The organism is Acholeplasma laidlawii PG-8A (assembly GCF_000018785.1).
Classification (GTDB): domain Bacteria; phylum Bacillota_I; class Bacilli_A; order Acholeplasmatales; family Acholeplasmataceae; genus Acholeplasma; species Acholeplasma laidlawii.
On record NC_010163.1, the window covers coordinates 403,701 to 519,043 of the forward strand.

Here is a 115,343-nt window from a genome sequence, read left to right on the forward strand (position 1 = left end):
AATATTTTCTAAAGCAGATCTTAGAAGAGAACACCCAACTGTTTCTTTAATTACAATCGATAGAACATTAAAGAGATTAAAAGATGAAGGGGTTATTCAGTTACTAGGTAAAGGTAGAAGTTCTAAATGGCACCGTATCGATGAAGATAAAAGACGTGGTGGTCGTCAATTAGATATCTTTCAATTTACAGATTAATTCGAGGGAAAATACATGAAAAAAATAGGTATCATGGCAGATTCATCAAGTGGATTAGCGTATGCACCATTTGATCATCATATTAAAATCACTAAGACAACTATCCATTTTGGAGAAGAAACCTTAATTGATGGTGTAGATATTACTGCAGATGATTTTTATCTACGTCTTGAAAAAGATCCATGTGTCCCAAAGACTTCAGCACCTGAAACAAGAGAAATATTAAATCAAATAGACATATTAAAAAATGAAGGATGTACACATATCCTTCATTTTCCAATTTCTACAAACCTTTCTGAATACGGTAAAAATCTAAAAAATAACATAGACAGTTTACTTGAAGATGTAACACTAGATGTTATAGATACCAAAGCGGCCACACTGCTTCAAGGTTATATGGCCTATTTTGCAGAAATACTCATTCATAAAGGTTATGATATTGAAAGAGTTAAAGAAGAAGTACAAAAATTACGACAACAATCCAATGCTTACTTTGTTGTAGATGATTTAAAGTATTTAATCAAAAACGGAAGACTTTCACAAATGAGTGGTACAGTAGGCATATTAGCTAAAATTAAGCCAATCCTTTCTTTAGATAAAGACGGAAGAATCACAACCAAAGAGAAGGTAAGAGTTCATAATAAGGCGATTAAACGCATGTATGAAATCATTAAAGAAGAAACAAAAGATGCTAAAAAAGTGGTTTATATGGTCTTACATACAAACCGTTTAAACGATGCGCTAGACATAGAAAAGATGATTAAAACAGAGTTAGATAATGTTAGTAAAACCTATGTATCAACTATTACACCTACAGTGGGTGCACATATTGGTTCAAAGATACTGGGTATGGGTTATGTGATTGTGGATGATTATGACTTCTTATGATAAATATTTACTGGTATTTGATAAGTTTTATAAAGATTTAATACACTTAGATGATGAAACAACCATTAGAAAACTTATCACAGATTTCATGTTTTACTTAGAAAAGCATCGTTTAATTGATAAAAACTATCTAGAACATAATCATTTGTTTTTAGCATGTGAAGTCGATCAAGAAAAAATCAAAGACCAAAGTTCTGAGATCTTATTAAGTTTTTTAACTATGATATATTATGATATATCGTATAGATTATATTGACCCAAATAGTGATGCATTTATGATATATTATAAGAATAAGATGTTAGAACATATTATGTATCATCTTATTTTAAAAATGAAAAAACTCAAAGGAGTGTAAAATCTATGTTTCAATATACCTGGCAAAAAAGAGTAGTAGCAGCAACGCCACTTATCTCTTTACTCATATTCTTGTTTTTAGGATTTTTCTATAATTTATGGAATCCTGGATGGTTGGTATTTTTATTAATTCCAATTGTGCCATTTTTAGTGGGACTAAAACAAATTAGAATTACTTTCCCTTTTTTAGTGTTTGTTGCATATATTGGTATTGGTGTAGCAGGCTATTGGCATCCTGGATGGATTATATTCTTACTTATACCGATTCAAAATATTTTATTCCCACCAAAAAGCATCTCTAAATTTCTAAAAAAAGATGTGCCTAAAAAAGATTTTAATAGACCTAAAGATTATATGGATGCTGAGATTGATAAAGATTCTAAATAGTAAAGGGTGGTAATTTGATGAATCCTAGAATGTTTTCGGAAGTTATCAATAAAATACATGAAGCGTTTTATGGTGAAAAACTCACATTTAAAAGTATAGAAGATACTGAAGTTATACTTCTTAATAAAGATGAAATTTTCACAATTGAAAATCACATCCATACACGTTATCGTGTTATTTTTCCTGACTATGTGGGCAAAATATCGGCATTTAGAAACCTTTTTGGTCGCATTATGAATAATGGAGATAATATTTGTGATACTTCTGACTTTATTGATTTACCAAAAAGTCATGTAGTTTCTATATATAATTACATATACCATAAAGATATTAATGATATCAAAAAACTAAAAGACTATTAAGTTTTTAGTTTTTTTTTACATTATTTTTTGTAGATGTTGAAAATTGACGAAAAGTAAAGTATACTTATATTAACGGGTTATGAAAGCCCTACCAAGAAACATAAAAATAAAGGAGAATCAAGGATGAAAAAACTGTTACTCTTAATGATGGTACTTGTTGCTGGCTTTGCACTAGCAGCATGTGGACCAAGTTCTTATGAAATCGCAATGATCACTGATACTGGTGATATTGACGATGAATCGTTTAACCAAGGTACATGGGAAGGTATTAAAGCTTTTGCCAAAGATAATGACAAAACTCATAAATACTACCAACCAGCTGGTGAATCAACTGCAGACTATCTAGCTGCAATCGACTTAGCAGTTGCTGGTGGCGCTAAAATCGTCATTACACCAGGTTTCTATTTTGAAGTGCCTATCTTTGAAGCACAAACTACTTACCCAGATGTTAAATTCGTAATTTTAGATGGTTCACCACATAATGGTGATTATAATAGTGTAGTCAAAGACAATACATTATCAGTATTCTTTAAAGAAGAACAAGCTGGTTTCCTAGCTGCTTATGCAACTTATAAAGAAGGTTTTGATCAATTAGGATTTATGGGTGGTATTGCTGTTCCAGCAGTTCAAAGATTTGGTATTGGTTGGGTAGCTGGTGCTTATCAAGCCGCTAAAGATGCAAATGATACAGAATATGCATATAATCCAACTTATTACACATATTTAGGTTCATTTGGTCCAAGTGATACAACTAAAACTACTGCATCAGCTTGGTTCTCACAAGGTGTTGAAGTAATTCATGCTGCTGCAGGTGGTGCTGGTTCATCAGTAATGGCTGCTGCACAAGAAGGTACAACTACAGCAAATCCTAAATGGGTTGTAGGTGTTGACTCTGACCAATCAGGTAACTCACCAAGAGTATTAACATCTGCTATGAAGGGTGTTGGACAAGCTGCGATTCAAGCACTAGAAGCATTCTATGATGAAGATTTCCCAGGTGGAGAAACTTGGAACCTAGATGTTAATGCAGATGCAGTTGGTCTACCAATGGCTAACTCAAGATTTGCTACATTTACTCAAGCAAACTATACAACTATATTTAACACATTAAAAGCTGGTACAATTACTGTCCCAACTACTGCTGCAGAATTAGAAGCATTCATCATTGCTCTAGGCTATGATGTGCCTGCTGGTTTATCAGCTAAAATTGCTCCGGAAGCTTAATAATAGATTAGAAAAAGATTAACGTTAAATAAAGGGGGACATTAATTTGTTCCCCTTATTTAAAATACAAATGTTGGAGGCGTTACAATGGTATTAATGAAAGGTATCACCAAAAGGTTTGGTAAATTAGTTGCCAATGATTCTGTGGACTTTGAAGTTAAAAAAGGTGAAGTTCATGCACTTTTAGGGGAAAATGGTGCAGGGAAAAGTACTTTAATGTCTATTCTTTTTGGTCTATACACACAAGATGAAGGACAAATTTTTATTAATGGTGAATTGGCGCATATTAAGCATCCAAATGATGCAGCTAAATACCGTATTGGTATGGTACATCAACATTTTAAATTGGTAGAAATATTTTCTGTACTGGATAATATTATTTTGGGTTCTGAAGAAACCAAAAATTCTTTTATTGTGTATAAGAATGCGCGTAATAAAATCATGGAGATCATTGAAAAATATAATCTACAGATTGATTTAGATAAAAAGATTAGTGAATTAACCGTTGGACAGCAACAAAAAGTAGAGATTATTAAAATGCTGTACAGAGACAGCGATATTTTAATTTTTGATGAGCCTACTGCTGTTTTAACACCTCAAGAAATCAAAGAATTGATTGAGATTATTAAAAACTTTGCAAAAGAAGGTAAGGCTGTTATTTTAATTTCTCATAAATTAAACGAAATTAAAATGTCCTCTGATCGTTGTACGATTTTAAGACGTGGTAAAAAAATAGCTACACTGGATGTTAAGGATGTTACTACTGAAGAGATGGCAGAACTCATGGTAGGTAGACCTTTAATTCAAGAATATGAAAAAGGTGCATTTAACCCGAAAGAAAATATTTTAGAAGTAGAAAATCTTACGCTTCATGGTAAAGGTAAAGATATTCTAAAATCTATTAACTTTCATGTGAGAAGTGGTGAAATTGTAGGTATAGCAGGTATTGATGGTAATGGGCAAACAGAACTAGCAAATGCGCTGACTGGACTATCACCAATTTCATCTGGTTTAATTAGACTCAAAGATAAGGATATTTCAAGACTTAATATTCGTAAACGTTATGAGGCGGGCTTATCCCATATTCCAGAAGATAGACATAAATTCGGTTTGGTTTTGGACTTTAAATAATCTGAAAACTTAGTCTTACAAGAATACTATAAAAAGCCATACTCAAATTACGGTATTCTAAATCATGACATCATTGAAGAACATGCTAAAAAGTTAGTCGAAAACTATGATGTACGTTCATCCAATAGTATTGATACAATTGCTAGAAGCATGAGTGGTGGTAATCAACAAAAAGCCATTCTTGCTAGAGAAATCGAACGCGAACATGACTTATTATTAGCATTCCAACCAACTCGAGGTCTTGATGTTGGTGCAATTGAAAATATTCACAAGAACCTAATTAAAGAACGTGATCGTGATCGTGGTGTTTTATTAATTAGCTATGAATTAGAAGAAATATTTAACCTATCTGACCGAATCTTAGTCATGTATGAAGGTGAAATCACAGGTTCATTTAAAACAAGTGATATCACAGCCAATGAACTGGGACTATATATGTCAGGATCTAAAAGGAGCGTATAGTTATGGACAAGCAAGAAAATAAAGCAATTGTAACTTTCAAAGATAAACTACTACGCATTTTATTAAACTTATTTAATGTATTGAAACCGAGTTTAATTTCAATTGGCGTAGGTTTAGCATTTGGGTTCATTATTATGTTAATCTTTAATCCCGGTGGTGCTTTTCCAGGTTTAATTACTTTATTAACCGGTGGACTTGGCAGTGGTATTAAAGTTGCAGGTGACATTTTATTACATGCAGCACCGATTATCTTAACAGGGGTTGCTTTAGTAGTAGCATTTAAAACAGGCCTATTTAATATTGGGGCATCTGGTCAAATGATCGTAGCTGGTTATGTTGCTATTCATGTGGGTGTGTTATGGAATATTCCAGCACCATTTCATTGGATGGTTGCACTATTACTAGGTACAGTTGCAGGTGCGATCTGGGGTGCAATTCCTGGTATTTTAAAGGCATTTACTAATACTAATGAAGTTGTATCAAGTATTATGCTTAACTATATTGGTACATTCCTTGCAGTGTTTTTGATTAAAGCTAATGTTTATAACGGTGCTACAGCAAAATCTTTAAACATTCAAGCTAGTGCTGAACTTCCTAGATTAGGCGCATTATTCGGTAACTCTAAGGCAAATATTGGTATATTTATAGCAATTGCAGTAGCAGTTCTAATGTATTATGTCTTTAAGAAAACTACACTAGGTTATGAACTTAAGGCTTCAGGATTTAACCGTGAAGCAAGTCGTTATGCAGGTATGAATGCAAAGAGAAATATCGTGTTATCTATGTTGATATCTGGTGCTATTGTAGGTTTAGGTGGTGCAATCCAGTTCCTAGTTATAGGTACAAACTTAGGTACAACATATGACTTATTACCACAAGGTTTTGATGGTATATCTGTTGCTCTATTAGGGTTAACAGAACCAATAGGTGCAGTCTTTGCAGGTACCTTCTTAAGTTATATCAGGCAAGGTGGATTCTATATGCAGGTTAATGGATTCCCACAACAAATTATCGATATTATTATTGCAGTAATTGTATATACAACATCCATTTCTGTTGCAATTCAATTATTCTTTGCAAACTTAAAAACTAAGAGATTAATGAAGAAAGCATCAACCTCAGAAATTGAAGGAGGTATTGAACAATGACATTAATCGTACAGCTTACTTTAGTGAGTTTAGTGCCACTTTTAATTGTTGCACTAGGTGGACTCATGTCAGAAAAAAGTGGTGTTACAAACATCGCGCTAGAAGGTTTAATGTTACTTGGAGCATTTGTCGGAGTCTGGGTTATACGTGATCTTCAAAATGCTACAAATCCACTACCTATGCAACTCATTTATCTAATTGGTATTATTGTGGGTGGTCTCGTAGGTGGTTTATTTGCGATGACGCATGCGATTGCATCAATTAAATTTAATGCAGACCAAACAATTTCAGCAACAGCAATTAACTTATTTGCACCCGCTTTTGCAATCTATACAGCACGTAGTCTTCAAGGTGCTCAACAAATTCGTTTCTCTGCAGCATTTAGAATTGATAAGGTACCATTTTTAGGGGATATTCCTATTATTGGTGAATGGTTCTTCCAAAAAACTTATATTAGTTTATTTATTGCAGCTGGTATCTTGGCATTTGTATGGATCTTACTGTACAAAACAAAATCAGGTTTAAGAATTAGAGCTGTTGGTGAAAACCCACAAGCAGCAGATGCTCAAGGTATTAACATCTATAAAATTAGATATCTATCTGTATTTGCATCAGGTATCTTAGCTGGTATCGGTGGCGTTATCTTCGTTGTTACAACCTCTGCATCTTTTGATGCAACTGTTGCAGGTATGGGGTTCTTGGCAATTGCCGTTCTTATTTTTGGTAACTGGCATCCAGGTAGAATCTTACTTTCAGCAATCGTATTTGGATTCTTTAGAACGATTGCAAGTGCATACTCAGCGATTGGTTTCTTAAGAGATTTAGACTTAGATACAGAAATTTATCAAATGATACCTTTTGTCATTACATTGATTGTTCTAGCGATAACTTCTAGAAACTCTAGAGCACCTAAAGCAATCGGTCAAATTTATGAAATGGGTAAACGATAGTTTATAAAACTCGCGTATAACTTGTCTTATTTAGATGAGTTATACGCATTATTTATATAGGCCCAAAGGTACATGGATTTGATAGCATTTACATTGGTTTTCATAGTTGACTTATCCTTCAAACTACTTAAAATAGTAAGTGAAGGAAGTGATGTATATGTTAATAGTTATTGGTGGCATGATTGGTTTAGGAAAAACCTCAGTTGGGGAAGCACTGGCCGAAGAATTTAATGGAAAAATGTATTATGAAAGCGTAGATGATAATCCCATTCTACCTCTTTATTACACTGCAACAGAAGAAGAAACTCAAAAGAAACGTTATCCTTTTTTATTACAACTTTGGTTTTTGAATTCTAGATTTAAAGCACTTAAAGATGCAGCAAATCACGCTACAGAAGGTTTTTCAATTGTAGATAGATCCATTTATGAAGATTGGTATTTTGCAAAGATAAACCATGATCTAGAAAGAATGAATGACTTAGAGTTTTCTATCTACAAGGAATTACTAGATAATATGATGGAAGAAATCCAAGGGTTACCTAAAAAAGCTCCAGATTTGATGATCTATTTAAAAGGGTCTTTTCAATCAGTCATTGATAGAATCCAAAATAGAGGTCGTGCATTTGAATTAGATGAAGGTCTAAAAAGTTATTATGAACTTCTTTGGAAAGGTTATGATGCTTGGTTAGAACATCACTATAGACATAGTAAAGTATATATTCTAGATACAGATAAATATAATGTAGTACATAATTTAGAACATCGTCAGATTGTATTTAATGAGATTAGAAGTATCTTAGACATCAAATAAAACATATAACAGAGGTAACTAGTTCATGTTCAACCATGAAGTAGGTATCGCTGTTTTTTTATACAAAAATACATGATAAAATAAATTATACCAATAAAACATGGACTTAGATTGTATATTAAGTGCGAGGAGAGTTATGGATCAAATACATGAGATCATAGAAGAGTTAAGGCAAAAAGACTATAAATCATTTGATACATTCTACAACTTGACAAAGAATCAGGTTTTTTACGCAATCATAAATATTGTTAAAGATAAAGATCTGGCTCACGATATAATGCAAGATACATATATTAAATTTCTTGAAAAGATTGACCAATATAAGTCAGGTGCCAATCCATACGCATACATCTCAATGATAGGTAGAAATCTAGCGATTAATACTTATAATAGGCAAAAAAGATTAATTAAGTCAGATGAGCTATTAGAGTCTATTCCTGCAGATAAAGAAGTAGAAAATGATGAAGATATATTTAAGATCCTGAATTTACTAAATGATGATGAGAAAGAAGTTGTAACACTTCACGTCATTAATGATTTAAAATTTAAAGAAATAGCAAAAATTATGGAAAAACCACTAGGTACTGTCTTATGGATTTACAATAAGGCAATAAAGAAACTAAAGGATAAGGTAGGTGATGTCTTATGAAGAAAAATGAAGTAATCAATTTAATCAAAACTAAAGCCCAAGAAGTAGAGATTAAGGATTTAACTTCCAATATCTTAGAACGCGTTAAAAATATTTCTTATGAAGAAGAAGTTAAACCGCTACCTAAGTTTAGATTTAGACCTAGACTCGCATTTAGTGCATCTTTATTATCCTTGTTTCTAGTATTTATCTTTTCACTATTTATCTACCCTGAAATGACTAATCAAAATGTAGCACCACAATTTGAAAATATGGAAAATGTTTTGATGTTTTCATCAATATCAACTTCTACATTATTAGATACATCAAATACATCTGACCTCTCCACTTATCTGTATGACTTAAATGGTAGAAATAATAATGAAAATCAAAATAAAATAGATGATGAACTAACAGAACTTACTAAATATTTTGGAGTTATGGAAAAACTTTTTGCAAGTAAACATAACTTTGAGTTAAAAGTAGATGCAGCTAAAGCTGGATATGGTGAGTCTATGAGATTTAAGACTAAAGATTTCTTAAATGAAGAGACACAGTATGAAATGAACTTAAACCAAAATTATGATGAGACATCTCATCAATACAACATTGATGGTGAACTTATTATAGGATCTTTGAACTATCAAGTACGTGGTAAGAGTTTAGATAAAAGATTAGAAACAAGAACCTCAATTGATGATCAAAACTATATGGATATGAATTATGAATTAATTGATGAAAAACATCACTTTGACTTACTTCAAACTAAAGAGGGTATCCTTATAGAGGATGTTACACTAATCATTGAAGAAATAGATAATAAAAGAATTGTTGAATTATATATTAATAAAGATCAAGGTATATTAAGTTATACATTTGAAATGTCCATAGAATCCAATAATCGTGTATTAAAGGTAAATTATTTACTCGGTGATGAATCACTTGAAAGCGGAGAACTATTAATTAGAATCAGACAAAATCAAGGCGAAAATATTTATTCAGTACTAGTTAAGCCAGATAATGGTATCCCTTATCAAATTAATAAGGGTAGAAAATCACCACAAAAATAAAAAAATAAAAAAAATTACAAAATCACCAATAAAATCAATGCCTCGTTTGTATATTAAGTGCAAAGGAGGCATTTAGTATGAAAAAAGGACTAGCTATACTATTTGTAGTAACATCAATTATCGCGGTATTTGCATTTTTACCAAGAGCAAATGCAACTGATACATATGTGACACTGGATATTAATCCAAGTGTAGAATTAATCGTAACACCAGGTGATCGAGTTATTTATGCCAATGCATTAAATGAAGACGGTGTTGTATTACTAGCTGATTTAGAGTTAGTTGGTAAGAAAATTGACGTGGCAGTTACCTTAATCATCGATAAGTCCATTGAATTAGGATTTATTGTTGAGGGTGATGATGAAACTATCGTATCAGTTTCAACCATATCTGAAAATAATAAAATGGGTGAACTCATGAAAGAAAAAATTAAGACACGTATTAATGGTGCCTTAAATGATAAAAAAGTTCATGGTCATGCAGAAGATAAACCAGACAACGGTTATCAACCATCATTTATTTTAGAAGCTAGATTACATAATGTATCACCGGGTTACCTATTCTTGGCTAAAAAAGCTGTGTATGTTGATGGTGAATTAACACTTGAAGCTGCACTTGAAATGAATGTAAGTGATTTACAAACAATCATTCGAGAGGCTTTTGTAGCACAAAAAGAAGTAATTAGTGATGCACGTGAAGTATTCTTAACTGCTAAAGCAGAACTTATCAACACCTACAAACCACAATTTGAAGCGTTTGAAACTCAAATTGCTGACTTAACAGCTCAAATTGAAGCTACTGAAGATGAAACTGAAAAAGCAAATTTAGAAGCATCATTAGCTATAGTTGTTGATGATTATGAAACTTTAAGATTAGAATTTAAAACTGAACTTGAAGTGATTAAAGATGCATTTGTTGAAGAAATCATAAATCTAAAAGACGCACTTAAACTATTTAGATTTGGTTTTAGATTCAAGCATGGATCAAGCGTAGAATTTAACCGTCCATAACTCTCCCTATTTATGGCATGAAACATCTTGCTATCTTCCAACAGGTAGCCAAATAAAAAAGGAAACCAAGTTTTCAATCCCCTAACTTGGTTTCCTTTTTTTATATGTGAGATAAATCTTTAAATTTTACAAGTGGATTTCTTGCAGCTTTTGCTTCATCAAGGCGTCTAACCACAGTATGGTGTGGCGCATTTTTAATGAATTCAGGTTTTGTAATCGCATCATTTGCAATCGTTTTCATCGTATCAATGAAGTGATCTAGCGTTTCTAAACTTTCCACTTCAGTAGGTTCAATCATGAGTGATTGACTAAATGTAAGTGGGAAATATATGGTTGGAGCATGTATACCATAATCAAGAAGGCGCTTTGCAACATCTAGTGTTTTAATGTCAGTTGACTGATCAATTAAGCCGTCAAAGACAAATTCATGCATTGCGTGTGCCTTAATAGGTAATTTAAATAAGTGTTTTAAGCTTTCTTTAATATAGTTTGCATTTAACGTAGCAAGTGGACCAATTTTACCTAGATATTCTTCACCAAGCGTTCTAATATATACATATGCTCTTAAATAAACAGAAGCATTTCCGTAAAAGGCTGATAAAGCACCGATTGTTTCTTTAGGTGTTTCAAAATGATATGTACTACCTTCTTTATAGACGACAGGACCTGGTAAATAATCTTTTAAGAAGTCTTTAACACCAACTGGACCTGAACCTGGTCCACCACCACCGTGTGGTGTAGAAAAGGTTTTATGTAAGTTTAAGTGTGTAATATCAAAGCCCATATCACCAGGACGAGCAATACCTAATAAAGCATTAAGGTTTGCACCATCATAGTAGAGTAATCCACCACAATCATGGATAAGGTCTGCAACTTCTAAAATATCTTTTTCAAACATACCTACTGTGTTAGGATTTGTTAACATTAAACCAGCAACGGTATCATCTAAAGCTTCCTTTAAGGATTCAACATTAATTGTACCATCTAAATTAGATTTGACTTCAACAACATCAAATCCAGCAACCGTAGCAGAAGCAGGGTTTGTACCATGTGCAGAATCAGGAACAATGATTTTATTACGTTTTAAGTCACCTCTATCATGGTGATACTTCTTGATAATCATTAAGCCTGCAAGTTCACCTTGTGCACCCGCATAAGTATTTAATGAATAAGCATCCATACCAGTGATTTTGGATAAGTAACTACCAAGTTCAAAGTAAACTTGTAAGAAACCTTGGGACACATGATTTGGTTGGAGTGGGTGTATTTGTGAAAACCCAGGTAAAGTAGCAATTTCATCGTTTATTTTAGGATTATACTTCATCGTACATGAACCTAAAGGATAAAACCCAGTTTCAACACCAAAGTTTTTAAGAGAGACATTGGTATAGTGTCTTACGACATCAAGCTCTGTAACTTCTGGTAACTCGGCTGCGTCACTTCTTAATAACTCTTTTGGTAATTTAACTTGAGGAAAACTATCTTTTGGTAAGTTATGGCCAATACGTCCAGGTTTGGAGATTTCAAATATTAATTTGTCATAGTATTTTGCTTTCATTTGAAGTCACCAATCAATCTAACAAAACTATCAATTTCTTGTTTAGTACGTTTTTCTGTTACAGCAAAGGTTAATAAACCATCACCTAGATCAACAGGACCAAGAAACCCGTTTTCAACTAAATAATCATCTAAGGATTTCGTATTACCTTCATATTTTAAGGTAAACTCATTTAAATGTGGTTGTTTAAATGGGTCTTTAAATGAAGGTAGTTTAAGTAGTTCATGTTTTAAATAGTGAGCACCATTTAAAGATAAGTGAGCAATATCAATAAAGCCTTGTTTACCTAGGCTTGATAAGTAAATTGCTACACTTAAAGCCATTAAAGACTGATTTGAACAAATATTAGAGTTTGCTTTTGCACGTCTAATATGTTGTTCACGTGCTTGAAGTGTTAATACAAATGCACGTTTACCATCAACATCTGTAGTTACCCCGCAAATTCTACCAGGCATTTTTCTAATGAGTTTCTTAGTGGTTGCTAAATATCCAGCATAAGCGCCACCAAAAGATAAAGGCATACCTAAACTTTGAAGATCACCGGTTGCAATATCAACACCATATGCTTGTGGTGTTTTAAGCAACGCTAAACTTTGTGGGTTTTGATTTAAGATGAATAATGCATTATTTTCATGTAATAAATCAGCAACACCATCTAGATTTTCGATATGACCGTATTTGTTCGGATTTTGAACAATAAATGCCGCAGCATCTGTGACAAGATTTTTTAGTTCACTTAAATGCGTAACACCATGTGATTCAGGTACCATCACAAACTCAACATCTCTATAAGTACCATAAGTTTTAATGATTTCTATAGTTCTAGGATGTAGTGTTTCTGAAAGAAGTACTTTTTTTCTTTTAGTTTCTGCAAGTGCCATAAACATAGCTTCAGCAGTTGCAGTAGGACCATCATACATACTTGCATTTGTAATATCCATACCAGTAATTTCACAAATCATGGATTGAAATTCAAATATATATTGAAGTGTACCTTGACTAACCTCTGGCTGATATGGTGTATATGATGTCAAAAACTCTTGTCTTGATGTTAAGGACTTGACAATTGAAGGGGTATAAACATCATATGCACCAAAACCTCTAAATATCGTTAGAGATTTATTTTTACTTGAAAGTTCGATAAGTTCTTTAGTGAGTTCCAAATCAGATAACTGATTTGGAATACCGTAAGGTTTATTGTATTTTAATGATTTAGGTATATGAGATGTTAAATCATCGATACGTTTAATACCGATTGTCTCTAACATATGCTCTATATCATGTTTAGTATGTGGTAGGTATTTATGCATAGATACTACCTAGAGTGTAGCTTCGTAATCTGTTACATTTAATAATGAATTTGATTCTTCAGGATTTGAAAGTTCAATTTCTACAATAAAGTTTCCGAATGGATCTTCATTAATAAGTTGAGGTTCTTGGTCTAGGGCAGTATTTACTGCAAGTACTTTACCAGATAAAGGCATATATAAATCAGATGCACTTTTTACAGATTCTACAGCTGCAAAAACATCACCTTTTTTAAATGATTGACCTACTGATGGTAAATCAAAGAAAACAATATCACCTAAGTGCATTGCAGCATAAGAAGAAATACCTACTTTAGCCTTATTACCCTCGATAAATACCCATTCGTGTGTGTCTAAATATAATACGTCGTTTTTGTTCATGTTGATGTTCTCCTTTTTCTATATTTTATTATTTTTATTTATAAATTTTTTATTTCTAACAACCGCTTTAACAAATTTGTTTCTAATTTTTATATCTATGATTGTACCTAATTTAGCATGTTTTGCATCAATTAATGCAAACCCTAATGCTATATTCGTAGAAGGCGATAAGTAACCTGTAGTTACATGTCCAATAAGTTGATTGCCTACATAGATTTCATAACCAGATCTAGCAATATTCTTTTCTAATAACTCAAATCCGACATTTTTTCTTAGTGGATTTTCTTTATACGCTAATAATGCAGATTTACCAATGAAATCATCCTTTTTAAAATCAACAGCAAACCCTAATCCGGCTTCTATAGGATTTATCGTTTCATTCATTTCGTTACCATATAAGGGCATACCAGCTTCAAAGCGTAGCGTGTCTCTAGCACCTAAACCAATGGGTTTTACACCTAACTTATATAAGTCATCCCAAATTAAAGAAGCATAGCCATCATAAGTATATATTTCAAAGCCATCTTCACCTGTATAACCAGATCTGGAAATGAGTAAGGGACCATGTTCATTATGTGTAAACATAAAGTCTGATGAATGTTTTGGTAAATCTTGAAATAATTTACTCAAGAATTTAAAACTGTTTGGACCTTGAACTGCAATACAGTTAAACTTATCACTGATATTTCTTAAGTGTATATCAAATGTATGTTTTATTGAAGAAAGATGATTGAAATCTTTTTCAATATTAGAAGCATTGACTACAAGTAGGATTTGATCAGAACTAAATGGATAAACCATTAAGTCATCAATGATACCTCCATCGTTTTGAAGGAGTAATCCATATTGGTTTTGAGGTCTTAACTCGGTAGTTGAAGATAACACATAATTTGTATAAGCTAGCGCATCTTTACCTTCAATTAAGATTTGACCCATATGAGATACATCGAACATACCAACATCATTTCTAACCTGATGGTGTTCTAAGGCGATTGAAGTGTAATATAGTGGCATATGAAATCCACCAAAATCTATTAAGTTTGCACCTAAATCGACGTGTTTTTGATATAAACTCGTTGTTTTTAATTTATCCATAAATAATTACCTTAATCCTTATGTTATGATATATCTATTATAAACGATAAGTAAGTTTTTATCGTCGAATCTAAACTTTAAAATGTTAGAATGAATTTATGAGGTGATGTCTTTGAAAAAGTATTTTGTCTTTTCTGATATTCATGGTAACTTAAGACCCTTAGTAGAAGCTTTACATAAAGCTGGTTTTGACATGGAAAATGAAAATCATATACTGTTATCTTTAGGTGATCATTTTGATCGTGGTGTAGAAAATTTAGAAGTATTAGGTTATTTAATGTATTTTAATAAACTAAATAGAATCATCATGATTAGAGGTAATCATGATGATTTCTTACTAGATTTTTTAAAAGGAACTTCAGATGGTATATTTAATATCCAAAAAAATGGTTTTGGTAATACCTTAGCACAATTAGCCAGTAAAGATGCAACCACGATACCTAAGATGAGAGATTCTATTAACGAAAGATTTCCAGATTTAATAGCACTTTTAGAATCCATGATACATGAGTTTCAGTTAGGTAAATATATATTTACCCATGCCGGTTATGCCTATTGTAATAAACAAGGATGGTATCTATATAACTTTGCTTCTACACCTTACTTTTTAAAGCACTTTGACACAAAAGATAATTATTATGTATTTGGTCATGCCCATGCAAGAGCCATGAATTATTATGAGTTAGGTGTTGAAAGTAATGATATCTTTGAAATGGATAATTTTATAGGTATTGATGCCAATACAGTATTAACTAAAGAAGTCCATATCTTAATTTTTGATGAAGAAGGAAATAGACTTTTATAACATATAAATATTTGTATTTAATAAAAATCCGCTTAGGTTGTCCTAGGCGGATTTCTTTATTTATATGTAGAAATACTAATTATATTTTTTCGATTAATGATGTACCAGTCATTGCTTTAGGTTTTTCAATACCTAGTAAATCTAATAATGTAGGTGCAACGTCACATAGTGCACCACTATTTAATTTAATACCTTTTTTAGTTACTACAACAGGTACTAAGTTTGTTGTATGTGCTGTATGTGGTTTACCTTCTTGATCACGCATTTGTTCTGCATTACCATGGTCAGCTAAGATGATTGCTACACCACCAAGTTCATTGATGATGAAGTCTGTAACTTTACCAACACACTCAACAGTTACTTCAACTGCCTTTTTAGTAGCTTCAATATTTCCTGTATGTCCTACCATATCAGGGTTTGCGAAGTTAAGAATCATTGTTTGATATTCACCTGTTTTTAATGCTGCAATGACTTTATCAGTTAGTTCATATGCTGACATTTCAGGCTTTAGATCATAGGTTGGAACCTTTGGTGATTCGGCTAGAATTCTAGTTGAGTTTGCTAAAGGTACTTCTTTACCACCGTCAAAGAAGAAGGTAACGTGGGGGTATTTTTCAGTCTCAGCTGCACGGATTTGTTTGAAACCATTTTTTTCAATAACTTCACCGTATAGATCATCAAAAGTTTGAAGTTCGAATGCTAAAGGACCTTTAACAGTTTCTTTATAATGCATCATAGATACTAAGAAGATATTCTTTGGTGCTTTAGAAACATTTAACATTGGTTTACCTTCTGTGTAAATTGTTTTAGCAGCACTTGGATTAGATAATGCAGTGGCAATACGAATTGCTCTGTCAGGTCTAAAGTTTGCAAAGATGACAGCATCATCGTTTTCGATTAAACCTTTGTCGTTTACGATAAATGGTTTAATGAATTCATCTTGAATACCACTCTTATAACTTGATTCAATACCGTCTAGTGCACTATTAAAGTGTGGGCCATCGCCTAATGTCATTGCATCAAATGCTAATTGAACACGGTCCCAGTTGTTGTCTCTATCCATTGCATAGAATCTACCTGAAACTGTTGCTACATTAAAACCATAATCTACTAAAGTTTTAACGAAACCATAACCAGATTCTTGTGGCGTATCACGGCCATCAGTGAATACATGTAGGTAAGTTCTGTCTAAGATGTTTTGTTGTTTAGCAAAATCGTATAATGCTAAATAGTGTCCCATTTGGGCATGTACACCACCATCAGAAACTAGACCCATAATGTGTAGTTTAGAATTATGTTTCTTAGCATGTGCTACTGCATCTAAAAATGCTTGATTCTTAAAAAAGGAACCATCTTTAATAGCAACATTAATTCTAGAAAGTGATTGCCAAACAATACGTCCAGCACCTAGGTTTAAGTGACCTACTTCACTATTACCCATTTGACCTTCTGGTAATCCAACTGCCTCACCAGATGTTACTAGTGTGCTATTTGGATATTCTTTAAGTAAGTTGTCTAAATATGTTGTATCTGCAAGTGTTACAGAGTTTGAATCAGATGCTGGAGCTATACCAAGACCATCCATGATAATTAAAGCTGCAAATTTTTCTTTCATATATATACCTCGTTTCTATTTCATTAGTATTATACTATACTTTGTAAAACGTTTAATTATTTTATATATATGAAAGGGCATACATTTTAAAAATAAAAAAAATATGTTAAAAATGAGCATATCTTAGGTGTTAAAACATAATATGATTAGATTGAACAAATCCCATAATTAATATACTTAAACCCATATTTACATTTAGAAATGTTTTAAATTATCGTTTCTTTGGTATATATTTGTGTAAGATGATATAATTTTTACGAATCCAATTAAATCATCTTCGGGGCGAGGCGCAATTCCTCACCGGCAGTTAAAGTCTGCGAGCAAATTTTACATTTGCAGGATCCTGTGTAATTCAGGTACCGACAGTATAGTCTGGATGAGAGAAGAAAATTATTCCTTTTTTAGGTATTTTTGGTTACCCGAACTTTATTTTGTTGGGTAACTTTTTATTTATTAAGGAGGTTGCCACATGCAACAAATTATAGAGTTTCTACAAAACAATATGCAAATTATAGAGATAAGTTTAATTACTATCTTTGCGATTGCATTAATCATCTTATTTATCTTCGCTTTTAGAGTAGAAGGTAAAATCGAAAGTCATACTAAGAGAGTGAAAAAAATGGTTACCATATCCATTTTATCTGCTATCAGTGTGATACTTTATTATTTCATAAAGTTCCCGCTGGGCTGGATCATACCATTTATTCCACAATTTTTGGATATTCAATTCTCGGCAGTACCAATTTATATTGGTGGATTTATGTTTGGTCCAATTAGTGGTAGTATAATTGCTATTATTAGGTTCATTGTAAAATTACCTGGATCCTCCACACTTGGTACAGGAGAATTAGCTGACTTACTTATTGGACTTGCTACTGTATTAGTATCTTCAATCATGTATCATAGAAATAAGACAAAAAAGACTGCAAAAAGAGCTTCAATTTCAATTGTATTTGTTTGGGTTATTGCAGCAGTTTTATCTAACTGGTTATTCATATTACCTTTCTATATGAATCTTTACGGTTTTGATGCTGTCTTAGGGATGTTAACAGTAATACCGGGTGTAAATGAACAAAATTATATGTTGTTATATATTTTATATGCAGTTATACCATTTAACATTGTTTTATCAGGTATGGTAAGTTTCTTGACATTTGTTTTATACAAACGTTTATCCATTGTTTACAAAAAGATTTAGTTAATTATTCTATAATTAGTGTAAGTATGCGTTTTCATTGCAAGATTACTTTCACTAAAGTTTTAATTATTGTATAATATAGGTGGAAAAATTCTATAAAAAATTTTATAAAGGAGAATTAAAATATGCCATTTATTACAAGCGTATATGCTAGAGAAGTACTTGATAGCCGCGGTAACCCAACTGTTGAAGTTGAAATCGTTACAGACTCAGGTGCATTTGGTAGAACATTAGTACCATCAGGTGCTTCAACAGGTGAACACGAAGCTGTTGAATTACGTGACGGTGATAAATCACGTTACTTAGGTAAAGGTGTTTTAAAAGCTGTTGAAAATGTTAATGACATTATCGGACCAGCAATCTTAGGAGATTCAGTTTTAGATCAAGTAGCTCTTGATAGAAAATTAATCGCTTTAGATGGTACAAAAAACAAAGGTAAATTAGGTGCAAACGCTATTTTAGGTGTTTCAATCGCTGCTGCTAAAGCTGCTGCTGATTTATTAAACCTTGAATTATACCAATACTTAGGCGGATTTAACGCTAAACAATTACCAGTACCAATGATGAATATCATCAATGGTGGTGCACACTCAGATGCTCCAATCGACTTCCAAGAATTCATGATTTTCCCAGTAGGTGCGCCTTCATTTAAAGAAGCTATCCGTTGGGGAGCTGAAATCTTCCATGCTTTAAAAGCTATTTTAAAGAAAAAAGGTCTTTCAACTGCAGTAGGTGATGAAGGTGGATTTGCTCCAAACTTAGCATCTAATGAAGATACAATTGATAACATCTTAGAAGCTATTAAAAATGCTGGTTATAAAGCTGGTGAAGAAGTATTTATCGGTTTTGACGTAGCTGCTTCAGAATTCTTTGATAAAGCTAAAGGTAAATATGTATTCAAAAAATCTACTAAAGAAGAATTTACTTCTGCTGAATTAGTAGAATACTATGCTGGATTAGTTCAAAAATACCCAATCATCTCAATCGAAGATGGTATGGATGAAAATGACTGGGATGGCTGGAAGTTATTAACTGACAAATTAGGTTCAAAAATCCAATTAGTTGGGGATGACCTATTTGTTACAAACACTGAATATCTTGCAAGAGGTATCAAAACAAACACAGCAAACTCAATTTTAGTTAAAGTAAACCAAATCGGTACATTAACTGAAACATTTGACGCAATCGAAATGGCTAAACGTGCTGGTTATACAGCAGTTATCTCACACCGTTCAGGTGAAACAGAAGATACAACAATTGCTGATATCGCTGTTGCTGCAAATACAGGACAAATTAAAACTGGTTCAGCTTCACGTACAGACCGTGTTGCTAAATACAACCAATTAATGCGTATTGAAGATCAACTAGGTGAAGATGCTGTTTACTTAGGTAAAGATTCTTTCTACAACCTAAAAAAATAAGTTTAAAACCTTAAAAGAAAGTGCTGCAATTTATTTGCAGCACTTTTTATTATGTTTTATAAGATAAATGATATATATTTCATATATAAAATCCATATTCTTTCAGTGAGTGGCTGTTATCATGTTATAATATTTAGTGATAGACATTGAATTAAACATATACATTATGGGGGGGGAATCTTATGAGAATAGCACTTATCGCACACGATAAAAAGAAAGATTTAATGATTCAATTTACTAAAGATCATGAAGACTATTTATCAAACCATACATTATACGCAACCGGGACAACTGGTACACGTATTATGGAACACACAAAACTTAAAGTTAATTTAAAGAAATCAGGTCCACTCGGTGGTGACCAAGAAATTGGTTCAATGATCGCTAATGGTAAACTCGATTTAGTATTTTTCTTTAGAGACCCATTAACTGCTCAACCACATGAACCTGATGTATCTGCACTATTAAGACTTTGTGATGTTTATGATGTTCCACTAGCAACAAACAATGCTGCTGCGGACTTGTTTATCAAACACTTAAAAGGGAAGTAATCTATATGAAACAAGAGTTCACACCTAAAGAACTCCAAAAGATGGAGCAACAAAGACGTAAAAAAAGAAATGTGAAAGACTTTATTAATAAGGATTATATTGATGAAAAAGGTGATGCCATTGTTGATGTAGTCATCAATGACCGCAGTCAACTATTTTCACCATATTCTAATAAGATGTTATTAAAAAATGAAATATTTACGTACTTAGATACAATCGCCGATCCGATACCTAATATTTATCCATTAGTGATTAATTTTATTGTTACAGACTTATCGACCATTAACCAAGAATATGTTAAAGAAGCTTTAAAAAGATATTACTGGTTTAGTTATAAGGCAATGGAATCTAAACTAAAAAGAGATTTTATATTTATATTTGTTTATTTTATACTAGGTTTATTATTGATCATTGGTTTTAACTTGATTAATTTTAATGAACTAGGTATAAATTCAACTTGGCAAAGTGTTATAGAAAGTGTAATTACTATCTTTGTATGGGTCATTGTATGGGAAGCTATTTCTCAACTCATTATTGGACGTAAAGAAAAAAAGGATGAAATGCTTAACGAAAAGCAAATGGCTCTAGCAGAAATTAAGTTTTATGAAAGTTTAAGTGATGCAGATACTAAAGTCAATTAAGAAAAACAAGAAAAGAGGTGTCTGACACCATGAATAAAGAATTCATTAAATGGTTTTATGACCAAAAAAGTATACAAGTAACTTATGAACTTGTAAAAGAAGTATATAAAGAAAAAACAGATGAATTATTAGAAGCACATAAAGAATATTTTGATATTATTGATAACACACATATTCAATTAAAAAAGCGCTATGCATTAGGTAAAATTACGATTAAAAGAACTATCGCTTTTTTAATGATGCCAGAAGGCGCAAAAGATATTGCTATTGATTTATTTGATTTAAATGGAGCAATGGAAAGTGATATTGTACTTGCAGATATTGTAGGATACAATCCATACATTAAAGAGATTATTCACTCAAATCTAACTAAATTAATCGCAGACGTTAAAATACGTAGTGATAAGAAGATGAGATTTGATGCCAATGAAGCTCAGAATAAATTGATTATTGTAAAAGATGTACCAGATTACCTTGTAGATGGACATGTGGTGCTACTAGATGTAACTGAGGTTACAAGAACTCAAATATTTACCAAATTTAGAGAAGTTATTGGTCATAAAAACGATCCTGACATGGAAATTGTTAAGATTGTTTATGAGTATGAATGGCCACTTAAATTTAGTAAAGAAGTATTAAATGAACTACATCATATTAAAATTGATCATGAATATGAACGTAAAACAAGAAGAGATATCACAGATAAATTAGTTGTAACAATTGATGGTGCAGATGCTAAAGACTTAGATGATGCGATTAGTTTAGAATATTTAGAAAATGGTAACTTCAAATTAGGTGTTCATATTGCAGACGTCTCATACTTTGTAAAAGAAGGTAGTTATTTAAATGAGGCAGCTTATAACCGTGCAACATCTGTTTATTTAGCAGATAGAGTTATCCCTATGATACCTCATGGTTTAAGTAATGATTTATGTAGTTTAAATCCAAACGAAGATAAATACACAATTACTTGTGAAATGGAATTAAACCCTGATATTGAAGTAGTTAACTATGATATTTATGCATCTATTATTCAAAGTAAACATCGTCTAACTTATCATGATGTCAATCAGTTGTTTAAAGAACATCAATCTACTGGTTTTAAGGAAGTAGATAAGATGTTATTTACAATGAATGAAATTGCTCAAAAGTTAAAACAAATCCGCACAAAACGTGGTGCGATAGATTTTAATTCTACAGAACTTAAATTTGTATTAGATGTTAATGGTGATGTTCTAGGTGTTGAAGAGCGTACCACAGATGAGGCGGAAGCACTCATTGAATCTTTCATGATTCTTGCAAATGAAACGGTCTCAAGACATTTCTTCTTTAATGATTTACCGGGTATCTACAGAGTGCATGAAAAGCCTACTTCTGAAAAATTAGATATTGCTTTTGAATCCAGTGCTAAACTTGGGTTTCGAGTTGATCAAAGTGCTAAATCAAGTGCTCAAAAACTTCAAAGATTAACCAAGAAAGTTGCCCAGACACCTTACGAATATATCATTAACATGATTTTATTAAGAAGTATGCAAAAAGCAATCTACTCAGAAAAACCAATTGGTCACTTCGGTCTAGCTAGTGCATACTACTCACACTTTACATCACCGATTAGAAGATATCCTGACCTTTTACTCCACCGTATGATTAGAGACTTAATGCTTAACAATCCGGATGCTGAAACTCTAAAAAAACTAAAGAAACACTATAGAGATTTAATGCCTTCCTATTCAGAACATACATCTAATCAAGAACGTCAAGCTGTAAATATGGAAAGAGAAGTCAATAAATTAAAGAGCCGTCAATATATGGCACAATTTATCAATCAATCATTTGATGGACAAATTGTATCGATGATGCCAAGTGGTTTCTTTGTAAAATTAGAAAATGGTATTGAAGGTTTAGTAAATGTTAGAAACGTTAATCAATATTTAATCTATGATGATGAAGCACTCTTATTTTATACAGAACGTGGTAAAAGATACCGCTTAGGTGATAAAATTAGAGTGAAACTGATTAAAGTAGATGAAGTGGAAAATAATATCGACTTTACAATTGATCCACAAAATCACGCAGAAGACTATAAAGCACATAAAACAAGTACATCTAAGGTCAAGCGTAAACCAAATCCTGCGGATATGGGTAAATCTAGAAAGACTAAATCGAAAGCGCCAAAAAGTGGTAAAAAAGGATTTGGACCTAAGAAAAACAGATAGTACATAAAGGAATCTTACATGAAAATTATTACTCAAAATAAAAAAGCACATTTTGAATATTTTATTGAACAAAAATTCGTGGCTGGTATTAAACTTCAAGGTAGTGAAGTTAAAAGTATTAGAGCGGGCAAATGTTCAATTAATGAAGCCTATATCACATTTAGAAATGGAGAAGTTTTTATCTTAAACATGCACATTGCAAAATTTGATGCATCCTCTATTTTTAATCATGAAGAAACGAGAACTAGAAAACTATTATTAAACAGAAGCGAAATTGATAAACTTATGGGCGCACAGACTAGAGATGGTATGACCATTATTCCTTTAACTGTAGAACTTCATGAAGGTTTAATTAAAGTAGTTATTGCACTTGCTAAGGGTAAAAAGTTGTTTGATAAACGTGAAACGATTAAAGAACGTGATATCAAACGTGAACAGCAACAATCACTTAAAGGGAAAATGAGATGAACCAAAAAATAAAAGTGGGATTAATGCTTGGTGGCGGTGGTGCAAAGGGTAGTTACCAACTAGGTGTCATCAAGGCATTAGAAGAATTAAATCTCTTAAAACACATTGATGCGATATCAGGTGTTTCAATAGGTGCAATCAACACACTTTTATTAATGAGCAAAAAAAGCCATAAAGAAATGGTGAAAATTTGGGATATCATGGACTCTGAAAATGTCTTTGGTACCAAACAATCTATCTTAAAAGAAAAAAGACTTTATGATTTTAGACCGGTCGCACAAAAGCTAATTGAAAGTGTCGATCTTAAACGCATTAAAAGATCTAAATATCAAGGTTTCGCAACTGCAGCACGTATTTATGATAAGGAATCATTTATTCATCAAATTAAAACAGATACTATGGAAAAGAAAGTATTTCATTTAAATGAAGAAGATGATCCGTTTATCTCGGTGATGGCCTCTTCTTCAATTCCGCTTGTATTTGGTCCGACAACCATTGGTGAACATAAATATGTAGATGGTGGTGTTATTGATAACTATCCAGTTCAACCATTAATTGAAGCAGGGTGTAACTTTATTTTTGCAATTGCATTAGATTACGGGTTTAACCCACATATTTATGATAATTATGATATTACGATTGTTAACTTTACATCAACTTCTGCATTTGAATCGAATCGTTTAGCGGATATGCTAGATGTTGTGAAGTTTAATCTGGAGTTTAAAACTGAAAAAGAAGAACTTGGATACTATGTAGCTAAAACAATGATTTCAAAAATGATAGATGAACGCATGATTAAGCGTTCCTTTGGCTTTACATCCTTTATAAAAAAGACTGGGTTTAAAGTCTTAGAATTATCAAAATTTGAAGAGATGTTTGTAAAACATAAAAAAAATCAAGAACGAACTAAACTAAGAAAAATGATTAAAGAAAATAAAAAGTTAAGAAAAAAATCAAAAGGGGTAGAACAAATCAATGAATGAGTTAGATATTATACGCTTTATACAAGGTATTAGAAATCCTTTTTTAGATACACTCATGGAACTCTTAACAGAGTTAGGTGATCAACTCGTATTTATTGCGATTGCATTAGTAATCTATTGGTTTTTTAATAAAAGGGTAGCATTTAAGCTCGTATTTGTATTTATTAGTAGTGCTATTATAAATGAACTATTAAAAGGAATTATCGCAAGAAATAGACCGTATGTTGAAGATCCATCCCTTGGTGTAGGTACCCTTACTCACGGCTATAGTTTCCCTTCAGGACATGCTCAAAATACAGGTGTGATTACAACGGTTTTATACCAAAATTATTCAAAGAAATCGAACTGGTTAAAATGGGTATTACTGGCTGCATTAATTATTGTGCCATTTACCCGCATGTACTTGGGTCAACACTACTTAACAGATGTACTTGCAGGTTTAGCCTTAGGTATTGTTATAGCACTTGGTGTTTCTAAAATAGTGGATATGATGGACGATAAAGAACACTTATTTGGATTACTCATCACAATCCCATTAGTTGTTATCGTATTTATTGTTTCAACATTTAGACAATCATATGATGAACTTAAAAACCTATTTGTTGCAGTAGGTGGCTTAACTGGATTCTTTGTCGGTTATGCAGTAGATAAACTATATATAAAATATAATGACTTACCAAAAGGCATTAAGATTTTATATAGAGCACTAATTGGTGCTTTAATTGTTGGTGTATTCTATCTAGGATTAAGTTTCTTATTTGATATGATTGCAGTCGATAATTTATACTTAGATTTTGTTAGATACCTATTTGTAGGCTTTGGTGGTAGCGCAATTTCTATGTTTGCATTTAAAAAGTTAAAGGTGTAATATGGTATTTCATAAATCGTTTAAAGAGTTAACCAAAGAAGAACTTGTTGAAATATTTAAGCTAAGACAAACTGTTTTTATGGTTGAACAAGAAATTATTGAAGTTGATATTGATGACCATGATCTTGTATGTGAACACTTGTTTATCAAAAAAGATGGAAAAATTGTTTCATATGCGAGACTTATAGAAGAAAAAGAAGAACTTTATATTGGTAGAGTAGCAACTCTAAAAGAATATAGAAAAAGAGGTTTTACTACTGAAATCATTAAATACTTACAAGAAAGACATGATGTACTTGCTGTAAGTAGTCAAGATATTAGAATAGATTTCTATAAGAAGTTAGATTTTAAAGTCGTTGGAAGAAAATATAAAGATGCAGGTATTTGGCATCAAAAAATGGTCTATATTAAGTAGACCATTTTTCACTTGTATCCGTAGCTTAACTGGATAAAGCATTCCCCTCCGAAGGGAAAGAGTGTCAGTTCAAACCTGATCGGATACACCATTATTTATTTAATTTTTGACTATTAATTAATATTTTAGAGGAATAAAAATGGCTAAAAGAGTTTATTTTGTACTGATGTTAACTTTACTAACACTTTTAATCTACTTAGTTTTTAAAATTAAGTTTATGTCATATACATCAATCGTTATCCTTACAGTAACTACATTACTACTCGATATAGTATACACTTATAAAAATCCTAAATACAGTAAAGTATTGGTTATCTCTGATTTATTATCAATAGTGATATTTAGTGTATATATAGTATTTGCTATAAATGAAAATCCACCAGTAAATGCAGGTGATTTTTCATTATTACCAATCTTGTTATTTGTTGTATCACTTCCATTAATTATAACAACACATCTGGCAATGAATATAAAAGTGATTTTAGACTCACAAAACAAGGTATCAAGTTGAATTGACTTTGAAAAGTCGTTTTTTTGGCTCTAATGTGCTAAAATAGAACTATAAAATTTAGGGGTGACTATATGAATATATTAAATAAACTGATAAAGGAAACTAGTAAAATTGATTTCTTGTTTCCTAATACCTTTGAACAGTTGATGAATGATGAATACTACGACTATGACAAATTTGAGTGGTTTTTATATTATGTATTTAAAATGAATGGTTCAAATGTTAGAAAACTAGGTAAAAAGGGACAGGGTGATGGTGGTGCAGATCTTATCGTCTCAGATAAACTTGCAGATGGTGGTGTAAGAAGAATTGGTATACAAGCCAAATACTGGAAGAATAAGGTTGGGGCAGGTCCTATCAATCAACTTGCAAGTGCTAAAAGCCGTCTAGATCTTACTGATTTATGGATTATCACAACATCTGATTTAACAACTGATGCAAAGGAAATCGCTGAATCCATGGATATAAAAATATTACGTGGTGAAGATGTAACAAATCTAATAGAGCATGTTAAAAGTATTTATGAGAATGATATTAAAGAAAAAGGCGATTCACCTATTGAATTTATCAAAGAGGAACCGGTTAAAGTTGATACTAAAGTAGAAGCTAAAAATGAAGATGATAATGAAGATTCTGATTTGGTCAAGAAATTTAAGACACTTAGATTACAATTGGCTAAGGAACATAAGATGTATCCTTTGTATAATGTATACAACAATGCCATGATTGATGATGTCATAGCAGCAAATCCAAAAACAAAAGAGGAACTGGCTAATGTTAAGGGATTTGGTCCACACAAGGTTAACCTATTTGGTGATGCTATTATCAAACTATTAAAAGATAATGCAGTTACTTCTAATGAAGAAACTATCGATAAAGATAGTGAGTTATTTCAAAAACTAATTGCTGAACGTCCAAGAATCTCTAAATTTAATAAAATTCCGGTAGAAGCAGTTTACACAGATCAAGTAGCTAAGAATTTAGCTAAGATGAAACCTAAAAAGATAGAATATTTAGAAAAGATATTTGGTTTTGATAAAAAGAATATAGAAATATTTGGAGAATACCTTGTAAACTTTATTTCCAAAAACTCTTAAAGTTCATTACTTAATTGCCGATATTTTTAACATTTGATGTAAAAGAGGTAATATATGAAAAACTACGCTGTTATACTCAAATTTGATAAACGAAGTGAAAATCAAATCCAAAAACTAATACATAAGTTAAACAAGGAACTTGGGGTTGATTATCTGATACCACCACATATTACACTGGGTGTTTTTCAAACTGATGATTTAGATAAATATGTAGATAAATTTAATATTTACTCAAGAAAACTAAGAACAGGTGAAGTCATATTTGCATCTTTAGGACAGTTTGTACCTAAAGTAATTTATCTTGCACCACTTATGAATGAAGTGTTGTTATACAACCATAGTGTTATAAGTGAAATGCTTGAAGACCTTGTAGGCCAGGATGAGTTAATATCAAACTATGCACACTATCAAAAAGATCAATGGCAACCACACTGTACGCTAGGTGCTAAGTTAGACACTAAAAAGATGCTAACGGGTTTGGTTTCTATGGTTAAAGACTTTAAACCTATTATTGGTAAAATTAAAAGTGTGTCTATTGTTGAAGGTGAACCTTATTTAGAACTACAAGCACTCTCAAAAACTATTAGGACAAAATCAGATACACATCAATTATCAACTTATTCAGTTAAGGTGATTAGCAAAATCATTGTAGAAGGCTCACCTGAGTTTACTGATAAAAACTATTCTGATGATATAAACTACTATGAAGAACAAGTTTTACTCTTTGAAGCCAACTCATCAGATGATGCTTATGAAAAAGCTGAAAGATATATGGCTAAAGTAATGCTTATTGGACCTCACAAAAATATTTATGGACAAACTGTTAGATATGAGGTTTTAGAATATGTAGATTGCTATGAGTTATTTGAAAAGCCATCTAACCAAGAACCTGAAGTATACTCAAGTATGTACTTTGTTCCTAAAGAAGTTTCTGATGAAGTGTTTTTATCAAATCGATTTAATTACTATATTGATGATGAAGAACAGGATAAGCATGATAAGTGGGAAGATAGTAAAAGAAAAGTTATTTTAAACGCCGAATTTGAAAAACTATTTAAAATACGATAAATACGATCCAATCGGATTGTATTTTTATTAGAAGCATTAAACATTTACCGGTTTAGTGATAAAATAGAAGTATATGGGGAGGTTATACTTATGAAAGTTATAACAATAGGTGAACTATTAATAGATTTCATACCTAAGGAAAAAGGTGTAAATCTAAAAGGAGTCCAAAACTTTATAAAACATGCAGGTGGAGCACCAGCAAATGTAGCAGCAGTGGTTGCTAAACTTGGTGGTGAGTCTATATTTTTAGGACAAGTTGGTCATGACAGTTTCGGTAGTTATTTGATTGATAAACTAAAATCATTTAATGTAGAAACTAAATATATTCACCAAACATCTAAAAGACCAACATCACTGGCGTTTGTGAGTTTAACAGATGTAGGTGATAGAGATTTTGTATTCTATAGAAATCCCGGTGCGGATGAATTATATGAAGCATCTATGGTGCCTAAAAAAGAATTTGACAGAAACATCCTACATTTTTGCTCTGTATCACTAACAGATAACCCAATTAAAGAAGCACACATCAAAGCGATTGAACTTACTAGAAAGCATAACGGATTAGTAAGCTTTGATCCAAATATTAGACTGGCGTTATGGCAAGACCATAAAAAAATGCTGGATGTCATTTATGAATTCTTACACTTAACAGATATCGTTAAAGTATCTAGTGATGAACTAAACTTTATGACAGGCTTTGATGATGAACAAGTAGCGATTAAATCCCTATTTGTTGGTCAAGTGAAAGTAGTCATCGTGACTAAAGGTAAAGAAGGTTCTAGACTATACTTTAAAGATATTGATGCAGTCATTAAACATCCTGGATTTACAATAAATAGTATTGATACCACAGGTGCAGGCGATGCATTTATGGGTGCCTTCCTATATCAACTCAGTAAAAACAATCTTATCTTAAATCAATATAACAGTTATGACATTTTAAAATTTGCAAATGCCTATGCAGCACTATCTACTACAAAACTAGGAGCAATGGAAAATATTCCTAGTCTTGAAGAAGTTGATGCAATGATTAATAACTACAAAGAATGATGTTTAATAGCCTTATAAGGCACTTATACGCCGATTATCAACCGTATTCACTATTCAAATAAGACCGCTTTCGCGGCCTAACTAAGGTTTCAAATGTATATAAATCATAGTATTTACATTATGTAAAATATGCTAATTACTACAAAATATCATCACCAAGCAGTTAACTGCTATGGTGATTTTTTGTATCTAAAATGATGTGTATTTTCAACTTGCTTTCATCAAATTGCTTGTATATAATGAAGAAACTAGGGAGGCGAAATAAAATGGAAGACCTTAAAATATACCAACTAAATAAAACAATTTTATGTATCGATCTTAAAAGTTTTTATGCATCAGTTGAATGTGTTTTAAGAGGACTCGATCCATTTAAAACACCACTAGTTGTTGCTGATAAATCTAGGGGCGGTGGCTCTATTGTACTTGCGGTGTCACCTTACTTAAAATCTTTAGGTGTACCTTCACGCTGCAGAATATTTGAACTACCTGAGGATTTAAACATCATTTATGCAAAACCTCAGATGCAAACATATCTAGAATATTCAGCATCAGTCATTGGCGTCTATCTAGATTTTATAAGTGAAGCTGATCTTTATGTATATTCTATTGATGAAGCATTTCTAGATTTAACAAGTTACCTAGCATATTATAAAAAGACAGATATAGAACTTGCAGAAGAAATACTAAATACCATTACATCTAAATTAGGTTTAACTGCAACGTGTGGTATTGGACCTAATATGATAATGTCTAAATTAAGTATGGATATTGAAGCTAAAAAGAACCCTAATAATATTGCTAAATGGAACTATGATGATATTAAAGATCACTTATGGCCAGTGACACCACTTTCTAAAATGTGGGGGATTGGTCATCGAATGGAATCCCATTTAAATAAGCTTGGATTATTTACGATAGGAGATATCGCAAACTATCCTAAAGAGAAGTTAAAACGTAGATTTGGTGTCTTAGGAGAAGAGTTATGGTATCACACCCATGGCATCGATCTAAGTGAAATTAAAGATAAATATAAACTTAGAACAAAACCTAAATCATTTGGTTCTGGTCAAGTGCTATTCAGAGATTATAGTGAAACGGAAATCATGACCATTATATTAGAGATGGTAGATGATGTAACGCGTAGACTTAGAATTGCTAAAAAGCGTGCCCAAACGATTAGTCTATCTATAGGCTATACTAAAAGTGTAGCCGGTGGTTTTTCTAGACAAGTAACGCTTGAACAACCCACATCATCTGAAGCTACCATATATCAAACATGTCAAGACTTATTTGATATGTATTATGAAGGGTATCCAATTCGTACAGTAGGTGTACACCTTTCTAAATTAACAGATAGTAAAGTATATCAATATTCATTATTTGAAGATGCACATCAGTTAGAAAAAGAATACCAACTCCATATGACAATGGATAAAATCAAACATAAATTTGGTAAAAATTCAGTTATTAGATTATCTTCTGAACAAGAACATGCAACTGCCAAACAAAGAAACAAACAAATAGGTGGCCATCATGTATAAGGATAGAGGCATTATTAAGTGGGCACCATTTGATGCATTAAATGGATTTCATGAAACAATTGAAGCCTATAAATATGAAAAAGGTAAAAAGGATAGACCAATACTTTTAGAAGATAAGTTAAATAAACTAGATGAACTACTTAAGGAAGCTATAGAAAACAGGTTAGATATTCAAATTTACTATTATTATGACGGCTATATTAAAAATATCTATGGTCATGTTAAAAAGCTAGATCGCAATTATAGATATATGATATTGGATAATGGCATTAGATTAGCCTTAGATGATATTGTAGATATCATACATCTACCTAAGGATTAATGATTTGATAAAAGTATAAAATGTGTAAACAGTTCACACATTTCGATTATGAAAAACGTCTTAACTGGGCAGTTTATGTTAAAAAATACACTGTGAAACGCTTACATAAAATGATTTGATAAACCGAGTTTACAAATCATTTTTTATGGCCTATAATAGTTAGGTACCTAACTAATAAGGAGTGATATCAGTGGAAAAACAACTCATAAAAGAATTGTTTATATTAACAAGTAAATTAAAAAGAATAATGGATAAAAAATATCTGGAAAATGATTTACATACTGGCCAAGCTAGAGTTTTAATGTATTTACATAGAAATCAGAGCGAGGTTGTATATCAAAAAGATATAGAAGCCTTTTTTCAAATCCGTGGTGGTACAGTCACGGGTATGATAGATACTTTACAAAATTATGAATATATTCAAAGAATAGATTCAGAGATTGATAAAAGAAAAAAACGTATTGTATTAACACCTAAAGGTGAAGAGGTCGCATTAAGTGCGGTTAAAACAACACAAGATATGGAAAATAATATCTATGAGTTATTAACAGGTCAAGAACTTTTAGTATTTCAAGGTGTTGTTGAAAAGATGAATAAATTTATAGATGAGGAGGAAGCAAATTGAGAAAGTTATTTAAATATTTTAATACCGTTAAAAAAGAGTTGTTTCTAATTCCTATTTTAATTATTGTTGAGGTTATATTTGAAATACTTATTCCTATATTTATGAGTAAGTTAATTGATGATGGGGTAAACGCGGTAGATAGTTTTGGTGTAGCTAGTCCTAATAAAGAAGTTATTCTTTATTACGGTGCACTCATGATTATTTCAGCAGTGATTGCTTTAGTATTTGGTGTTTTAGTTACTAAAACAGCAGCTAAGGTATCTACTGAGTTTGGTCATAATCTTCGTCAAGCACAGTTTGAAAAGATTCAAACTTATTCATTTGAAAACATAGACAACTTTAAAACATCTAGTTTAATTACTAGAATGACAATGGATGTCAATATGATTCAACAATCTTTAAATATGACATTAAGAGTGGCATTAAGAGCTCCTGCATTACTGATTTTTTCTATTGGTAGTATTGCAATATTTGCAGGTACTTTAGCAGCAATATTTGTCATTGTAGTACCTATTTTAGTGATTGGGTTTTACTTGATCTTAAGCAGAGCACATAAATACTTTATTAAGATGTTTACTAAAATTGACCATTTAAACCTTACAATTCAAGAAGATTTAATCGGTATACGTACTGTAAAGTCTTTTGTAAGAGAAGATTATGAAACAAATCGTTTTGATAGAGCTACAAAAGATGTAAGAGATATATCGGTTAAAGCTGAAAAAATCATTACATTTAATAGACCATTAATGCAATTTTCGATCGGACTAAGTTTCGTGCTTATTGGGTGGTTTGGTTCTCAAATGATGAGTATTGGTGACTTAACAGAAGGTCAGTTTGCTAATACAATTACATATGTAAACCAAGTATTATTTAGTTTACTCATGCTTAGTCAAATATTTTTAATGTTTGCGATGTCAAGAGCATCGATTGCTCGTATTAATGAAGTATTGGATGAAGAACCGTACTTAAAGGAAACTGAAAATCCAGTACATGACGTTCTAGATGGTTCATTTAGTTTTAATCAGGTAAGTTTTAAGTATGGACAAATGTCAGATAAATATGTTCTAAAAGATGTGAATTTAAAAGTAGAAAGTGGATCATATGTAGGTATTTTTGGATCGACTGGTACAGGTAAATCAACTCTTGTCCAATTGCTTGCTAGACTTTATGATACAACAAGTGGAGAAGTTCTAGTGGGTGGTAAAAACGTAAAAGACTATGGTTTAGAGGCATTAAGAAAAGAAGTTATTTTAGTACTTCAAAAAAATGTATTATTTAGTGGTACGGTTCGTGAAAACATCCAGTGGGGTAAAAAAGATGCCACTGATGAAGAAATCATTCAAGTGTTAAAACAAGCCCAAGCTTATGATTTTGTGATGGCAATGGAAAAAGGATTAGACACACATATTGAACAAGGTGGTGTCAACTTAAGTGGTGGACAACGCCAACGCTTAACGATTGCTAGAGCATTAATTGGAAGTCCTAAAATATTAATACTAGATGACTCTACATCTGCAGTAGATACTAAAACAGATGCATTAATTAGAGAAGCATTTAGAAAAGATATGCCACATATGACAAAAGTTGTCATCAGTCAAAGATTAAGTTCAATTGAAGATGCCAATCAAATTATATTAATGGATGAACAAGGTATCAATTCAATTGGTACACATGAAGAATTATATCAACATAATGCAATGTATAAGACGATATATGATGCACAAAGCAAATCAAAGGAGGTAGAAGAATAATGACAAAACAAGAAACTAAAATATTTAAAAAATCAACTACCTTTGTAAGATTGATGAAACTTGTCTATGTAAGAAATAAATTACCTTTAATTTTAGTACTAATCTTCATGGTGGTTTCAACAATCGCCAACGTTAGTGGATTAAATACCCTACAAAACGTGATGGATGAAGCACTTCGCATGTATGAAGTAGGTAGTACAGATTTTAGTGGTGTCATTAAGTTATTAGGTATGATGGTTTTATTCTATGTAATTAATATTTCATTTACCTTTGCACACTTAAGATTGATGGTACATGTAAGTCAAAACAGCTTAGTGCATTTAAGAACGAGTTTATTTGATCACATGATGGATTTACCACTTAAGTATTTTGACTCAAATAAACACGGTGATATCATGAGTAGATTCACTAATGACGTGGATGCAACACGTCAAATGGTATCTCAAAGTTTACCTCAGTTAACCGTATCCTTAATGTTGATGGTTGGTTACTTTATAGCGATGGTTGCTATTTCTTGGGTACTTGGATTATTTACTTTAGTGTTTGCTGTAATTTTAATTGGTATAACTAGAATCATTAGTAAAAGAACTAGAAAGTATTTTAATGCACAACAAAAAAATACTGGCTTATTAAACGGTTATATTGAAGAAATGATCGAAGGACAAAAAGTTGTTAAAGTATTTAGACATGAACAAGAAGCAATTGAAGGTTTTGGTCTCTTGAATGAAAAAGTAAAAGACTCAGCTAGAATTTCAATGACACGAAGTGGTATGCTCATACCAATATCCATTAATCTTGGTTTCTTAGGGTTTGCATTAACTGCAATCTTTGGAGGTATGCTTGTACTAAGCGGTTATTTATCTGTTTCTGGATTAGTCTTATATTTAATATTTACAAGACAATTTATGGGACCAGTCAACCAAATGAGTCAGCAATTAAACTTTGTTCAAATGGCACTTGCAGGTGCAAGCCGTGTATTTGAAGTGATGGATCTAGAAAAAGAAGTAGATGAAGGTCATGTAACTTTAACTTATGCTAAATATGAAAATAAAGAACTAATAGAATCTGATGAACCAACTGATATTTGGGCATGGAATAATAAGGGCACACTGATTAGATTAAAAGGTGATGTGAGGTTAGATCATGTAGACTTTGGATATAGTAGCGATAAATTAGTATTAAAAGATATATCTGTATTTGCTAAACCTGGACAAAAGATTGCATTTGTTGGTTCCACTGGTGCTGGTAAAACAACCATTACGAATCTAATTAACCGTTTTTATGAAATTAATAATGGAATAATTACATTTGATGGTATTGATATTAAAGATATTAAAAAGTCAGCACTTAGAAAGTCTTTAGGTATTGTTTTACAAGATACGCACCTTTTCCAAACAACAGTAAGAGAAAACATTAGATATGGTAAGTTAGATGCAACGGATGAAGATGTTATTGTTGCAGCTAAACTTGCTAATGCGCATGAATTTATCTTAAAACTTCCTAATGGCTATGATACTATTATCACAGATGATGGTGCAAACTTAAGCCAAGGACAACGTCAGTTATTGTCGATTGCACGTGCTGCAATCTCAAATCCACCGGTATTAATCTTAGATGAAGCAACTTCATCCATTGATACCTATACAGAAAAATTAATCCAAGATGGTATGGATAGATTAATGACAGGTAGAACAGTATTTGTCATTGCGCATAGACTATCTACCATTAAAAACTCAAAAGCTATCATCTTACTTGAAGATGGTAACATCATAGAACGTGGTAGTCATAATGAACTCATTGATTTAAAAGGAACTTATTATGAACTATTTACAGGTAGTTTTGAATTAGAGTAAAAAATAAGGAGAATATAATTATTCTCCTTTATTTTTACCTTTAAATCGCGCCAATATCTCATCCCAGTGACGTAAAATCTTTTGTCCAATATAAAATATAATGACATAGATTGCTATCCAAATAACCCAACCCCAAACCGTATCTAGTCGAATGAGGCTTGCACCGTATGCAGTTAAATATATAGGAATTGTTCTAGTAATAAGTAAAGTGATTGAAAAGAATCTAAATCGCATGGGTGTAATACCAGCGACCATACAAATAATGTCATCAGGAAACCCTGGAAGCAACATCGTTAAGAAAAAAACTACCTTTTCGCGACCTTTCATCATATCTAGGTACTTATCTAACTCTTTATCACCTAATATCCAGCGAAGTAGTTTCGTACCAAATATACGGCCTACATAAAAACTAATCACACTACCAATTAATACACCAATGATTGCAAGTGTTGCTCCTTCAAATGGACCATAAACGTAAGTACCTGCAAATATTGTAGGAATATTGGTTACGGGTATAATGGTTGTTTGAAGTAAGTTGATGAGTATATAGATGAATTTACCTAAATTACCATAACTTTCTATCTTTTCTTTAATAAAATCAGCATCTGTAAAATACTTATTGAGTCCAAGTAAAAAATAAAGTAGTATAAATACACCAACAATGGCTACAAGTATTATAGAAGTTATAAGTATTTTTTTCTTTGTATCTTTGTTCATCATAATCACCTAACTTATTATATCAAAATTTGAGTCTGATGGGTTTGTGCCACAATTAAAGAATAAAAAAACTCTAACTAGACCCAAAAATTAGGTCTAGATAGAGTTTTTAAACTATATAAATTAATCTGCTAGTAAATCAAGATACTTATCAGTTTTGTAGGTTGTTTGAAGTGCGTCTAAATCAATTTCTTGATCTGTATTTACACCTGGTACATTAAATCCGTTGATTTGGTAAAACTCATCTAAGAATAATTTAGTACCTTCTAAATCTAAGAATGATTGATCAATGTCTTTATGCATCAGTTCATTAATACGTTCTTGAAGTTTAGAATCCATTTCTAGATGGTCTAAACGGATTCGTCCGTTTTCATCTAGAATTCTGTTGTTGCCATAAATCATATCTTTAAATAATCTATGTTTATGTTCTAGTGTAGTTTCGTGTGTACCATTTTTAGTCATTTCATCAAATAGATAGGATACGTAAATTGGCATTTGAGGAATAAATACACTTGCTTTAGATACAATAGCTTTACTTGAAGAAATTAGTGCTTCACCATTATATTTAGCTTTTAATGAAGTGTTTAATCTGTCGGCAGTAGCTTCTAAATCTAGTTTAGCTTGACCAATTGTACCAGAGCGGTAAATTGCATCCGTATTTTTTCCACCAATATATGTGTAAGAAATAGTTTTAAAATCCTTTGCTAAAACACCAGCGTTATCTAAGTATGTTACCCAGTCACTCCAGTCTCCCCCACCCATAACAAACACAGTATCTTTTGTTTCTTGTTCTGTAGCTGGTTCAACAGTTAATGGTTCTACATGCATCGATTTAATATCAATGGTGCGTCCTACAGCTGGCTTACCTAAAGGTTTAATAGATGAACGAATTAGTTCGCCTGTTTCAACATTTTTACGTGCACCAGATGCTAGAGAATAAATGAGTAAATCAATTTGGCCAAATTCTTTTTGGATTTTTTCTAGAATAGCCTTTTTGGTTTCAGGGATAAATGCATCTGCATTAAAATCAAAATGTTTTTGATTTAGATCTTTTACTGCATCCTGGAAAAATAAGTTATTCCAGTAACCAGCAGAACCTGTTTTACTACCACGTGGTATACTTTCAAATGAAACGTTAATAGTATTTGCATCTGAAGCAAATGCTAAACTAATACGAGATGCTAGTCCGTAACCTGATGATCCTCCAATAATTAATACATTTTTAGGACCTTTATATTTAGGTAATTTTTTAACATCTTCAATATAGTTATTGACCATTTTTTGAACACCTAATGGATTTGAGTTTGTAAAGAAGTTACTACGTATAGACGGTTTAATAATCATGATTGTCTCCTTAATTTTGGTAAAATGTTTTGAATATCAAAACTATTTATATATTATACATGAAATTTATCTTTAGTGGTAGAAAGTAGTTGTTTATTCGTTATTGGTATTTTTAATAGGGTGTTAGAAATGTATAAAAAAAGAACCCAAGTACTGGGTTTTGGTAAACTGGAATTGCTTGGGTTCTTATCATGGTTATTTAAGTTCTAAATAACGTTTTTCAGGCTCTTTTTTGGTTTCTTTTGGAAGTTCGATATGTAACATACCGTTTTCAAAAGTACCATTGATTTCATCAAGATGTAGGTTACCTACATAATAACTACGTTTCATAGTACCTTCATATCTTTCTTTTCTGATGTATTTAGTAGCTTGATCTTTGGTTTCTGAATTCTTAGAAGTATGAGCTTCTATAGTTAAGTAACCATCCTCTAAGCTTACCTTTACATCCTCTTTTTTAAATCCAGGAAGTTCTACGGATAATGAGTAACCATTTTGTGTTTCTTTAATATCTGTTCTCATTAAGTTAGAAGTAGTCACCGGATTAAGCACATTGAAGTCTTCGAAGAAATCATCAAAGAAACTTCTATTCTTGTTCAATAAACTCAACATAGTTTTTACACTCCCTTTATTTTTATTTTTGAACTTGATGTATCTTTCCAAGTCCACATATAGTATATCAAATATTATTGGCACTGTCAAGTATAGAGTGCTAATTTTGTGATATTTTATCGATTGTATATAAAGAAAAGCTCAATCCTATTTAGATTGAGCCTCAATGATTATTAATGTATTAAAATACTTTTCCAGGATTTAATAAGTTTTTAGGATCAAGTGCTTTTTTAATTAATTTCATCACATGGATGTTCTCTTGGTTTGTCATTTTTAGGAAATGTTCTCTCTTGAAGTAACCAACACCGTGCTCTGCAGAAATTAAACCACCTAAACGATACACTTCTTTATAGAGATCATCTAAGAATGCATGACGTTTAGCTTGCCAAACGTCATCTGAAAGTGCATCTTTCATCATGATTGTATGGATATTACCATCACCAGAGTGACCGAAGTTTAACACTCTAATACCATGTTTTGTTTCTAACTCTTTAGTATAACGAATCATGTCAGCAAATTTATTAATAGGTACAACTTCGTCTAACATTTCAAAGTATGTAGCGTTCATAATACCGTAAAGAATAGAATCTCTCATTTGCCATGCTTCGGTAGCTTCTTTTTCATTTAAGAAAATTTGTTCTATAGCCTTTTTATCACCAATTTGGTGAATTAGGTCTAATGAATTATTGATGTTTGTTAATTCATTTCCATCAACAGTTAATAAGATGTACGCTTCACCTGTTTGTGAGATGAATTTTTTATTTAAGAAGGATTCACTAAATTTGATGGATTCGCGGTCAAATAACTCAAGTGCAGCTGGTAAGATACCAGTTTTTAAAATCTCAATTACTGTATCTGTTGCTGTAAATGGATCATTAAATGCTAATACCATTGATTTATTGAATTTAGGTTTTGGTACAAGTTTTAATGAAACTTGAGTTGTAATCCCTAAAGTACCTTCAGAACCGATAAATAAATCTAGTAAATCATAACCTGAAGCATCTTTAATTGTTTTACCACCAAGTGCTAATTTAGTGCCATCTGCTAAGACAACATGCATGCCACGAACGTTTTCTCTTGTAGCGCCATATTTAATTGCACGCATACCACCAGCATTGGTAGATACGTTACCACCAATAGAAGACATTTTAGAGGCAGGGTCTGGTGCATACATTAAACCATGCTCATCAGCTATCTTTTGAACATTTTCTAGTGTGATACCAGGTTCTACAGTTAAGGTCATCGTTTCTAAATCAACTTCAACGACTTTATTCATTAAACTAACGTCGATGATTAATTCGCCACCAACTACCGGTATTTGAGAACCAGCAGCACCTGTATTTGCACCACGTGCAATAATTGGCATATTTTGAGCATTTGCAAATTGAACTGCTTTAATAACTTCATCTTCGTTTATAGGTTTTACAACACCATAAACTTTGTTCGCACCAAAAGGGTTTTGGTATACATCAGGTACATCAGTACCGATAAACACTCTACTTGAATCTTGGATTATGTTTTTCATGTGAACTCCTTATATATTTTATATATAATTAATTATAATGAATACGCTTACTTTATTCAATTTTGAGGACTTGGATACGTAAAATATTCAAGTTATGAAAAATACTTTTAACTTATCGTAAATAAACCATAGTTAACATAAAAAAAACAAACTTGTTAGTTTGCTTTTTTAACAAAGTCTGATTTTAATTTCATTTGACCAAAATCTTTAATTTTACAGTCGATATCATGGCCATCTTTTGCATCTTCAATTAACCTAATACCTGTAACTTTTGTACCTTGCTTAATCACACTCGAAGAACCTTTTACTTTAAGATCTTTAATGACGATAACATCATCACCATCTACTAATATATTATTATTGGCATCTTTGACAGTGAACTTATTTTCACTTTCAAGTTGAGCAGGATCCCAACTATACTGACAAGCAGAACAAACCATCATGCCGTTATCTTCATATGTATATTCAAATCCACAACTTGGACAACTCATATAAACTACACCTACCTTATAATCATTATGTTCATTCATTATACCATAATCAATTTCGGACCCCAAATGTGGGTAAATTTGAGGATTACGCATTAAAAATATTTTATTTTTATTTTTTACCAATAAAACACACCATGTCTTTCGTATATATGGTGAAAGGTAGGAATTACACATGAAAAAAACATTTAGTATTGCATTATTAATGATTACAGCCTTAACATTAGTAGGTTGTAAATCTGAAAACTCAAACATACTTGAGTTTAAAAATAAAGAAAGCGTGATGGCATTTCAACTAAGTTCATCTGTTGATGTCATAGAACAAGAAACACCAGAAACAACTACAACAAATGAAGAAACTGTTGAAGTTGTAACAGAAGAACAAGTAGAAGCTGTAGAAGAGATTAGCCCATATGTGGTCATGTTTGAAAATATGTTAGCTTCAAAAAACGGGTTTAGCCATGAAACTAAACCATCAGATTTAGAAGGTTATACACATATGCAAGTCGTAACTATTCCAGACTTCGAAGGTCAATCTAATACTTATGTTATGTATTATAATATAACTAGCAATTTAGAAGATGACAATGACGATATGGATGATGATCATGATGAAGACGATGATGACGATGATGACGATGATGATGACAAACATGTAAGTATTAACGACATGGAAGAGGAATTTACATTTGAAGGTATCATCCAATACAAAGATCTAACCTATACTGTCTATGGTAAACAAGAACTAGAATCCGATGAAATGGAATTAGAATTTACAACAAAAATAGATGAAAATAACTATGTTGTTGTAAAATATGAAGTTGAATCTGCAGAAATTGAATTCCAATATGAAGTGTACCGTGAAGGTAGTAAAATTTCTGAATTTAAAGTAGAATTTGAAACTGAAGATGATGAAACAAAAATAGAATTAGAATATGCATCTGATAATCAATTTGGTAAATATGAATTTGAATTAGAAGAAAAAGACGGTAAAACAGTCTTAAAAGTAGAATTTGAAACAGAACTTGATGGCGTTTTTACAAAAGGTAAAGCATATTACAATGTAACTTATGATGAAAATAATCAAGCACATTATGAAATCATATTTACAAAACAAAGTGATCAAAGTCTAGAAGACTAAGTATAAACATGGTATCATCGTATATAGATAAAGAAGGGCATTTTTATGAAACTTGATCAAGACGCAATCGATAAACTAAAAAATGGCGATGATACAACATTTGAAAAACTATACCATGACACCAAACGCGGTGTCTATGGTATCGTCTTTTCTATTTTAAGAGATCACGATAAAACCGCTGATGTACTTCAAGATGTCTATATGAAGGTGTTAATCAAAATTAACCAGTATAAAGTAGGCACAAACTTTAATAGTTGGATTATGCAAATAGCGAAAAATTATGCAATTGATATTTATAGGCAAGAAAAGAAACATACCCATATAGAAGATGAAGTTCTAGAACAGGTAGTATCAGAAGATAGGGATTTACCTGATGAAAAATCAAAAATACTTATGATGCTTGATAACTTAACTGAAGATGAGCGGATAGTGATTATATTAAAGGTGTTAGATGATTTAACACATAAAGAAATTTCTAAAATTATCGATAAACCAATTGGCACAGTACTCTGGCTATACCAAAAAGGTTTAGATAAATTAAAAGATTATTATGGTGAATATGATGCGTAAAAAAGATATGTTAAACTCAATTAAATCAGATATAGAATCTCATATTCCAAAAGATGCACCTAAAATGGATTATGCACTTATAAGTGCATTAAGAGCTGAGGAAGATTTAGGACAAGAAAGCCTTCCTAAGCGTTTTAGAATGCCTATATTTAATTTAAAAATGGTCATGAGTGTTTTACTTATATCCATTATTGCTGTAGGTATTTGGGTACTTAATACACCTAAAGGCATAAGTGAAGTAGAACTACCGTCTGGTAAGGACATTCTAGAACAAGAAATGAATGTATTACCATTATCATTTTTATCTAATGCTTCACTTTTACCATCTGCAAAAGATCGAAATATCAACCAAAATCTATCCTTAAATCTAAACACAAACCTTACTGATGTTTCCCCGATGGATGATTTAAAACCATTCTTAAGTCTTGTAGAATCTATTTTAAATGGTAAGACTAAACCTGTTGTAGAGGTTAAAGTTTCCACCAATCCAGAATATGAAACCTATGTAGTTGTTCAAACATCAGATTTACTTGGTATGGGTTTTAGTTATGAATTATATTACAATGTAAAATCATTTGATAAAAAAGATGATAACACTACTTTTAGTATTGAAGGTATCATGATTAAAGATGGTTTAAACTATACCATGTATGGTAAAAAAGAAGTAGAGTCTGATGAAGAGACCATCACAATCAGAAGTTATCTTGATGATGTAACTTATATTGAAACAATCTATGAAACAGATACAGAAGAATCTGAGTATACCATTAAGCATGTAAAAAACAATCAAACTATTTATGAATCTGTCCTTCAAATTGAAAGTGATGAAGAAGAGTTTGAAATTGAATTAGAAATATATACAGCTTCTACAAAATCTGTTTATAAAATGAGTTATGAACTAGATGAAGATGAACCTGTAATTGAAATAGAGTTTGAAATAGAAGAACTTATAACTGGAAATAAAAAATCTGGTGAAATGTCTATATACATACGTATAGACGATGTCACCAACATGAGTCATTATGAGGTCTTTATTACGACAGAAGATGAAAGTTATGAAGAAACATATGATAGAGATGATCATGAAGATGATGACGAAGATGACTTAAGTATTTAATTAAAGATGAAAACTTGATTTAGGTCAAGTTTTTATTTTTATGTTCATACTATAATAAGGGTGTAGAATAAGAAAAGAGGTATGAACAATGAAAGAAAATAGTTTTAAGTTAGCTAGAAATACATATATGGATAAATTAAAAATGTATGTACCAATTGTTGATCGTGTACATGGTAAACTACATCCTGAGTTTCATGATGTAAGACGCGTATTTGATGTACTTGATGATAAACTTAATCAAAGTAATTTAGACTTAAAAAATGAGTTTGAAGCGTTAAAAGTAATCACTAATCATTATAAAGTACCACATGATGTATGTGAAAGTTATGAAGCCGTTTACCAAATGCTAGAAGAACTTAATAAGGCATATGATGAAAGTGCGGTGGTCTGATGGTCTCATTTATACATAAACAAAGGATGAAAATCATGATACTTTCATTCTTATTGATTGTATCAGGGTTTATAGCACATTATGTTTTCGATCAAAAACTGATATTTGATGTAACATTTATCATTGCATCTGTTATAGGTGTATTACCGATTGCAATATCTGCCTTTCAAGCATTAAAAGTGAAAGTTATTAGTATTGATTTACTTGTTACAATTGCAGTTGTTGGTGCATTTATTATTAAGGCATATGAAGAGTCTGCAATTGTTACATTCCTATTTTTATTTGGTGCTTATTTAGAACAAAGAACACTTAATAAGACAAGATCAGCGATTAAGGCACTAACTGAAATGGCACCTGAAACTGCACTTAAAAAGATGGATGATGGTGAGTTTTTAGAAGTTGGTATTGATGATGTAGAAGTAACTGATATTTTATTAGTTAAAACGGGTGCTAAGGTGCCTGTGGATGGTATTGTTTTAAGTGGTAGTGCCTATATTAATGAAGCAAGTATTACAGGTGAAGCAGTATCTGTTAAAAAAGTTGTCGACTCCAAAGTATTTGCAGGTACGATTTTAGATAATGGAACAATAGAAATCATTGCACAAAAAGTAGGAGAAGATACTACGTTTGGTAAAATCATAGAACTTGTTGAAGAAGCACAAGATTCGAAGTCTGAGGCTGAAAAGTTTATTGATAGGTTTGCTACATGGTATACGCCGTTTGTTTTAGTACTTGCGCTTATTGTTTGGGTGATTACACAAGATGTAGCATTAGCTATTACAATACTCGTACTAGGTTGCCCGGGTGCGCTTGTGATTGGTGTACCAGTATCTAATGTTGCAGGTATTGGAAATGGTGCAAGACATGGTGTGTTACTAAAGGGTAGCGAAGTGATTGGTAACTTTAGTAAGGTGGATACCATCGTTTTTGATAAAACAGGAACACTTACAATTGGACACCCTGTACTAAGATATGAGGCTTATTATGAATTGGATAAAAAAGATATCATACCTTATATTTACAGTGTAGAAAAACAATCAGATCATCCGCTTGCAAAGGCTATTACCAATCATTTGAAAGATGCCAAAACACTACCTATAGACCACACAGATGTTATCAAAGGTGGTGGGATTGTTGCAAGTATTCATGAAAGAAAAGTATTTATTGGAAATACAGTACTTATGAAAGATAATGGTATAGAAATAAAGTCAGATATCATGGATGAAATTAGTAGATTAGAACATGAAGGACACTCCATAGTGCTTACGGCTATAGATGAAAAGTTAGTAAGTTTAATGGGTATTCGTGATGAAGTAAGACCGAATCTTAAAAAGGATTTAAAACATATCAAAAAAATGGGTGTTAAAAACTTAATCGTATTATCTGGTGATAATCAAGGTAGTGTTGATATCGTAGCTAAAGAGTTAGGACTTACAAAAGCAATTGGCAACATGTTACCAGAAGATAAAGCAAACTACATTAAGGAACTAATGAATGAAGGTCATATCATCGCCTTTGTAGGGGATGGTGTGAATGATAGTCCATCGATTGCACTTGCACATATTGGTATAGCAATGGGTGGTGGAACCGATGTTGCGATTGAAACATCAGATGTTGTATTAATGAATGATAACATCAATAAATTACCACATGCTTTAGGGTTAGCAAAAGCAACTAAACATAATATGATCCAAAATATATTAATTGCAATAGGCGTTGTAGTCGTATTATTAGTAAGTTTATTTTGGGGTGAATGGGTGAATATGAGTATTGGTATGTTAGTTCATGAAGCAAGTATATTAGTAGTCATTTTAAATGCCATGAGACTTTTAAGATTTAAAACAAAGATTAATTGATTTAAATCAAGGTTTATTAAAATACTTGAGTATATAATAGAAGTATAAAATAAAAATAAAGGAAGTAATAATAATGAAAAAAACTACAATTCAATTAGAAACATTAACTTGTCCGTCTTGTCTACAAAAAATAAATAATGCAGTAAAAGGCTTAGATGGTGTTAATAAAGATAGTGTCAATGTCATGTTAATTCAAGTAAAGTTAAATTAGAATTTGATGACTCAAAACTAGATATTGATAAAATTGACCAAGCAATTAAGTCTCAAGGATATGAAGTAATCAAATCTAATACAAAAGATATCTAAGTAAAAAATGAAACCGATTTGTTAACATGAATCATTTGACTTCAAATCTATAATCATATATAATCACTTAGGCTAAACGAGTAAAGGAAATAATATATGAACTTATTTGAAATTGATCATATCCATTTAGATTTAGAAGTATCCAGTAAAGATGAACTCTTTGACTTTATTGCTAATGCACTTAAAGCATTAGGGCGTATTACTGAAAGTGCTGATTTTAAAAAAGCGCTAGAAAAACGTGAAAGCGAAATTTCGACAGGTCTTGGTGAAGGTCTAGGTATGCCACATACTTTAGATACATCTGTGATGTTTCCAACGATGCTATATATTCGCTTAAAAAACGAAATAGACTATCAAGCAATCGATGGTTTACCAGTAAAGGAAATATACGCAATTGCAATGCCAAACAGCTATCAAAAAGAGCATTTAGAGTTGATTAGCAAGATTGCTACTATCTATATAGATGAAACATCAAAACAAGAAATTAGAGCACTAGATACAAAAGAAAGTATTCATAGTTTCATCTCTAAAAACTTAAAATAACACAAAGTCCGCATAAATTATCGTTTATGCGGTTTTATTTTTTATGGCATGTTAAAATAATTTTAGGTGATGACATGAGAGTTGAAATTTGGTTTGACTTCAATCAAGAGAGTTTAGAAGTCATAAATAATTTAAATAATGCCTTTGAGCGCTTTAAACATTCTAAAGATGTGGATATCTTATTTAGATCTTTACCGCAAAAAGAAGAGCACTTTAAATACCATGAAATATTTCAGTATGGGAGAAAAAAAGGATTAAAACACAGTTATTTATGTACTGTTTTTGATTTATTTAAAAGTAAAACTGATTTGACAACTGGTTTAGAAAGCCGTTTATCACCATATCATGTAGATATTAAAGATTTACAAACAAATTTAAAAGATCATAAGAGTTTAAGAATTGTTAAAAATCAATTAGAACATGCAGCACTTCAAAAAATCGATACTGCTCCAACACTTACCTTTACCCATGGGTTTAGATTAGTGGGCGTTAGTTCTATTTCTGATATTGAACAAACCTTAATTAAGATGTATGAAAAGGACTCTGGAATTAAATACTGTATAGAAGAAGATTGTGAAAGATGATGTGAAAATCATCTTTTTTTGTAAATATGCATAAAAATGAGTGGCATCATGGTATACTTGATAAGGTTCAAAAAACGAAAAAGAAATAAGGGATACTAAATGGCAATTTTATTTAACGATTTACCAATATTAGATACAACAAAAGTAGCATTAGAAAAATTAGGTTTTACTGAAGCTACACCAATACAGGAACAAGCAATTCCAAAGATGATTTTAGGTTTAGACTTAATCGGTCAAGCTCAAACAGGAACAGGAAAGACATTTGCTTTTGGCATACCGATGGTCGAAAAAACTGATACATCCTTAAGACAAACTCAAGGTTTAATTTTAACTCCAACTAGAGAATTAACAAATCAAGTGTACAAAGAGATTATTAAATTAGTGAAGTTTTACCCAGAATTAAGAGTTACAACCATCGTTGGTGGTGAGTCCTATGAAAAACAATTCAAGGAACTAGACAGAAAACCACATATCATTGTTGCAACACCAGGACGTATTATTGATCATATCGATCGAGGTACAGTGGATTTATCACACATTACAACACTTACATTAGATGAAGCTGATGAAATGTTAAAAATGGGTTTCCAAGATGATATCGAACGCATTCTACAAACAACACCAGAAACACGTCAAACTGTATTATTTTCTGCAACAATGCCAGCATTTATTAAAAAGATAGCTAAAAACTATCAAAAAAATCCTGAGCTTATTAAAATTGAAGCAAAAAGTTTAACAGTTGATCGTATTACTCAAGCTTACTTCTTAGTTAAAGAAAAAGAAAAACAAAGTTTATTAGAACGTCTATTAGATTTTGAAAATCCATCAACTGCAATTATTTTTGTGAATACAAAAGCAGGTGCGGATAGAATTACTGAAAGTTTACAAAAAGCAGGATTTACTGCGGATGCACTTCATGGTGACTTAAAACAATCACAACGTACATACGTTATGAATCGTTTTAGAAGTAAACAACTATCTATCTTAGTAGCAACAGACGTTGCAGCTAGAGGGTTAGACGTTGATGATGTTGAAATTATTGTAAACTATGATTTACCTCAACAAGATGAAATCTATGTTCACCGTATTGGCCGTACAGGTCGTGCTGGTAAAAAAGGTAAAGCATTCACATTTGTTACACCACTTAAACGTCGTATGTTAGATATGTTAGCTCACTACACTAAAGCAGATATTAAACGCTTAGAAGTGCCAACAGCTGATGATGTTTACAAAGAACAACTTAAAACATTTAAACATAAAATTAAAACTGAACTAGCAAATGAATATCCAAACCATTTAGAAGCTATTAAAGAATTATTAGTGGATGAAGGTTCTAAGGATCAACTATTAAATTACTTACTAGACAGCATGCTGCCTACTAAAAAAACTTACGAAACAATTGAAATCATTCCTGAAAAAGCATCAAGAAGAAGTCAAGATGAAAGAGGAAATGACAAAGGTAGAAAAGATTCAAGATCATCAAGAGATGCTTCACCAGCTCGTGGCAGTGGCCAATATGTTGACTTCACTCTAAATATCGGTAAAGCAGATGGACTAACACCTCCGACACTATTTAAATTCATGGAAAAAGAATATGGTATCTTCTCTAAAAATATTGGCGATATTAGACACCATAAAAACGAAACAGTTTTCGGACTTAGAAAAGATTCTGTAAGACGTCTTAATGCAAAAAAAGAAGTGAATTATAAAGGTAGAAAAGTAGTTATCAAAACATTAAACTAAATAGCACATTCGTGCTATTTTTTTTGTTATACATATATCAGATGTGATTACCGAGGTATAAAAGACTGTTCATAATCAGGCCTTCTTTTAATGGATAATTAAATATTATAAGTACTTAGTAGTTATTATCACGAATTTATCATCAATTTAGTGAAATAATCATCAAAAAATGATACAATAAGTAAGAAAAGGCAATAGGAGGATTTAGTCTTGCATCTATTTGATAATATCCCTGATACACTATTTAATGTCTTATCTTCTCCAAACAAACATATATACGTAGACTGTCTGTTTATCATATATGATGCCACCAACTCAATTGAAAATGCGTTTCAAGGTGAACGAGGCTATGTGATTGATAAGTTAGTTGACTATTTTGATGAACTTAAAGAAGATTTTCAGATGGGGGATAGTGAAGTCACTACTTCACGTCAAAAGTCTGTTTCTGTCATTAATGTATTAAAGCAAAATGGTTGGTTAGGTGAAGAAGAACTAGGGGATTATAAAACATCTTTAAATTTATTCGATTACTCCATCAAAATTATTGATTTACTTAAAAGAATTCAAATGGGTGAAGAAAACGAGTATACCGGTGAAATTTACACCGTGTACTCTCTTTTGTCATCTTTTGATATTTTAGATGGTTTAACTATTGTAGAACAAGCATATCAAAAGATTGAAGATGTCTTAAGGAAACTTAAAACTTTAAAAGCAAACATTTACCGTTTTTACTTTGATTTAGTTAAAAAGGATAGAAAAGATGATTTACAAAAAGTTTTAGAAAAACTACTTATAGACTATAAAACAAACTTCTTTGATAGTGCATATTATCATTTAAAAACGACAGATTCACTACCGAGATATAAACGTAGTATTTTAGAAAATATATCCTATATTTACCAAAATGAAGGTTTTATGGAAACTATGGCAGAACAAGCACTAACAAAAAGAAAAGCACTTCAATATAATGATGCATATAACTATGTTGAAGAACGTATTCGCTATATAAAAGATTCTATTGATGCCATTGAGTATTTAATTGAAGGTATTGATAATAAAAATGAATTATACATTAATGCTGCAGCATCTAAGATTATGTTTTTAACTAACACATCAGAGGACTTAGAAGGCTTAATGAATCGTTTATTTAAGATTATATTAAGCGATAAAAAGGTAGATTATAGTCAAATATTTAACCTTTTTAGAGCTAGAAACTTAGATGAAAACTCGCTTCAGACAGTTAGAAGGCCAAGAGTGGATGCTGTTGCAGAGGAAATTGACTATAACCAAGATATCTCTGATGAGGTTAAGGAACGTAAGATGGCAAGCCTACTTAAGGCAAACTTATTTTCTAAAAAAGAAATTAACAACTATGTCACTTACTTACTAGGCGATGCACCAAGAATATTAGCAAGTCATATTGAATTAGAATCAAACGATGATTTTGTTAAACTGATCTTAATCTTCTTATTTAGTAAATCAACAGGTATGGTTTACGATGTTAGATTATTAAATTATGATACGAGAATTGGACATATTAAATTTACTGATTTTGAAATCTTTGTTAAAGGAAAAAGCTTATGATGAACAAAAACCAAGCAATTAAAAAACTAAGTGAAGAGTTTGTAGTCTTAAAAGAAGCAGAAAAAACTGTTTTTTCTAGAATTGTAAACAAATTACTTCAAGTGAACTTCATCACCAGAAAAAAGATTGCTGATGCAAATGATTACCGTTTTGTATTAGCATATAAGGAAATATTTGAAGCCTATTTTTGTTTATCAGATTTTGAACTTATTATTGAGCGACATGAAGAAGTCTTATATATCAAAAATATATCAAACTTTAATCACTTAAGACTTAGAAAAGCTGAAAGTATTTTATTACTAATTATTAGAATGTTATATCAATCGAAGATGAATGTCATTACTTTGGATGAAAACGTTGAAATATACTTAAGTGAGGTTCATGATGAACTCACTAAAGTAGGTTACCTAGATAACAAACGTATGACTAAAGAAACATTAAAACCTAGTCTTCAATTACTTAAGAGCTATAACATCATTGATTATATGGATAGTAAATTAAATGATGATGCAAGAATTAAGATATATCCAACGATTTTATATGTCATTAGAACAGACAGCATCAAAGAATTATTAGATCACATAGACGACTATGTTAAAGGGGGTAATGTAAATGAAGAAGTTGACGAAGATTAAACTGATTAATTGGCATTTGTTTACAGACCAAACCATTAAAATAGATGGTAATACATTAATCTCTGGTGAAAACGGTGCTGGTAAATCAACATTACTTGACGCCTTACAATATTTATTAGTCGGTGGAAAATCCGGTGCTAAATTTAATATTGCAGCAACTGATGATGCCAAACGTACCCTTGAGGGTTACGTTCGTGGTCGTATTGGTGCTGAAAATAAAGAATTTATCCGTTCAGGGGATGTTATCACTCATGTTGCATTAGAGTTTTATGATGAACAAAGTGATGAATTTGGTATTATTGGTGCAGTCTTAGAGTTACCTAAAATGGGTAACTTAAAAGAAAGATTTTACTTACTAGAAAACTTAAATCTTCATGATGGTATTTTTATGGATAAAAATACGCCAAGAGATTACCGCTCCATGAAAGCATATTTAAAAACATTATCGATTGATTTTATACCGTTTGATTCACAACGTCAATACCGTGATGCACTTGCTAAATACTTTGGTATTGATGCTAAAAAATACTCAAAAATATTACCTAAAGCACTGGCTTTTAGACCGATTGATTTACAATCATTTGTTTTTGAATTCTTATTAGACGATGAACCCATTGATATTCAAAGTCTAAAAAATAATGTGACACAACTTAAACGAGTTGAAGGTCAAATTCGCTTAGACAAGGAAAAATTAGAAAAATTAGAAAAAATTATTACTTTGGGTGAGTCTCTTAATCAAAACCTAGATCAAATTACAACCAATGAGTTAATTGATCAAATGGCATTTATTGAAAAAAGAGAAACCTTTTTAAATCATTCTGAAAATTTACTGGATAAAGTGAATGCTAAATATGAAGTACTAAAACGTCAAAAAGATGATTTAGATAGACAAATAACATCGAATGATGAAACGATTTTAGAACTTGAGACATCACGTCAAAATGATGATATCACTCGTACCCTTTCAAACCTAAAAGAACAACTGCATGCTAAGGGAAACCAGTATAATGAACAAAAAGTGATTGTCAGTGATTTAAAAGCAACTCTAAATAGAGAACTTGATTTATATAGAGACTTTGTGAATTTAAATCCAAATACACATATCTCAGCATTCCTAAAATATTATTCTGGTCACGAGGAAAATTCAAATATTTTAGAATTAAGCAGTTACATTGAAGGTGCACAATCTGCAGCAAGTGGTTATTTAAATGCTTTAAGTGTAGAAAAATCTGAACTTGAAAAAGAAAGAAATAATATCTTAAATGAATTAAGGATTGCTGAAAACAGATTAAATGCACTAAAAAGAAATGTCAAAACATATCCTAGAAATGTCCAATCCTTAATGGATGCTATTAATACAGAACTATCAAATTATTATAAAAAAGATGTACGTGTGCGTGCTTTTTCAGATCTAATTGAAGTTAAGGATGAAGCATGGCGTGATGCATTAGAGGGTTACCTAAATACAAGACGTTTTGACTTGATTATTGATCCACTATACTTTAATGATGCACTTGAAGTCTATGACCGTGTTAAAAATGAATTATCTATTTACGGTGTAGGGTTAGTCAATACTGCTAAAATCGGTGAATATACAACATGCTTACCAAATTCACTTGCTGCTAAAGTAACAACAGATCATCCTTATGCTAGAAACTATGTCAACATGACCATGGGGTATGTTGTCACAGTTGATAATTTAAGTGATTTAAAAAATCATCAAAGATCAATTACTAAGTCTGCAATGACTTATGCTAACCACACAGCAAGACAAATCAATCCAAGTCAATATCAAGTACCTTACATTGGTAATTCATCGACACAACTTCAAGTAGAAATGGATACTAAGTTAGTAGGTGAACTGACAAGTGATCTTAAACGTGTATCCAATTTACTTGAGAAAAACCAAATGTCACTCAGATTATTACAACAATCTAAATTAGGACATATTGTATCTTCTAATCAAATTAGATACTTTGATAATATTAAACAAACAAGAAAAGAATACATTGAACTAGAACAAAAAGTAGCGAATTTATCAAGTAATCCTAAGATTGCTGAATTAGAGTCACAACTTGATGAAGAGCGTAACAAGAAACGTCAACTACGTCTAGATTTTGAAAAGTTAGCTGATCAAATGGCTGATTTACGTAGTGAAAAAACACGTATTCTTGAACAAATTGAAGAATCACGAGATGCATTATCCAATTATTTAAAGGAACAAAAAGAGTGGAATCAAAAATATCCAACACTTTTACCGATAGCTTATAACCAGTTTAACGCATTAAAAGTGAGATATCAGTCAAATTATGACTTGATTTCTAGAGATTTAGCACAATCTACAATTCAAATTAAATCTCAAAATGCACGTGCAGAAGCTGATGTTGTAAACTTAATGCGTGCATATATTATAAACTATCACTTTGGTGCTGCACCAGATCTATCAGAGCTCATTGAATTTGAAAAAGAGTATGTCTTGATTAAAGACAATAATTTAATGAAGTATGAACAAGAAGCAATTGACTTAAGAAAAGCTTCTGAAACCGGATTTAGAGAAGAATTTGTAGGTAAACTAAGAGCATCAATTGAATCCGCTCAAATTCAAATTGCAGAACTTAACCAGGCCTTAACTGGAAAGCACTTTGGTACAGATAGTTATGAGCTTGTTACAAAACCATCAGAGAATCCAGAGTTTAGAACATACTATGATATCATTATGGACTCTGATGCGGTAGCTAAACATACCTTATTTACAGAAAACCTATCTAAACGTAAAGAAATTATATTAATGGAGTTATTTAATAAGATTGCTTCATTTGATCCTGAAAATGATAAGTTTGCATTACAATTTTTAGATTACCGCTATTACATGAGTTATGATATTGAAGTCACAAACGAAAATGGTAACAAATCATACTTTAGTAAGGTAAGTAAAGAAAAATCTGGTGGTGAGACTCAGGTACCATTCTATATTGTTATTGCAGCAAGTTTCCAACAACTATTAAGTAAAAATAAACGTATTGATGCGGGTTGTATGGTATTATTTGACGAAGCATTTAACAACATGGATGAGTCTAGAATTGATGCGATGATGAAGTTCTATAACTCATTAAGTATTCAATTATTTATCGCAGTGCCACCTCAAAGGGTAAGTAACATTGTAAACTATGTGACAACATCACTAGCGATAGTTAAAGATAACGATTTTGCAATTGTAGAGGCATTCAAAAGAGAGGTTATTTAACCCTAATGACAAAACTTAAAGGTAATGGTGTATCCAGTGGTATAGCAATTGCTAAGGTACATCAATTCAAACTAAATAACATGTTTGCAATGAATAAGTATGCAACCGACAAAGCATTTGAAATCAAGCGCTTAGGGGATGCACTTTATAAAGCAGATAAGGAACTTGAAAATCTAACCAAGCAAGCTGAAGAAAGAATTGGGGTTGAACATGCCCAAATCTTTAGTGCGCAACAAATGATGATTAATGACCCTGAAATGATAAAAAATGCGCATGTTAAAATAAATGACTTTAATCTAGATGCTGCCTACGCATTTAAGCAAACTATGAGTGAAATGATAGATATGTTTGAGTTAAGTGATAATCCATACATTAAGGAACGTATCTCTGATTTAGAAGATATTTCAAATAGAGTATTACATATTTTAAGTGGAAAAACGCATAGTCTTTATGTGTTTAATGAAGATGTGATACTTGTAGCAACAGACTTAGTCCCTTCAGAAACAATCAATTTAGACACAACTTTTATTAAAGGTATTGTCATTGAAAAAGGATCTAAAACAAGTCACTCAGCAATTCTTGCACGTAATTTAGGTATTCCTGCAATTACGGGTGTTGATGTAAGTAAAATACATCACGACACACTTGCAATCATTGATGGACACACAGGGGATATTTTATTAGAACCTAGTGAAGATACCATCAAAACATACCAAACTAAACAGCAAGAAGCACTTAAATTACAATCAACGTATGAAACAATAAAAGACCTTAAAACAGCAACCATAGACAATCATGAAGTCCATTTAGCTGCAAACATTGGTGTTGATTTAGACATTCAAGAAGCACTAGATGCTAATGCTTCAGGTATTGGTTTATTACGTACAGAAAACCAGTATTTAGAATCTGATGATTTTCCAACCGAAGATGAACTATTTATCTTCTATGAAAAGGTAGCAACATCATTTGAAACTAATGAAGTCACTATTAGAACGCTTGATATTGGTGGCGATAAAAACTTAAGTTACCTCAATATGCGTAAAGAATTAAACCCATTTTTAGGTAATAGAGCAATCAGATATAGCCTAAGTTATCCATCATTATTTAAAACTCAGCTTCGTGCTATCTTACGTGCTAATACACATCAAAATATTAAAGTCATGTTTCCAATGATTTCAACTTTAAAAGAACTCATGGATGCGAAGAAGATACTAGATGAAACTTATCAAGCATTAAAGATTGAAGGACATGAAGTAAATTATCCAAAGATTGGTATGATGGTTGAAGTACCATCCGCTGCACTTGGTATAGAAAAGTTTTTACCACATATTGATTTCATCAGTATTGGAACCAATGACCTGATTCAATACATGTTTGCAGCAGATAGAATGAATGAACGTGTAGCATATCTTTATCAACCATATAATCCAATTCTTTTGTCCACCATCAAATCTATGATTGACAAGACTAATAAGCATGGTATAATAGTTAGCGTGTGCGGTGAAATGGCTGGCCATAAAGCTCAAAGTTTACTACTTATTGGCTTAGGTATCAAACATTTAAGCATGCATGCAAACTTAATTTTAGAAAACAAATACTTGATTTCTAAAACAACTTATAAGGCACTAGAAGAAATTGCCGAAAAAGCATTATTACTAGATCACCCTTACGAAGTTGAAGCACTTATAAATACATATATTAAAGGACTTAAATATTAAGTCCTTCACACGGAACAATACTCAAGAGGCTGAAGAGGCACGCTTGGAAAGCGTGTAGGGTGTAATAGCCGCGAGGGTTCAAATCCCTCTTGTTCCGCCATAATTTAACAATAGTGTTGATACAATAGTATCGACCTTACAGTATACGAAAATAGGGAGAATATCCCTTTTTTCTTTATAATAATACCGTTCTATTATAGGTTTCGCTTTGTGAGTTTAAACGCGCTATCAAAAATGTTAGTATAAAAACACAAATGGTCAATATAAAACACGAAAGCATAACACAAAAAACGATTGATTAAACTAAATTTGAATAGCTATATTGTGCCGATAACGGCATAATGTTGACTTAGCGAATAAACTATGATATACTGATATTGTGCCGATAACGGCATAATAGGAAGGTGAAGTAATGGAATACAAAAACATATCTTATTTTGCTACTAAATGGAATATTAAAGAAAGAAGAATTAGAGTACTTTGCACAGAAGGTAGAATACATGGTGTGAAAAAAGTTGGTAAAACTTGGTTAATCCCAGAAGATGCTCAAAAGCCTATTGATAAAAGATATCGACAAGTTAATGACTTGTTCTTTGATTCAATAGATTTTAGTATTATTGATGAAAAAAAGGATACAATTGATTCCCATCGACCATTCTCTCAAAACATGACTAGACAATTAAGAGATAAATTAATTATTGAATGGACTTATAATTCTAATGCAATTGAAGGTAATACACTTACTTTATCAGAAACAAAAGTAGTCTTAGAAAACGGCATAACAATTAAAGGAAAACCATTAAAAGATCATTTAGAGATAATTAATCATAAAGAAGCAATTGAATACATTGAAGACCTAGTCAGTAAAAACGTTAAACTTTCAGAATATGATATTAAAGCTGTTCATTATTTAATTTTGAAAGAGATTGATTCTACTAATGCTGGTAAATATAGACAAGAAAATGTGTTTATCAGTGGTGCTAAGCATGTGCCATCAGTATACTTAAATGTTCCATATGAAATGCAGAAAATGATTGAAAAATATCAAAGTTGGAAAGATTTACACCCTGTAGTAAGGGCTTGTTACTTACATGGAGAGTTCGTAAAAATACACCCATTTATCGATGGGAATGGTAGAACAGCAAGACTTTTATTAAATTTTGAACTCATTCAAAGTGGCTATCCACCCGTCGTAATCAAAACAGAGAATAGAGCGGATTATTATGATACACTAGATAAAGCGCATACAACAAATAATTATACAGATTTTATTAAAATTATTGTTGACTTGGTTAATGAGTCAGAGAATTTATACTTATATTTGATAGGTTAATAAGGAAGGGGGTTATACAATGACTGGTGATATTTTAAAACTATTGTCAGAGTTAAATTGGAATAATAAAGAAAAACAAACTATAGCGATTAAGGTATTATCAAGTAGGAAAGATTATAATTTTAAAATGCTAATTGCACCATTACAAAATGAATTTTATGAGAATCAAGGAATTTGGTGGAAAGATATTGCTTTAGGTTGTGCTATTGTACTAAGTAATAAGTCCGATAGTGAAATAATTAACTTATTACCCGATCTTCTAGTTTGGTTACAAGATTTGAATTGGCCGGGTGCAGTCGAAGTTTTCGAAAGGCTAAAGAAAATCCCATATTTATTAATAAAAAAATATTTGAATGATACGATTTATAAAGCACAAATAGAAAATGATGATCAGTGGATTGAATGGTTAACCCTGCTTAATAAAAGTCTTCTGACTCTATAGAATGTTAATAACATCGTATTATTGAATAATTATTTATGATTTGGATGTTTATTATTTTATATTTGTCAAGTATTAACATAAAAGAATAAAATAGCATTTCGACACAAACCTTTTAAGGTTTAATCATTATAACACACCTAAAATTAGATAGCCTGATAACTTAGTATCAGGCTTTTTTATCAAAACTGATACTATTTATAATTTTATTTATCATGAATACAAACTTGATATTTAACTAATATGGTCTCAATATGCTAAAATATGATGTGTGATAATTATTTGAAATAAGAAATGGTGGAAGTATATTTAATAACTTCTATAGCTAAAATAATGAGATTAAAAGTAAAAACAAATGATCTTGATTACCAAGGTCAAGGTGTAACAAGAATAGATGATAAAGTAACCTTTATAAAAGGTATGTTTGATGATGAAGTAGGCATCATAGAAATCACAAAATCAAAAAAGAATTTCCAACAAGCAAAACTTGTAGAACTTATTCAAAAAAATAAACAACGTGTATCTGAAAACTCTTTTGACTATGCACCGTTTTTTGGTCTATCCTTAAAAGCAGAATGCCTATGGCAACAAAAGATTACTAAAGAAACGATTAAAAAAATAACCAATTTAGATGTTGAAGTAGAAGATACTATCACAGATGGTAAGAAACTAAACTACAGAAATAAAATCACTTTACATGTGAAACATATTGGTGGTTCATTAAAGATTGGTACCTATGAAGAAAACTCTAATTATCTTGAACCGATTGAAACACATCATCTTGCACTACCTGTCATAAATGATAAAATTACAGTTTTAAATAAATGGCTCAAAACCTTTAAATTAGAAACGAATGATATTAAAAACTTTACCCTTAGAACAAACGGTAAAGATGTGATGCTTATCATTGGTATAAAACTTAAGTTTGAAGGTACAGAAAGCATCATAGATGAACTTAAAAAGCACTTTGAATCCATCTACCTAAATATTGAAAAAAGAAGTTTTGAAAACCTATCAGATGAATCGATTCATGTTTATGGTCTAGAGACCTTAAAGATGACATTTAATCACTTATCATTTGAAATAGGACCTGAAAGTTTCTTCCAGGTAAATAAAGATGTAGCAATTTTAATGTATGATGAAATTAAGAAACTTACCCAAAATCACACAGTCATTGATGCCTATGCTGGTATGGCAAGTATTGGTCAATATATTGATGCTAAAAAGGTATACGCAATTGAATCTAATCTAGATTCAATTATTCAAGCTAAGAAGATATTAAAGGTAAATCAAGTAGACCATGTAGAGTTGATTCATGGACAAGTAGAAGAAAAACTAGAAGCATACATTAAACATGCAGATGCTATAGTGTTTGATCCACCAAGAAGTGGATTAACGGAAAGTATTATTGAACTAGTAAAACTCAATCAGATTAAGACGATTGTATATGTGTCTTGTGATTTAAAATCACTAGCAAGAGATATCAATGGCTTAAAAGATTTATATGATATTAAAAAAATCATTCCAGTTAGAATGTTTCCGTCCACAATTCATATGGAAACAATTACCTTGCTTTCGTTAAAATAGCACTTATTGGACATCTATCACTTATCTGAAAATAGCATAAAAACATCAAACTTTTAATTTAGAAGGTTGGTGTTCTTTATTTTAGTACCACTAATATTATCTATTATACAAATAGTAAACTTCTGATTATTAATAATAATAAAGTATAATAAAAGGAAGGGATGTTAAGACGATAAATTAGGGGGATTCAACATGGTTTGGCTATCTAAACGTAGTAAAGATAATTTTTATGACACTTTAAAAATACTAAAAAACGAAAAAACAATGCATTTTGTATATGCAGAACTTAGAAAATATATTGAAAATACTTTTGGTATTACAGTATTCAACATAACTATAGATAAGTTTGGCTTTTTTGATAGACCAAAAAAGAACTCATTTTTTTATCAAAAGAAATATCTATTAGCCATTCATGTTTCATCTTACAGTGAGCGTGAAATGATGCAGAATAAAGTAAGTGTGGAACTTGCTAATTTTCCAACTGCTTATAAAATGGTAAATGACAAAATTAAGCAAGATTTAATAATGGATAAACTCATCGAACTAACTAAACTAAAGAACTTTAAAACTAAAATTAATAAAACTAATACTTATGTAGATTACCGTTTTGGTTTTACTACAGACTATGCTGAAATACTACTTGATAAAATAGAAAAAGGTATTACAAAAGAGATACTCAATGAATTTAAGGAAAAGGCTCATATTTGGCGTATCGAGAAAATGTTTTCAACTGTTACTATATTCTATTTTACAGAATTAGATAAAATAGAAAATGAAAAAAATGGCATTACACATATTATAAGAGATAGGTATTTATCTAGAATTAAAGAAATTGATAGTATCAATCTTTTTAAAGAAGAATATATTGTTTTTGATACCAAAGAAAATGTAGATAAAAATTACGGGGGTAATTTATTCTACTATTTCCGTTAGTTTTTAGTCTTCTTATTTAGTCAGATCTAAAGTAGTAAAGTGTTGGTCGTTAAATGCATAACCATTTATGCTTTCAGATTCATAAATAAAATATAAATAAGATAAGTAACTTTTAGTATTAAAGTTTAAAAACATCAGTAAATACTAATTGGTGTAATGTATATAAAGTAGGTATTCTAATGAAAAAGAAAATTATAGTGAATCCAGCGATTTATCCGGTTTTTATTATTGCCATAGTAGGCACGATAATACTCATTCAGAGATTGATAACAACTGAAACTTATATAAACACAGCTCAAGAAGTAGCAACTTATATATATATGCTAGCAATGGTTTTTTCTGTATTTTATTTAGGTAGATATATTATTAAACCTGTCCCATTGAGCTATGACAACAATGAAATAGTCATTAAAATGTATTTTAGAAACGATGTTCGACTTAGCTATAAAGAGATTGTAAAAGCTGAGTACTACAATCGATATATGAGATTAATTATTCATACGAAACATAAAAAATATAAATTTACATTTGTAATAAAAACTAGTGAATTGAAAGAAATACTAAAGAAAAAAGTGAAAGATTCTGATTTTTAGTTTTCACTTTAAAGTATCAATAATTATGTGGATTGTCTAGACAATTAAACCGATGATATATATTTTAGAAGATCTTTCGCAATTTCATCAGTTAAAAGTTGATAAATATTAATCTATTAATTACTGTAACTAATCTTGAAAATTTTCTGAAAAAAAATACTTTTATTTTATGAAAATGAGCGTATAATATTCATTTGGAAAGAGACGGTAAATCATGATGAAAGAAAAAACATCACTCAACCATATGTTGGTTATCGTATTATTATATTCAGGAATTACAGGTATTATTACAGGTTTATTTTTATACTTATTTCGCTACTTAAGTAGTTTATTATTAGAACTTACCTATTCGATATACTTATCAGTTCAGTCAAATCTATGGTATTTACCATTTTTTGAATAGGTTTAGTTGTTCTTGCTTATTTAGTGTCTCTACTTATTAAATGGGAACCTCATGCAGGTGGTGGAGCGATTTCAAGAGCGGCAGGGTTTGTTCGCGGAATTCTTTTATTTAATTGGTTAAAAACATTGATTTCAACATTCATTTCAGCTCAGTTAGTATTCTTTGCTGGATTACCATTTGGTATTGAAGGTCCTTCTGTAATCATGGGAACGGCAATTTCAGGTGGCGTAGATGATCTTGGAAAAGCACATCCAGCACATAGAAAATATTTACTTACTGCTGGTGCATCAGCTGGATTTTCAATCGCTACAGGCTCGATTTTTGCAGGAACGATATTTACATTAGAAGAGATGCATAAGAAGTTCTCCTTTATGCTTTTATCTGTTGCTATGAGTGGAGCTGTTTTTGCATCTGTAACTATGAGAATACTCGATTATGTATTCGGTAACCATACTGCATTTTTCTCACTGACAAATGAATTTAAAAATATACCATTTGAATTTATTTGGTTAGCACCTTTATTGGGCATTGGAGCAGGTTTATTAGCTGCAGGGTTTAATTTCCTAATTGACTTTTTTGGGAATATGAGTGCTTATAAATTCAAAAAAGTTCCACTTTTTGTGAAATTAACAATAAATTTCTTGCTTGTAGGTTTTGTTGGTTTATTTGTTATTGAAACCATTGGAAATGGCCATCATAGTATTATAGAACCGTTATTTGATAGACAGTTTAGTTTTGGTATGATTGTATTACTCATCGTTTTAAAAATTATTACAATTGTTGTATCATCAAGTGGTACAACAGGTGGGTTATTTATTCCTGTATTAGTGATTGGAGCTTTATATGCAGGTATATTTAATGAAGTGTCTATTTTAATTGGATTAAATAGTGAATATACAGCTGCAATTGTTTTAATTGGCATGAGTGTATTTTTTAGTACCTCCATGCAAGCACCTATTACAACCATAGCATTTATTATTGAAGCATCCCTTCATCCAGAAACAATCATATTTATGATGGTTGCTATTTTAGCAGGTATATTAATTGCAGAATTATTACATATGAAACCTTTAAATGAAATTGCTTTAAAAAGATTTATGAAGATTCAAGATCAAAATAGAGTCTGGAATTTATACAATGCTAAAGCAACCATTCAAGAAAATGCGTTTGTTATAGGGAAAACAGTAAGAGATATATTATGGCCAGCAAATACCCTCATTAAAGAGTTGATCCAAGAAAATCAACAAAATGCTACCAATATTGCTGTACATGGTGGAGACCGTGTATTAACATATAGAGATCAAATTCTATTTCAAATTCAATCATTTGATATTGAAAGAACATTAAAAGAATTACAGGATTTAATCGGTATTCAAGAAGTAGAAATAGAATTGATTAGATAAGTTGTGAAATACTAGTAAGTTGATACATATATTCTAACAATAAGTAAAAATACATTATTATCTCCATTATATAGAGTCATTCACGTTTTCGGAGATAAGGTATATTGAAAAAAGGACCTATAATAGACCTATAATAAATGTGGAGGTAACATATGGAACAGTTAAAAACAATCATTTTGGAAAGAAGAAAAACATTAAGACTTACTCAAAAAGAGTTAGCCCAAAAACTTAATGTATCAGACAAGGTGATAAGTAAATGGGAAACAGGCAGTAGTCTACCCGATATTACACTTATCAATCCACTCGCAGAACTACTAGGGATTACGGTATCAGAACTCTTAAGTGCTAAAGAATTGTCTAAACCTGTCTTAAATGAAGAGGTAAACCTTAAAATCATTACTAAATTTAAAGTGTTATACTTTATAGCTTTAGGTTTATTTATAGTATCTTTACTAATTTTCCCATTTGGAAATTATTTAGTGACCAAGAATGAAGAGGCAATTGGTATGATACTTATTGTCATATCTATCATATTTTTAATCAGTAGCATCATCACGTATTTAGTAAATAACGTATGGTTTAGAGGACTTTATACGAAGTACTTTTATAGAAAACCTTATGATTTAGTCTTCTATAAATATAACTTAGTAGTGATAGATATAGTAAGTATTACTTTATATGCACTAACACTTATGGTAAATCATTTAGCTTTTTTATTAATTATTGCAATCATAATCAGTACAATCATTTTCTTGGGAAAACATAAATTGGCTAAATCTACAATGTATATTTTTAAAAATAGAAATCAGTTATTGTTTATAATAGCATTATATTTAATAAGTTTACTGATATTTATTATTTCATATCTTTATGGTAAGTCATGGATGACAATCTTTTTTACAATACCTTTATATATATCTATCACAAGTTATAAGTTTTATCGACTAGACTACTCAAATTAATACATATGAAATGGCTTGATAATCATAATTTGATGTCAAGCCTTTTTTACCTTAAATAAGTATAATTAAGAAAACGTCTATTGTATCAATTATTTGCTATAATGATGTAAAGCATATAAAACAAAAATGGGGATAGATGAACATGGATTTTAATCATATCACTATAGAATATATTAGCGATATAAATTCTGAACAACTTCAAAATATAGAAAGATCAGATGTGAGTGAATCTTTTGTAGATTCCTTAGATTCTATTAATGCATATACGAATTATGGACTTGAGCATCATTTAAAAGGACATACATATTTAATAAAATATCAAAATGTACTTGCTGGTGTATTACTCATAGGAGAAGGGATTAGTTGGGAAACAGATCCTCTAGAACTCAAAGACGTGCCCTTTTACAGATTGATGGATTTTATAATTATTCAAAAATATAGAAATGTTGGATTGGGTTCTTTTGTGATTGAAAAAGTTATTTCTAATATGTATGAAGAATTTGGTGTAAGACCAATTGTCTTAGGAGTACATAAAGATAACATTGGAGCTGAAAAATTCTACTACAAGCACGGGTTTGTTAAAACAAACTATATGGACGACGATGATTATTACTTTATTCGCTGGACTTAGTCATAAAAAGGAAAAAAAATATAAAAACATATATCATCAAGTAAGTCAAATGTTTACAGTAATTAACGATAATGTGAAATTTATTAATTTATAGTGTATAATAAAACGAATCATTTTTTGGGAGAGAAAGCATGTTCATTAAATCTATGATTAAGGGTCTATTTTTTAATATGAACCCTTTATTTGAACGTAATAAGCATGACATTATACGTTACAATAAACAACTAATACCTATCGCATTTATTTTTTCATTGGTTACTATTTTAATCCCAATGTTTTTTTCACTATTTAGACCATCCATGCTAGAAACCTTACCGGCTTATCTAGTTATATTTAGTGTTTTTATACTTTTACTTATCCTATTTAACTTTAAACCATTTCATGAAAAACCTTTAGTGTTTGCTTATACATTTGGTATTGTTTTCTTTATATTTGTAGTATACCTAAGTATAGATAGATTTCAATCTAGACCAGCTGGTACTGCACTCATATTCTTTGTTGTTGCACCTATAATATTTGTAGATAAACCATATAAGATAAACATCTATTTAGTGTTAATGTTTATTATTCATACGATATTATCTTTTCAATATAAGACGTTTGATATAGCCTCAGTTGATTTATTAAACACATTTATCAGTCTTGTAGCTGGCATGTTATTTGGTAGAATCTTCTTAGTCACTAGATTGAAAAATTTTGATATACACAGAGCACTTTTAATAGAAAGAGAAACAGACTTTTTAACAGGTCTACCAAACCGCCGATCACTATTTGAATATGCTCAAAAAGATACATTTAAGGCATATAATTATATGGGTCTTATGATGTTTGATATAGACCGTTTTAAAAAGTATAACGATAACTATGGTCACTTAAATGGCGATCAAGTACTTACAGAATTTGCACGACTATTAGAAGTGTTTTCTAAAACATACCCAGTAAAATTTTACCGATATGGTGGTGAGGAGTTTATTGGAATCACGTACAACCTAGATAAATTAGAAATCATCAACCTAGCAAATCATATTAAAATGGATACCTTTAAATTGAAAGTACCGTTTGAACAAATCACTACAAGTATTGGTGTTACTGTTACAGATAAAACTGATAATATAGATATAAATGATTTGATAGAACAAGCAGATAAAGCATTATACTCTGGTAAAAACAGTGGTAGAAATAAAGTGATTTTTTACGAGAAAAAATAAATAAAAGTATAAGAAAAGGGCAGTTGTTTTTAGTGTGAACAGCTGCCCTTATTATTTAACTATTTAAACGCGTTTATATGGTGTATAGCTTTTTTGAGGTTTGGTTTCTGGTTTTAATACAACAAACCCGTATGGTTCTAATGTAAAATTCATGAGTCCAGCTAATAGCGTAACAGGTTTTGCTTTACCTAAAACAGTTTTAAAATTAGAATAATTCATTAATCTTGAATCTTTTAATAAGACAGTTTCAGAAACGTCCTCTTTAGATGGATTTATCGCGATGATACAAGTATCCTCAACTTTATCAGTAATACGCATATAACATAATAAGTCATCTGCATTTATGGCTATAAAATCACCAATTTTAAGAGATCTTTCTCTTTTATGAAGACTAATTAAAGATTGAGTCCACTTTAGAGTTTCATTTTTATCATTAAATAAATCCCAGTTCATCGGTGCTCTATTCATTGGATCGTTTGCACCATCCATGCCAAGTTCAGTACCATAGTATAGATTGGGTGAACCTGGGAGTGTAAACTGCATCACTTGAGCAAGACGTTGTAGTTCCAGTTTAGGTAGAAGATGCTTTAATCTTGCAACATCGTGATTATCAAGTAAATTCCAAGATTTTAATATGGGTTCAATACCGGCATCATCAATGGTATCTTTAAGCATATGAATCGCTTTATGAGGTGATAGTTCACCTGATAACAATCTTAAAGTAATCTCTCTAAATGTAAAATTCATAACGCCGTCAATAGATTTTAACCATTTTTCGGGATAGTTCCAAATCTCACCTACAATCATGACATCAAGTTTATCTTTTCTAGCATAATCTCTTAGTTCACTTAAGATATCAAAACCGATATCAAAAGCAACATCTAATCTCCAACCATCAATACCCATTTTAATATATGTTCTAATGACCGAATCATCTTGTTTGAAGATATAGTTTTTAACATCTTCATGCTCTAAATTAAGTTCAGGTAAACTTGGGGCATCAGCCCATAATCGAACACCTCTAGGATAGCTATCATTAAAATCAAAGAAGTGTCTAAAGCCCTCATGTTTAAGTGCTTTTTGAAACATTGGGTTTCCTACACCAACATGGTTAAACACACCATCTAGCATGATTTTCATATCATGAGCATGCACATTTTGAATCAGTTTTTTTAAATCCTCTTTTGTACCATATTCTTTAGATATCTCTAAAAAATTAGTTGCATCATACTTATGGTTAGAAAGGGATTCAAAAATAGGGTTTAAGTATAATACATCTACACCAAGATGTTTAATATACTCTAAACGTTCATTTAAGCTATTTAAATCTCCACCCCAAAAATCTAGTTCATGAGACCAATACCTATGTTCTTCTAAGAATGTACCTGGTTTTGGTAAACTATGCCAATCATTTAGCGTTTTAGGATATAGATATAACCCTTTTTTAGACTCTAAATGACTTGAAGGATTAAATCTATCCACTAAGACTTGATAAACTAATGCGCCATTTCGCCAATCATTTTCTCTTAATTTAAATTTATTATTATTCATGATTATCACCTCACTTTTAATTATAGACGAAATAAATTTAGTTTCTAGTAAAATCGTAAACATTCAATATACAAGCGGTTACGTAATAGAAAAATAGATCAATATCATCAATCTTTATAAGTTTTTATAATATTGGACACTTGTATTAAGAAGCTTTGATATAATGAACTTATAAAGGGAGGATTAGGCTCATGAAAAAAATAATAACTATAATATTTTTGTCTAGTTTATTAGTTGTTTTAGTTGCTTGTAGTGGTAACTATAATGGGGGTTACCTTCAAGATGAGAACTATAATTATATTTTTAATGATGATGAACATCAAGAAATAATAGAAAATCCATTTATTGATGTTTCTGTGAATAATAAATCTAACATATCCTTAAGTGCAAACACTGCATCTTATTCGTTTATCAGATCTCAAATTAATAGCGGACGCGCAGTAGATCGTAATGCCGTACGCATTGAAGAAATGGTCAATTTCTTCAATTATAACTATAATCAACCTGAAACAGATAAAACATTTGGGTTTAAATCTGAACTTATCCAAACACCATGGAATAATGAAACCCATTTACTATTAATAGGTTTAGAAACTAAACAGGTTGATTTAGGTGATATACCATCCAATATTGTTATTTTACTGGATGTATCTGGTTCTATGAGTGCTACAAACAAACTTTCACTAGCTAAAAAAGCAATGGAGTTATTAATCGAACAAATGAAACCTAATGATGTGATATCACTTGTTACCTATTCATCTGGTGAAAAGGTGGTTTTTAAGGGTAAAAGTATAGATGATATGGCCTATATGACAAGTCAAATCAGACTCTTAAAAGCAAGTGGTTCAACCGCTGGTAAAAAGGGACTTGATATGGCCTATAAGGTGGCAGAAGAATACTTCATTGAAGGTGGAAACAACCGCATTATTTTAGCAACAGATGGTGATTTTAACGTAGGTATTTCCAGTACAGATATGCTTATTGAATATATTTCTGAGAAAAGAGAAAGTGGCATTTACTTTTCTGCATATGGTTTTGGTTATGGTAACTTTAAAGATGAGAAGTTAGAACGCGTAGCTAAGGCTGGTAATGGGACATATCACTATATTGATGACATCATATCAGCTAGAAAGGCTTTTGTGGATAACATAGATGGTGTTTTATATACCGTTGCACGTGATGCAAAGGCTCAAATTGTATTTGATGCATCTGCAGTATTAGAGTATCGTTTGATTGGTTATGAGAATAGACAATTAACAGATGATGAGTTTGATGATGGTACAACCGATGCTGGTGAAATTGGTACAGGTCTTCAAGTGACTGCAATTTATGAATTAAAACTCAATGAAGGTGCTAGTGATGTTGGATCATTAACGATTCGTTATAAAAACCATGACATTACGGATGATACCCAACTTGAAGAAGCATTTACTGTTTTAAATGCAATTAATGAAAACCCAAGTGTCGATGCAAAATTCATTAGTAGTGTCGTAGAATTTGGTCTTATTTTAATGGATTCTAAATATAAAGTGGATGCGGATCTTGGTGCAGTATTAGAACGTATTGAAACAGAAACTTATAATCTAGAAGATTATTACAGAAATGATTTTATAGATGTATTAAACACCTATAAAGATATGACAACTTCTTAAACAAATATTCATAAAGGTGCCTAATTATAGGTTTATAATCGGGCACCTTTTTATTATAAGTAGGTTACATCATAACTCGTGATATAATCAAAATAGATTATGAACATGCTAAAGGGATAAAGTATATGATCATTAAAGAAGTTATAACCAAGAAGGAAGCTAAGTTATTTACCAACTTTCCTAATAAACTTTTCAAACATATAGGGGCTTATGTACCTGCTTTAAGTTTTGATGAGTTGAATGTCTTTGATAAGAATAAGAACCCTGCACATATGTACTGTGAAAGTGTAAGGTTTTTAGCCATTAAAGATGATAAAATCGTTGGACGTATTGCAGGTATTATTAATCATAAATATAACGAATCATTTGATACTAAAATAGTTAGATTTACCAGAATTGATATGATCGATGATATTGAGGTTACAACAAAACTCATAGATAGTGTGATAGGTTGGGGTAAATCTAAGGGTATGACAGAAATTATTGGTCCGATTGGTTTTACCGATATGGATCGTATGGGTATGCTTGTTGAAGGATTTGAGTACTTAAACATGTTTATCACCATTTGGAATCCACCGTACTATAAAGAACACTTAGAAACTTTGGGATTTGTAAAAGATGTAGACTGGATTGAATCCGTCATACCATGGCCAAGTGTGGTGCCTGAAAAAGTGACTAGAGGGGCACATATTACAAGACGCAGATTTGGTTATGAGTTAGTAAAATATAAAAGAAAAAAAGATATTTTACAACATATCTATGAAGCATTTGATGTATATAACAGAGCCTTTCATGACTTATATGGATTCTTTCCAGTAACTAAAGAAGTGATGGATTATTATATTAAACAAATGATTAGTTTAGTGAAACTAGATTTTGTATGGTTTGTTTTTGATAAACATAAGAAAGTGATTGGTTTTGGTTTAATGATGCCAAGCTTAGCGCTTGCGAATAAAAAATCAAATGGTAGACTTTTACCGTTTGGTTTGTTTAGATTATTACGTGCTTTAAAAAGATTTAAAACCATCGATTTTTACTTTATTGCCGTGGATCCAAATCACCAGGGTACAGGCGTATTATCGATGATCATGGAAGATGGTATCAAACAAGGTATTAAGTATGGCGTACTACAAGCTTTAACCGGTCCTGAACTAGAACTGAATGTAAAAATACAGACACAGTGGAAGGATTTTAATCCATCAAATTATAAACGTCGTCGCTGTTATAAAAAAAATATTTAAACGTAAGACTTATTAGAGATATTTTATAAATTGTTGTGATACAATGACTTATCAAATTAAATCAACTTTGTTTTAGTACGGGAGAGGTACTAGTAAAATGAATGTAGAAAATCTTTTTAGTATCATGATAGTTGTTTTCGCTGCAATTATAGCTTTATCACTAGCTGTAACACACCGTTATGTGAAAACAATTTATCGGGGCATAAATTTTTTAGCCATGGGTGTAGTGGGGCATATTATCGGATTTATAATTTATATTGGTCTTTATATACAGACTGATTGGATCAAATACTTTATTGGAAATGGTATCTTTTTATCAGGTACTTTTTTGCTGCATAAAGGTTTAAACCAGTTTATGGAACGAGAAGTGAGTTACAAAAGAGCATATAGTATCTTAAGCATTGGCGTTATTCTTGGTATCTTATTTTTCTTTTTTGAACCTAATTTAGTGTATCGTCAAAACTTAATCTCGTTTTTAATTATTTACCTTGTGGTAGAGATATTAAATAGTGTCATTAAATCTACCGATAAAATAAAAGCTACCCTAAAGTTTCCAATCTATGTATTTTGTACACTATTTCTACTACTTATGATGGCACGCTTTATCGCAGTGAATAATCATATAATATTAGAATTGATTCCAGGCCAAGACTTTACTTATAATTTTTTATCAAATATTATTGGTGGTATCTTATTTGTAGTATTAGGTTTTATGATTTCTGTAATTATTAATATTAGAGCAATAACCGATTTGAAAATAGAACGTGCCCTAATGGAAAAAATCTCAGTAACAGATCACTTAACTGGTTTACCAAACCGTTTAGCTTTAGAAAAGTATGTATCTAAAATAGAACATAATGGTCAACCTTATGCAGTCATCATTGCAGACATTGATGAATTTAAGAAAATAAATGATACCTATGGTCATATGATTGGTGATAAAGTAATTGTAGAATTTTCTAAAGCGTTACTTAATTTAAATGATGATCGTATGTTTACAGCAAGATATGGCGGTGATGAATTTGTCACAATTGTTAAACGCTTTGAATCAGTAGACACATTAAAGAGTAATATTGCTAAGACAATTAGTACGATAGGCACACAAATTAAAGTCAATGAGCATCATTTTAATTTAACCCTCTCAGTTGGTGTTGCAATCTATCCTCATCATGGTACTGAAATTTATGAACTTATTCATAAAGCAGATGCAGCTTTAGGGGATATTAAAACAAGTGGTAAAAACAGTATAAGGTTTTATGTATAAAAAAGGACCATCTTTCATTCGAAAGGTGATCCTTTTTGTTTTATTTTTTAGCTAACATGCGTAAACCATTTAAGATAACTAATATGGTAGAACCTTCATGGGCTACAACGCCAAATGGAAGATTGACTAATCCAAAGATATTAAATGAAAGTAATGTAAGTATAACAAGCAATGAGAATATCATATTTTGATAGATGATAGATTGATTAGCTTTTGAGATTCTAAAGATCTTATCAATGTTTTCAATTTTATTATTCATGAAGATGATATCCGCAGTTTCAAGTGACACATCAGATCCACTTCCCATAGAGGCACCAATGTCTGCAATGGCTAGTGCTGGTGCATCATTTACACCGTCTCCAACCATCATGACTTTACCATATTGTTTTTGAAGTTCGATAATGTGTGCACTCTTTTCATGTGGTAATGCATCTGAAATAATAACATCAATACCCGCTTTTTGCGCAATCGCGTGAGCTGTTGCATTGTTATCACCTGTAAGAAGAATAGGTATGATGTTTTCTTTTTTAAGTTTCATGACCATTTCTTTAACGTTTGGTCTTAATTTATCAATGAGTGAAATATAACCAATTAAATGATCATTCAAGATAATTTGAACAATAGAGTTACCGTTGGATTGGCTTTCTACCATTTTTGGAGTCACTACATCAGATTTATTATGTTCAAACTTTCCAATTTTATATTCATCTTTACCTAATTTAAGTGACATACCTTTTCCAGGTATTTCTGTTACTGGATTTGGTTTATAGGTTGTTGAATCTTCTAAAAAAGTAGTAATTGCACTTGCTAGCGCATGATTAGATAGTTTTTCTACTGAGTAGACAATATCAAGAATATCTTGTTTATTATAATTAGGATCGACAAATACATCAACAACTGCAGGTTTACCTTCTGTGATTGTACCAGTCTTATCAAATACCACAACTTTGATGCGACTTAAGTCTTCTAAGTATTTACCACCTTTAATTAATACTCTACCTCTTGCAGCATTAGATAAAGTAGATAACATTGTAGGTGCAACACTTGCCATAAGTGCACATGGAGAACCAACAACTAACACAACCGTACCACGGTAGAATGCTTGATCCCAAGTCCATGTGTTAGTTAGTGGTGGAATCAGCATGAAACCTATCGCAAGAAGTATTACAAAATACACATACCATTTTTCGATTTTTTCAATACGTGTTTGTGTATGACCTTGATTATCTTGTGCATCGCGAACAAGTTTAATAATTTTATTGACAACGAACTCTTCTGGTCGTGTTGTAATCTTAACTAAAATCGCTGAGTTTAGATTATATGTACCTGCAAATACCTCTTCATTTTCACCTTTATTTACTGGCATAGATTCACCAGTAATTGCAGCTTGGTTAATTGCGGTTGAACCTTTAAAGATAAGACCATCAACTGGAATTGCATCCCCAACCTTTACAATAACAATGTCTCCAAGTTTAAGATCATTAATTGCTACAACCGTCTCTACACCATCTTGGTAAAGGGTTGCTCTTTCAGGCGAAAGATTTAATAAAGAAGTTAATTCTTTTTGTGATTTATTATGTGCAAATGTTTCCATTAAACCAGAAATTGCAAATATCATAATAAGTAATGCGGCTTCAAGTGGATTACCAATGATAAATGCTGACACAGCTGCAATAATCATCAAGATTTCTACGTTTAATGCCTTGTTAGCAATAGTTTCTTCAACACCTTCTTTAGCTTTGAAGAATCCACCTAATACAAAGGACAATGCGTATAACACGACAAGTGGTGTTGGAACAATGTCACCAGTATTTGGCATCACTGTAAAGTTTAATATGACGGCTACTACTAAGAGTAGAACCGATGTGACAACGAACATAAGTTCGATATTTAATCTAGTAAATATTTTTTTCATATAGACCTCGTTTCTTAGTAATAATCTACCACCAATATTATAAATAGTCAACTTATTTATAAAAATAATTACCTTATTTATAATAATTATAATGAGCAAGTGTTCTATTTAAAATAATTATAAATTGGTAATTTTTACTTATAAAAAGTATAATTAAGAAACTCAAAAAAGGGATGGAAATATTTGATTATCGCTTAGGCATATGATACAATACTATTGCGTCAAAATTTCAACGCACAATTAGCTCAGCGGGAGAGCACCTGCTTGACGTGCAGGGGGTCACAAGTTCAATCCTTGTATTGTGCACCATGTTAACATTGATTAGAGATTCTTCTGCGAGAGTCTCTTTTTTTAATCCTAAAACATTAATTAACAAAAAACTATATAAAAGATATATAATAAAGGTGATTTATCGGTTACCTAATTTATATTAAGGGGAGGACTTCATATGGAAGGTTTTGATGTAAGTCTAGTTCCAACTATTTTCTTGGCATTTCAAGGCATTGTGATTGGACTATTTGTTTTGGTACACATATTTCTAGGTAGAAAAAGAGGTGTTGTTAAAACGTTCCTGGTTTTTTATTGGTGAAATTATTTTAGTATTTGTTTTACTTTGGGGATTAGGATTATTCCAAACAAACGATTGGGTAACAGAAGCAATGGTACGTCAGTACATCTCCTTGATACCTTTTGGTAATGAACAACTTGTTGAATACATGGATGAGATTGTAGCTAGTGGTATGTTACCTCTTGTTTTAGCAATTGTCGATTTAAGTATTAAAATGAGTATCTTCATTGTCTTTTATACAATCCTAAGAGCTATATTTAAGTGGATCTTGTTTGGTATACCTTGGTTAATATTTATTAAACCGATTGTTAAGGATAAAGAAAAGAATAAATTTTTAGGCGGTATCGTAGGTATTTTTAGAGGTGCCTTTGCTGGATTTTTCTTAATCTTTCCTGTCTTAATCATCATTAATACAGTAGTTGGTGAGGGTGTTGAGTTAGATAATCCCGAATACAATGATATTGCCCAAGCAGTATCACAAGCAAATCAATATAACTTTGTTAAATATATTAATGATGCGACTAAAGTTAATGATGTTGGTCTAGCAGATTTCATGTTTGACCTAGCCTTTAAATCTAAAGTCAATGATGACGAAATGATTGTTTGGCGTGTCGAATTAAAATGGATTGCTGAAGCAGGTAAAGTAGCACTACCTTATATATTAGATGAAAATTCGGAAATGGAAATCACTTTAGCTGAAATCACTAAATTCGAAGGTGCTTTTACCGCGTTTTCTAATTCTCAACTCTTAAACTCAAGTGTCAAACCAATGATGAAATTTGCTATCCTTGTTGCATCAGAACAAGAAGGATTTGATTTCTTATCAGAAACAGAAATTGCTGATTTGATTACACAAATCGATGGTGTAGATATTGATTTATCAAACGATGTCAATGAAGTATATCTTGCAGCTAAAGAATTATTAACCATACAAGATTATGCACAATGGCAAGCATCGCTTGAAAATATCGGTTTAATCGCAAACTTTGATAGCGATGATCAAGACTTATTTATAAGTGCATTAAATAGATTAGTTACCCTTGATTTACTTAAACTAGCAGATCCTGTTTTATCTGTAGGTATGTATGATCAATCTATCGTTGATCAAATTACTTGGTTAGAAACCAATGAAGAAAAAGTAGAACTACTGAATAGCGTTCGTGCAAAATTAAATGCTTATGAAGGTGAATTTGTCTCAACAACTTTAAACGAACTTGTTGGATTATTTGAGACAACATTCTACAGTTTCCCAGGTATTGATCTTGATGGTGATGGTACAACGGATGTTGAACTATCTGAATTAATAGAAAACATGGAAGACTTAAGTATTATATTGAATAAAGATCCACAATATCATACTTGGTTTAAAGAAGTATTAGATGGTGTTGGTTCATTATCTGTGATTGACGTATTTATGGAACCACTCATGGGTATTGCTTACAGTCAAATAGCTGGTCAAGATGAAATGTTTGATGAAACAGAATTAGCATTATTAAAAGATATTATAGAAACTAACTTTAGCGATAGTGATGACTTAGCAAGAGAACTAACTTGGATTGCTGATGTTTATTATGCAATTGGTAGTTTAGAAGTAGGCGAATTATTAAAAGCTGGTGAAACACCAATTGTCATTATGGACACATTACTTGTTGATAATGATGGTCAACTGCTATTTAAAGAAATGGTAGATACCTTCTTAGAAGGTCAAACAATTAGTGCTTTAACAAATCAAATGAGTAGTGCACTTATTAGAAAATATGTCACTGAACCAGTGACATTAGCTGAACCACTCAACCGTGCAGCAGCAATTTCTTCATTTAATTTTAATACTGAAATTAATGTACTACTAGATGTCTTATTCGGTCTATATGATGAAGGTATGACACTTGAAGCAGCAATGAGTACAGAAGAAGACTCTAATATGCTAGAAACATTATTACCTTCCATCATTACTTATATTAGAGATGAAGCACAAAAAACTAAGTTATTATCATCTAACATCCTATATTCATTCTTAGATTATAACTTATCAAGTATCCCAATGCTTGAAATGCCTGAAGTGATTTATGAAACAGAAGGTATGTATGAAGGTTGGATTAAAAAGACAGAATTATCTAACCTGTTATCTGTTATCGATGGTTTATTAACTGAAATGGAATCTCATGATATGGGCATCCAAGATCTCTTGGGTGGTATGGAATCTATGAATGATTTCTTCCCTGTGATTAAAGGCTATGCAAGTAGTGAAGAAAATAGAGATACACTCTTATCATCTGATATCATTTATAAGACAATAGATGACTTGATTCAAGGTATTGATTTAATTACAATCCCAGAAAATGCAGTTGTTACTGATGTCAACTCACCATATTTTGAATGGACAGATCGTATTGAACTTAAAAAGATATTAGAAGCAATTGTAATTATGAATGTCGATGTACCTCAAGAAGGCGAGCAAATGAACTTAGATGCTATTACAGGTGAACAGATTAATGATGTAATCCTTGTAGAATCTAAAGTCATGACAAGACTACTTACAACCTATATTAAAGATGCAAATATATTTGATATCCCTGAAGTAGCTTATGAAACAAATGAAGCACTAGACCTTAAACAAACAGAACTTGAAGCGTTAGGTAATTTATTGGTTGATTTAAACCTTACATTAGGGGACTTAATTGGTGGTGGCGCTGGTAACTTACTAGATAGTTATTATGTAAGTGACCTAACAAGCTTAGATTATAGTCAATCCTATCTAATTAAAGGATTTATTACCCACGGTATTAAAACCGGTATTGGCACACCGCATACACTTGCACTTGATACAACATACCCAGAAGTTTTAAGTAATACTGAAATCGGTGAATTATTCAACATCTTAAATGCATTAGATACTATACCATCCATGACTGTACAAGGATTAATGGATACACTGGATCCAACCGTTTTAACCTATGAACAAACATCTGATATCATTAATAGTGGAGACTCTATCGTTATTAGATCTTTATTTAGTGATAATTTATTAGGTACTCAAATCATTAGTGACCTAACACTTCAAGATGTAGCATATCATGATAATAATGGTACCTATGTATATGATTTAATTAGTTACAATGAAATGAAAAAATTAGTCGATGCACTTGCTAACTTATTTGAACCAACAGATGTTGTTGTTGACTCTGTTACAAACCTAGATACAGATACATTAACCATTCATAATATGATGCTCATGCATCAAGAAACATCTAGTATCATCCGCACATTAATGAGTGATTCTATTATTGGGTTTGCAACACCTCAAAGAATCTCTGATGATGCTTATGATCTAATGGCACCAGGTGATTTAACTTACGTAGAATTAACTAATTTCTTAAATGCGATCGCTGTATTAGATTCTACATATAATGATGGTGACTTAAATAATGACTTACCAGTAACAGATTTAGTGGATACATTAGCAGGTACTGTAGGTCAACTTAAACTTGGACAAATGCAAAGTATGCATCAAGAAGGCTCACTGATTATGCAAAAATTCATGTCAGAAGGTATTATCACAGCTGTACAAAGACCAAATGTTAGAGATGATGCATTTAGTGACCTAACAATGGAAATGGTTGATCACAGTGAAATTACGAAGTTACTCCTATCACTTAATGATATTGCATTATCTATGCATGCAAATGATCAAAACTTAGCTGATGATGAAACAATTACCAATGTAGTATCTAACATCTCAACAAACCTAGAAACAGCACTGATTCGTACAATAGCTACAAGAGAATCTATTATTGTTTATAGAAAAGTAACAAATGCAATCAATTCAAGCCTACCAGTTGCAATACCTACACTAGCACTACAAAACCATGCATATACAGGTGATGATATTACATCGACTGAACTTGTTAACTTGACTTACGCGCTTGAAGACTTTGGCTTTACAAATATTGATACATCGCTAGTTGACTCCGGGGCATCTGATTTATTAAATGTAAAAGATGCATTAACTAGAAACTCTTATATTATAGATAGAATGATTTCAGATGCTGTAACTACTGCAGGTTTAGATACTGTAGAATCTCATACTGGTATGGAAGATCCACTAATTGATATTCAAAAAGATGAACTTACAAATTTAGTAGACGCGTTTATTGCATTTGGTATTAGTGATATCAATAATGCTACAAGTACAAGCATGGCTACATTATATGCAAGTGCTCAAGCAATGAATGAAACCGAATTTAACGCTTATATCGATTTTGTTGAACCGTATGATCCATTAACAGAAGATCTCGGATTAACTATCGTTAAAGACTTCTTGATTGCTAAACTAGATAACCAAATTCCAGATCCGTTTAACTTCCCAAATAATATCTCAGTTACAAACCGTCAAGAACTACATGATTTAATTTACCCATAAAAATTTAAGTACTTACAAACCCAGAAGAAACTCATTCTGGGTTTGTATCTACGTCATAAGAGTAACATTGAATAAAAAATAATGTATAATAGAACTATGAAAGGTAGGGGATGTGTATGAAACCGTCATATGGATGGCTTCTTAAGTGGATTCTAGCAGCAATATTAATCGCTGTAGGTCTTACAATGTTTTTCCAAATAGATTTAGTATTTTTAATTACAGGTATAGTGATTGTAGTGTTTTCACTATTTAGAGTGGTACCCCTTGTCAAATCACTTAACAAAGAAATTTTAAGAACAATTAACTTAATTGAGATTATCTTTGATTTTCTATTAGGTGCATTAATGATTTATGTGGGTTATGAATCCATTAATTCAGGTAATGCAATTGACCCAATTTGGAGTCAAGTATATAAATACACCTTAGCATTTGTATTCTTAGCTCGTGGTGTTGTATTCTTTTATTCCACAGTATTTTTGGAAGAGAAAACAGAACAAATTAAGTTTTGGACACATATTGTTGTATTTGCAATTGGCGCATTAATCCTTGGATTAAAAGACTTTGATGAATCTGCAATTGCATGGTTATTACTTGTTATTTCACTATTAGGTGGTGCCTACTTAATCTACGATGGATCTAGAGGCTATGGTAAATACCGTGAGTACAGTTTGGGTATAAACACTAAAAAGGAAAAGGCTAAAAATGTAGAAAAAGAATTACCTACAACAGATAAGCCACAACCTGAAAAAGATAGTGACAGACCATATATAAGTTAAGCATTATAAGGAAAAAACTCTTAAAAAGCGCTAAATAAGCGCTTTTTTTAATGTTGTATGTACATATAATTAAATCAGTTCTACATCTACTATAAAGTATATTTAATAAATTTTCTAAAATAAAATAATGATGTGTATAGTTTGGCTTGTATACCATAAAACTTATGAAGTATATACATACTAAACTTTGAAACGAAAATAATTTAAAAGGAAAGTGTTTTCAATAATTTGAACTTCAAAACAATTGACAAATGGCTTAAAAGTGATAGAATGTTAATAAGTTTGAAGTTCAAGATAATTCAAGCTTAGCTTCATCACATCATTATAAGATATATTTACTGAATATGCCTATGCGTATTTGGCCTTTATTGCGTTTTAAAAACACAAGATCTAATGATGTATAAAAAAAATGAAAACGAGAGAACAATATGAAACTAAATGAAATCAAAAGTATTATAAAAGACTTTGAAACATCCACTCTTACAGTTTTACAATTAGAGACTGATAATGTGAAGTTAAAATTATCCAAAAATAAAGAAAACAATGTAGAACAAGTCGTGCAATCAACAGATGCTACAGCAAGCACCCAAATAGTACACAATCCTCAAACAGCTGTACCGGTTGCACCAACGCCTAACTTAGGTGATTTAGCAATCAAATCACCGCTTGTAGGCACTTTTTATGAAGCGTCCTCACCTGATGCTGAACCATTTGTAAAAGTTGGTGATGTGGTCAAAAAAGGACAAGTTGTATGTATTGTCGAAGCGATGAAAATTATGAATGAGATTACATCGTCAGTAGATGGCAAGGTGACTAAAATCAACTTTAAAAATGGTGATGTTGTAGGGTTTGATGATGTCTTATTTGCAGTGGTGCAAGCGTAATGGCACAAAACAAGGTATTAGTAGCAAACCGTGGTGAAATTGCTGTTCGTATTATTAGAGCATGTAAAGAATTAGGTATACCTGTTGTAGCGGTCTATTCAACTGCTGATAAATCTTCACTTCATACAAAATTAGCAGATGAAGCAGTTTGTATTGGGTCTGCAAGATCCAAAGATAGTTATTTAAATATGCAGGCTGTATTAAGTGCAGCAATCGCAACAGGATGTAATGCCATTCACCCAGGTTATGGCTTTTTAGCAGAGAATGCTAAATTTATCGAGATGGTTGAAGCAACAGGTATTAAGTTTATCGGCCCATCATCTAACGTTGTTAGTAAATTAGGCGATAAAGCGACTGCTAGAGCGATTGCTAAAGCAGTAGGTGTTCCAGTCGTTGAAGGTTCTGATGGTGTTGTTGAAAACAAGGAGATCGGATTAAAGATTGCTAAACAGATTGGTTATCCTATTATGATTAAAGCAAGTTCTGGTGGTGGTGGACGTGGTATTAGCGTATGTCACAATGATACAGAATTCAAAAAGGCTTTTGACATGACATCGATGGAGGCAGAATCAGCATTTGGCGATAAATCTGTCTATATTGAAAAATTTGTAGAAAATCCAAGACATATTGAAATCCAAATTATTGCAGATAGTAAAGGCAATGTCGTGCATTTATATGAACGTGATTGTTCAATGCAAAGACGTAATCAAAAATTAATTGAAGAAGCACCGTCTTCTATTTTAAATGAGGACTTAAGACGCAAAATGGGTCAATCTGCAGTTAAGTTAGCTAAACATGTAGGCTATGAAAATGCTGGAACCATTGAATTTTTAGTTGACTCTAGAAAAAATTACTATTTTATTGAAATGAATACACGTATTCAAGTAGAACATCCAGTTACTGAGATGATTACAGGTATTGATCTTGTTAAAGAACAAATTAAAATAGCATATGGTAAACCTCTAAGCTTTAAACAACGTGATGTCAAGATTACAGGGCATGCGATTGAATGTAGAATCAATGCTGAGGATCCAATGAATAACTTTATGCCGGCTCCTGGTAAAATCGGTAAGATTTTACTTCCAGGTGGTTTTAATGTACGCTTTGATTCTCATATATATCCAGATTACGAGGTACCACCTTTCTATGATTCAATGTTGGGTAAATTAATTGTATTTGCACCTACTAGAAAAGAAGCGATGCGTAAAATGCGCATTGCATTAGAACAATTAGTTATTGAAGGTATTACTACAAATATTGAATATCATTATGCAATATTACATGCTACTGATTTTATTAAAGGTACATATGATACAGGATTTGTAGCTAAATTTAATGGATTAATCCAAGGTGAATATAATGAATCACTTATTGGATGAACGTAAAAGAAGATTATCTCAGTTTCATGAGATTATTAAAAAAAGACCTATAGAAACTAGGCCAGTAGATATTCCTGATGGTGTATTTAGTCAGTGTGAACAATGTAACTCTGCAATCTATAATAAGGATTTAGAACATAACTATGAAGTATGTCCTTATTGTAGTTACCATTTTAAAATTAATGCGGTAAAGCGTTTAAAGTATACACTTGATGAGGATACTTTTAAACCTTTATTTGAGAACATAACATCCAAAAATCCTCTAGGCATGCCTGAATATGAAGAAAAGTTAGATAAAGGTATGAGAATGGCAAAAATGAATGAAGCATTTTTAGCAGGAACTGGGAAAATAGATGGTCAAAACTTGGCTATCGGTGTTCTTGATTCATATTTTATGATGGGTTCAATGGGTTCAGTTGTAGGGGAGCGTATCACTAGATTAATTGAACATGCTGCTAAGCACAATCTACCGCTTGTTATATTTAGTGCATCCGGTGGAGCACGTATGCAAGAAGGTATTTTAAGTTTAATGCAAATGGCTAAAACATCTGGTGCTTTAAATTTGCTTGATGAAAAAGGCTTAGTATACATTTCTGTAATGACGAATCCAACAACCGGTGGTGTTGCTGCATCCTTTGCAAGTTTAGGGGATATCAATATTGCTGAAAAATCCAGTTTAATTGGTTTCGCAGGTGCTAGAGTTATTAAACAAACAATTGGTCAAGATTTACCAGCTGGTTTTCAAACCGATGCTTTTCAACTTCAAAAAGGACAAGTGGACTTGGTTGTTTTAAGATCTCAATTGAAAAAGACTTTATCAACATTACTTAAACTACATGCTAAGAAGGTGACATCATGACAGATATGGATAAAGTTTGGCAAAGAGTTAAGTTGGCACGTAGTGCTGATAGGCCAACATCAAAGTCACTTATTAAAGCAATCTTCCCTGATTTCATTGAACTACATGGTGATCGTCTTTACGGCGATGATGAAGCTATTGTAGGTGGACTGGCGACCTTTAATGATATACCAGTTACGGTGATTGCTGAAGAAAAGGGTACTGATACACAAAATAGATTAAAACATAATTTTGGTATGCCACATCCTGAAGGTTATCGTAAGGCATTAAGATTGATGAAACAAGCCGAGAAGTTTAAACGTCCTATTATTACAATTATTGATACACCAGGTGCTTATCCGGGACTTGGCGCAGAAGAACGTGGCCAAGCAGGTGCGATTGCATTAAATTTAAAAGAACTGATGGTGTTAAAAACACCTATTATTGTTATTGTATTAGGTGAAGGTGGTTCTGGTGGTGCACTTGCTATAGGTGTAGGCGATCACATTATGATGTTTGAAAATGCGATATATTCTATATTATCACCTGAAGGATTTGCTTCAATTTTATTTAAAGATAGTACACGTGCTAATGAGGCTGCTCATTTAATGAAACTTACAGCAGAAGATTTAAAATCATTTGGTATTATTGATGAAATCATCTTAGAGGGTAAGGGATTAAATACAGACCCTGAAGTCGGTTATACCAATTTAAAGAAACAAATAAGTAAACAACTAACAAAATTAATGAAAACACCTGTAGAAAAACTTCTTGTTAATAGATATGACAAGTTCAAAAAAATGGGTGAATACGAAGAAAGTGTGATCAAAAATGAAGAACTTGCCGATTAAAATAGTAAGCACTGGTCGTTATGCACCAGATAATATTATGACTAATGATGATTTTAGTAAAATATTAGATACGAATGATGAATGGATAACTACTAGAACAGGTATTAAAAGACGCCATATTGCTCAAGGTGAAACCGCAATTGATATGGCATATAAAGCAGCTTTAAAGGCTGTTGAAAATAAAAATTATGATAAAGAAAAAATTGATTTAATTATTGTTGCAAGTATTACATCACCAGTTAAAACACCATCTATTGCAAATTTAATCCAAGCTAAACTTGGACTAAATCATAAAAATATTGTAGCATTTGATATTAATGCTGCATGTAGTGGGTTTGTTTATGCGGTTGAAATTGCAGCAAGTATGATTTCATCAGGTAATTATAAATCAGCATTAGTTATTGGTTCTGAACATATGTCATCTATCCTTGATTGGGAAGACCGTTCAACTGCTATCCTATTTGGTGATGCTGCTGGTGCAGCAATTATTGAAGTAAGTGATAATCCAAAAGATAATGCATATTTCTGGAATGGTTCTAGAGGTGATGATACGGGTATTTTATGGATTGATCCAAAAGTAAAGATGGCTGGACGTGAAGTCTATAAATTTGCAGTGGATATTATGCCTAAAGCTATTCATAAAGTACTTGAAAAAGCAGGACTTACAATTGATGATATCGATTATATTATTCCTCATCAAGCAAACTACAGAATTATTCAAAGTGTTGCTAAAGATATGAATTTACCGATTGAAAGATTTTTAATGAACCTAGAAGAGTATGGTAATACATCCGCAGCAAGTATTCCATTCTTATTAGATGAACATAAGACTAATAACCCTGAAGTTAAAAGAGTTATATTAGTTGGATTTGGCGGCGGATTTACTTGGGGTGCAGCCATCCTAAATGTGTAGGTAACTTTTATGAAAACAGCGATTTTATTTTCTGGTCAAGGTGCTCAATACGTCAACATGGGACTAGATTTCATTGAAAATGTTCCAGAGTTAAAGCATAAACTAGAGTCATACGCAGCTATTTTAGATTTAGACATCTTATCTCATTTAAAAGATGAAACCAAAATAAATGATACAAGATATACACAACCATTAATGGTTGTAGTAGAAATGTTAATCCATGATTACTTAGTATCACAAGGGTTAAAGATTGATGGATATGCAGGCTTTTCATTAGGTGAGTTTGCTGGTCTATATGCTGCGGGATTTTATGAAGCAGAAAACATCTTAAAGATAATTAATATGCGAGCAAAACTTATGCAAGAGGCATCTACCCTAAACCCTGGCGCCATGGCAGCTATCTTATCCCTTAGTGATGATGTTGTTGAGGCAATTTGTAAGGAAGTGTCAACACCAAATGATTTAGTAGTTGCAGCAAACTATAATAGTGATGGTCAACTTGTTATCTCTGGATCTAAAAAAGCAGTACAGTTAGCTGTAGATTTAGCTAAAGAAAAAGGTGCTAGAAGAGCGATGATGCTAAATGTATCAGGAGCCTTCCATTCACCTTATATGAAAGATGCAGGCTCAAGTTTAAAACTTTATGCAGAAAATTTTAAACTTCATGATGCTCATAAAGTACTTTATGCCAATACAACAGCAATGCCATTAAAAAAAGAAGATGTTTTAAATGAAATCTATGAGCAAATAGCAAATCCAGTATATTTCAAACAAACGATTCAACACATGGTTAAAGATGGATTTGAAAGATTTATTGAAGTCGGTCCAGGTCAAGTACTTTCAAGTTTAGTTAAAAAAATTAGTCCTGAAAGCAAAATATATAATGTATCCAAATTTGAGGATATAAAAAATTTAGAGGAGATTTTATAATGAGTTTAAAAGATAAAGTAGCATTAGTAACAGGTGGTTCTACAGGAATTGGTAAAGCTATTGCAACAAAATTAGCATCTATGGGTGCAAATATTGTCATAAACTATTTTGTTGGACCTGAAGAGGCTAAGCAAGTAGCAGACGAATTAGCAAGTACATATCAAGTCAAAGCAATCGCACTTCATGCAGACGTTTCTAATTTCGAATCTGCTCAAAATTTAATTGATGAAACAGTAAGACAAATGGGTACATTAAATATTGTAGTTAATAATGCAGGTATTACTGATGATGCACTCATCCTAAGAATGTCAGAACATCAATTTGACCGTGTCATTAATACAAACTTAAAAGGTGTTTTCAATATATCAAAACACAGTGCAAGGCCATTATTAAAGGCTGGTTATGGTAGAATTATTAATATTGCATCAGTTATTGGTGAATATGGTAATGTTGGCCAAGTAAACTATGGTGCAGCAAAAGCTGGTGTGATTGGAATTACTAAAACCTTAGCAAAAGAGTTTGCATCAAGAAAAGTGACAGTAAACGCAATTGCTCCTGGATTTATTGAAACACAAATGACAAGAAACCTACCTGAACAAGTTCGTGCAGAAATGTTAAGATACATTGCATTAGGTAGTTATGGACAACCTGAAGATATCGCAAATCTAGTTGGATTTTTAGCATCACCAGAAGCAGGATACATCACTGGTGTAGTGATTGATGTTGACGGCGGGTTAACAATTTAAGAGTGGGTGAATATATGAAAAGAAGAGTCGTTATTACAGGGATGGGTACAATTAACCCTGTTGGTAATAGTGTAGATGAATCATTTGATGCCATTATTGATGGTAAGAATGGATTAGGTCCAATTACTTATTTTGATACTGAAAAGGTAAAAATAAGTATTGCTGGTGAATTAAAAAACATTAATTTTGAAGATTACCTAGATAAAAAAGAAATTAAACGTAGTGATAAAGTCATGATTTTAGGTACGATTGCAGCCATGCAAGCATACGAGGATAGCGGACTAAAAGACACTGATTATGACCCATATAGATTTGGTACGTTTGTAACATCTGGAATTGGTGGACTAGATACTATGGAAAAAGATATTTCTATAAAAGCACTACGTGGTGCTGATAGAATTTCACCTTTTTTCATACCAAATTCTATTGTAAATATGGTAGGTGGTATGATATCTATTAAGTTCCAAGTAAAGGGTCCAAATATACCGATTGTTACAGCATGTTCAGCTGCAACAAATGCAATAGGTGAAGCATTCAGAAATATCCGTGATGGATATTTAGATTTAGCTTTCGCAGGTGGTGCAGAGGCAAGTATAAATGAAACTGGTATCGGTGGATTTGCAGCTTTAAAAGCACTTTCAACTGAAACAGATCCTAATAAAGCAAGTCGTCCTTTCGATAAAGAAAGAAGTGGCTTTGTAATGGGAGAAGGTTCAGGGGTTCTTATTTTAGAATCTTTAGAAAGTGCCCAAAAACGTGGTGCTAAAATCTATGCTGAAATCGTTGGTTATGGTTCAACATCAGATGCATTCCATATGACTGCACCAGATAATGCTGCTGATGGATTAACTAAGGCTATTGAGTTAACACTTGAAGATGCTAAAGTATCACCAACTGACGTTGGATATATCAATGCACACGGTACATCCACATTACTAAATGATAAAATTGAAACACTAGGTATTAAACGTGCTTTTAAAGAACATGCATACGATTTGAATGTATCTTCTACAAAAGGTGCAACAGGCCATATGTTAGGTGCAACCGGTGCAGTAGAAAGTATCTTTTGTATCAAAGCACTACAAACAGGTTTAATTCCACCAACAATCAACTACAGTAATGTAGATCCTGAATGTGACTTAAACTATACAGTAAACAAAGCCGTAAAACGTGATATCAATTATGCTATGAATATCAACGTAGGTTTTGGTGGCCAAAATGCAGTTGTGTTATATAAGAAATATGGAGAATAAATATGGCATTATTAAATAGAGAACAAATTCAAGAAATATTACCACATAGAGATCCTTTTTTAATGGTTGATGAAGTTTTAGAACTTGTTGAAAAAGAAAAATGTGTAGGTATTAAATATGTAAAAGCAGAAGAATATTACTTTAAAGGACATTTTCCTCAGTATCCTGTAATGCCTGGTGTATTAATACTAGAAACAATGGCTCAAGTTGGTGCGATTGCTTTACTAAGTATTCCAGAGTTCAAAGGTAAAATCGGATTTTTTACAGGAGCTAACAACGTTAAATGGCGTAAACAAGTACGTCCAGGAGATACTTTAAAAGTTGAAACAGTATTAACCCGTATTCGTGGTGCTTTTGGTGTGGGTAGCGCTAAAGCATGGGTAGAAGGCGAATTAGTATGTGAAGCTGATATTAGTTTTGCTATTGGCTGATCATGGTTAAAGTAAAATTAATAGAGTTTAAAAAAATACCCTCAACCAGTGACTATCTAAAACAAAATTATGAAAAACTGGACTCTTTTACCTTTGTAAGAACAGATTATCAAACTAAAGGTAGAGGTCAATTCGAACGTCAATGGATGAGTGCGAATGGACGTAATTTATTACTTTCGTTTATGATTAAAGATGTACCGATAAATCAGCTGATTACAATCAAAGAATGGGTGAAAAGTAGTATCTTTTCAACACTAGGTTCATTAGGTTTAGATGTATATTTCAAAGAGCCTAATGACGTCTATTGTCATCAAAAAAAGTTATGCGGAATATTGATGGAAACAAAAGGATCGGGCGATAAATTTGATTATGTCATCGTAGGTATTGGTTTAAATGTGAATCAATTTATATTTCACAAGTTTAAGGCAACGTCCATATTTTTAGAAACAAAGAAAACTCAAAATGTAAGAAAGATTATGTCTAAACTAATGACTAATCTTTTAGAAAGTTCATTTTTAAGGTGCAATATGACGATTAAAAGAATTATTATTATATCTATGTTTGCAGCTTTAATTGCTGTCTCTACATTTATGAATGTACCAGTACCACCTGTAAGTTTTACCCTACAAACGTTAATGATTGTGCTTACGGGATTATTATTAACACCTCTAGATGCATTTTTAGCAGTATTAGTCTATTTAACTGCTGGTGCATTTGGTATGCCTATTTTTACAACTGGCGGTGGATTTCAAAGTTTTGTAGCACCGACAGGGGGATTTTTATTATCATTTTTAGTTGTAGCTCCTGGTATATCCTTATTTAAATCTAAAAGTAAAAATATCTTACAAGATGGAATCGTCTTAATGATATTTGGCTTCTTGATTGTTTATTTATTTGGTATAGCAATCTTTATGTATGCGACAAGTTTGGATTTTATATATACCATAGGTGTTTTTATACCATACTATATTTGGGATATAGCAAAACTTATATTTGCTTATGTAGTCTATTACTACATGCCGCAAGCAATCATAGATAAACATTTAAAAGGGATATAAAATCCCTTTTTATTATATAAACCTTAAGCTAAATTACCACAATTTACCAAATGAAGCATTGCTTCTATAGAAATAATAAAAGTTTGCTATAATCTATGAAGATAACAAGGAGAGATGCATTTATGTTAGAAGTATTAATTATTGGTGCAGGTCCAACCGGATTATATGCAGCATTTTTAGCAGGTCTTAGAAATTTAAAGGCTGCAGTCATAGAATCAAGTGCTGAACCAGGTGGACAATTAACTGCAGTATATAAAGATAAGTATATTTATGATATACCTGGTTTTCCAAAGATAACCGCTAAAGACTATATTGATGGACAAGTTCTACAATATGAAAGATTTAAATCAGATTTACCAATTTATTATAATGAAGAAGCTATCGATATTAAAAAACATGACGATCACTTTATTGTTACTACAACAACTAAAACCATTGAAACTAAGTTTGTTTTAATTGCACATGGTGGTGGTGGATTTGTTCCTCAAAAGTTAAAGATTGATGAACATTACGACAATATCTTATACTTTATTAAAGACTTAAACCAATTTAAAGATAAAAAAATAGTCGTTTTAGGTGGAGGGGATTCTGCACTTGACTGGGCAATCGATTTATCTGAATACACAAAAGATGTTACATTAGTCCATAGAAGAGATGAATTTAGAGCACTTCAATCTAGTGTAGATCACTTTAGAGAAAAAGGTACAATTCTTACACCCTATATTGTAGATACAGTAGAAGGTAATGACAAACTAGTTCACACTTTAGTACTTAAACATGCTAAAACACATGAAAGATTAAATTTAGATGCAGACTATATCGTTGTAAACTACGGCTTTGTACTCACAAAATCCAGACTAGATGAGTGGGGTATTGAAGGTGAAAAAGGTCTAATTAAAGTAGACTACACCATGAAAACAAGTCTTGATGGTATTTATGCTGCAGGTAATGGTATTGATTATCCAGGTAAAGTTAAACTAATTTCTACAGGTCAAGGTGAGGCTGCAACAGCTATTCAATCCATCACAACACTGCTTTATCCAGAAAAAACACGTAAATTTGAACACTCAACTGCACTCATTAAAGAATAATTAACTAGAATACAGCCTAACAAGGCTGTATTTTTTTTATGATTAAAAATATAAAGTATATGTATTGTGTTTTACACAGTACATGTGATATTATAGTAGTGTGTTAAACACAATACACAAGAAAGGGCGATAAATTGAATACACAATTTAAGAAAGGGATACTTGATTTATGTATCTTAAAAGTTGTTAAAGATAAAGAAATGTATGGCTTTGAAATTATCGATAAGTTATCACATATATTAGATATTAATGAAAATACAATTTATCCGATACTTAGAAGACTTACAGAACAAAAACTCTTTGAAACTTATACCAAAGATAGTCCCTTAGGGGCACAAAGAAAGTATTACAAGATCACCTTAGAGGGTGAAAAGAAGTTAGCGTTATTTACAGAAGATTGGGATGCATTTATCAAAAATGTAAATTATATATTGAAGGGTGAACAAGATGAATAAAAAAACATACTTAAAAGAAATTTATGATTACTTTAGAGAAAAAGAAGTAATCAAACATGACATTGACAATGTGATTGCAGATTACTCAGAGCTTTATGATGAAGCTATTGGCTTAGGATTAAGTGATGAGGATGTCATATCTAAATTAGGTACTGCTAAAGATATTTATTATGGTATCGAAGATACATTACGTCATGAAAAATCTAAAGATAATAGAATCGTTGCAGTGATGCCATTTATTTCAACGATACTGTTTTTCTTAGTTGGCTTTGCTTTTGATGGTTGGGCATATGCATGGATATCTTACCTACTCATTCCAGTAACTGCAATTATTGTAAATACTAGAAAGAAGGATATGATTGTAGCGATTAGTCCATTTGTTGCTACAATTACTTTCTTCATATTAGGTTTCTTATTTGATTTATGGCACCCAGGTTGGCTGATATTCTTAATTATTCCGGTTTCAGCGATTGCATTAAACAGTAAGGGTAGTGAAAAAATAGTTGCACTATCTCCATTTGTCTTTCTAACCATCTATATGATTGTTAGTGCATTTATTGTTTCTGAGTTTTATTATTATGGATGGGCTATATTTGCACTTATTCCTGTAATTGCAATCTTAACTCAACCCATAAAATTGAAGGATATCTTCATGATCTCAACAATATTACTAGCGATGGCAGCACATATTACCATTTACTTTACGATTGAAAATGCAGGATATGTATGGATGGTGTATCTAGTACCTACAGTTGTAGGAATCTTACTGGGTTATATTCAAGTAATATCTGGTGATAAAGTAAATGTTAAAGAGAAAATATGGGTAATATTATCGATGCTACTTGTGGTTATCGCATATCTTTTGGTAAGTTTTTTGATCCCTAATATTTGGACTTGGAGTTGGATTATCTTATTACTTATACCAATGATTGGTATCTATGATGGTACTAAATTCGAGCATCCTGTAGCATATATGCCATTTATTGCAATTACTATATTTATGCTTCTTGGCTCACTTGGCAATTACTGGCAATATGCTTGGTTAGTGTTCTTAATTATTCCAATAACTGCAATTTTAACGGAGTCAGGTGACAAAACTAAAGAAGTAAAAGAAGATACTGACGAAACAAGTGATTGTTAACACATTTAAGCGTATCTTATGAAATAAGTTTTTTCATGGCGTATAATCAAACTATAGAAAGGGATGATTAATATGACAGTAAAAGAATTTTTAGATAAAGAAAAACCAAATAAGTATATTATTACTGACCGTATGCGTACACCTTTTAAAGAAGAACAACTTAAATGGTTAGATTTATCCGATATTGAAGTAAGAACTACAGATATTCTGGCTGATGGTACAGTGAGAATACATTCTGATTACATGCCGGATGCTTGTTAACTTTTAGCAATTTACTCATACACCCAATATGAACCTCAATAGAAAAATGCTATTGAGGTTTTATCTTTATTTATATAGCTATAAACACTTAAATTGATAAGACATTAATTAATAATTAACGACAAAATATTAAAAATCATTTAATGAATCTTAATTGTTGACATCTAAGAAAAAATATATATAATATATGCGATTAGTTTATTGTAATTTAACTATATGTTTATATATAGTAAACAAATAGAGATAATATGAAGACGATATTTTACAATGAGTAAACATATGTGAAGGAAGGTACAAATCATGGCTTTTATTGAATTAAAAGATGTAACTAAAGAGTTTAATAATCAAGTAGTATTAAGGGGTATTGACCTAGAAATCAAAAGTAATGAGTTTGTCACCTTACTTGGACCATCTGGATGTGGGAAAACTACGACATTAAGAATTATTGGTGGTTTTATTGAACCAACAGGTGGTGAAGTCTTATTTGATGGTGTAGATATTTTAAAATTACCGGCTTATAAAAGACCAACAAATACAGTATTCCAAAGATATTCTTTATTTCCTCATTTAAATGTTTTTGAAAACGTGGCATTTGGTTTACGTGTTAAAGACCAAAACCGTGAAGCAAAAAAAGAAATTACTACTTTAAAAGAAATCTATAAAAAACAAATTGATGAACTACAATACAAGGTAGATCATGACAGAACAAGTAGTCTTGAATTAAAAAACCAAGTTAAACTAGAAAAGAAAGCACTAAAAGAAAAACTTGATCAAGATATTAAAGACCTACAAGCTACCTTTATTTCTAAAAAGAAATATGAATTTATCATTGAAGAAAAAGTGTCTAAATATTTAAAAATGGTAGGTCTTGATGGTTATGAAAACCGTTCTATTTCCAAATTAAGTGGTGGTCAGATGCAACGTGTTGCAATCGCACGAGCACTAATTAATGAACCTAAGGTGTTACTGTTAGATGAGCCACTTGCTGCACTTGATTTAAAACTACGTCAAGAAATGCAATATGAATTAAAAGAAATTCAAAGAAGTGCTGGTATTACATTTATTTTCGTAACGCACGATCAAGAAGAAGCTTTAACGATGAGTGATAAGATTGTAGTTATGAATAAGGGTGAAATTCAACAAGTAGGTACACCAGTTGATATTTATAATGAACCGATAAACCGATTTGTTGCAAACTTTATTGGTGAATCTAATATCGTATCAGGCATAATGAAACAAGATTATCTAGTACATTTTGATGGTTTTGATTTTGAATGTGTCGACAAAGGATTTGACACCAATCAAGAAGTAGACATTGTTCTACGTCCTGAAGATTTAGATATTGTAGAGTTAGGTACCGGAAAAATTAGTGGTATAGTTGATAGTGTTGTTTTTAAAGGTGTACACTTCGAAATTGATGTGAAAACAGAACATAGAATTTATACAGTACATACAACAGATTTTAAAGCAGAAGGGATGAAAGTTGATCTAGACTGGTTCCCAGAAGATATCCATGTTATGGAGGTCTGGTAATGATTAATTTTCCTAAGAAGCAACAAAAACATCTGCATAAAACACAAAAATTGAATTTTGAATTCTATTTAGGTGCCCCATATTATCTTATGATGATTTTACTGGTCATTATCCCAATTGGATTAATGTTACTCTATGCATTTACAACAGATTCAAACAGCTTAATTTCTATTAAGTTTACTATTGATAATTTTATTCAATTTTTTAAAGAGCCAACATTTATTTCAAGTATGTTAGAAAGTGTCTATTTATCCTTTTTCTCAGCTGTTATTTGTTTGGTGATTTGTTACCCATTAGCATTCATCTTAAGTAGAAGAAAGCTCATGACACAAAAGATATTAGTATCTCTTATTACATCTAATATGTTTATTAACTCTTTATTATTAGCATATGCTGTACGCTCTATATTTGAAATGATTGGAACAACATTCTTTGGTGAAGCAAGATACTTACTAGGTACAGATTTAGCAATTATTACTGGTATGGTGTACTTATATTTACCGTTTATGTTATTACCAATTTATACACATATGTCTAAAATGGATAAAAACCTATTTGAATCTGCTGAAGATTTAGGTGCTAATAAACTTCAAACCATTTTAAGAGTCGTTATTCCGATGTCTTTATCAAGCGTTTTAACTGGATTTATGATGGTATTTTTACCAGCATCAACAACATTAGTTATTACAAGATACTTAGGTAATGGACAAAGAAAAATGATTGGTGATCTAATAGATTTAGCATTTAAAAATGGTAAATTTGGATATGGTGCAGCGATTGCATTAGTGCTTGCACTCATCTTACTGATATTTATCTTCTTAATTAAGAGGGTAGATAAATATGAGGAGGTATTAGCTAATGAAGACTAAAGGTAAAATCTTTGCAGATATTTATATCTTTATCGTATTGCTTACAGTTTTAATACCGTTAATCTCAATGATTATATTCTCATTTAATCAATCAAATTCACTGATTGTATTTACAGGTTTCACATTTAATTGGTATGTAGATTTATTTACATCAAGATCTCTTAGGGAACCTATCTTAAATACATTATTAGTTGCAGGTATATCTACCATGGCAGCAGTCATTTTAGGTACTTTAGGCGCGATGGCCTTATCTAAACAAAATCGTCTATTTAGAGAAGTTGCATTATCTGTGAATAATATACCCATCCTTTCACCAGATATCTTAACTGCGGTTGCATTCTTTGTATTCTTAATCGCTTTTGGGATTGAACGCGGGCTGATGACTATGATTCTAGCCCATATATCTTTTTCAACACCTTACGCCCTTTTAGCAATTTATCCAAAAGTGCGTAGCTTAGATCCAAACCTTTTAGATGCTGCTTATGACTTAGGTGCAACACCAGGTAAAGCATTATGGAAAGTGGTACTACCACAATTAAGAGGTTCTATTGTAGCAGGTGCTGCAATCGCATTTACAATGAGTTTTGACGATTATATTATTTCTAAGTTTGCTAGTGGAGAGTTAGTAAATAATATTTCAACCTATATGTATTCACAGTCACACGGTATTCGTCCAAACATTAACGCATTATCCACCATCATTATCTTTATTATTGGCATCAAAGTCATTCTAGACTATGTCAATTTAAGAAATAAAAAACACGAGGAAGAGTAAAAAAATGAAGAAAATATTTAGTTTAACATTTATTATGGCAGCATTATTTATATTAAATGCTTGTACATCCAATGCATTAGTAATTTATATGCCAAAAGAATATATCTCAGAAGATCTAATTGATGCTTTTGAACAAGAAACAGGCATTCAAGTCGCACTACGTTACTTTGATTCAAACGAAGTACTACTAACAAATGCTAAAGTAAACTCATACGATTTAATTATTCCATCAGACTATGCAATTGAAGAATTAGCAGCTGGGGATTATTTAAAACCACTTGATTGGGACCGTATTGACTTTGATAAAGCTGATTTTTCAGTGAATTTATCAAATGCAATTGACCAATTAAATACCGGTGGATTTGATATTTTAGAATATTCACTACCATATTTTTGGGGTACAGTTGGATTAATCTATAACAATACTAAAGCTGGCTTATATGAAGATCTTGTTGAAGAAGAATGGAATATCCTAAATAATCCAGACTATTCAAAAATGATTTATGATTCATCAAGAGATGCATTTATGGCGGCTCTATATGCTAATAATTTTGAAATGAAAAATGCAACATCAACTGAAATAAATGTTGCTAAAAACTGGTTAATTGATGCATACTCAAAATCAAATGCATCTATAAAGTCAGATGAAATTTTAAGTGAAGCGATTGATAATAACACACCATATGATGTAGCAATGGTTTACTCAGGTGATGCGGTATACATCTTACAAGAAAATGAAAAATATTCATACTTTGTACCAACTTGGACAAACGTATGGATTGATGGCTATGTTATTCCAAAAAATACTAAACATGAAGATTGGGCATATGAATTTATCAACTTCATGTCCACTTATGATGCATTACTTGATAATGCAACAGAAATGGGTTATTCACCAATTTCTGAAGCAGTTTACCAAAACTTATATCAAGACGAAGAATTTAACTGGGACAATGACCGTATTGGTTATGCATTCTCAGTACCTTATACAAATTTTGAATTCTTTAGATATGATGTAGATTTAAAGAAATTAATGGATGATGCATGGGAACTTGTCATCTTAAGTAACTAAACCTAAATATATAAACCTAATAGTAATCGATAAGATAAGTACTATTAGGTTTTTTTATTAAACATAAATCATCGTGTATTATGTCACATAAGCGCATATTTATACCAGTTTTATGTTAAAATACATTTGAGGTAAATAATTATGCAAAAGACACAAACACAATATAAAAAACTAATGGAAGTGATGTATCAATATAGTTTACACAAGCATGTTGATTTTTTAGATTACACATTACTTGAAGATGCATCCAAAGAAGTTATTAACGGCATGATAGATGAATTAGAACATGTAGATTTTTTAATTTCATCAACAATCAAAAACTACACAATTGATCGTTTAAATTTAGTAGATTTAGCAATTATTAGAGTCGCGGTATACGCACTTTTAAAAGAAATCGATCCGGCTGAAATCGTGATTAACGAAGCCATTGAATTATCCAAGGAATATACAGATTTAGATGATGAAAAGCAACACAAATTTAACAATAGTTTAATTGATAATATATATAAAAAAATTAAGTAGGGCATATGAACGAACAAAAGTATTTAAGCGTTTCGGCACTAACTGAATATATTAAAGTCAAATTAGAAAATGATAACCATCTTAAACGCGTATTTTTAAAAGGTGAAATTTCAAATTTTACGCATCATGGTTCAGGACATCTGTATTTTTCATTAAAAGATGAAGATGCAGCAATCTCTGCAATGATGTTTAAAACGTATGCATCTACATTAAGTTTTAAACCTAAAGCAGGGGATAAAGTATTAGTAGAAGGTTATATTTCTTTATATAAAGCACGTGGTACGTATAGTATCTCGATTTTTTCTATGACACTCGATGGTATTGGTGAGCTCTTCTTAAAATATGAACAAAATAGAAAGATGTTTCAAGAATTAGGCTATTTTGATGAATCACTAAAAAAACCTATTCCTAAGTTTCCTAAGATTATTGCAGTCATTACATCTGAAACTGGTGCAGTGATTCAAGATATAAAAACAACCATTTCAAGACGTTACTTACTCGCGAAAATTGAACTCTATCCTATTTTAGTTCAAGGTGAAGGTTCTAAAGACGATATTGTTAAAACACTAGCAAGAGTCAACAGAGAAAGTCAAGCAGATGTCATTATCTTAGGACGCGGTGGTGGGTCGATTGAAGACTTATGGAGTTTTAATGAGGCTGAAGTCGTTGTTGCAATTCATCAGTCTAAAATACCTGTTATTACAGCAATAGGACATGAAACAGATACAACCCTATCTGATTATGTTTCAGACTTACGTGCACCAACACCAACAGCTGCAGCAGAACTTGCTACACCGAATATGGCGGACTTAATTAAAGAAATAAAAGACAAAGTTCAATTAAGTCAGTACTATATGAATGAGCGTATAAAAAACTATACTGCATTAATACTTAATTTAGATGAAAGACTTGAACTAGCCAGTCCTAAATCCAAGTTAGAGTTAGAACATAAACAAATTGATAACTTAACATCTAAATTAACGTACTTTTATAAGTCAAAACTAACAGATAACTTAAATCAGGTCAGACTTTTAAGTCAAAGACTTACGTCGCCTGATGAAAAAATAGAACGTTATAAAGAACGTATAGAAACATTAACATCCAGAATAAACCTTTTATATAAGAAGCAAGTAGACTTGAAAACTTACGAATATCAATCAAGTCTAAAGCAACTACAAGGACTAGATCCATTACGTATTATGCAAAGAGGTTTCTCATTAACAACCAAAAATCAAAAAGTGATTACAAGTATAGAACAAATCAATACGAATGATGAATTAGATATTCAATATAAAGATGGTACAGCCAAGGTTAAAGTATTAAGCAAGGAAGGTAAACACATATGAGTGAAAAACTTACATTTGAAGAAACAATTAAAAAGTTAGAAGAAGTTGTTAAGCAACTTGAAAGTAAAGATATTTCTTTAGAACAATCTATTGAAAAATATCAAGAAGGATTGAAATTATCAAAATCATTATATGAAATGATTAAAGCGGCTGAAGCTTTAATTGTTGAAGTTAAATCTTGAGATTAGATAAATATTTAACAGACCACTATAAAGACATTACACGTTCACAGTTTAGTGACTTTATTAAGCGTGGTTTTGTAACAATTGACGATAAAGTAATAACTAAACCATCTTTTGATGTACTTGAACACCACGTTGTGAAATTTAATAAAGACGACGTCTTTGTTTCACGTGGTGGTGAGAAGTTAGAACATGCAATTGATGTTTTTGGTATAGATATTTCTAATAAAGTCGTCATCGATGTCGGTGCATCGACTGGTGGGTTTACTCAAAGTGTATTAAACCATGGGGCAAAACATGTCTATGCATATGATGTAGGTACAGATCAGTTAGCAAAAAGCTTACGTAGTGATGTACGTGTCTCATCGTTTGAACAAACCAACATATTAGATGTTAATCTACCCGAAAATGATCTGATTGTTATAGATGTATCCTTTACATCGGTATTACCAATTTTAAGTCATGTCACACCTTTTGCAAAAGAGATCATCTTTTTACTTAAACCTCAATTTGAGACAACAAAGGATATGCTTAAAAAAGGTATATTAAAATCAGAAAAAGAAATATCTAAAATCATTGAAAAAACAACGCAACACTTAAAGTCATTATCATTACAAATCTTAGGTTTTACACCAAGTCCAATAACCGGCAAAGATGGAAACCAAGAGTATTTAATTTACTGTACAAGGAGTTAATACATGCTAAATTATCTAGAAGTTAAAAATTTCGCTTTAATTGATGATTTAAATATCGAGTTTAAGCATGGTTTAACATCATTAACTGGAGAAACTGGTAGTGGTAAATCGATTCTTTTAGAGTCTTTACAATTGTTATTTGGAAAGCGTTCAGATGCTGAGTATATTAGAACTGGTACAACTAAAGCAACCGTTCTAGGTAGATTTAGTCTAACACCAAATCAAGCAAGAGATTTAGACTTACCCAATGATATTACACTGAGTAGAGAAATAGACCAATCAGGTAGACATCTAGTAAAACTAAATGATGAAACAATCACCCTTGCTAGACTTAGACAAATAACGAATAAGATTGGCTTAATTCATGGACAAAATGATACCTATCAATTACTAGATAAATCTACCTATGTATCTTTTATTGACTTATTAAATCAAGTAGAAATCAACAAATTACTACAACATTATTTGCTCAAAAGAAGTACTTATTTAGATGCTTTAAAGGCATTTGAAAACCTAAAAAATAAGAAACAAGAAACCCAAGAACGCGCTGAATTTTTAAAGTTTCAAATCAACGAGTTAAAATCTTATAATCTAGTCTTAGGAGAAAAACAGGAATTAGAGGAAAAAGTTCAAAGATTAAAAAACTTTGATAGTATTCAGCAAGCACTAAAGCTAAGTTATGACACCTTTAATGGGCAATTTTTTCAAACAGATCTTTTATATGATGCATACAAACAAATGTCTAAAATCTCTGTATATGATAATGAATTTAAAGAAATATCAAAACTTCTTGAAGAAAGTTATTATAACTTAGAAGAAGCTAAAAAAAGTGTTGAATCTTCTTTAGATAGTCTAGATTTTGATAGTGATGCATACAATAATTATCAAGAACGTTTGTATGAACTATCTAAAATAGAGACGAAATATGCAAAATCAAATGATGACTTAGTGAAGTACTTAGAAGAAATGACCGATGAGTTATTAATGAGTCAAGACTTTGATGGCTATTTAAAAATAGCTAAATCAAAACTGGATACACATTATGATGAAGCTTACAAACTTGGTGAAAAACTAAGTAGTTATAGAAAAAAACTAGCACTTAAGCTAGAAAAAGAATTAACTCAGTCCTTACATGAACTTGATTTAGAAAAGGCAGTTTTTAAAATTGAGTTTGAAGCCTTAAAACCTCAGATGGTATTAGGTGAGGATGGACTAGATTCAGTAGAGTTTATGATATCACTCAATGAAGGTGAACCCCTCAAAGCACTTGCTAAAGTAGCTAGTGGTGGTGAAAAAGCTAGATTTATGTTTGCATTAAAATCTCTTTATGCCATAAATAGTGACTTAAGTCTCTTAGTTTTTGATGAGATTGACATTGGTATATCCGGAAAAACCGCAACAAAAATGGCAAATGTGATGAAACGCCATGCTAAAACGATGCAAATACTCGTGATAACACACTTACCACAAGTAGCTGCAAAGGCAGATTATCATTATGCAATCTATAAAGAATTAGTCGATAAACGTATGCAAACTCAAATTAATATCCTAAACTTTGAAGAACGTACTTTAGCGATCGCTAGTATGTTATCTGATGATGAAATTACACCGTTTGCGATTGAACAAGCTAAAAAATTATTATCATAATAAAAAAATGAACTTATAAAGTAAGTTCATTTTATTTATTAAAAGGTATTGTTAATTAACTAAAAAAGTTAACGACTGCGATGATTGCACCAATTAAAATTACTGCAATTGTTCCGAAAATGATAAGCCCTATAACAATTTTTCCCCATAGAGATTCACTTGGATCTTTAAATACGTATGTATCTTTCTTTGCAACTGGTTGTTGTTTTTTAGAAACAGAATTCTTTTTTGCCATGTTATCACTCCAAAATAATTTGTCTTATGATATTATACTATATAATATGTATTAAAGGAAGTTTTAATTTGAAAAAATCATATAAAGTTATATTTCATATTGATTTAAACGCTTTCTACGCTACATGTGCCATGATTAAAGAGCCACATTTGAAGCATAGGGTTTTTGTTGTTGGTGGACAATCCTCTCAACCAAGAGGTGTTGTATCAACAGCAAGCTATAAAGCTAGAAAATATGGTATACATGCTGGCATGAGCATGTTAGACGCTTTAAATAAATTTCCCAGACTACTTATAGTACCTGTCGACTTTAAATTTTACAGAGAAATGTCTAACAAATTTATGGAAGTTTTGGATGCTTATTCAGATTTAGTCCTTCAAGCATCCATTGATGAAGCGTTTTTAGATATGACCAAAGCATCTGAGGAGATACACCCAATTAAGTTGGCTAAAAAGATTCAAAAGGAACTGGTTGATAAATACCAGTTACCAACATCTATTGGTATCGCACCAACATTATTTTTAGCCAAAATGGCAAGTGATATGAAAAAACCATTAGGTATTACGGTGTTAAGAAAAAGAGATGTAGAAAAGTTACTATATCCTTTAAGTGTTACTGACATTTATGGTATCGGTAAACAAACATACCCAAAACTCATGGCACTTGGTATCAATACAATTAAAGACTTCATGGACTTATCCAACTTACCAAAGATTACACGTGTAATGAAAGAAGAAACTTATTATAGTTTTAGAGAATATATTTTAGGTAATAGTTCAAATGTTGTTGATCCGGATAAATACCGCTTACCAAAATCTATTTCTGCTGAAACCACATTTAATACAAATATGGATGAACCGTCCGTTATATTAGACATCATCATGTCACAACTAGATGAATCCTTAGTTAGACTAAAAAAATATAACATGCTTACAAAAACAGTTGGATTTAAACTCAAATCCAGTGATTTTAAATCCATTACCCGTTCTAAAACACTAGAAGATTATACAAATGATCCTGAAATTATCAAATATGAACTGACATCACTTTTTGAAAATGAATTTGAAGGTGGGATTTATCGTTTAGCTGGTGCATCATTAAGTAACTTAATTTTACACAGTGATAATGAAATTCCTTTTAATCTGTTCACGTATGAAAAGTTTATCACTAAATTATGATATAATTATGGAGGTGAAAATATGAAAATAAAAGAAATGCTTGAGAAATTAAAGTATACTGAATTATCCCCAATACAAACTGAAGTCATTAAAAACTTTAATGATAAGCGACATATTGTGGGCTTAGCTCCAACTGGAACTGGTAAGACACATGCTTATCTTTTTCCTGTTTTAGAAAACTTAAAAAGAGAACCTAATGTTGTAGAAGCAATCATCTTACTACCAACCAATGAACTTGTTATACAAGTTCAAAGTATGTTGTTGGAAACAGATGATACTGTAAGTTATAAATCATATTATGGTTCACAAGATATGCAAAGAGAAGCTGTAAAACTAAAAAACAGTCATCCAAATATCGTTATTACAACACCTTCAAAATTAATCGATTTAGTCATTCATAAAAATGCTTTAAATATTAAACATTTAGATTACTTCATACTAGATGAAGCAGATATGATGTTTGATGAAGATTTTATGAGTTTAATAGATCCTGTTTTAGCAAATCAAAAAATAGATAAATTTATGATATTTTCTGCAAGTATTACTAAAGCTATGGAACCATTTATTGCAAAATACTTTGGAAACCACATCTTTATTGATACAAAGAGGGATACTACTTTAAATATTGATTACTACTTATTAAACATAAGAGAACAAAGACTAGCAAGTTTAATGGATGTTATTAAACGTATTAATCCTTACTTAAGTATTATATTCGTAAGTAAAAATGAAGACATCAACACTGTCTATGAATATCTATTAGAACAAGGTGTTAACGTTGTATCGTTCCAATCTAGTTTAGGCGTTAAACAAAGAAAACGTATTTTAGAAGATATTCATAATTTAAAATATCAATTTGTTGTATCAAGTGATTTATTAGCTCGTGGAATTGATTTTAAAGCAAGTCATATTATTCACTATGATTTACCATTTAAATTAGAGTTTTTCCTACATAGAAGTGGGCGTACAGCACGTATGGGTGATACTGGTGAAGTTTATACACTCTATGATGAAATGGATCAAAAAAAGATTGATAAATTGAGAAACCAAGGTATTGATTTTATACCAATTACATTAACACCAGATGGTTTTAAAAAACCTAAAAAGAAATCAAAAACTTATGATAAAAAGATTGCTAACGCGATTAAAAAAATAGCCAAACCAAAGCGTGTCACACCAGGCTATAAGAAAAAACACGCGGAAAAAGTTAAAGCTGCAATTAAAAAGGTAAAGAAAGGTAGGTACAGGGATGCTGATCTTAGGAAGTCACGTAAGTCTCAAGGGGAATGATATGTTCTATGGTAGTGTATTAGAGGCACTCGAATACAATGCAAATACCATGATGGTATATACCGGAGCCCCACAAAATACAATTAGAAAACCAATTGAAACAATGAAAATAGAAGAGGCGCATGCACTCATGAAGGAAAAAGGTATTGATTTAAATCATGTCGTGGTGCATGCACCTTACATTATTAATTTATGTAACCCAGATCCAGAACGTCGTGCATTTGCTGTTGAGTTTCTTACAAAAGAAGTCATTCGTGTTGGACAAATGGGCATTAACCAAATGGTTTTACACCCGGGTTCAGCAGTTGGTGGTAATAGAGAAGAAGCGGTTCAATGGATTAGTGAAGGCTTAAATCAAATTATCGATAACACTAAATCATACAACGTCAGAATTGCTTTAGAAACGATGGCTGGAAAAGGCAATGAAATTGGTAAAACCTTTGAAGAAATCAAAGCAATCATAGATGGCGTTGATGATAAATCAAGAGTATCTGTTTGTTTTGATACATGTCACGTACATGATGCAGGTTATGATGTCATTCATGATCTAGATAAAACACTCCAATTATTTGATGATATTGTAGGATTAAACTATATTTCTGTAGTCCACGTAAACGACTCTAAAAATGAATTAGGTGCTTCCAAAGACCGTCATGAAAATATCGGTTTTGGCTATATAGGTTATGACGCTTTACTAAAAGTGATTTATCATGAAGCATTTAAAGAGATTCCTAAAATACTAGAAACTCCGTATGTAAATGATAAACCACCATACAAATTAGAAATTCAAATGATTAAAGATAGAGTATTTGATAACGAATTAAAAACAAAGCTAGAAAAATAACATTGAATTAACATTTTAATCATGTTATAATTATATTTGCGAAAACTATAAGGAGAATTTGACATGGCAAAGAAATATCGTGCTGTTGAAAGCAAAATTCATTGGTTAACTTGGGTAATTATGGCTACTTTAGTAACTGCAATGATCGTTTTATTAGTTGTACTTCAACCTGCACCTAAAGATGTATTTTATGATTCATACAGCGCCGTAGCTACAGATGTAAATTTTGAAAAGAAATTACCAAAAGATAATAACTATATTTTAATTAATCGTTTAGAAGATGGTTTCTTAGGTATTAACAAAGGTCTATACTCAGTTACAAATAAAGTTGACCAAGTATCAATCGTGTATTTTGGTGCACCATCTTTAGAAAATGGTAGCAATCATCTAGCAAACGTATATGCAAGATTATATGGATCAGATAAAGTTGACCCAGTAATTGCACCATCAGATTTATATGTTCAATTAAAAGATCAAGTCAAACTATACCATTTTGAACATGATGGTACAGAATTTAGTAAACTAGTTGAAAGACTAAATGAAAAATATGAAGACGCAAAAATCGTTGCTTCAAATGTGCCATTTGTCTTAGTGCTACTAAATAATGAAGTTGTTGACTTTGCTGTATTAAGCGAAGAAAACATTCCACTTCAATTATTTAACTTCTATAATGATGTACTAGCAAGTGATGCTGTACAAGCAATACTCAACTAAAAAACATAAAAAAAATACTTCGAACGAAGTATTTTTTATTTATTAGAGCAGTTTTTTTAATAATACGCTAATTTCCTCAATCTTTTCTTCTGAACTACCCGCATTAATTGAGTCAAGTACACAGGTGTTTAAATGATTGACCAGCAGTTCTTTTTGAGCTTTTTTTAAAAGGGCAATTGAAGCGTTAATTTGTGTAGAAATATCTAAACAATATCTGTCATCTTCCGTCATTTTAATTACGGACTCCACTTGACCTTGAGCAGTTTTTAGTAGTTTGATTATATTTTTGTGATCATGCATGATTGTACCTCGCTTACTTACCCCCTTGTTAGGGGTCACTTTATTTTATCACAAAAATATAAAATGTCCAAAAAGTATGAAAAAACTAATGGAAAAAAATAATTTATCCTAAAAGTTTGATATAATATGATAAATGGAGATGATATGCATGATAGAGCAAATTAAATTAGAGCTCAGACAATTATTATTTGATCATTTAGATATAGAAGATGTTGTATTAGAAGTACCTAAAAGGGGCGATTCTGATTTAGCAATTCCATTATTTGGATATCAAAAACAAATGGGTAAAAAATTACCTGAAATCTTTGACTTATTTAAAGATATATTAATTCAACATCGTTTAGTAGAATCTGTAGTATTTACTGCAGGGTTTTTAAACATCTATCTAAAACGAGTGGATGTATCCAAATCTATTTTAAATTCAATACATGATGAGAAGCAATCCTTTGGTACACAACCAAATAATAATAAAACTATTGTTATCGACTATTCCTCACCTAATATTGCTAAAAGCTTTAGCGTTGGTCATTTACGTTCAACGGTTATCGGTAATAGTTTAAAATTAATTTACCAAAAATTAGGTTATAACGTTGTAGGGATTAATCACCTAGGTGATTGGGGTACACAATTTGGATCTATGATGGTTGCATACCGTATGTGGGGCGACAAAGATAAAATTAAGGCTAATCCTATTGATGAGCTTCAAGCACTTTATGTGCGTTTTCACGAGGCAGCTGAAAAAGATGAATCATTAAAACAAAAGGCTCGCGATGCTTTCTTAAAACTAGAACAAGGGGATCCAGAATACACAAAATTATGGACATATTTTAGAGAAGTATCCCTGCAAGAATTTATGACTATGTATGATATTTTAGATGTTAGTTTTGATAGTTATAATGGTGAAGCATTCTATAATGATAAAATGGATAGAGTAGTTAAAGAATTAGAAGATAAACATTTACTCGTCGAAGATCAAGGTGCGATGGTTGTCAAATTAGAAGATGACACACCACCTGTACTAATTAAAAGAAGTGATGGTGCAACACTATATACTACAAGAGATCTAGCAGCACTACTGTATAGAAATGATACATATCATTTTGATAAGGCATTATATGTTGTTGGTAATGAACAAAAACTCCATTTTGAAAACTTGAAGAAAGTTGTCAAAATGATGGGTTATGATTTTAATATTGAACACATTAATTTTGGCCTTGTTTTACAAGATGGTAAAAAGATGTCTACTAGAAAAGGTAAGACAACAAAGTTAGACTATGTGTTAAATCAAGCCGTATTAAAAGCAAAACAAGCAATTGAAGAAAAGAATCCCAACTTAGAAAATAAAGATCAAGTAGCCAAAGTTGTAGGTATTGGTGCTGTTATCTTTAATGACCTTAAAAATGATAGAACTTTAAATATTGAATTTGATTTAGATGGTATGCTTAAGTTTGAAGGACAAACTGGGCCATATCTGTTATATTCTATCGTAAGAATTTTCTCTATTCTAAAATCAAATACAATAGATATTACTCAAGTAGACTATACACTATATCAAGATGAAATCTATTATAGTTTAATTAAAGTACTTGATCAATTCCCAAGTGTTGTACAAAGAGCAGCAGAAAGTTATTCACCATCTACAGTAGCTAAATATTTATTACAATTATCACAAGAATTTAATACATTTTATGCTAAAGTAAAAATTAATGATAGTAATGATGTTGTAAGACAAACAAATCTATTATTAGTAGAAAGTATTTTAAATATCTTAATCGAGGGTTTAAGACTTCTAGGTATGAAACATTTAGAAGCAATGTAATATGGAAAATAATAGTAATAATAACAACAATACAAAATCAAATAAATTATGGTTAAATGGAATCGTTGTAGTAGTTATACTGTTAACGCTTTTCACTATAGTTGGTAGTTTAAACGATTTTAATGAAATATTAAGTACAATCAAAACCATGGATAACAGGTTTTTATGGCTAGCATTAGGAGCAAGTTTTTTAAGTTTTGTCTTCTTATCGATTTCTAATCACATTGTACTTAGAGCATTAAATAAAGAGATCAGTTTAGTGGATGGTTTCTTAATTCAGTCGATTGAGACATTTTTCAACGGTATCACGCCATTTTCAAGTGGTGCACAACCATTTCAGTTATATTATTATAGAAAAATGGGTGTACCATCTAATCAAGCAACATCCGTACTTGCGGTAAACTTTATTATCTTTCAAACGGTATCTGTTACATTATCTACAATCGGTATAGCTATTTATTTCCAAGACATATTAAATGTCATGGGTCATAATATCATCTATATACTTATTGGATATACGATAAATACTACGATCCTAGTTGGATTATTCTTATTAGGATATGTTCGAACTGCATATAAATTATTTGAAGCGATTTTTACATTCTTTGAGCGATTTAATTGGACTAAAAAAACTGCGAATCGCCTAAAATCAAGAACAGAGAAGTTTGTTGGTGAGTTTCAAGGTGGTGTTAAGTTCTTATTTACAAAGAAACGTGTATTTATCTTAAGTTCACTTACCAAACTTATTTCTCTAGCTTTATTATATTCAACAACTGTAATCATTGTAAGAGCACTTGGTCAAACAATAACCACAACGAATGCGTTTTATCTATTTTATTCGAGTATATTAGCAGTTACAACCATGATGTTTGTACCCCTACCAGGTGCAAGTGGTGGTACAGAGATTTCTTTCAGTTTACTATTAACAGGTAAAATGCCTAGTGTACAAGTTGTAACTGTCATGTTAATATGGCGTATTATTACTTATTACTTAGGTTTACTATTTGGCTTTATTGGATTCTTATTATTAAAAACTAGGAGAACTATAAAATGAGAATAGGCATATTTTCAGAAGCGTATTTACCACTGATTTCAGGTGTAGTTACATCAGTAGTTAATTTAAAAGAAGGATTAGAGGCTTTAGGACATGAAGTCTATGTCATTACGCCTATTCCATCTAAAGATAAATTTGAAAATGATCCAAGTGTAATTCGTATTCCTGGGTGGGTTATACCAAGAAAATCCTTAAAGGGTTTCAGATTAGTTCCTTTTGTTAAAAGATATGTAAGAAAAATGCGTAAACTAAAGCTTGATGTTGTACATATACACACAGAGTTTTCTATGGGTAAACTAGGTTTAGCAGTTGCCAAAAAAGAACGTATTCCAAGTGTATATACATTACATACAAGTTATCAAGACTATACACACTATGTTTCAAAACTTCTTACTAGATTTGCACCAAATGCAGCTAAAAAATTAGCGGGTAAAATAAATAATCAATATACTAAAAATTGTCATATGACAATCGTTCCAACTAAGAAAATTTATGATAAAATGATTAGGTTGAAACATGATGGTGAGTTTACAATTATCCCTTCAGGTATCAATTTAAAACCTTTTTATAAGTCAAGTTACACATCTGAACAGGTACAAGCACTTAAAGATAAATTAGGTATTAGAAATGATGAATTTGTAGCAATCCTAGTAGCAAGAATTGCTAAAGAAAAATCAATTGGTGATTTGGTTGAAGCCTTTGTAGAGTTCTATAAATCTTATCCTAACTCTAGATTCATCATCATTGGTGATGGTCCAGATAAACCAGTCCTAGATAAACTGATTGATTCTAAAAAAGCATCTAAGTATATTAATACTTTAGGATTTGTCAAAAATGCAGAAGTAGGTCTTTATTATCAAATTGCAGATGTATTCTTAAATGCATCTACAACTGAAACACAAGGACTAACCTATGTTGAGGCACTTGCAGCTTCCCTTCCTATTATTGTAAGATATGATGATGTATTTGATGCCTTTGTTGAAGATGGTAAAAATGGTATCTTCTTTAATAAGAATGAAGAACTAGTTAAACATCTCATTCACATTAGACAAAACCCTGAGATATTAGGCACACTATCTAAAAACGCTGAAATCTCAACAAAGCCATATGCTAAAGAAGTATATGCGAAAAGTTGTGAAACATTATATCTAGATTTAATTGATAAAAATAACAAAAAATTGAATAAAAAGTAGGCTTATGCCTGCTTATATCCCCGTGTGGCGAAATGGTAGACGCGCTTGACTCAAAATCAAGTAGTGAAGACTGTGCTGGTTCGAGTCCGGTCACGGGGACCAATCTTAAAGTTAAAGTTTTTCGAGACCCAACAAGGGATATGAAAAACTTTTGTTTTAGTAACAGATGTTTCTTTAAAAAAGAGGTATAATCCAATGAAAAAACAAGTGATTCAACGTACAGAGACCATTGATTTAGTAAATGGTAAGAAAGTATTTTTTGACTATGATGGTAACTTATTTTCAATTAATAGAGAAGTTCCAGAATATAGACACTACAATGTACCTAAAGATGTTGAGGATGTTTGGAAGAAAACCATCATAAATAATCTATTAGAAGAAGTTGAAAATTCTATAGGGTATGAAAAAACTGTAAAAGTTACGAAGTTATTAGCAATTTATGGTCATTCTAATAATATTCAATTATTAGAAGCATTACTTGAAGATGATACATTAGATACATTTTCAAAAATATTGTACCTGGAAGACTTAAACCGAGAAAAATTAGGTGTTAATATTTCAATTAAGTATAAAATATTAAAGATTGAAGATCCTAAATCTTATATCACAGATTTAAATGATAAAATCTTAGATTACAAATCAAAGCTTTTAAACAGTCCTATCACAATAGATGAAAGTTTTAAACAAAACTACGCATTAAAATATTATGACTTTAGTGATGAAAATATCATTAGAAGAATAGAAAATATATAATATACCTTCAATGTAAAATCTTAGTAAAACATGGTGTCAATTATATAAAAATTCAATGTACACATGTTACAATGAAGTTATATTGTTAAAGAGGTGTCCATGAAAAAAATCGCATTTGTATGTGTACATAACAGTTGCCGTAGCCAAATGGCTGAAGGGTTTGCAAAAGCATATGGTGAAGGTATTATCGAAGTATATTCTGCTGGAACTGAAAACTATCCTGAAGTTAAACCACTTGCTGTAGAAGTCATGCATGAAGTTGGTATAAACCTAGATAGCCAGTACCCTAAACTACTCGATGAAATTCCTATACCTGATATATTAATCACCATGGGATGTAATGCAAATTGCCCATGGGTACCTAATGATTATCACGAGGATTGGGGTTTGGATGATCCAAGTGGTAAAGGTATTGAAGCATTTAGGGTCACCAGAGAACTTATTAAAACTAAAGTAATTGAACTCATAAATCTCGTAAAAAATGAGCAAATATAACACTATAAATTAATAATTTAAAAAAGTACACAAAAAACTCATGTTTTTTGTGTTTTCCATGTTTTTATTGTATAAAAATGCTATATTAGTAACGTTAAAACAAATTCAGAAGAAAGAAGAAGAACACACATGGAAAAATCAAGTAACATGGGTGTAGATTTGGCATCATCTACACCAACATTCTGGAATAAGGTCAAAACATTTTTATCTAAAACATTAAATGGGATGACATTTGGTATATTTGGAACGATTGTTGTTGGAGCAATTATCCAAACATTAGGGATCATTACAGGTATTGATGTATTAAATTTAAGAGTAGCACCTGTATTAACCTCACTTTTAGGTATGGGGATTGGTCTAAGTATTGGTTTATCACTAAAAGTCGATGGCTTAAAACTCATTATGTTATCTGTTGCAGGTGGTATTGGAACACTTGTTAAAATTGACTTTAGTATGCCTGGGTGGTTTGATCCAGTTAAAGTATCAAACAATCCAATTACAGCCTATTTTGTAGTTATTGGGGCATATTTTGCAATACAAGCCATCTTTAGAAAGAAAACAGCCTATGATTTATTCTTTATTCCAATTGTAGGTATATTGTCAGCTGTTTTAGTAACTTATCTCATTTCATGGCCAATTGATCGTTTTATGGAAATGATTTATAGCACGATTAAATTCTTTATGCAGTTAGAACCTTTTGTGACATCTGCATTTGTAGCACTTATATTTGGTATTTTATTAACATTACCATTTATTAGTAGTGCCGGTGTTGCTATTGCAGTATTTTCTGTACCATTTGGAGTAGGCAATGCACTAGCTATTCCAGATCCTATTGCAATTGCAGCAATGTGTGCTGCAGCGATTGGTTGTTCAACACAAATGGTAGGTTTTTCTGTTCAAACCCTAAGAAAAAACAATCTAGGGTCAATTTTTACAGTTGGCCTTGCTAGTTCAATGTTCCAATTTAAAAATGTTATGAGAAAACCAATTGTTTGGGCACCAACTTTAATCGCAAGTTTCATCTTAGCACCACTAAGTTACTTCATTTTTGATGGTTATCAATGGTTTATTAATCTTATACCAGTAGGACATCAATTTAGTGCAGTATGGGCTGGTATGGGGACATCCGGATTGGTTGGAATTCTACAACCACTTACAATCACTAATTTTTCATTAGATGGTTGGTTATTTGTAAGTTCCATGATACTATTTCCATTAGTCTTAGTATTTTGGTTAGATGTTGTATTTATTAAATTAAATTGGTATACAGAAAACGATCTTATTTTAGATGCAAATTTATAAGAAAAATCCCTTAATTGGGATTCGTTTTTCTTTCGTCTAGTATTAAAAAAAATACATGATAAAATACCTTTAGGAGATGATTTTATGAAACGAAATTTAGCGTTATTAACAGACTTTTATGAACTGACTATGTCCAATGGATATTTCAAAGATAACCGCCATAATCAAGTGGCAGTATTTGATGTATTCTTTAGAAGTATTCCAGATGATGGCGGTTATGCAATATTTGCTGGTCTAGAATCTATTATTGAATACATTAAGAATTTAACATTTGATAAAGAATCAATTGAATTTTTAAGAAATAAAAAAATATTTGATGAAGGTTTTTTAACTTATTTAGAAAACTTTAAATTTACCTCTGATGTTTACGCGATCAAAGAAGGTACTCCAATTTTCCCTAATGAACCATTAATGGTTATTAAAGGACCTATCATTGAATGTCAACTCATTGAAACATTTGTACTACTTTCAATTAATCATCAATCCTTGATTGCAACAAAGGCATCAAGAATTGTAAGAGAAGCAAAAGGTAGACCAGTCTTTGAATTTGGTGCAAGAAGAGCACATTCTTATGATGCAGCAAATCTAGGTGCTAGAAGTGCATATATTAGTGGTGTTACAGGTACGTCAAATACCTTAGCTGACTTTATGTATGGCATTCCATCTTCTGGTACAATGGCACATTCCTATGTTCAAAGTTTTCCTAGTGAATATGAAGCATTTAAGAGCTATGCCCTAAATTACCCAGATAACTGTTTATTATTAGTAGATACCTATGATACTTTACATGAAGGTATTCCAAATGCTATAAGAATTCATAATGAAGTTTTAAAGCCAATGGGTAAATACTTAAAAGGTATTCGAATTGATTCGGGTGACTTAGCTTATTTATCTAAGAAAGTACGTGCTTTATTAGATGAAGCAGGTCTAACTGAAACTAAGATTACTGTATCGAACTCATTGGATGAGTTTATTATCAGAGACTTGATCGTACATCAAGAAGCAGAAATCGATGCTTTTGGTGTCGGTGAAAGATTAATCACTGCAAGAAGTGAGGCGGTCTTTGGTGGTGTATTTAAGTTAAGTGCAATTGAAGAAAACGGTCAAATTGTGCCGAAAATTAAAATTTCTGATAATGTTGCAAAAACAACTATTCCAGGATTTAAGCAACTTTATCGCTTCTATGATGAAAATGATATGGCCATAGCAGATGTCATTACACTTCACAATGAAGAAATAGATCCATCTAAACCATATACATTATTTGATCCAAATCATCCTTGGAAACAAAAGGTGGTAGAAAAATATAGAGTAGAAAAACTTTTAGTACCTATCTTTGAAAAAGGTAAACTAGTTTATGAACTACCTTCAATAGAAGCAATTAGAAAACATAAAGAAATTAATTTTAATAAACTTTGGAAAGAAGTAATACGTTTAAAGTTTCCACATGAATACTATGTTGATTTATCACAAGATTTATGGGATTTACGACGAGCATTAGTAGTTAAGCATAAACATTAGAAAGTAGAACCTGATAATCATGGAACAAGGCATTTCAAAAAATACACAACGCATGTTAAACGGGAAGCATATATGGCTATATATGCTCCTTTTATCGTTACCGATACTTATTAACAACTTGATCAAGTCTTTTAATGGTATGGTTGATATTTATTTTATCGCTCGCATCAAAGATGTAAGTACTGAGACGATTGACTCAGCTATAGCTGCATTAAACATTCATGAGTCATTTAATAACCTCATTTTAGCAATTGGTGTTGGTTTATCGATTGCAGCTATGGCGATTGTATCCCAATTTGTAGGGGCTAAAAGGGAAGATAAAGCAAAATTCTATGCTGGTCAACTTCTTACAATAGCACTTATTGTTGGGATTGCATTAACGCTTGTAATTCTAGGTTTTTCTTGGTTCTTTATTGATTTGTTGGGAGCTAAGGGACAAACATTTAATTTTGCTTTAGAATATTTCAATATTCGAAGTCTTGAACTTGTAGGTGTTATATTTTTCTTGGTTTATCAAGCGATTAGACAAGCCCAAGGATCAACCATTACACCTACGCTTTTAAATATTGGCGGTATTTTGGTAAATATAGGTTTTACATGGTATTTTGTTGAAGTGCTTAACTGGGGTGTAGCAGGCTCTGCTTGGGCAACATTAATCGGTAACTTAATTTTTGTTCCACTGATGATTCTAGATTTATTTATTAGTCGCCGATACATGAGATTAAAATTAAGTGCCTTTGTACCTAAAAAGAAAACTCTAAAAGAAATATGGCCATTTGCATACCCTGCAACCGTGTCACACTCTGTAACATTTTTAGGATTTTTAATTATTAATTCATTCGTTTTAAGTCAGTTTGGAGATGTCATATCGGCATCATTTTCAACCGGTAATAAACTAAGTAATTTACTTATGAATCCAATTTATGCAATTACCACGATTGGTGCAGTATTTATCGGTGCAAACATCGGTAACAGACAACCCGAAAGAGCACTAAAAGTATATAAACAATCTGGTAGAATGACCTTTACAATTACCGTAGTAGCAATTCTTGTAGCTATACTATTTAGAAAAGAATTTGTAACTTTATTAGTAGGTACACAAAATGATCGATTAATTGAAGTATCGGTAGAATATACATTATGGTTACTACTAACTCAACCCGTAATGTCGATCTTCCAAAACTATATGGCGATTTTTAATGGAAGTGGACAGTCTAAGCTTGGACTTAAAGCACAATCATTTAGATTATGGGGATTACGTATTCCACTATTATTTGGTCTATGGTTCTTATTCCCTGAAATGAAATATAGTGTTGTTTGGACAGCGATGAATATATCCAATGTGATTGCTTTATTCCATGCACACTACTTAAGAAAAAACATTGAACTAGATATCAAAGTGAATTTAGAAGATGATGAAAGTGAGGTGCTCGTATGATACATGTTGTATTATGCCAACCTGAAATTCCTCAAAATACTGGAAATATCATGCGTACATGTGTAGGTAGTGGTGTCCATCTGCACTTAATTAAACCCCTTGGTTTTAAAATAGATGATACTAAACTTAGACGTAGTGCTGTGGATTATTATGATGCTTTAAATTTTGAAATTCATGAAGATTTTGAAAGTTTTCAAAATGAACATCCAGGCACATACTTATATCTATCAAGATATGGTAGGAAAACTCATAGTGCACCGAATTATCAAGCGATTAAAGGTGATATCTATTTAGTCTTTGGATCTGAATCTTACGGAATTGACAGAGCATTATTAAGTAAAAATATTGAAAATACATTTAGAATACCTACAAATGATAAAATTAGAAGTCTTAACTTGTCAAATGCTGTGGCAATTACAGTCTATGAAGTATTAAGACAGTTAGGTTATCCTGAGTTAAGTGAAGAAGAACCGGAAAGTCTAAAAGGATCAGACTATTTAAAACAATTTAAGGAGTAATTAGAGGATGAGTAAAAAAGTAAAAAAAGAAAAAAGAATTCAAACAATTGGTGAAGAAGTAGCAAATAGTGTATCACATGGTCTGATGACAGTATTTGGTATCGTCGGTTTAATTATGATGCTTATCAAATCCACGGATGGATTTGAAGTAGCGAGTGCCATCATATTTGGACTTTCAATGATTATACTATACTTAAGTTCAACCATGTATCACGCGCTTGCATTTACAGGTGCTAAATCAGTATTTAAAAGATTTGATCACATTGGTATTTACATGCTAATAGGTGGTACGTTTGCACCCATATTCTTATTGTTACCAGCTTTTAGAGTACCTATATTTGGTATGGAAGGTTGGTTACCTTTAGGTTTATTACTTTGTATACTACAATGGGTTTTAATTATTACAGGTATGGTATTTAAATCCATTTGGGTTTACAGATTTCAAACCATGCATATTGTCATATTCTTATTACTTGGCTGGAGCGGTTTATACTTTATGATTGACCTTTATAAATATAGTCCATCAACTATGTGGCTGATTTTATTAGGTGGTCTTAGTTATTCGATTGGTGTTATATTTTATAAACAATCAGATAAACCGTATTTTCACTTCATCTGGCACTTGTTTGTAGGTTTGGGTACAATCCTACAATTTATGGCAATTTATAATTATTTAATAATTTAAAAACTAAAATTATGTTAATACTTGAATATTTATTCATGTTGAGTTAAAATCAAATAAGATAGGAAGGTAATATTATGAAAATTTTATCGGTTAACGCTGGAAGTTCCAGTTTAAAGTTCCAATTATTACAAATGCCAGAAGAATTTGAAATCGCATCTGGTTTAGTTGAAAGAATT

110 protein-coding genes, 4 tRNA genes, 2 pseudogenes and 1 riboswitch (2 of these 117 cut by a window edge) are annotated in these 115,343 nt (G+C 31.4%); of the genes and pseudogenes, 102 read left to right on the forward strand and 14 right to left on the reverse strand.

What is annotated here, in order from left to right; all coding sequences use genetic code 11:
• The 13 genes and pseudogenes from ACL_RS01910 to ACL_RS01970 form a co-directional block, all read left to right on the forward strand.
• A protein-coding gene (locus ACL_RS01910) for a helix-turn-helix domain-containing protein (RefSeq protein WP_012242335.1) crosses the window boundary here: on the forward strand, positions 1-196 show its 3' end. 866 nt of this gene lie to the left of the window's left edge; only the last 196 of its 1,062 coding nucleotides appear in the window; its start codon lies beyond the left edge, outside the window; it ends in the stop codon at positions 194-196.
• A gap of 15 nt (positions 197-211) precedes the next feature.
• A complete protein-coding gene (locus tag ACL_RS01915) occupies positions 212-1,084 on the forward strand; it encodes a DegV family protein (RefSeq protein WP_012242336.1) in 873 nt (290 codons plus the stop codon).
• A complete protein-coding gene (locus tag ACL_RS01920) occupies positions 1,065-1,340 on the forward strand; it encodes a hypothetical protein (protein WP_041633769.1) in 276 nt (91 codons plus the stop codon). The genes ACL_RS01915 and ACL_RS01920 overlap by 20 nt, the downstream gene beginning before the upstream one ends.
• A 105-nt stretch (positions 1,341-1,445) precedes the next feature.
• Entirely contained in the window at positions 1,446-1,826 is a 381-nt protein-coding gene (locus ACL_RS01925; protein ID WP_012242338.1) for a hypothetical protein, read from the forward strand.
• A 17-nt stretch (positions 1,827-1,843) separates the two neighbouring features.
• Positions 1,844-2,188 (forward strand): hypothetical protein, encoded by a 345-nt coding sequence (locus ACL_RS01930; protein ID WP_012242339.1) that lies wholly within the window; start codon positions 1,844-1,846, stop codon positions 2,186-2,188.
• 123 nt (positions 2,189-2,311) lie between these two features.
• Positions 2,312-3,412: a BMP family lipoprotein gene (locus ACL_RS01935; RefSeq protein WP_012242340.1), complete on the forward strand. Its 1,101-nt coding sequence runs from the start codon at positions 2,312-2,314 to the stop codon at positions 3,410-3,412.
• A gap of 87 nt (positions 3,413-3,499) precedes the next feature.
• A pseudogene (locus ACL_RS01940) lies at positions 3,500-5,005 on the forward strand (ABC transporter ATP-binding protein).
• A 2-nt stretch (positions 5,006-5,007) separates the two neighbouring features.
• Positions 5,008-6,153, forward strand: coding sequence for an ABC transporter permease (locus ACL_RS01945; protein ID WP_012242341.1), 1,146 nt, complete (start codon positions 5,008-5,010; stop codon positions 6,151-6,153).
• The gene (locus ACL_RS01950; protein WP_012242342.1) at positions 6,150-7,103 is read left to right on the forward strand and encodes an ABC transporter permease; all 954 of its coding nucleotides are present in this window, start codon (positions 6,150-6,152) and stop codon (positions 7,101-7,103) included. The genes ACL_RS01945 and ACL_RS01950 overlap by 4 nt, the downstream gene beginning before the upstream one ends.
• A gap of 157 nt (positions 7,104-7,260) precedes the next feature.
• On the forward strand, positions 7,261-7,914 hold the full coding sequence (locus ACL_RS01955) for a deoxynucleoside kinase (protein ID WP_012242343.1): 654 nt from the start codon (positions 7,261-7,263) through the stop codon (positions 7,912-7,914).
• 136 nt (positions 7,915-8,050) lie between these two features.
• Positions 8,051-8,563: an RNA polymerase sigma factor gene (locus ACL_RS01960; RefSeq protein WP_041633771.1), complete on the forward strand. Its 513-nt coding sequence runs from the start codon at positions 8,051-8,053 to the stop codon at positions 8,561-8,563.
• Entirely contained in the window at positions 8,560-9,612 is a 1,053-nt protein-coding gene (locus ACL_RS01965; RefSeq protein ID WP_012242345.1) for a hypothetical protein, read from the forward strand. Before ACL_RS01960 ends, ACL_RS01965 begins: the two co-directional genes overlap by 4 nt.
• 77 nt (positions 9,613-9,689) lie before the next feature.
• Positions 9,690-10,622 carry an anti-sigma-I factor RsgI family protein gene (locus ACL_RS01970; protein ID WP_012242346.1) on the forward strand — a complete coding sequence of 311 codons (933 nt, stop codon included), beginning with the start codon at positions 9,690-9,692 and terminating at the stop codon, positions 10,620-10,622.
• A 100-nt stretch (positions 10,623-10,722) separates the two neighbouring features.
• Here ACL_RS01970 and gcvPB read toward each other — a convergent pair whose 3' ends face one another.
• From gcvPB to gcvT, 4 genes are read right to left on the reverse strand one after another with little or no spacing between them, the layout of a single operon-like run.
• A complete protein-coding gene (gcvPB, locus tag ACL_RS01975; protein ID WP_012242347.1) occupies positions 10,723-12,180 on the reverse strand; it encodes an aminomethyl-transferring glycine dehydrogenase subunit GcvPB in 1,458 nt (485 codons plus the stop codon).
• Positions 12,177-13,490, reverse strand: a complete 1,314-nt coding sequence (gene gcvPA, locus ACL_RS01980) for an aminomethyl-transferring glycine dehydrogenase subunit GcvPA (protein WP_012242348.1) — start codon at positions 13,488-13,490, stop codon at positions 12,177-12,179. The genes gcvPB and gcvPA overlap by 4 nt, the downstream gene beginning before the upstream one ends.
• 9 nt (positions 13,491-13,499) lie before the next feature.
• Positions 13,500-13,868, reverse strand: a complete 369-nt coding sequence (gcvH, locus tag ACL_RS01985; RefSeq protein WP_012242349.1) for a glycine cleavage system protein GcvH — start codon at positions 13,866-13,868, stop codon at positions 13,500-13,502.
• Positions 13,869-13,886: 18 nt separating this feature from the next.
• The gene (gene gcvT / locus ACL_RS01990; protein ID WP_012242350.1) at positions 13,887-14,963 is read right to left on the reverse strand and encodes a glycine cleavage system aminomethyltransferase GcvT; all 1,077 of its coding nucleotides are present in this window, start codon (positions 14,961-14,963) and stop codon (positions 13,887-13,889) included.
• A 112-nt stretch (positions 14,964-15,075) separates the two neighbouring features.
• On the opposite strand from gcvT, the gene ACL_RS01995 reads away from it, so the two are divergent.
• Positions 15,076-15,768 carry a metallophosphoesterase gene (locus ACL_RS01995; RefSeq protein ID WP_041633773.1) on the forward strand — a complete coding sequence of 231 codons (693 nt, stop codon included), beginning with the start codon at positions 15,076-15,078 and terminating at the stop codon, positions 15,766-15,768.
• A gap of 79 nt (positions 15,769-15,847) precedes the next feature.
• On the opposite strand, the gene gpmI is transcribed toward ACL_RS01995, so the two are convergent.
• Positions 15,848-17,383 carry a 2,3-bisphosphoglycerate-independent phosphoglycerate mutase gene (gene gpmI, locus ACL_RS02000; RefSeq protein WP_012242352.1) on the reverse strand — a complete coding sequence of 512 codons (1,536 nt, stop codon included), beginning with the start codon at positions 17,381-17,383 and terminating at the stop codon, positions 15,848-15,850.
• Positions 17,384-17,652: 269 nt separating this feature from the next.
• Positions 17,653-17,775, forward strand: a riboswitch (FMN riboswitch).
• A 77-nt stretch (positions 17,776-17,852) separates the two neighbouring features.
• Between gpmI and ACL_RS02005 the strand changes: the two genes are divergently transcribed.
• The 19 genes from ACL_RS02005 (at position 17,853) to ACL_RS02095 (ending at position 35,962) form a co-directional block, all read left to right on the forward strand.
• Positions 17,853-18,581 carry an ECF transporter S component gene (locus ACL_RS02005; RefSeq protein ID WP_012242353.1) on the forward strand — a complete coding sequence of 243 codons (729 nt, stop codon included), beginning with the start codon at positions 17,853-17,855 and terminating at the stop codon, positions 18,579-18,581.
• A gap of 125 nt (positions 18,582-18,706) precedes the next feature.
• A complete protein-coding gene (eno, locus tag ACL_RS02010) occupies positions 18,707-20,002 on the forward strand; it encodes a phosphopyruvate hydratase (RefSeq protein ID WP_012242354.1) in 1,296 nt (431 codons plus the stop codon).
• Between the two features lie 182 nt (positions 20,003-20,184).
• Complete coding sequence (locus ACL_RS02015; protein WP_012242355.1) at positions 20,185-20,553, forward strand: methylglyoxal synthase; 369 nt, start codon at positions 20,185-20,187, stop codon at positions 20,551-20,553.
• A 5-nt stretch (positions 20,554-20,558) separates the two neighbouring features.
• Positions 20,559-21,194 (forward strand): hypothetical protein, encoded by a 636-nt coding sequence (locus tag ACL_RS02020; protein ID WP_012242356.1) that lies wholly within the window; start codon positions 20,559-20,561, stop codon positions 21,192-21,194.
• A gap of 29 nt (positions 21,195-21,223) precedes the next feature.
• Positions 21,224-23,410 carry a ribonuclease R gene (gene rnr / locus ACL_RS02025; RefSeq protein WP_012242357.1) on the forward strand — a complete coding sequence of 729 codons (2,187 nt, stop codon included), beginning with the start codon at positions 21,224-21,226 and terminating at the stop codon, positions 23,408-23,410.
• 18 nt (positions 23,411-23,428) lie between these two features.
• The gene (gene smpB, locus ACL_RS02030) at positions 23,429-23,878 is read left to right on the forward strand and encodes an SsrA-binding protein SmpB (protein WP_012242358.1); all 450 of its coding nucleotides are present in this window, start codon (positions 23,429-23,431) and stop codon (positions 23,876-23,878) included.
• Positions 23,875-24,861, forward strand: a complete 987-nt coding sequence (locus ACL_RS02035) for a patatin-like phospholipase family protein (RefSeq protein WP_012242359.1) — start codon at positions 23,875-23,877, stop codon at positions 24,859-24,861. The genes smpB and ACL_RS02035 overlap by 4 nt, the downstream gene beginning before the upstream one ends.
• On the forward strand, positions 24,854-25,729 hold the full coding sequence (locus ACL_RS02040; protein ID WP_012242360.1) for a phosphatase PAP2 family protein: 876 nt from the start codon (positions 24,854-24,856) through the stop codon (positions 25,727-25,729). Before ACL_RS02035 ends, ACL_RS02040 begins: the two co-directional genes overlap by 8 nt.
• 1 nt (position 25,730) lies before the next feature.
• Entirely contained in the window at positions 25,731-26,144 is a 414-nt protein-coding gene (locus tag ACL_RS02045; RefSeq protein WP_012242361.1) for a GNAT family N-acetyltransferase, read from the forward strand.
• Between the two features lie 14 nt (positions 26,145-26,158).
• Positions 26,159-26,235, forward strand: a tRNA-Arg gene (locus ACL_RS02050).
• Between the two features lie 48 nt (positions 26,236-26,283).
• Positions 26,284-26,655 carry a hypothetical protein gene (locus ACL_RS02055; protein ID WP_012242362.1) on the forward strand — a complete coding sequence of 124 codons (372 nt, stop codon included), beginning with the start codon at positions 26,284-26,286 and terminating at the stop codon, positions 26,653-26,655.
• A 71-nt stretch (positions 26,656-26,726) separates the two neighbouring features.
• Entirely contained in the window at positions 26,727-27,752 is a 1,026-nt protein-coding gene (locus ACL_RS02060) for an HRDC domain-containing protein (protein WP_012242363.1), read from the forward strand.
• 54 nt (positions 27,753-27,806) lie between these two features.
• Entirely contained in the window at positions 27,807-28,820 is a 1,014-nt protein-coding gene (locus tag ACL_RS02065) for a DUF4288 domain-containing protein (protein WP_012242364.1), read from the forward strand.
• Positions 28,821-28,910: 90 nt separating this feature from the next.
• A complete protein-coding gene (locus ACL_RS02070) occupies positions 28,911-29,870 on the forward strand; it encodes a carbohydrate kinase family protein (RefSeq protein ID WP_012242365.1) in 960 nt (319 codons plus the stop codon).
• Between the two features lie 266 nt (positions 29,871-30,136).
• Complete coding sequence (locus tag ACL_RS02075; protein ID WP_041633776.1) at positions 30,137-31,411, forward strand: Y-family DNA polymerase; 1,275 nt, start codon at positions 30,137-30,139, stop codon at positions 31,409-31,411.
• On the forward strand, positions 31,404-31,733 hold the full coding sequence (locus ACL_RS02080) for a YolD-like family protein (protein ID WP_012242367.1): 330 nt from the start codon (positions 31,404-31,406) through the stop codon (positions 31,731-31,733). The genes ACL_RS02075 and ACL_RS02080 overlap by 8 nt, the downstream gene beginning before the upstream one ends.
• A gap of 190 nt (positions 31,734-31,923) precedes the next feature.
• A complete protein-coding gene (locus ACL_RS02085; RefSeq protein WP_041633777.1) occupies positions 31,924-32,358 on the forward strand; it encodes a MarR family winged helix-turn-helix transcriptional regulator in 435 nt (144 codons plus the stop codon).
• On the forward strand, positions 32,355-34,109 hold the full coding sequence (locus ACL_RS02090; protein WP_041633779.1) for an ABC transporter ATP-binding protein: 1,755 nt from the start codon (positions 32,355-32,357) through the stop codon (positions 34,107-34,109). Before ACL_RS02085 ends, ACL_RS02090 begins: the two co-directional genes overlap by 4 nt.
• On the forward strand, positions 34,109-35,962 hold the full coding sequence (locus ACL_RS02095; protein ID WP_012242370.1) for an ABC transporter ATP-binding protein: 1,854 nt from the start codon (positions 34,109-34,111) through the stop codon (positions 35,960-35,962). The genes ACL_RS02090 and ACL_RS02095 overlap by 1 nt, the downstream gene beginning before the upstream one ends.
• A gap of 18 nt (positions 35,963-35,980) precedes the next feature.
• On the opposite strand, the gene ACL_RS02100 is transcribed toward ACL_RS02095, so the two are convergent.
• The 5 genes from ACL_RS02100 to ACL_RS02120 all read right to left on the reverse strand — a co-directional run bounded on the left by ACL_RS02100 (position 35,981) and on the right by ACL_RS02120 (position 40,648).
• Entirely contained in the window at positions 35,981-36,679 is a 699-nt protein-coding gene (locus ACL_RS02100; RefSeq protein WP_041633782.1) for a TVP38/TMEM64 family protein, read from the reverse strand.
• Between the two features lie 123 nt (positions 36,680-36,802).
• Entirely contained in the window at positions 36,803-38,023 is a 1,221-nt protein-coding gene (locus ACL_RS02105) for a trans-2-enoyl-CoA reductase family protein (protein ID WP_012242372.1), read from the reverse strand.
• A 195-nt stretch (positions 38,024-38,218) separates the two neighbouring features.
• Positions 38,219-38,632: an Hsp20/alpha crystallin family protein gene (locus tag ACL_RS02110; protein WP_012242373.1), complete on the reverse strand. Its 414-nt coding sequence runs from the start codon at positions 38,630-38,632 to the stop codon at positions 38,219-38,221.
• A 181-nt stretch (positions 38,633-38,813) separates the two neighbouring features.
• Positions 38,814-40,157: an FAD-binding oxidoreductase gene (locus ACL_RS02115; protein WP_012242374.1), complete on the reverse strand. Its 1,344-nt coding sequence runs from the start codon at positions 40,155-40,157 to the stop codon at positions 38,814-38,816.
• A gap of 155 nt (positions 40,158-40,312) precedes the next feature.
• Positions 40,313-40,648 (reverse strand): zinc ribbon domain-containing protein YjdM, encoded by a 336-nt coding sequence (locus tag ACL_RS02120; RefSeq protein ID WP_041634633.1) that lies wholly within the window; start codon positions 40,646-40,648, stop codon positions 40,313-40,315.
• Positions 40,649-40,820: 172 nt separating this feature from the next.
• Between ACL_RS02120 and ACL_RS02125 the strand changes: the two genes are divergently transcribed.
• From ACL_RS02125 to ACL_RS02240, 24 genes and pseudogenes are all read left to right on the forward strand, one after another.
• The gene (locus ACL_RS02125; RefSeq protein WP_012242376.1) at positions 40,821-41,786 is read left to right on the forward strand and encodes a hypothetical protein; all 966 of its coding nucleotides are present in this window, start codon (positions 40,821-40,823) and stop codon (positions 41,784-41,786) included.
• Positions 41,787-41,831: 45 nt separating this feature from the next.
• Positions 41,832-42,356, forward strand: a complete 525-nt coding sequence (locus tag ACL_RS02130) for an RNA polymerase sigma factor (protein WP_012242377.1) — start codon at positions 41,832-41,834, stop codon at positions 42,354-42,356.
• Positions 42,349-43,473 (forward strand): hypothetical protein, encoded by a 1,125-nt coding sequence (locus ACL_RS02135; protein WP_041633784.1) that lies wholly within the window; start codon positions 42,349-42,351, stop codon positions 43,471-43,473. The genes ACL_RS02130 and ACL_RS02135 overlap by 8 nt, the downstream gene beginning before the upstream one ends.
• An 88-nt stretch (positions 43,474-43,561) precedes the next feature.
• Positions 43,562-43,864: a hypothetical protein gene (locus ACL_RS02140; RefSeq protein WP_012242379.1), complete on the forward strand. Its 303-nt coding sequence runs from the start codon at positions 43,562-43,564 to the stop codon at positions 43,862-43,864.
• Positions 43,864-45,720, forward strand: coding sequence for a heavy metal translocating P-type ATPase (locus tag ACL_RS02145; protein WP_012242380.1), 1,857 nt, complete (start codon positions 43,864-43,866; stop codon positions 45,718-45,720). The genes ACL_RS02140 and ACL_RS02145 overlap by 1 nt, the downstream gene beginning before the upstream one ends.
• A 73-nt stretch (positions 45,721-45,793) precedes the next feature.
• Positions 45,794-46,026: pseudogene (locus ACL_RS07580) on the forward strand (heavy-metal-associated domain-containing protein).
• 96 nt (positions 46,027-46,122) lie between these two features.
• A complete protein-coding gene (locus ACL_RS02155; protein ID WP_012242382.1) occupies positions 46,123-46,569 on the forward strand; it encodes a PTS sugar transporter subunit IIA in 447 nt (148 codons plus the stop codon).
• Between the two features lie 74 nt (positions 46,570-46,643).
• Entirely contained in the window at positions 46,644-47,153 is a 510-nt protein-coding gene (locus tag ACL_RS02160) for a hypothetical protein (protein WP_041633786.1), read from the forward strand.
• A 99-nt stretch (positions 47,154-47,252) separates the two neighbouring features.
• Positions 47,253-48,896, forward strand: a complete 1,644-nt coding sequence (locus ACL_RS02165; RefSeq protein ID WP_012242384.1) for a DEAD/DEAH box helicase — start codon at positions 47,253-47,255, stop codon at positions 48,894-48,896.
• Positions 48,897-49,106: 210 nt separating this feature from the next.
• Positions 49,107-50,480 (forward strand): Wadjet anti-phage system protein JetA family protein, encoded by a 1,374-nt coding sequence (locus tag ACL_RS02170; RefSeq protein ID WP_041633789.1) that lies wholly within the window; start codon positions 49,107-49,109, stop codon positions 50,478-50,480.
• On the forward strand, positions 50,477-51,115 hold the full coding sequence (locus ACL_RS02175; protein WP_041633790.1) for a DUF4194 domain-containing protein: 639 nt from the start codon (positions 50,477-50,479) through the stop codon (positions 51,113-51,115). Before ACL_RS02170 ends, ACL_RS02175 begins: the two co-directional genes overlap by 4 nt.
• The gene (locus ACL_RS02180) at positions 51,093-54,359 is read left to right on the forward strand and encodes an ATP-binding protein (RefSeq protein ID WP_012242387.1); all 3,267 of its coding nucleotides are present in this window, start codon (positions 51,093-51,095) and stop codon (positions 54,357-54,359) included. The genes ACL_RS02175 and ACL_RS02180 overlap by 23 nt, the downstream gene beginning before the upstream one ends.
• Before the next feature lie 5 nt (positions 54,360-54,364).
• Positions 54,365-56,077 carry a phosphoenolpyruvate--protein phosphotransferase gene (gene ptsP / locus ACL_RS02185; protein ID WP_012242388.1) on the forward strand — a complete coding sequence of 571 codons (1,713 nt, stop codon included), beginning with the start codon at positions 54,365-54,367 and terminating at the stop codon, positions 56,075-56,077.
• Between the two features lie 11 nt (positions 56,078-56,088).
• Positions 56,089-56,177: transfer RNA gene (locus tag ACL_RS02190), tRNA-Ser, on the forward strand.
• A 501-nt stretch (positions 56,178-56,678) separates the two neighbouring features.
• The gene (locus ACL_RS02195; protein ID WP_041634635.1) at positions 56,679-57,410 is read left to right on the forward strand and encodes a Fic family protein; all 732 of its coding nucleotides are present in this window, start codon (positions 56,679-56,681) and stop codon (positions 57,408-57,410) included.
• Positions 57,411-57,429: 19 nt separating this feature from the next.
• Positions 57,430-57,852, forward strand: a complete 423-nt coding sequence (locus ACL_RS02200; RefSeq protein ID WP_012242390.1) for a DUF5071 domain-containing protein — start codon at positions 57,430-57,432, stop codon at positions 57,850-57,852.
• A gap of 330 nt (positions 57,853-58,182) precedes the next feature.
• Positions 58,183-59,436: a 23S rRNA (uracil(1939)-C(5))-methyltransferase RlmD gene (gene rlmD / locus ACL_RS02205; RefSeq protein ID WP_041633799.1), complete on the forward strand. Its 1,254-nt coding sequence runs from the start codon at positions 58,183-58,185 to the stop codon at positions 59,434-59,436.
• A 192-nt stretch (positions 59,437-59,628) separates the two neighbouring features.
• A complete protein-coding gene (locus ACL_RS02210; protein ID WP_012242392.1) occupies positions 59,629-60,369 on the forward strand; it encodes a hypothetical protein in 741 nt (246 codons plus the stop codon).
• A gap of 179 nt (positions 60,370-60,548) precedes the next feature.
• On the forward strand, positions 60,549-60,962 hold the full coding sequence (locus tag ACL_RS02215; protein ID WP_012242393.1) for a hypothetical protein: 414 nt from the start codon (positions 60,549-60,551) through the stop codon (positions 60,960-60,962).
• A gap of 214 nt (positions 60,963-61,176) precedes the next feature.
• The gene (locus ACL_RS02220) at positions 61,177-61,365 is read left to right on the forward strand and encodes a hypothetical protein (protein WP_012242394.1); all 189 of its coding nucleotides are present in this window, start codon (positions 61,177-61,179) and stop codon (positions 61,363-61,365) included.
• A 23-nt stretch (positions 61,366-61,388) separates the two neighbouring features.
• Positions 61,389-62,768, forward strand: a complete 1,380-nt coding sequence (locus ACL_RS02225) for a chloride channel protein (protein ID WP_012242395.1) — start codon at positions 61,389-61,391, stop codon at positions 62,766-62,768.
• Between the two features lie 152 nt (positions 62,769-62,920).
• The gene (locus ACL_RS07195) at positions 62,921-63,730 is read left to right on the forward strand and encodes a helix-turn-helix domain-containing protein (RefSeq protein WP_012242396.1); all 810 of its coding nucleotides are present in this window, start codon (positions 62,921-62,923) and stop codon (positions 63,728-63,730) included.
• A 142-nt stretch (positions 63,731-63,872) separates the two neighbouring features.
• Positions 63,873-64,361, forward strand: a complete 489-nt coding sequence (locus tag ACL_RS02235; protein WP_012242397.1) for a GNAT family N-acetyltransferase — start codon at positions 63,873-63,875, stop codon at positions 64,359-64,361.
• A gap of 131 nt (positions 64,362-64,492) precedes the next feature.
• A complete protein-coding gene (locus ACL_RS02240; RefSeq protein ID WP_012242398.1) occupies positions 64,493-65,569 on the forward strand; it encodes a GGDEF domain-containing protein in 1,077 nt (358 codons plus the stop codon).
• Positions 65,570-65,632: 63 nt separating this feature from the next.
• Here ACL_RS02240 and ACL_RS02245 read toward each other — a convergent pair whose 3' ends face one another.
• A complete protein-coding gene (locus ACL_RS02245) occupies positions 65,633-67,120 on the reverse strand; it encodes a glycoside hydrolase family 13 protein (RefSeq protein ID WP_012242399.1) in 1,488 nt (495 codons plus the stop codon).
• 191 nt (positions 67,121-67,311) lie between these two features.
• Here ACL_RS02245 and ACL_RS02250 point away from each other — a divergent pair, with 191 nt between their 5' ends.
• The 3 genes from ACL_RS02250 (at position 67,312) to ACL_RS02260 (ending at position 71,277) form a co-directional block, all read left to right on the forward strand.
• On the forward strand, positions 67,312-68,772 hold the full coding sequence (locus ACL_RS02250; protein ID WP_012242400.1) for a vWA domain-containing protein: 1,461 nt from the start codon (positions 67,312-67,314) through the stop codon (positions 68,770-68,772).
• A 125-nt stretch (positions 68,773-68,897) separates the two neighbouring features.
• Positions 68,898-70,013 carry a hypothetical protein gene (locus tag ACL_RS02255; protein WP_012242401.1) on the forward strand — a complete coding sequence of 372 codons (1,116 nt, stop codon included), beginning with the start codon at positions 68,898-68,900 and terminating at the stop codon, positions 70,011-70,013.
• 124 nt (positions 70,014-70,137) lie between these two features.
• Positions 70,138-71,277, forward strand: coding sequence for a GGDEF domain-containing protein (locus ACL_RS02260; RefSeq protein WP_158298322.1), 1,140 nt, complete (start codon positions 70,138-70,140; stop codon positions 71,275-71,277).
• Positions 71,278-71,317: 40 nt separating this feature from the next.
• On the opposite strand, the gene ACL_RS02265 is transcribed toward ACL_RS02260, so the two are convergent.
• Complete coding sequence (locus tag ACL_RS02265; RefSeq protein WP_012242403.1) at positions 71,318-73,192, reverse strand: heavy metal translocating P-type ATPase; 1,875 nt, start codon at positions 73,190-73,192, stop codon at positions 71,318-71,320.
• 234 nt (positions 73,193-73,426) lie between these two features.
• On the opposite strand from ACL_RS02265, the gene ACL_RS02270 reads away from it, so the two are divergent.
• The 26 genes from ACL_RS02270 (at position 73,427) to recN (ending at position 99,828) form a co-directional block, all read left to right on the forward strand.
• Positions 73,427-73,501, forward strand: a tRNA-Val gene (locus ACL_RS02270).
• Positions 73,502-73,746: 245 nt separating this feature from the next.
• Positions 73,747-78,180: a hypothetical protein gene (locus ACL_RS02275; protein ID WP_148201784.1), complete on the forward strand. Its 4,434-nt coding sequence runs from the start codon at positions 73,747-73,749 to the stop codon at positions 78,178-78,180.
• A 116-nt stretch (positions 78,181-78,296) separates the two neighbouring features.
• Positions 78,297-78,956 carry a hypothetical protein gene (locus ACL_RS02280; RefSeq protein WP_041633807.1) on the forward strand — a complete coding sequence of 220 codons (660 nt, stop codon included), beginning with the start codon at positions 78,297-78,299 and terminating at the stop codon, positions 78,954-78,956.
• A gap of 428 nt (positions 78,957-79,384) precedes the next feature.
• Positions 79,385-79,840, forward strand: coding sequence for an acetyl-CoA carboxylase biotin carboxyl carrier protein (gene accB / locus ACL_RS02285; protein ID WP_012242407.1), 456 nt, complete (start codon positions 79,385-79,387; stop codon positions 79,838-79,840).
• Positions 79,840-81,219, forward strand: coding sequence for an acetyl-CoA carboxylase biotin carboxylase subunit (gene accC, locus ACL_RS02290; protein WP_012242408.1), 1,380 nt, complete (start codon positions 79,840-79,842; stop codon positions 81,217-81,219). Before accB ends, accC begins: the two co-directional genes overlap by 1 nt.
• Positions 81,200-82,078 (forward strand): acetyl-CoA carboxylase, carboxyltransferase subunit beta, encoded by an 879-nt coding sequence (accD, locus tag ACL_RS02295; protein WP_012242409.1) that lies wholly within the window; start codon positions 81,200-81,202, stop codon positions 82,076-82,078. The genes accC and accD overlap by 20 nt, the downstream gene beginning before the upstream one ends.
• Positions 82,075-82,908: an acetyl-CoA carboxylase carboxyltransferase subunit alpha gene (locus tag ACL_RS02300; protein ID WP_012242410.1), complete on the forward strand. Its 834-nt coding sequence runs from the start codon at positions 82,075-82,077 to the stop codon at positions 82,906-82,908. Before accD ends, ACL_RS02300 begins: the two co-directional genes overlap by 4 nt.
• Positions 82,889-83,821, forward strand: coding sequence for a beta-ketoacyl-ACP synthase III (locus ACL_RS02305; protein WP_012242411.1), 933 nt, complete (start codon positions 82,889-82,891; stop codon positions 83,819-83,821). Before ACL_RS02300 ends, ACL_RS02305 begins: the two co-directional genes overlap by 20 nt.
• A 9-nt stretch (positions 83,822-83,830) precedes the next feature.
• Entirely contained in the window at positions 83,831-84,751 is a 921-nt protein-coding gene (locus ACL_RS02310; protein ID WP_012242412.1) for an ACP S-malonyltransferase, read from the forward strand.
• On the forward strand, positions 84,751-85,497 hold the full coding sequence (gene fabG / locus ACL_RS02315; protein WP_012242413.1) for a 3-oxoacyl-[acyl-carrier-protein] reductase: 747 nt from the start codon (positions 84,751-84,753) through the stop codon (positions 85,495-85,497). Before ACL_RS02310 ends, fabG begins: the two co-directional genes overlap by 1 nt.
• 14 nt (positions 85,498-85,511) lie before the next feature.
• Complete coding sequence (gene fabF / locus ACL_RS02320; RefSeq protein WP_012242414.1) at positions 85,512-86,750, forward strand: beta-ketoacyl-ACP synthase II; 1,239 nt, start codon at positions 85,512-85,514, stop codon at positions 86,748-86,750.
• 2 nt (positions 86,751-86,752) lie between these two features.
• Positions 86,753-87,181, forward strand: coding sequence for a 3-hydroxyacyl-ACP dehydratase FabZ (gene fabZ / locus ACL_RS02325; RefSeq protein WP_012242415.1), 429 nt, complete (start codon positions 86,753-86,755; stop codon positions 87,179-87,181).
• A gap of 2 nt (positions 87,182-87,183) precedes the next feature.
• Positions 87,184-88,239 (forward strand): biotin--[acetyl-CoA-carboxylase] ligase, encoded by a 1,056-nt coding sequence (locus ACL_RS07200; protein WP_012242416.1) that lies wholly within the window; start codon positions 87,184-87,186, stop codon positions 88,237-88,239.
• A 95-nt stretch (positions 88,240-88,334) separates the two neighbouring features.
• On the forward strand, positions 88,335-89,330 hold the full coding sequence (locus tag ACL_RS02335) for an NAD(P)/FAD-dependent oxidoreductase (protein ID WP_012242417.1): 996 nt from the start codon (positions 88,335-88,337) through the stop codon (positions 89,328-89,330).
• A 134-nt stretch (positions 89,331-89,464) separates the two neighbouring features.
• Positions 89,465-89,785, forward strand: a complete 321-nt coding sequence (locus ACL_RS02340; RefSeq protein ID WP_041633812.1) for a PadR family transcriptional regulator — start codon at positions 89,465-89,467, stop codon at positions 89,783-89,785.
• Complete coding sequence (locus ACL_RS02345; protein ID WP_012242419.1) at positions 89,778-90,926, forward strand: HAAS signaling domain-containing protein; 1,149 nt, start codon at positions 89,778-89,780, stop codon at positions 90,924-90,926. The genes ACL_RS02340 and ACL_RS02345 overlap by 8 nt, the downstream gene beginning before the upstream one ends.
• Before the next feature lie 72 nt (positions 90,927-90,998).
• Complete coding sequence (locus ACL_RS02350) at positions 90,999-91,187, forward strand: hypothetical protein (protein WP_041633816.1); 189 nt, start codon at positions 90,999-91,001, stop codon at positions 91,185-91,187.
• A gap of 300 nt (positions 91,188-91,487) precedes the next feature.
• Complete coding sequence (locus tag ACL_RS02355; protein ID WP_012242421.1) at positions 91,488-92,720, forward strand: ABC transporter ATP-binding protein; 1,233 nt, start codon at positions 91,488-91,490, stop codon at positions 92,718-92,720.
• A complete protein-coding gene (locus tag ACL_RS02360; RefSeq protein ID WP_012242422.1) occupies positions 92,720-93,589 on the forward strand; it encodes an ABC transporter permease in 870 nt (289 codons plus the stop codon). The genes ACL_RS02355 and ACL_RS02360 overlap by 1 nt, the downstream gene beginning before the upstream one ends.
• On the forward strand, positions 93,579-94,364 hold the full coding sequence (locus ACL_RS02365; protein WP_012242423.1) for an ABC transporter permease: 786 nt from the start codon (positions 93,579-93,581) through the stop codon (positions 94,362-94,364). The genes ACL_RS02360 and ACL_RS02365 overlap by 11 nt, the downstream gene beginning before the upstream one ends.
• A 4-nt stretch (positions 94,365-94,368) precedes the next feature.
• Positions 94,369-95,436 carry an ABC transporter substrate-binding protein gene (locus tag ACL_RS02370; RefSeq protein ID WP_012242424.1) on the forward strand — a complete coding sequence of 356 codons (1,068 nt, stop codon included), beginning with the start codon at positions 94,369-94,371 and terminating at the stop codon, positions 95,434-95,436.
• Positions 95,437-95,577: 141 nt separating this feature from the next.
• Positions 95,578-95,958: a transcription antitermination protein NusB gene (locus tag ACL_RS02375; protein ID WP_012242425.1), complete on the forward strand. Its 381-nt coding sequence runs from the start codon at positions 95,578-95,580 to the stop codon at positions 95,956-95,958.
• A gap of 5 nt (positions 95,959-95,963) precedes the next feature.
• Positions 95,964-97,304: an exodeoxyribonuclease VII large subunit gene (xseA, locus tag ACL_RS02380; protein WP_012242426.1), complete on the forward strand. Its 1,341-nt coding sequence runs from the start codon at positions 95,964-95,966 to the stop codon at positions 97,302-97,304.
• Positions 97,301-97,486 (forward strand): exodeoxyribonuclease VII small subunit, encoded by a 186-nt coding sequence (xseB, locus tag ACL_RS02385; protein ID WP_012242427.1) that lies wholly within the window; start codon positions 97,301-97,303, stop codon positions 97,484-97,486. Before xseA ends, xseB begins: the two co-directional genes overlap by 4 nt.
• On the forward strand, positions 97,483-98,181 hold the full coding sequence (locus ACL_RS02390) for a TlyA family RNA methyltransferase (protein ID WP_012242428.1): 699 nt from the start codon (positions 97,483-97,485) through the stop codon (positions 98,179-98,181). The genes xseB and ACL_RS02390 overlap by 4 nt, the downstream gene beginning before the upstream one ends.
• A gap of 3 nt (positions 98,182-98,184) precedes the next feature.
• Positions 98,185-99,828, forward strand: a complete 1,644-nt coding sequence (gene recN / locus ACL_RS02395) for a DNA repair protein RecN (RefSeq protein WP_012242429.1) — start codon at positions 98,185-98,187, stop codon at positions 99,826-99,828.
• A 55-nt stretch (positions 99,829-99,883) separates the two neighbouring features.
• On the opposite strand, the gene ACL_RS02400 is transcribed toward recN, so the two are convergent.
• Positions 99,884-100,063, reverse strand: coding sequence for a hypothetical protein (locus ACL_RS02400; protein WP_041633819.1), 180 nt, complete (start codon positions 100,061-100,063; stop codon positions 99,884-99,886).
• Positions 100,064-100,131: 68 nt separating this feature from the next.
• On the opposite strand from ACL_RS02400, the gene dinB reads away from it, so the two are divergent.
• From dinB to ACL_RS02420, 4 genes are all read left to right on the forward strand, one after another.
• Positions 100,132-101,241, forward strand: coding sequence for a DNA polymerase IV (gene dinB, locus ACL_RS02405; RefSeq protein ID WP_049751942.1), 1,110 nt, complete (start codon positions 100,132-100,134; stop codon positions 101,239-101,241).
• 21 nt (positions 101,242-101,262) lie between these two features.
• Complete coding sequence (locus tag ACL_RS02410) at positions 101,263-102,531, forward strand: DEAD/DEAH box helicase (RefSeq protein ID WP_012242431.1); 1,269 nt, start codon at positions 101,263-101,265, stop codon at positions 102,529-102,531.
• Positions 102,494-103,375, forward strand: coding sequence for a deoxyribonuclease IV (locus tag ACL_RS02415; RefSeq protein WP_041634653.1), 882 nt, complete (start codon positions 102,494-102,496; stop codon positions 103,373-103,375). Before ACL_RS02410 ends, ACL_RS02415 begins: the two co-directional genes overlap by 38 nt.
• A 63-nt stretch (positions 103,376-103,438) precedes the next feature.
• A complete protein-coding gene (locus tag ACL_RS02420) occupies positions 103,439-104,089 on the forward strand; it encodes a hypothetical protein (RefSeq protein ID WP_012242433.1) in 651 nt (216 codons plus the stop codon).
• Between the two features lie 42 nt (positions 104,090-104,131).
• On the opposite strand, the gene ACL_RS02425 is transcribed toward ACL_RS02420, so the two are convergent.
• The gene (locus ACL_RS02425) at positions 104,132-104,389 is read right to left on the reverse strand and encodes a metal-sensing transcriptional repressor (protein WP_012242434.1); all 258 of its coding nucleotides are present in this window, start codon (positions 104,387-104,389) and stop codon (positions 104,132-104,134) included.
• A gap of 148 nt (positions 104,390-104,537) precedes the next feature.
• On the opposite strand from ACL_RS02425, the gene argS reads away from it, so the two are divergent.
• The 12 genes from argS to ACL_RS02485 form a co-directional block, all read left to right on the forward strand.
• Positions 104,538-106,208 (forward strand): arginine--tRNA ligase, encoded by a 1,671-nt coding sequence (argS, locus tag ACL_RS02430; protein WP_041633824.1) that lies wholly within the window; start codon positions 104,538-104,540, stop codon positions 106,206-106,208.
• Between the two features lies 1 nt (position 106,209).
• Positions 106,210-107,262 (forward strand): lysylphosphatidylglycerol synthase transmembrane domain-containing protein, encoded by a 1,053-nt coding sequence (locus ACL_RS02435; protein ID WP_012242436.1) that lies wholly within the window; start codon positions 106,210-106,212, stop codon positions 107,260-107,262.
• On the forward strand, positions 107,259-108,455 hold the full coding sequence (mgs, locus tag ACL_RS02440) for an alpha-monoglucosyldiacylglycerol synthase (protein ID WP_012242437.1): 1,197 nt from the start codon (positions 107,259-107,261) through the stop codon (positions 108,453-108,455). Before ACL_RS02435 ends, mgs begins: the two co-directional genes overlap by 4 nt.
• A gap of 18 nt (positions 108,456-108,473) precedes the next feature.
• Positions 108,474-108,557 (forward strand) — tRNA-Leu (locus tag ACL_RS02445).
• A gap of 93 nt (positions 108,558-108,650) precedes the next feature.
• Positions 108,651-109,208 carry a hypothetical protein gene (locus ACL_RS02450; protein WP_012242438.1) on the forward strand — a complete coding sequence of 186 codons (558 nt, stop codon included), beginning with the start codon at positions 108,651-108,653 and terminating at the stop codon, positions 109,206-109,208.
• 99 nt (positions 109,209-109,307) lie between these two features.
• Positions 109,308-109,703, forward strand: a complete 396-nt coding sequence (locus ACL_RS02455; RefSeq protein WP_012242439.1) for an arsenate reductase ArsC — start codon at positions 109,308-109,310, stop codon at positions 109,701-109,703.
• 129 nt (positions 109,704-109,832) lie between these two features.
• Positions 109,833-111,005, forward strand: a complete 1,173-nt coding sequence (locus ACL_RS02460; protein ID WP_012242440.1) for a PTS sugar transporter subunit IIC — start codon at positions 109,833-109,835, stop codon at positions 111,003-111,005.
• Between the two features lie 84 nt (positions 111,006-111,089).
• The gene (locus ACL_RS02465) at positions 111,090-112,526 is read left to right on the forward strand and encodes a nicotinate phosphoribosyltransferase (RefSeq protein WP_012242441.1); all 1,437 of its coding nucleotides are present in this window, start codon (positions 111,090-111,092) and stop codon (positions 112,524-112,526) included.
• A gap of 19 nt (positions 112,527-112,545) precedes the next feature.
• Positions 112,546-113,964: an MATE family efflux transporter gene (locus ACL_RS02470; protein ID WP_012242442.1), complete on the forward strand. Its 1,419-nt coding sequence runs from the start codon at positions 112,546-112,548 to the stop codon at positions 113,962-113,964.
• Complete coding sequence (locus tag ACL_RS02475) at positions 113,961-114,482, forward strand: tRNA (cytidine(34)-2'-O)-methyltransferase (RefSeq protein ID WP_012242443.1); 522 nt, start codon at positions 113,961-113,963, stop codon at positions 114,480-114,482. The genes ACL_RS02470 and ACL_RS02475 overlap by 4 nt, the downstream gene beginning before the upstream one ends.
• A gap of 7 nt (positions 114,483-114,489) precedes the next feature.
• Entirely contained in the window at positions 114,490-115,167 is a 678-nt protein-coding gene (gene trhA / locus ACL_RS02480; protein ID WP_012242444.1) for a PAQR family membrane homeostasis protein TrhA, read from the forward strand.
• Positions 115,168-115,241: 74 nt separating this feature from the next.
• On the forward strand, positions 115,242-115,343 hold the beginning of the coding sequence (locus tag ACL_RS02485) for an acetate kinase (RefSeq protein ID WP_012242445.1). The gene runs 1,080 nt beyond the window's last position; only the first 102 of its 1,182 coding nucleotides appear in the window; it begins with the start codon at positions 115,242-115,244; the stop codon falls past the right edge of the window.

What these genes read in the sequence shown, in the direction of transcription:
- ACL_RS01915 (WP_012242336.1), top strand. Translation starts at nt 212, where the DNA reads ATGAAAAAAATAGGTATCATGGCAGATTCATCAAGTGGATTAGCGTAT.
- ACL_RS01920 (WP_041633769.1), top strand. Translation starts at nt 1,065, where the DNA reads ATGATTATGACTTCTTATGATAAATATTTACTGGTATTTGATAAGTTT.
- ACL_RS01925 (WP_012242338.1), top strand. Translation starts at nt 1,446, where the DNA reads ATGTTTCAATATACCTGGCAAAAAAGAGTAGTAGCAGCAACGCCACTT.
- ACL_RS01930 (WP_012242339.1), top strand. Translation starts at nt 1,844, where the DNA reads ATGAATCCTAGAATGTTTTCGGAAGTTATCAATAAAATACATGAAGCG.
- ACL_RS01935 (WP_012242340.1), top strand. Translation starts at nt 2,312, where the DNA reads ATGAAAAAACTGTTACTCTTAATGATGGTACTTGTTGCTGGCTTTGCA.
- ACL_RS01945 (WP_012242341.1), top strand. Translation starts at nt 5,008, where the DNA reads ATGGACAAGCAAGAAAATAAAGCAATTGTAACTTTCAAAGATAAACTA.
- ACL_RS01950 (WP_012242342.1), top strand. Translation starts at nt 6,150, where the DNA reads ATGACATTAATCGTACAGCTTACTTTAGTGAGTTTAGTGCCACTTTTA.
- ACL_RS01955 (WP_012242343.1), top strand. Translation starts at nt 7,261, where the DNA reads ATGTTAATAGTTATTGGTGGCATGATTGGTTTAGGAAAAACCTCAGTT.
- ACL_RS01960 (WP_041633771.1), top strand. Translation starts at nt 8,051, where the DNA reads ATGGATCAAATACATGAGATCATAGAAGAGTTAAGGCAAAAAGACTAT.
- ACL_RS01965 (WP_012242345.1), top strand. Translation starts at nt 8,560, where the DNA reads ATGAAGAAAAATGAAGTAATCAATTTAATCAAAACTAAAGCCCAAGAA.
- ACL_RS01970 (WP_012242346.1), top strand. Translation starts at nt 9,690, where the DNA reads ATGAAAAAAGGACTAGCTATACTATTTGTAGTAACATCAATTATCGCG.
- gcvPB (WP_012242347.1), bottom strand. Translation starts at nt 12,180, where the DNA reads ATGAAAGCAAAATACTATGACAAATTAATATTTGAAATCTCCAAACCT.
- gcvPA (WP_012242348.1), bottom strand. Translation starts at nt 13,490, where the DNA reads ATGCATAAATACCTACCACATACTAAACATGATATAGAGCATATGTTA.
- gcvH (WP_012242349.1), bottom strand. Translation starts at nt 13,868, where the DNA reads ATGAACAAAAACGACGTATTATATTTAGACACACACGAATGGGTATTT.
- gcvT (WP_012242350.1), bottom strand. Translation starts at nt 14,963, where the DNA reads ATGGATAAATTAAAAACAACGAGTTTATATCAAAAACACGTCGATTTA.
- gpmI (WP_012242352.1), bottom strand. Translation starts at nt 17,383, where the DNA reads ATGAAAGAAAAATTTGCAGCTTTAATTATCATGGATGGTCTTGGTATA.
- ACL_RS02005 (WP_012242353.1), top strand. Translation starts at nt 17,853, where the DNA reads ATGCAACAAATTATAGAGTTTCTACAAAACAATATGCAAATTATAGAG.
- eno (WP_012242354.1), top strand. Translation starts at nt 18,707, where the DNA reads ATGCCATTTATTACAAGCGTATATGCTAGAGAAGTACTTGATAGCCGC.
- ACL_RS02015 (WP_012242355.1), top strand. Translation starts at nt 20,185, where the DNA reads ATGAGAATAGCACTTATCGCACACGATAAAAAGAAAGATTTAATGATT.
- ACL_RS02020 (WP_012242356.1), top strand. Translation starts at nt 20,559, where the DNA reads ATGAAACAAGAGTTCACACCTAAAGAACTCCAAAAGATGGAGCAACAA.
- rnr (WP_012242357.1), top strand. Translation starts at nt 21,224, where the DNA reads ATGAATAAAGAATTCATTAAATGGTTTTATGACCAAAAAAGTATACAA.
- smpB (WP_012242358.1), top strand. Translation starts at nt 23,429, where the DNA reads ATGAAAATTATTACTCAAAATAAAAAAGCACATTTTGAATATTTTATT.
- ACL_RS02035 (WP_012242359.1), top strand. Translation starts at nt 23,875, where the DNA reads ATGAACCAAAAAATAAAAGTGGGATTAATGCTTGGTGGCGGTGGTGCA.
- ACL_RS02040 (WP_012242360.1), top strand. Translation starts at nt 24,854, where the DNA reads ATGAATGAGTTAGATATTATACGCTTTATACAAGGTATTAGAAATCCT.
- ACL_RS02045 (WP_012242361.1), top strand. Translation starts at nt 25,731, where the DNA reads ATGGTATTTCATAAATCGTTTAAAGAGTTAACCAAAGAAGAACTTGTT.
- ACL_RS02055 (WP_012242362.1), top strand. Translation starts at nt 26,284, where the DNA reads ATGGCTAAAAGAGTTTATTTTGTACTGATGTTAACTTTACTAACACTT.
- ACL_RS02060 (WP_012242363.1), top strand. Translation starts at nt 26,727, where the DNA reads ATGAATATATTAAATAAACTGATAAAGGAAACTAGTAAAATTGATTTC.
- ACL_RS02065 (WP_012242364.1), top strand. Translation starts at nt 27,807, where the DNA reads ATGAAAAACTACGCTGTTATACTCAAATTTGATAAACGAAGTGAAAAT.
- ACL_RS02070 (WP_012242365.1), top strand. Translation starts at nt 28,911, where the DNA reads ATGAAAGTTATAACAATAGGTGAACTATTAATAGATTTCATACCTAAG.
- ACL_RS02075 (WP_041633776.1), top strand. Translation starts at nt 30,137, where the DNA reads ATGGAAGACCTTAAAATATACCAACTAAATAAAACAATTTTATGTATC.
- ACL_RS02080 (WP_012242367.1), top strand. Translation starts at nt 31,404, where the DNA reads ATGTATAAGGATAGAGGCATTATTAAGTGGGCACCATTTGATGCATTA.
- ACL_RS02095 (WP_012242370.1), top strand. Translation starts at nt 34,109, where the DNA reads ATGACAAAACAAGAAACTAAAATATTTAAAAAATCAACTACCTTTGTA.
- ACL_RS02100 (WP_041633782.1), bottom strand. Translation starts at nt 36,679, where the DNA reads ATGAACAAAGATACAAAGAAAAAAATACTTATAACTTCTATAATACTT.
- ACL_RS02105 (WP_012242372.1), bottom strand. Translation starts at nt 38,023, where the DNA reads ATGATTATTAAACCGTCTATACGTAGTAACTTCTTTACAAACTCAAAT.
- ACL_RS02110 (WP_012242373.1), bottom strand. Translation starts at nt 38,632, where the DNA reads ATGTTGAGTTTATTGAACAAGAATAGAAGTTTCTTTGATGATTTCTTC.
- ACL_RS02115 (WP_012242374.1), bottom strand. Translation starts at nt 40,157, where the DNA reads ATGAAAAACATAATCCAAGATTCAAGTAGAGTGTTTATCGGTACTGAT.
- ACL_RS02120 (WP_041634633.1), bottom strand. Translation starts at nt 40,648, where the DNA reads ATGAGTTGTCCAAGTTGTGGATTTGAATATACATATGAAGATAACGGC.
- ACL_RS02125 (WP_012242376.1), top strand. Translation starts at nt 40,821, where the DNA reads ATGAAAAAAACATTTAGTATTGCATTATTAATGATTACAGCCTTAACA.
- ACL_RS02130 (WP_012242377.1), top strand. Translation starts at nt 41,832, where the DNA reads ATGAAACTTGATCAAGACGCAATCGATAAACTAAAAAATGGCGATGAT.
- ACL_RS02135 (WP_041633784.1), top strand. Translation starts at nt 42,349, where the DNA reads ATGCGTAAAAAAGATATGTTAAACTCAATTAAATCAGATATAGAATCT.
- ACL_RS02140 (WP_012242379.1), top strand. Translation starts at nt 43,562, where the DNA reads ATGAAAGAAAATAGTTTTAAGTTAGCTAGAAATACATATATGGATAAA.
- ACL_RS02145 (WP_012242380.1), top strand. Translation starts at nt 43,864, where the DNA reads ATGGTCTCATTTATACATAAACAAAGGATGAAAATCATGATACTTTCA.
- ACL_RS02155 (WP_012242382.1), top strand. Translation starts at nt 46,123, where the DNA reads ATGAACTTATTTGAAATTGATCATATCCATTTAGATTTAGAAGTATCC.
- ACL_RS02160 (WP_041633786.1), top strand. Translation starts at nt 46,644, where the DNA reads ATGAGAGTTGAAATTTGGTTTGACTTCAATCAAGAGAGTTTAGAAGTC.
- ACL_RS02165 (WP_012242384.1), top strand. Translation starts at nt 47,253, where the DNA reads ATGGCAATTTTATTTAACGATTTACCAATATTAGATACAACAAAAGTA.
- ACL_RS02175 (WP_041633790.1), top strand. Translation starts at nt 50,477, where the DNA reads ATGATGAACAAAAACCAAGCAATTAAAAAACTAAGTGAAGAGTTTGTA.
- ACL_RS02180 (WP_012242387.1), top strand. Translation starts at nt 51,093, where the DNA reads ATGAAGAAGTTGACGAAGATTAAACTGATTAATTGGCATTTGTTTACA.
- ptsP (WP_012242388.1), top strand. Translation starts at nt 54,365, where the DNA reads ATGACAAAACTTAAAGGTAATGGTGTATCCAGTGGTATAGCAATTGCT.
- ACL_RS02200 (WP_012242390.1), top strand. Translation starts at nt 57,430, where the DNA reads ATGACTGGTGATATTTTAAAACTATTGTCAGAGTTAAATTGGAATAAT.
- rlmD (WP_041633799.1), top strand. Translation starts at nt 58,183, where the DNA reads ATGAGATTAAAAGTAAAAACAAATGATCTTGATTACCAAGGTCAAGGT.
- ACL_RS02210 (WP_012242392.1), top strand. Translation starts at nt 59,629, where the DNA reads ATGGTTTGGCTATCTAAACGTAGTAAAGATAATTTTTATGACACTTTA.
- ACL_RS02215 (WP_012242393.1), top strand. Translation starts at nt 60,549, where the DNA reads ATGAAAAAGAAAATTATAGTGAATCCAGCGATTTATCCGGTTTTTATT.
- ACL_RS02220 (WP_012242394.1), top strand. Translation starts at nt 61,177, where the DNA reads ATGATGAAAGAAAAAACATCACTCAACCATATGTTGGTTATCGTATTA.
- ACL_RS07195 (WP_012242396.1), top strand. Translation starts at nt 62,921, where the DNA reads ATGGAACAGTTAAAAACAATCATTTTGGAAAGAAGAAAAACATTAAGA.
- ACL_RS02235 (WP_012242397.1), top strand. Translation starts at nt 63,873, where the DNA reads ATGGATTTTAATCATATCACTATAGAATATATTAGCGATATAAATTCT.
- ACL_RS02240 (WP_012242398.1), top strand. Translation starts at nt 64,493, where the DNA reads ATGTTCATTAAATCTATGATTAAGGGTCTATTTTTTAATATGAACCCT.
- ACL_RS02245 (WP_012242399.1), bottom strand. Translation starts at nt 67,120, where the DNA reads ATGAATAATAATAAATTTAAATTAAGAGAAAATGATTGGCGAAATGGC.
- ACL_RS02250 (WP_012242400.1), top strand. Translation starts at nt 67,312, where the DNA reads ATGAAAAAAATAATAACTATAATATTTTTGTCTAGTTTATTAGTTGTT.
- ACL_RS02255 (WP_012242401.1), top strand. Translation starts at nt 68,898, where the DNA reads ATGATCATTAAAGAAGTTATAACCAAGAAGGAAGCTAAGTTATTTACC.
- ACL_RS02260 (WP_158298322.1), top strand. Translation starts at nt 70,138, where the DNA reads ATGATAGTTGTTTTCGCTGCAATTATAGCTTTATCACTAGCTGTAACA.
- ACL_RS02265 (WP_012242403.1), bottom strand. Translation starts at nt 73,192, where the DNA reads ATGAAAAAAATATTTACTAGATTAAATATCGAACTTATGTTCGTTGTC.
- ACL_RS02280 (WP_041633807.1), top strand. Translation starts at nt 78,297, where the DNA reads ATGAAACCGTCATATGGATGGCTTCTTAAGTGGATTCTAGCAGCAATA.
- accB (WP_012242407.1), top strand. Translation starts at nt 79,385, where the DNA reads ATGAAACTAAATGAAATCAAAAGTATTATAAAAGACTTTGAAACATCC.
- accC (WP_012242408.1), top strand. Translation starts at nt 79,840, where the DNA reads ATGGCACAAAACAAGGTATTAGTAGCAAACCGTGGTGAAATTGCTGTT.
- accD (WP_012242409.1), top strand. Translation starts at nt 81,200, where the DNA reads ATGAATCACTTATTGGATGAACGTAAAAGAAGATTATCTCAGTTTCAT.
- ACL_RS02300 (WP_012242410.1), top strand. Translation starts at nt 82,075, where the DNA reads ATGACAGATATGGATAAAGTTTGGCAAAGAGTTAAGTTGGCACGTAGT.
- ACL_RS02305 (WP_012242411.1), top strand. Translation starts at nt 82,889, where the DNA reads ATGAAGAACTTGCCGATTAAAATAGTAAGCACTGGTCGTTATGCACCA.
- ACL_RS02310 (WP_012242412.1), top strand. Translation starts at nt 83,831, where the DNA reads ATGAAAACAGCGATTTTATTTTCTGGTCAAGGTGCTCAATACGTCAAC.
- fabG (WP_012242413.1), top strand. Translation starts at nt 84,751, where the DNA reads ATGAGTTTAAAAGATAAAGTAGCATTAGTAACAGGTGGTTCTACAGGA.
- fabF (WP_012242414.1), top strand. Translation starts at nt 85,512, where the DNA reads ATGAAAAGAAGAGTCGTTATTACAGGGATGGGTACAATTAACCCTGTT.
- fabZ (WP_012242415.1), top strand. Translation starts at nt 86,753, where the DNA reads ATGGCATTATTAAATAGAGAACAAATTCAAGAAATATTACCACATAGA.
- ACL_RS07200 (WP_012242416.1), top strand. Translation starts at nt 87,184, where the DNA reads ATGGTTAAAGTAAAATTAATAGAGTTTAAAAAAATACCCTCAACCAGT.
- ACL_RS02335 (WP_012242417.1), top strand. Translation starts at nt 88,335, where the DNA reads ATGAAGATAACAAGGAGAGATGCATTTATGTTAGAAGTATTAATTATT.
- ACL_RS02345 (WP_012242419.1), top strand. Translation starts at nt 89,778, where the DNA reads ATGAATAAAAAAACATACTTAAAAGAAATTTATGATTACTTTAGAGAA.
- ACL_RS02350 (WP_041633816.1), top strand. Translation starts at nt 90,999, where the DNA reads ATGACAGTAAAAGAATTTTTAGATAAAGAAAAACCAAATAAGTATATT.
- ACL_RS02355 (WP_012242421.1), top strand. Translation starts at nt 91,488, where the DNA reads ATGGCTTTTATTGAATTAAAAGATGTAACTAAAGAGTTTAATAATCAA.
- ACL_RS02360 (WP_012242422.1), top strand. Translation starts at nt 92,720, where the DNA reads ATGATTAATTTTCCTAAGAAGCAACAAAAACATCTGCATAAAACACAA.
- ACL_RS02365 (WP_012242423.1), top strand. Translation starts at nt 93,579, where the DNA reads ATGAAGACTAAAGGTAAAATCTTTGCAGATATTTATATCTTTATCGTA.
- ACL_RS02370 (WP_012242424.1), top strand. Translation starts at nt 94,369, where the DNA reads ATGAAGAAAATATTTAGTTTAACATTTATTATGGCAGCATTATTTATA.
- ACL_RS02375 (WP_012242425.1), top strand. Translation starts at nt 95,578, where the DNA reads ATGCAAAAGACACAAACACAATATAAAAAACTAATGGAAGTGATGTAT.
- xseA (WP_012242426.1), top strand. Translation starts at nt 95,964, where the DNA reads ATGAACGAACAAAAGTATTTAAGCGTTTCGGCACTAACTGAATATATT.
- xseB (WP_012242427.1), top strand. Translation starts at nt 97,301, where the DNA reads ATGAGTGAAAAACTTACATTTGAAGAAACAATTAAAAAGTTAGAAGAA.
- recN (WP_012242429.1), top strand. Translation starts at nt 98,185, where the DNA reads ATGCTAAATTATCTAGAAGTTAAAAATTTCGCTTTAATTGATGATTTA.
- ACL_RS02400 (WP_041633819.1), bottom strand. Translation starts at nt 100,063, where the DNA reads ATGGCAAAAAAGAATTCTGTTTCTAAAAAACAACAACCAGTTGCAAAG.
- ACL_RS02410 (WP_012242431.1), top strand. Translation starts at nt 101,263, where the DNA reads ATGAAAATAAAAGAAATGCTTGAGAAATTAAAGTATACTGAATTATCC.
- ACL_RS02420 (WP_012242433.1), top strand. Translation starts at nt 103,439, where the DNA reads ATGGCAAAGAAATATCGTGCTGTTGAAAGCAAAATTCATTGGTTAACT.
- ACL_RS02425 (WP_012242434.1), bottom strand. Translation starts at nt 104,389, where the DNA reads ATGCATGATCACAAAAATATAATCAAACTACTAAAAACTGCTCAAGGT.
- argS (WP_041633824.1), top strand. Translation starts at nt 104,538, where the DNA reads ATGATAGAGCAAATTAAATTAGAGCTCAGACAATTATTATTTGATCAT.
- ACL_RS02435 (WP_012242436.1), top strand. Translation starts at nt 106,210, where the DNA reads ATGGAAAATAATAGTAATAATAACAACAATACAAAATCAAATAAATTA.
- mgs (WP_012242437.1), top strand. Translation starts at nt 107,259, where the DNA reads ATGAGAATAGGCATATTTTCAGAAGCGTATTTACCACTGATTTCAGGT.
- ACL_RS02450 (WP_012242438.1), top strand. Translation starts at nt 108,651, where the DNA reads ATGAAAAAACAAGTGATTCAACGTACAGAGACCATTGATTTAGTAAAT.
- ACL_RS02455 (WP_012242439.1), top strand. Translation starts at nt 109,308, where the DNA reads ATGAAAAAAATCGCATTTGTATGTGTACATAACAGTTGCCGTAGCCAA.
- ACL_RS02460 (WP_012242440.1), top strand. Translation starts at nt 109,833, where the DNA reads ATGGAAAAATCAAGTAACATGGGTGTAGATTTGGCATCATCTACACCA.
- ACL_RS02465 (WP_012242441.1), top strand. Translation starts at nt 111,090, where the DNA reads ATGAAACGAAATTTAGCGTTATTAACAGACTTTTATGAACTGACTATG.
- ACL_RS02470 (WP_012242442.1), top strand. Translation starts at nt 112,546, where the DNA reads ATGGAACAAGGCATTTCAAAAAATACACAACGCATGTTAAACGGGAAG.
- ACL_RS02475 (WP_012242443.1), top strand. Translation starts at nt 113,961, where the DNA reads ATGATACATGTTGTATTATGCCAACCTGAAATTCCTCAAAATACTGGA.
- trhA (WP_012242444.1), top strand. Translation starts at nt 114,490, where the DNA reads ATGAGTAAAAAAGTAAAAAAAGAAAAAAGAATTCAAACAATTGGTGAA.